Raw genomic sequence first — 101,560 nt, 5'->3', positions numbered from 1 at the left:
GGCCCGCCCCCCCCCCCCCACCCCCCCCAACACCCCCCCCCCCCCCCCCCCCCCCCCCCGCGCCCGCGCGCGCCCCCCCCCCCCCCCCCCCCCCCCCCCCCCCCCCCCCCCCGTCCACGGGGCCCTCCGGCGTCGAGATCACGTGATCTCGGCGGGGAGGGGGACGCCGTGAGCGTCGGGTGGGGCATCGCCGGCTGCGGCTGGGTGGCCCGCGACCACGCGCTGCCCGGACTGCTCGCCGTCGACGGCGCCCGGGTGGTGGCGCTGCACGACCTCGACCCCGCGGCGATGGACCGCATGCCGGTCGAGGGCGCCCGGCGGACGACCGACCTCGCGGAGTTCCTCGCCACCCCGGGCCTGGACGCCGTCTACGTCGCCGTCCCCAACGCCGGGCACCGGCCGCTGGTCGAGGCGGCCGCCGCGGCCGGGAAGGCGGTGCTGTGCGAGAAGCCGCTGGCCGCCGACGCCGGCGACGCCCAGGCGCTGGTCGACGCGTGCGCGCGGGCCGGTGTGCTGCTCGGCACCGCCTACGACCAGCGCTGGCACCCCGCGCACGTGCGGCTGCGCGAGCTGGTGCCCGAGCTCGGCACGGTCACCGCCGTCCGGATCGTCTACTGCTGCTGGCTGCCCGGGGACTGGACGCCCGACGGCCGCCCGCACGACAACTGGCGGGTCGACCCGGCCCGCGCCGGCGGCGGCGCCGCGATCGACCTGGCCCCGCACGGCCTCGACCTCACCGGCACGCTGCTCGGCGAGGACGTCACGTCGCTGTCGGCGCTGCTGCAGACCCGCGTGCACGGCTACGGGGTCGACGACGGCGCCCTGCTCACCGGGACCACCGACTCCGGCGTGCTGGTCAGCCTGCACGTCGCCTTCAACACCCCCGACACGCTGCCCCGCCGCCGCCTGGAGGTGGTCGGCACCCGCGGCATGGCCGTCGCCGTCGACACGATGGGCCAGACGGCGGGAGGCTCGCTCACGCTGTACCGCCCCGACCCGGTGGACGTGCCGTTCGCCGACACCCCGCCGTTCGGCGACCCGTTCACCGCGCAGTTCGCCGCCTTCACCGACGCGGTCGCGGGCCGCGCCCCGGTGACGACGGCCTGGCCGTACGACCCCGCCCGCGACCTCGCCCTGCACCGCCTGCTCCTCGCCGCTCTCTCCGGAGGGAAACCGTGAGCTCGCCCGACGTCCCCGGCGCCATCGACCGGGCCACCGACCCCGCCGCCGACGACGGCGCGCGGCACGTGCCCAGCCAGGCTCGTCAGGGAGGTGTCGACACCAACCCCTACCGCGGCCTGCTCCCCGACCTGCCCGCCTACGCCTGCACCAACTGCGGGCACTGGCAGCGCTGGCCCGCGCCCGGCCCGGTCGTCTGCCCGGTCTGCGCCGACGTCCGCAACGCGCTGCCCGAGCACGGCTTCGAGTTCGTCACCGACAAGCAGGCCGACGAGCTGGTCACCGGCTTCTGGCGGCCGGCTCCGGTCGACGGCGTCACCGAGTTCGGCACCGAGCCGCGCTTCGGCCTCGACAGCCGCGGCTGGGTGATCGAGACCGACACCGGCCTGGTCGGCTTCGAGTGCGCGCCCTGGTACACCGCCGACATGCTCGCCGAGCTGCGCCGGATGGCCGCCGAGAAGGGCGGCTTCCCGGTGCTGGCGTCCTCGCACGTGCACGGCTACGGCGCGCTCTGGCAGCTGCAGCAGGAGCTCGAGCCGCGGGTGGTGTGCGTCAACGTGCACGACCTGGTCTGGACCAAGGCCTTCCGGGTCACCTGGCCGGCCGACGACGTCCTGGCGCTGGCCCCCGACCTCACGCTGCACCGCACCGGCGGCCACTTCCCCGGGCACTCGGTGCTGCACGACTCCCGCCGCGGCATCCTCTTCTGCGGCGACTCGCTCAAGGTGGACCTGTCCCCTGACGGCGACCCGGTGGCCCTGTCGGCGCACAAGGCGTTCCACGCGCAGATCCCGCTCTCGCACGGGGAGCTGCGGGAGATGCTCGCCGTCGTCGCGGAGCTGGACTTCGAGGTGGTCGCGACGCCGTTCGAGATGGTCCCGGGGATCACCACCGACCACGTCGTCCACCTGGTGCAGCGGCTGCTGTCGGGGCCGCCGGACGCCGCGCCCGTCCCGCTGGACGAGCTGTGACCGCCGTCGAGGTCACGCCGTCGCAGCGGTACCGCGACAGCTTCCCGGTCCCGGTCGAGGACTTCGCGATCGAGGGCATCGACGTCCTCGACGTGCCGCTGCACTCGGCGGTGCTGCCACCGTCGGAGCTGCACCCGGGCGGCAGCGGGCTCGGCTACGGCGCCACCCGCGAGGAGGCCCGCACCGGCGCGATGGGCGAGATGGCGGAGATGGCGCTGTCGCTGCGGGCGCACCGGGGCGTGGCCCGCGAGGAGGGCTCCTACGCCGAGATGGCCCGCCGGCACGGCCGCGACCGGGTCGCCGACCCGCGCACCCTCTGCCTGGAGGCGGGCAGCCCGTACGACGACGACCGGCCGCTGCAGTGGCTGCCGATGACCCGGCTGCGCGACGGCGAGCGGGTGCTGGTGCCCGCCGAACTGGTGGCGTCGGCGCCCGACGACCTGCCCGGCGCTCCCCCGCCCGGCGGCTGGCTCACCACGGTGATCACCAACGGGCAGGGCGCGGCGTTCGACGCCGACCGGGCGGTCACCCACGCGCTGCTGGAGGTGCTGCAGCGGGACGGCAACGCGACGGCGTTCCGCGCGATGGACCGCGGCGTCGTCGTCGACCTCGCCGGGCTGACCGACCCCGACGCGCTGGCGCTGCTCGACCGGCTCGACGCCGCCGGCATCGACGTCGCGGTGAAGCTGGCGTCCACGGAGTTCGGCGTCGTGGACGTGTACGCGGTCGGCTGCTCGCGGGACGGCTCGGAGCCGGTGCCGGTGATGGCCACCGCGTGCGGGGAGGCCGCGCACCCCGACCGGGACACCGCCGTCCGCAAGGCGCTGCACGAGTTCGCCTCGGCGCGCAGCCGGAAGGCGTTCATGCACGGGCCGTTCGACGTCGTCCTGCCGGCGACGCCGCCGGGCTACCTGGAGCACTGGCGCACCGGGCACCCGCCGGAGCGGCTGGTCGAGGAGGACCGCGCGCTGCAGGCGATGCTGGCCTGGACCCGGATGGGCACCGGCGCGCTGGTCGACCTGCTGCAGGACACCGTGCTGTCCCGCCGGTCCACCGTGGCGCTGGCCGACCTGCCCACGTGGTCCGGGGACGATCTGCACGCGCACGTCACCGGGGCGGTGCAGGCCGCCGGGCACGACGTGCTGGTGGAGCTGCAGCCCTCGGCCGGCGACGCGGTCGCGGCGAAGGTGCTGGTGACCGGCCTGGAGGTCGAGACGATGTCCTACGGCCGGATCGGCGAGCGCGGCGTGCGCCGGCTGCTGGAGCGGGACGACCCGCTGGTGGCCGTCGGGGCCGACCCGGGCGGCTGGGCGCGGGTGCACCTGACCGCCGGCGCCGAGGAGCGCCTGGGCGGGCCGGCCTGGTTCGACCGCGCCGGCGCCGACCGGCGGGTGGGCGCGCTGTACGCGCTGTACCGCGAGCCGGGCCGGCACGTGGTGGCCGAGGTCCTGGCCTCGTGACCGAGCCTGCGAGGTCACACGACCCACGGAGCACCGCCCTGCGCTACGCCTACAACACCAACGGGCTGACCTCGCACCGGCTGTCGGACGCGCTGCCCTTCCTCGCCGACTGCGGCTACGCGGGCGTCGCCCTCACCCTCGACGTCGTCCACCTCGACCCGTTCGCGCCGGACGCGTTCGCGCAGGCCGAGGAGGCGCGGGCGCGCTGCGACGAGCTCGGGCTGGGCGTGGTGGTGGAGACCGGCGCCCGGTTCCTGCTCGATCCGCGGGCCAAGCACGAGCCGACGCTGGTCACCGCCTCGGCCGAGGGCCGCGCGCGGCGGCTCGCCTACCTGCGGCTGGCCTGCGACCTCGCCGAGGTACTGGACGCCGAGGCGGTCAGCTTCTGGGCCGGCGTGCCGAAGCCGGGCGTGGACCGCGACGCCGCGTGGGGCTGGGTGGTCGACGGCGTCCGCGCGCTGGTCGACAGCCACGGCGGCCGCTCCTACGCCCTCGCCGTCGAGCCGGAGCCGGGCATGCTCGTCGAGGACTGCGACGGCTGGGCGCGGCTGGCCGACGAGGCGCCGGGCACCGCGCTGGCGCTGGACACCGGGCACTGCGTCGTCGCCGGGGCGTACGCGCCGGAGGAGGCGGTGACCCGGTTCGCGCCGCACCTGGGCACCGTGGCCGTCGAGGGCATGCGCCGCGGCGTGCACGACCACCTGCCGCTCGACGAGGGCGACGTCGACCTGCCGGCGGTGCTGCGCGCGCTGCGGGAGGCGTCGTTCGACCGGCTGGTGACGCTGGAGCTGTCCCGCGACGGGCACCGCGCGCACGAGATGGTGCCGCGGTCGATCGAGACGCTGCGGAAGGCGGAGGCCCTGGCGTGAGGACCTGCTTCGTCAGCCGGCGCTACTGGCCCGCGGTCAGCGGGATGAGCGTCTACGCGGAGAACCTGCTGCGGGAGCTGGTCGCGCTCGGCCACGAGGTGGTGCTGGTCAGCCAGTACCGCGACGACGAGGCCGGCACCCGCGTCTACGGCGGCGGCCCGCCCCCGGCCGACCGCGTGCCCGCCGGCGTCGAGGTGCACGCGCTGCCCAGCCGCGGGGAGACCGTCGTCCCGGCCGACTGGGAGGGCGACGTCGCGGAGATCGTGCGCACCGTCGTCGGCCTGCACCGCGAGCGCCCGTTCGACGTGCTGCACGCCCAGTACGGCTACCCGCCGGGGCTGGCGGTGCTGGCCGCCGCGCGGGAGACCGGGCTGCCGGCGGTGGTGAGCATCCAGGGCGGCGACGGGCACTGGGTGGGCACCTGCTGCGCCACGCACGCGCACGCGATGCGCGCCGTCGTCGGCTGCTCGTCGGCGGTGCTCATCGGCAGCGCCAGCTTCCGCGACGAGGTGGTCGGCAACCTCGGCAGCGACCCGGCGCGGTTCACGGTCGTCCCGGGCGCCACGGACACCCGCCGGTTCACCCCGGCCGAGCGGCCGCTGGGCGCGCTGCAGGACCCGCCGGTGCTGCTGTTCCACGGCCGCGTCGACCGCCGCAAGGGCGTGCTCGACCTGCTGGAGGCGCTGCCCGGCGGCGTCCGGCTGGTGGTCTCCGGCATCGGCCCCGACCTGGACGAGGCCCGCGCCCGCGCCGACGGGCGGACGACGTTCCTCGGCTACGTCCCGCCCGACGAGGCGCCCGCGGTGTACCGCTCGGCCGACGTCTTCGTCAGCCCGACCTACAGCGAGGGGTTCTCCAACACGCTGCTCGAGGCGATGGCCAGCGGGCTGCCGACGGTGAGCACCGACAGCGTCGGCGTCGTCGACTGCCTGCGCGACGGCGAGAACGGGCTGCTGCACGCGCCGGGCGACGTCGCCGGGCTGCGCGCGGCGCTGGACCGGCTGCTCACCGACGGCGCGCTGCGGCAGCGGCTGGCGACGGCGGCGCTGGAGGAGGTGCGCCGGCTGTACTCGTGGCCGGTGCTGGCCACCTCGATCGACGACGTGTACCGGTCCGTGGCCGGGTCCACGCCGTCCGTCGACTGGACGATGCCGCCGACGGTCGACCTCTCCTGCCGGTTCCGCGCCGCGGCGCACCTGCTGTGAGGGTGACCGCGGTCAGCCCGCACCTCGACGACGCCGCGTTCTCCGTGGGCGGCACCCTCGCCGCGCTCGCCGACGCCGGGCACGAGGTCACCGTGGTCACCTGCTTCACCCGCAGCGTGCCCGACCCCGGGGGCTTCGCGCTGGCCTGCCAGCTGGACAAGGGCCTGCCCCCCGACGTCGACTACATGGCCCTGCGGCGGGACGAGGACGCCGCCGCGACGGCGGTGCTCGGCGCGACGCCGCTGCACCTGGACCTGGCCGAGGCGCCGCACCGCGGATACGACGGCGCGGCGGACCTGTTCGCCGGCGTGCACGAGGACGACGACGCGTGGCTGGACGTGCGGGCCGCGCTGACCGGCCTGCCCGGCGACGTGTGGCTGGCCCCGCAGGCGCTCGGCGGGCACGTCGACCACCTGCAGGTGCTGCGCGCCGTGGCCGGGACGGGCCGGTCGGTGCTGTGGTGGCGCGACTCGCCGTACGTGCTGCGCGACCCGGACGCCGTCCCCGGACCCGACCTGCCCGGCGGGCTGACCCCGGTGGAGCTGCCGCAGGACCTCGGCCGGCGGGCCGACGCCTGCGCCTGCTACGCCACCCAGCTCGGCTTCCAGTTCGGCGGCGTGGACGCGATGCGGACCGCGCTGGCGGGCCTGCCCGAGGTGCTGCTCGCCGACGACGAGGCCCGGGAGCTCGCCCTCGGGGTGGTGTCCCCGGCCCGCTAGTGCTCTGCCCACCGTCGTGGGCAGAGCACGACCGTGCGCGCGAGCACTCACCGGGACTGCAGCGCCCGCCAGGAGGTCCGCGCGCTGCCGACCACCTCGCGCAGGGTGCCGCGGGCGCGCCGGCCCGCCGGGGCGCCGCCGGGCCCGCCCGTCAGGTGAGCCGCTGCTCCAGGTGGACCGAGACCTCCTGGCCCGCCGCGTCCTTGCCGATCGCCCGGCACAGCGCCTTCCGCAGCGGCAGCCAGTGCGGCCCCTCCCCGAGGGCATGCAGGTGGCGGTGAAGGGGTGACCGTCGATCGTGCCGCCCACCTCCACCGCCGTCCGGGTGTCGAACAGCTCGGCCGAGCCGGGTGCCGGTCCGGACCGCGCCGGCGCGCCGGACTCATCGCCGAGGTCAGGCGGCCTCGCCGGCCTCGGCCTCCTCGATGCCGCGGATCACCCGCGCCAGGCCGGCGGTGCCCAGCGGGACGGCGTCGAGCCAGGAGCGCAGCACCGCCACGCGGCGCCCGTCGGACATGACGGGCTCGGCGCGGAGGCGGGCGTCGAGCGCGGCGACGGCGCCGTCCTGGGCGGTGGTCAGCGCGCACAGGTAGGCCAGCAGGTGGCCGACGAGGTCGCGGGTCTCGTCCGCGTCCAGGGTGTCGACGGCGGCCCACACGCCGGCGCCGTCGTCACGCACCCGCTGCACCCAGGCGAAGACGTCCTCGGGGGTCACGCTCACGGTCCCCTCCTCCACTGGCTCGGGAGCCGTCCACTGTGGGACCCACCCCTGCCCGCGGGGGCGTGTCGTGCCGCCGGCAACACGGAGTTCACGACTCCCGTCCCACCCGTCGCGCCCGGGAACCCCGTTGCCGCACCGGTCGCCGCCCTGCGACCGTGACGGCCCAGGGATCCAGCGCCGTCCCGAGAGCGGAGGTCGCCGTGACTGACGAGGCCGTGACCGACGAGGCCGTGACCGTCTACTACAAGCCGGGGTGCCCCTACAGCACCACGTTGCGGGCGAAGATGGCCGCCACCCGGCTCCCCCACCGCGCGGTGCGGTTCGCCGACGACCCCGTGGGGGCCGCCGAGGTCCGGGCGCGCCACCCGCAGGGCTGGGAGGTCTCGCCCACCGTCGTCGTCGGCGGCCGGTACCTGACCAACCCGAGCCTGCGCGAGGTCCGGGCGGCGATGGCCGCGCACTGACGGCGGGCGCGAGGGACCGGGACCGTCCCCGGGCGCCGCTACGCTCCGCGCCACCTCGACCCCCGGTGGGAGGAGCCGTCGTGATCCGCACCTACCCGCACGGCGTGACCTGCTGGATCGACACCGAGCAGCCCGACCCGGCCGCCGCGGCCGCCTTCTACGGCGCCCTGTTCGGCTGGGAGTTCGCCGAGGCGGTGCCGCCCGGCGCGCCCGGCTCCTACCTCGTCGCGACGCTGGACGGGCAGGACGTCGCCGCCGTCGGGCCCGGCGACGGCCCGCCGGCCTGGAACACCTACGTCGCGGTCGACGACGCCGACGCGACCGCCGCCGCGGTGCCCGGACTGGGCGGCACGGTGCTCTCCGGCCCCGAGGACGCCGGCCCGGGCGGGCGGACGGCGACCTGCCTGGACCCGCAGGGCGCGGCGTTCCGGCTGTGGCAGGCCCGCCGGCGCCCGGGCGCGCAGCTCACCAACGTGCCGGGCACCTGGAACTTCTCCGACCTGCACACCTCCGACCGCGCCGCCGCGATGGCCTTCTACCGGCCGCTGTTCGGCTGGCGCGACGTCGACATGGCCCAGGACGCCGGCACGATGCTGCAGGTCCCCGGCTACGGCGACCACCTGGCCGCGACCGTCGACCCGGGCATCCACGAGCGGCAGGCGTCCGCGCCGCCCGGCTTCGCCGACGTGATCGGCGGCCTGCTGGTGACCGGCGACGAGCCGCCGCACTGGCACGTCGTGGTCACCGTGGCCGACCGGGACGGGTGCGCGGCCACCGCCGAGCGGCTGGGCACCACCGTGCTGCGCACGGCCGAGGACACCTGGACCCGCACCGCCTTGCTGCGCGACCCGCAGGGCGCCGAGCTCACCGTCAGCCAGTTCACCCCGCCCGACGGCGACTGGTGACGGGCGGCCACTGACGCCGCCCGCCGCCACGGTGCCCGGCACGCGCGGCGGGTCGCACAGGACGGGCGGCAGCGAGCGGTCTCCGGGGGTCACCCGTGGGCCGGCTCGGTGGACCCGGTCCTCGGCGCCGGCTCCGCGACCTCGCCGCGCGGATCGACTGGGACGCCCCCGGCCCGGCATGATCGGCGCATCCCCCTGCTGACCTCCGAGAGGGGAACCGTGTCCGCACCACCCCGCACACCCGCCGCCGTCCCGGCCTCCCGGGCGACCCCCGGCGCGCTCGACGGCAGGGTCGCCGTCGTCACCGGCGCCAGCAGCGGCATCGGCGCCGCGACGGCGCGCTCGCTGGTGGCCGCCGGCTGCCGCGTCGCGCTGCTGGGCCGTCGCGGCGACCGCCTGCAGGCCGTCGCCGACAGCACCGCCGACCCCGGCCGCACCCTCACCGTCGCCGCCGACGTCTCCGACGGGCTCGACCTCGCCGACGCCCTCGACGCCCTGCACGACCGGTTCGGCCCGGCCGACCTGGTCGTCGCCGGCGCCGGCGTGCTCACCGGCGCGCCGTTCGAGGACGGCGTGCCCGCCGAGTGGATCGAGATGATCGACGTCAACCTCGGCGGCATCCTCCGGACCGCGCAGACCTTCGCCCGCGACCTGCTGGCCACCGCCGAGGACGGCCGCCCGGCCGACCTGTTCCTCATCGGCGCGCTCGCCGGCCAGGTGCGCTTCCCCGGCTATGCCGTCTACTCGGCGGTGGAGGCCGCGGTCGCCCAGCTGGCCCGGGCGCTGCGCGCGGAGTACGGCCGCCGCGGCGTGCGCGTGCACGTCGTCGCCCCCGGCCTCACCGACACCGACCTCGGCTCCGAGATCAGCCACGACGGCACCGCGCGCGGCTGGGCCGAGCACCGCGAGGTCGTCGTCCCGATGGACCCCGACGACGTCGCCCGCACCGTGCTGTTCGGCGCCGGCCTGCCGCCGCGGGTCAACGTCGCCGAGCTGCTCGTGCTGCCCACCCGCCAGGACCCCTACCTGCCCACGCGGCGCGGGACGGGGGTCCGGTGAGGGGCACCCCGCGGGGTGAGCTGGAGCGGCCCTCGGCGCTCGGCCGGGTGCTCCGGCTGGTCGACTCCGACGCCGCGGCCGCCGCCGTGCTGCTGGCCGCGACGGTCGTGGCGCTGGTGTGGGCCAACGTGCCGGGCTCGACCTACGAGGAGACCTGGCACACGCCGTTCGCCGTCAGCCTGGGCGACACCGTCCTCGAGATGGACCTGCGGCACTGGGTCAACGACGCGCTGATGGCGCTGTTCTTCTGCCTGATCAGCCTCGAGGTCAAGCGGGACCTGGTGCTCGGCGAGTTCCGCGACACCCGGCGGATCCGCATCCCGGTCGTCGCCGCGCTGGCCGGCCTGGTCGTGCCCGCCCTGGTCTTCCTCGCGGTGACCGGGCTGAGCGACCAGCCCGGCGAGGCGCGCGCCGCCTGGGGCGTGGTCATCTCCACCGACACCGCGTTCGTGCTCGGCCTGCTCGCGGTCGTGGGCCGCGCGGTGCCGGTCAACCTGCGCGCGTTCGTGCTCGCGCTGTCGGTCGTCGACGACGTCGGCGCGCTGGCCGTCATCGCCGTCGCCTACACCGAGGACCTCACCCTGCTGCCGCTGGCGGTGGCGGGCGTCGGGCTGGTCGCGGTGGTCTGGCTGCGGCGGATGCGGGTGTGGCGCGGCGGGGCGTACCTGCTGGTCGCGGTGCCGGTGTGGCTGGGCGTGCTGGCCTCGGGCGTGCACCCGACGGTGGCCGGCGTCGCGATCGGCCTGCTGCTGCCGGTCTACCCGCCCAGCGCGGACGAGGTGGACGCCGCCGAGGCCGCGGCCCGGGACTACGGGCGGACGCCGACCTCCAGCGGGGCGCACCGGGCGGTGCTGAGCCTGACCCGGTCGGTGTCGATCAACGAGCGCGGGCAGCGGCTGTTCCGGCCGTGGGTCAACCTGGCCGTCGTCCCGGTGTTCGCGCTGGCCAACGCCGGCGTCGTGCTCAGCGCCGAGACGCTGTCCGCCGCGGCGACCTCCGGCCTGACCTGGGCGATCGTGATCGGGCTCGTCGTCGGCAAGGTGGTCGGCGTGACCGCCGCGTCGACGGCCGCCGTCCGGCTCGGGATCGGCCGGCTGCCGTCGGGGCTGTTCCCGCGGCACGTGTTCGCCGCCGGCGTGCTCAGCGGGATCGGCTTCACGATCTCGCTGTTCATCATCGACCTGGCCCTCGACGACGAGGCGCTGGCCGCGCAGGCGCGGATCGGCGTGCTGGGTGCGTCGGTGATCGCGGCGCTGCTGGCGCTGGGCGCGGTCGCCGTCGTCCGGGCGGTCGACCGGTCCCGGCTGCCCGGCCGGCAGCGGCTGGCCCGGCCGGTGAGGGCCACGCGCGACCACGTCCGCGGGCGGGTCGGCGCGCCGATGGAGCTCGTCGTCTACGCCTCGTTCGTGTTCACCAACGCCGGGCGCACCGCCGAGGTGGTCGACGAGCTGCGGCAGGTCCTCGGCGACGACCTGGTCTTCGTGTACCGCCACCTGCTCACCGACGACCCGGCCTCGGCCCGCGCCGCCGAGGCGGCCGAGGCCGCGGACGCGCAGTCGAGGTTCTGGCCGATGCACGACGCGCTGGCCGCCCGGGCCGGGCGCCTGGACGACCGGGCCATCCGCCGCTGCGCCGTCGACGCCGGGCTCAACCTCGCCCGGGTCGACGACGCCGTGGCCTCCGGCGTGCACGCCGCGCGCGTCCGCGAGGACGACGACGACGCCCGCGCGATGGCCCTCGACGAGCCGCCGCGGTTCTTCGTCAACGGCCAGCTCTACGACGGCCCGCTCGACGTCGGGCCGATGCGGACCGCGCTGGAGCAGACCGCCGGGCGGTCGCGGGTGCGGGCGGCCGCGCCGGCGGACGCGCCGGCCGAGGACGCGCTGCCGGTGCGGCAGCCGGCGGTGCGCGAGCCGGTCGACGCGGAGCCGGTGGCGTGACCGCGCCGGGAGGGGTGCGCCCGGTCGCCGGCCGCCGCGCCGTCGTCATCGGGCTGCCGCTGATCGCCGACGCCGTGGTCGCCGGGCTGGCCGCGGCGGGGGCGGTGGTCGAGCAGGTCGGCTCCGCGCGCGACGTGCTCGCGGCCGCGGACGGCGTGCGCGAGCGGCTGGGCGGTGTCGACCTGGTGGTGGCCGTGCTGGGCGGCGTCGGCGGGGGCCCGTTCGGGCTGTCGCCGGCCGAGCGGTGGGCCGAGATCATCGAGCAGGGCGCCGGCGACGCGGTGCTGGCGGCGCGCGCGTTCCTCGACGACCTGCTGACCGCGGCGGCCAACGACTCCGCCGCCGACCTGGTGCTGGTCGGGTCGGCCGCGGCGTCGGAGCTGGTGCCCGCGTTCGCCGTGCACGCCGCCACGGCCGCCGGCGCCGCCCAGCTGGCCCGCACGCTGCGGCTGGAGCTCGGCGGCACCCTGGTGCGGGTGCGGCACGTCGCCGTCGGCTGGGTGTCCCCCGGCGCGGCGGCCGACGGCGGGACCGCGCTGCTGCCCGAGGACGTCGCGCAGACCGTGCTGTTCACCCTCACCCTGCCCCCGACGACGAACGTCGCCGAGGTGTCGCTGCTGACCACCCGCAGCGGCTGAGCGATGAGTCCGCGGGCCGGCGCCGGTCTCCCCTGCACCCCAGGGCGAGGAGGCGGACGGTGGACGAGCGGTTCAGGGCGACCCCGCGGAGGAGCCCGGCACCCGGCGGGTGGACCTACCTGGTGTGGCCGGAGTCGGTGCGGGTGCTCGGCACGCACGGGCTGGTGGAGGTGGCCGGGACGATCGACGGCGAGCCGTTCCGCAGCTCCTCCACGGCACTCGGCGACGGGACGCACGAACCGCCCGTGGCCGCCGGGATCCGGACGGCCATCGGCAAGCAGGCCGGCGACGAGGTCGAGGTGCACCTGCTCGAGCGGATCGAGCCCGGGGAGCGGTCGTGAGGCCGCTGCGCGTCGCCGCCGCGGCCGGGGCGTCGTTCGCCGCGAGCTCGGCCTGGTACACGGCCTTCGGCGAGCGACTGGCCCGGCTCGACGAGGCCTACGCGCAGCCCGGCCCGTCCCCGGCGGTGATCGCGCCGGTGGAGCTGGCCCGCAGCGGGGTGGTCGCCGCCGGGGTGTCGGTGCTCGCCGACCGGCTGCCGGTCCGCGGCCCGCGCGCGGCGCTCACGCTCGGCGCCGGCCTGTGGGCCGCGTTCCCGCTGGTGCTGCTCACCGGGTCGGTCGTCCACGAGAAGGTGCCCTGGCAGCAGGCCGCCATCCACGCCGGCGACTGGCTGGTCAAGCTGCTGCTGGTCTCCACGGTCGTCGGCCGCGACGGCTGAACGTGTGCGCCGGCGCCGTGTTGCGGGGGCCGGGACGCGGCGCCGGCGCACACGCTCGCGGTCAGCCGGCGACGGCGGCCCCCGCCCGGGAGCGGTCCCGCCACTCCCGCGGGCTGACGCCGTACCCCGCCCGGAACCGGCGGGCGAAGTAGGAGGCGTCGGTGAAGCCCCAGCGCCGGGCGACCGCGGCGATCGAGCGGTCACCCGGCCGGGCCAGCTCCGCCCGGGCGCCCTCCAGCCGCTGCGCGATGACCTCCTGCTCGAGGCTGAACCCGGCGGCGGCGCAGATCCGGTACAGCTGCCGCACCGACACCGCGTGCGCCCGCGCGACGCGCTCGGCGTCCAGGTCCGGTTCGGTCAGGTGCTGCCGCACGTAGCCCCGCACCCGGGCCGGCAGGGTCTCGGCGAGCACGTCGCCGGCGCCGCGCGCGCCGTCGGCGGCCGAGGCCAGCAGCGCGCGGGCCAGGTCGACCGTCGCCGACGCCAGCGAGTGCACCAGCGGCTCGGCGGCGAGCAGCGCGACGTCGCGGGTCAGCTGGGTGACGTGCGTGCGCACCAGGCCGTACAGCGGGCTGCGGGCGGCGACCGGCAGGGCCCGCCGCACCGTGTCGATCGGCAGGCCGAGGGAGGCGGCCGGGATGCGCAGCGCCCGGCAGACGCCGCGCCCGGACCAGGCGTACTCGTAGGCCGAGGACACCTCGCTGAACGACAGCTCGCCGGCGGTCACCAGCCGGCGGGAGCCGAACTGCTCCTGCCGGGCGGTGCCGGTCTCCTGCACGGCGAGGGAGAGCACCGGCTCCGGGTCGGCGCGGGCGTGGCGGGCGGTGCGCAGCAGGGTCACCTCGCCGGTCAGGTCCAGCCGCAGCACCGACACGCCCGCCAGGTCCCAGCCGTCGAGCCGGGCCCGGGCCGGCGCCGCGGGGTCGGGGAAGCGGATCCGCGAGGACATCGTCGCCTCGAGCAGGTCGGCCACCCGCGCGGGACGGCGGTCGGCGGCGGCGAGGGCGTCGGTGTCGACGAGGGTGGCCACGGGGCCTCCAGGGTCGGCGGGAACGTCGGCGGGCGGGTCGGCGTCGTCGCCTCGGCGCCGATCCTGGCCGGGGACGGGTGGCGGCGGAAGCCCGTCGCCCCGGTGAGCTCGGCAGCCTGGGTCCGGCACCGGTCACGCAGGGCACAGCCGGAGCCGCGGGCGCGGCCCTAGCGTCCCCGGCGTCCGCGGCCCGGTCGGGTGGCCGCACCCCCTCCCGGAGGCCCACCGTGACCGCTGCCGCCCCCGTCCCCGTCGTCCTCGTGCACGGCCTGTGGCTGCACGCCGACAGCTGGGCGCCGTGGCTGGAGCTGTTCGCCGCCCGCGGCTACGACCCGGTCGCGCCGGGCTGGCCGGGTGAGCCGGCGACCGCCGAGGAGGCGCGGGCGCACCCGGAGGCGGTCGCCGGTGTGGGCATCGACGACGTCACGCAGCACGTCGCCGACGTGATCGCGCGGCTGCCCGCGGCGCCGGTGGTGGTGGGCCACTCGTTCGGCGGGCTGATCGCCCAGAAGCTGCACGGCATGGGCCTGACCCGCGCCTGCGTGGCGCTCTCGCCGGCCCAGTTCCGCGGCAACCTGGTGCTCCCGCCGGTGCAGCTGCGCACGGCCTGGCCGGTGCTGTCCCGTCCCGGCCTGCGCTCGGGGACCTGGGCGCACACGCCGGACAGCTGGGCGCGCGGCTTCGCCAGCGCGGTGCCGCGCGAGGAGGCCGACCGCCTCTGGGAGGCCTACGCGATCCCCTCCCCCGCGCGACCGCTGTTCCAGGCGGGCTTCGCCGCGTTCACGCCGCGCAGCGAGGCCACCGTCGAGACCCGGCGGGAGCGCGGGCCGGTGCTGGTCGTGGCCGCCGGGCGCGACCGCACCGTGCCCGCGGCGGCCTCGCGCGCCGCGTACCGGATCCAGCGCCGCCACGGCACGGGCGTCACCGAGTTCGTGGCCTTCCCCGACCGCGGGCACTCGCTCGGCGCGGACTCCGGCTGGGAGGAGGTGGCCGGCACCGTGCTCGCCTTCCTGGCCCGCCACGGCGTCGGCGCGCCGTCCCCCGAGCCGGTGGAGGAGGTGCACTGAGGTCCGGGCCGCCGCTGCGGGCTCCCGTGATCGGCACGGGTGGCGCCGGGACGACCGGGGTAGGGCCGCCCGGACGGCAGCGCCGGGCCATCCTGGCCCGGCCCCGAGAAGTGGGGAGGCGACCATGGCACTGCCCGAACGGGACTCCGTTGTCGACTGGGTCGGCAGGACGGTGGTCGACCGGCACGGCGCGGAGATCGGCACGGTGACGCACCTGCTCGCCGACGAGGGGACCGGCCGGCCGGAGTGGCTCTACGCGGACATGGCCGGCACGACGGTCGTCGTCCCGCTGTTCGACGCGACCGGCGAGGGCGACCGGGTGCAGGTGGTGGTCGACCGCGGGCTGGTCGACGGCGCCCCGCGCTTCGGCGACAGCCGCGAGCTGACCACCGAGCAGGAGTCCGCGCTCTACCGCCACTACGGCATCGAGGCGACCACCGAGACCTCCGAGACGCTGCTGCCGGCGCCCGACGCGGAGCCGCCGGCGACGACCGCCGTGGCGGTGTCCGGCGAGGAGGTGGCGCCCCTGCCCACGCCGGAGGCGGACGAGGAGCTCCCGCCCCCGCCGCCAGTGGCCCAGCCCGGCGACGACGACTTCGGTCGCGCCGACCGGCCGCAGGGCCGGTCCCTGGCCGCGCGCGCCGGCGGGGCCGCGGGCGGGCTCGCCGCGCTGCTGGCGCTGGGCGGCCTGCTGTTCGCGGTGCTGCGGCGACGCCGGCAGCCGGCGGCGACGGTGTCCCGCCGGGCCCGGCGCGGCGCGAAGGCCGCCCGGCGCACCGGGCGGGCCGCCGCCCGCCGGACCGGGCGGAAGGCCGCCCGCCAGGCGCGCGCGGTGCCGGCGGCCGGCCGGGCGCGGGTGGAGCACCTGGTGGCCGCGGCCGCGCCGGTGGTCGCCGACGCCGCCTCGTCGGTGCGGGAGGCCGCCCGCGGCGGCGCGTCCGCAGCCGGCCCCGTCGTGGCCGGCGCCGCACACCGCGTGAGCGAGGCGGCCCGCGGCGGCGCGTCCGCGGCCGGGCCGGTCCTGGCGACGGCCGCCCAGCGCGTCGGCGAGGTGACCCGGACCGGCGCCGCGGCGGCCGGCCCCCTGCTGGCCACCACGAGCCACGCGCTGCAGACCGGCGCCAGCGCCGGCGCGGAGGCCGCGAAGCAGGCCCTCGACGCCCTCCCGGAGCTCACGTCCACGGTGGTCGCCCGGGCCACCGAGGCCGGAACCGAGATCGGGCAGGCGGCCCTGCGCGCGGTCGCGCGGGTCGGCGGTGCGGTCGAGGCGGTGCCCGAGGAGGTCGCCGAGGTCGGCCACCGCATCCGCAAGCGCGGCCGGCGCGTCGCCCGGCTGTCCTCGCTGGGCGCCGGCCTGGGCACCGGCTACGTCGTCGGCGCCCGCTACGGCGACTACGCGCAGATCGAGCGGGCCGCCGCGCGCGTCACCGGCCGGGCCTGACCGTCGCACGGTGCCCCCCGGGGGGCGCCGCCCCCCGCACCCCGCGGCCCCGCCCCCTTGTGTGGCGGCCAACAAGAAACCTACCAGCCCCCGGGCCCCCCCCGCCCCCGCCACCCGGCCGCCCGCCCCCCCGGGGCGCCCCCCGCGCCCGCCCCCCGCGGCCACCGCCTCGTAGTGCCGCGGATCACATGAGCCCTAGCCTCCGGGGCGGTCCCTGCTCGCCCTCCCCGAGGTCAGGTGCACGATGAAGAAGCTCATCAACGACCCCGCCGACGTCGTCTCCGACGCCCTGCGCGGCATGGAGCTGGCCCACCCGGACCTGCTGCGGGTCGACCACGAGAACCGGGTGGTGTTCCGCCGCGACGCGCCCGTGCAGGGCAAGGTCGGCATCGTCTCCGGCGGCGGTTCCGGTCACGAGCCCATGCACGGCGGCTTCGTCGGCCGCGGCATGCTCGACGCCGCGTGCGCCGGGGAGGTCTTCACCTCGCCCGTGCCCGACCAGATGCAGGCGGCCACCGCGGGCGTCTACAGCGGCGCCGGCGTGCTGCACATCGTCAAGAACTACACGGGCGACGTCATGAACTTCGAGATGGCCGCCGAGATGGTCGCCGCCGAGAGCGGCATCGAGGTGGCCACCGTCGTGGTCGACGACGACGTCGCCGTCACCGACAGCCTCTACACCGCCGGCCGCCGCGGGGTGGGCACCACGGTGCTGCTGGAGAAGATCGTCGGCGCCGCCGCGGAGGAGGGCCGGCCGCTCATCGAGGTGGCCGACCTGGCCAAGCGGGTCGACGACGCCGGACGCAGCATGGGCATGGCGCTCACCTCCTGCACCGTCCCCGCCGCCGGGACGCCCACCTTCCAGCTGGGCGACGACGAGATGGAGATCGGCATCGGCATCCACGGCGAGCCCGGCCGGCGCCGGGTGCCGCTGGCCCCCGCCCGCGAGGTCGCCGCGATGCTGGTCGAGCCGATCCTCGCCGACCGCCGGTACACCGACGGCGTCATCTGCTTCGTCAACGGCATGGGCGGCACCCCGCTGATCGAGCTGTACGTCGTCTACGCCGAGGTGGCCGCGATCCTGGAGAAGGCGGGGATCGGGGTCGCCCGGTCGCTGGTCGGGCCGTACATGACCAGCCTGGAGATGGCCGGCTGCTCGGTGACCCTCCTGCAGGCCGACGACGAGATGCTGCGGCTGTGGGACGCGCCGGTGGTCACCCCGGGCCTGCGCTGGGGGGCCTGAGCGTGGCGGTGGGCGTGGCGGACCTGACCGCCTGGCTGCGCCGGTTCGCGGAGTCCGTGCACGAGCAGCGTGACCGGCTGACCGCGCTCGACGCCGCCATCGGCGACGCCGACCACGGCGCCAACATGGACCGCGGCATGGCCGCCGTCGTCACCACGCTGGACGACGCCCCGCCGGCCGACGCCGCGGCGCTGCTCAAGAAGACCGGCGCCACCCTGGTGAGCAAGGTCGGCGGGGCCAGCGGCCCGCTGTACGGGACGCTGTTCCTGCGGATGGCCGGCGCGGCCGGCGACGGCGACCTCGACGACGCCGCGTTCGCCCGGGCGCTGCGGGCCGGCCTGGACGGCGTGGTCGCCCGGGGCAAGGCCGAGGCCGGCGACAAGACGATGGTCGACGCGCTGGGCCCGGCCTGCGACGCCCTCGACGCCGCGGTGGAGGCGGGCAAGCCGCTGGCCGACGCGCTCGCCGCGGCGGCGGAGGCGGCGGCGCAGGGCCGGGACGCGACCGTGCCGATGGTCGCCCGCAAGGGCCGGGCCAGCTACCTCGGCGAGCGCAGCGCCGGGCACCAGGACCCGGGGGCGACGTCGACGGCGCTGCTGCTCGAGGCCGCCGCGGCGACCCTGGGACGGTCGTGAGCGTCGGCCTCGTCGTCGTCTCGCACAGCCGGGCGCTGGCCGACGCCGCCGTCGAGCTGGCGCGGCAGATGCTGCCCGGGCGGGAGCTCGCGATCGCCGTCGCCGCGGGCACCGAGGACGGCGGGCTCGGCACCGACGCCGCCGCGGTGGCCGACGCCGTCGGGCAGGCCGACTCCGGCGACGGCGTCGTCGTGCTCATGGACCTCGGCAGCGCGGTGCTCTCGGCCGAGACCGCGCTGGAGTTCCTCGACGACGACGTCCGGTCGCGGGTGACGCTCTCGCCGGCGCCGCTGGTGGAGGGGCTGGTCGGCGCGGTCGTGCTGGCGTCGACCGGCGCCTCCCGGGCGCAGGTCGCCGCCGAGGCCGAGCGGGGGCTGGCGCCCAAGCAGGCGCACCTGGCGTGACGCCCGGGACACGTGTGACGACGGCCTTCCCGCCGGGTCGTCGGCGGCCGATGAGCCGGGCATGCGCGCCAGCCACGTCGCCACCGCCGCCGCCCTCGCCACTGCCGCCTTCACCGCCGGCCTGACCGCCGCGTCCGCGCTGCACCGCCGCGCCGGCCGCCCGGTCCCGGCTCCCGCCGCCGTGACCGCTCCCGAGGTGGCCGCGACGCGGGACGCCGTCGTCCTGCCCTTCCCCCGCCCGGCGCTGCCCGCCGAGCGGGTCCCCGCGGCCCCCGCCGCCCGGCCGGCCCGCTGCGGCGACACCGGCGGGGTGACGAGGGCGGGCGCGCCGTGCGCCGCCCGGGCCACCGGCGGCGGCCGCTGCCACCACCACCCGCTGGCCGCCTGACATCGTCGGTCCCCCGCGGTAGACAGCCGGGGTGGGTGCGCGCCGGGGAGCCGAGGTGCTCGACCGGCGCGCGCTCGGCCGCGCCACGCTCGCCCGGCAGCTGCTGCTGCGGCGGGACGGGCGCGGCGTCCTCGACGCGGTCGACCACCTCGTCGGGCTGCAGGCGCAGGAGCCGCAGGAGCCCTTCGCCGGGCTGTGGTCGCGGCTGACGGCGTTCCGGCCGGCCGAGCTCGACGACCTGCTGGAGTCGCGCCGCGTCGTCCGCACGCTGCTCATGCGCCGGACGCTGCACCTGGTCACCGCCGGCGACTGTCTGAGCCTGCGCCCGGTGCACCAGGCGATGCTCGTCGCCCGGGCGCGCGGCACGCTCGGGCGCCGGCTGCCCGGCGTGGAGTTCGGCGAGCTGGCCGCGGCCGCGGAGCCGCTGTTCGCCGAGGCGCCGCGGCTGCTGTCCGAGGTGGGCCGGCTGGTCGGCGACCGCTGGCCGGACGCCACGGCCCGCGACCTCGGCGACGCGCTGTCCAGCCTGGTGCCGCTGGTGCAGGTCCCGCCCCGGGGGCTGTGGCGGCAGCGCGCCCCGGCCCGGAACACCACGGTGCGCGCCTGGCTGGGGCGCGACCCCGGGGACGGGCCGCCCGACGACGTCCTCGACGACCTGGTGCTGCGCTACCTGCGCGCGTACGGGCCGGCGGCGACCGCGGACCTGCGGTCCTGGTCCGGCCTGAGCGGTCTCCCGGCGGTCGTCGCCCGGCTGCGGCCGCGGCTGCGGACCGCCCGCGACGAGCGCGGTCGCGAGCTGCTCGACGTCCCCGACGGCCTCCTCCCCGACCGCGACGAGCCCGCGCCGGTGCGCTTCCTGCCCGCGTTCGACAACGCGGTCCTCGGCTACGACGACCGGTCCCGCCTGGTCGCCGACGAGCACCGCGGCCTGAGCGTGGCCGGCGCCCGCCTCGTCCTCGTCGACGGCACCGTGGCCGCCACCTGGACGACCCGCGACCGGGACGACGGCGGCGTCGCGCTGACCGTGCAGCCGCTGCGGCAGCTCACCCCGGCCGAGCGCGACGACGTCGAGGCCGAGGGCGCCGACCTCGCCGCCTTCCTCGGCGACGGCGTGCCCGGCGCGGTCGCGGTGACCGGCTGATCAGGCGGCCACGTCCCGCAGCGCACGCTCGAGCCCGTCGAGCACGAGGTCCAGGCCGTAGCCGAACTCCGCTCCGTAGTCGTAGCCGGGCCGCAGCACGTGCTCGGTCGTGAACTCCGCGAGGTGCGGGTAGCTCTCGGTGAACCGGACCATCAGCTCCGCCGCGAGCTCGGCGGTCTCCGCCGGCGTCTGGAACGGCAGCGCGCGCTCCTGCAGCGCGAAGCCGTACACGTAGCTGTCGATGGCCGAGTACGCGTGCGCCGCCAGCTCCACGGGGAAGCCGGCCGCGCGCAGGCAGCCGAGGACGGCGTCGTGGTGGGCGAGCGTCGCGTGCCCGGGCGAGCGCCGGGACTCCAGGAGCCCGACGGCCCACCGGTGCCGTGCCAGCGCCGCCCGCACGGCGTCGGCGCGCTCGCGCATCGCCGCCCGCCAGCCGGCCCCCGTGTCGGGCACCGGCACCTCGGCGAAGACGAGGTCGACCATGCCGTCGAGCAGGTCGTCCTTGCCGCTGACGTGGTGGTACAGCGACATCGCCTCCACCCCGAGGGCCTCCCCGAGCCGCCGCATGGTCAGCGCGCCGACGCCGTGCTCGTCCGCGAGCGCCACGGCGGCCTGCAGCACCCGGTCCCGGCTCAGCGCCTTCCCGTTCAGTCGGCGTCCCGGCACCTTGACGACCTTACGCCGTAAGGTGCAGCCTTACGGCGTAAGTCACCCGCGCGGAGGAGGAGCCATGTCCGGACAGTCCGCCGTCGTCCCGTCCCTGATGACCGCGGTGGTGCAGCAGCGCTACGGGCGTGATCCCGAGGGCCTGCTCGCCGTCGGGGAGGCGGCCGTGCCCCGGCCGGGCGAGGGCGAGGTCCTCGTGCGCGTGCTGACCTCCAGCGTCGACCGCGGCACCTGGCACCTGATGGCCGGTCTCCCCTACCCGGTGCGGGCGGTGTCGGGCCTGCGCCGGCCGAAGACGCCGAACCCGGGCGTGAGCCTGGCCGGGGAGGTCGTCGCCACGGGCAGCAGGGTCGCCGGCCTCGCCCCCGGCGACCGGGTGTACGGGATCGGCCGGGCCACGTTCGCGGAGTACGCCGTCGGGCCCGCCCGGAAGCTCGCGCCGCTGCCGCCCGGCCTCACCCCCGAGCAGGCCGCCACCGTGCCGGTGTCCGGGCTCGCCGCCCTGCAGGCGGTGCGCGACCACGGCCGCGTCGAAGCCGGGCAGCGGGTCCTGGTGCTGGGTGCGTCCGGCGGCGTGGGCGGCTTCGCCGTGCAGGTCGCGCGGGCCGCCGGCGCCGAGGTGACCGGGACGGCGAGCACCGCCAAGGTCGACCTCGTCCGCGGCCTGGGCGCGCACACCGTCGTCGACCACACCCGGCAGGACCCGCTGGACGGCGGCGTCCGCTACGACGTCGTCCTCGACACCGGCGGCAACCGCCCGCTGCGCGCGCTGCGCCGCGCGCTCACGCCGCACGGGCGGCTGGTGATCGTGGGCGGGGAGAACGGCGGCCGGTGGCTGGGCGGGACGGACCGCCAGCTGCGCGCCCAGGCGCTCTCGCCGTTCGTCGGGCAGCACCTGGGCACCTTCGTCTCCCGGGAGGACGGGGCGGACCTGCGGGAGCTCTCGGCGCTGGTCGGGGCCGGCGCGCTCACCCCCGCCGTCGACCGGGTGTTCCCGCTGGAGGAGGCGGCCGCGGCCGTCCGGCACCTCCTCGACGGCGCGGCGCGCGGCAAGGTGGCCCTCCGCGTCGCCGACTGACCTCACGCGTCGCGCCGGCGCAGCGCCCACCACGCCAGCAGCGCGGCGGCGGCCGCCCACAGCGTCAGGACGCCCAGCCCGGCGAGCGGTCCGAAGACGTCGACCGGGCGGGCGTGCAGGCGGACGGCGACCGCGCCGGCGCGGTCGGGCAGGAAGACCGCGGCCCGCTGCAGTCCGGGGACCAGCTCCAGCAGCGGCGAGACCAGGAAGAGGAACGGGACCAGCAGGCCCAGCGCGAGCGCCTGGTCGCGCAGCAGCAGGCCCGCGGCCGTGCAGACGACGGCGAGCAGCGTCGGGTACAGCGCGGCCGCGACGGTCGCGCGGAGCATCCCCGGCGTCGACAGGGAGACGCCCGGCGCGCCGAGCGACGCCTGGGTGACCAGCAGGGTGGCGACGGCGGTGACCGCGGCGGTCGCCAGCACCAGGCCCGCGCCGACGGTCAGCTTCGCGGCCAGGAAGGCGCCCCGCCGCGGCACGGCGAGCAGCGAGGTGTGCACGGTCTGCCGGGCGTACTCCCCCGCGGTCAGCAGCACCGCGAGCACGACCACCGCGACGTGGCCGAAGTTCAGGCCGTAGAAGGCGATCACCGCGGGGTCGTAGTCGGGTTCGGCGGCCTCGACGTCGCCGACCGCGGCGACGACGCCCACGCCGATGCCGGCGACCGCGACGGCGTAGACGAGCAGGGTCACCCACGTCGAGCGCAGCGTCGTCGCCTTGACCCACTCGGCGCGCAGCGCGCTCACGCCGTCTCCCCGGCCGGCGCGGTGAGCGCGAGGAAGGCGTCCTCCAGGGACCGGCCGTCGGCGCCGAGCTCCACCAGCGGGACGCCGTGCCGGGCCGCGACCGCGCCGACGGTCCGTGCGTCGACCCCGGCCACCCGCAGCGCGCCGTCGTCGGCGGGGGCCACGGTCGCCCCCGCGGCGGCGAGCAGGCCGCGCAGCCGCTCGGGCTCGGCGGTGCGGACCCGCACCCGCCGCCCGGTGTGCTCGGCGAGGAAGGCGTCCAGCGGCGTGTCGGCCAACAGCCGGCCCCGGCCGACCACGAGCAGCCGGTCGGCGGTGCGCGCCACCTCGCCCATGAGGTGGCTGGAGAGCAGGACGGTGCGGCCCTCGGCGGCGAGGTCGCGCAGGGTGGTCCGCAGCCAGCGGATGCCCTCGGCGTCCAGGCCGTTGGCCGGCTCGTCGAGCAGCAGGACCGGCGGGTCGCCGAGCAGGGCCGCGGCGACGCCGAGCCGCTGCCGCATGCCGAGCGAGAAGCCGCGGACCCGGCGGTCGGCGGCGGCGCGCAGGTCGACCAGGTCCAGGACGGCGCGCACCCGGGGCGCGGGCAGGTCGTTGCTCGCGGCCAGCCAGCGCAGGTGCTGACGGGCGGTGCGCCCCGGGTGGGCCGCGGCGCTGTCGAGCAGGGCGCCCACCGTCCGCAGGGGCGCGGCCAGGTCGGCGTAGGCCCGGCCGGCCACCGTCGCGGTGCCGGCGGTGGGCCGGTCGAGGCCGAGCAGCACCCGCAGCGTCGTCGACTTGCCCGCCCCGTTGCGGCCGAGCAGGGCGGTGACGCTGCCCGGCGGGACGTCGAAGGTGAGGTCGTCCACCGCGACGACCGGTCCGTACCGCTTGGTCAGGCTCCGCACCTCGATCACGGGCCCACCGTCGCGCCCGGCGCCGGCGGTGCGCCTCCCCCGCGGGGTCCGGCCGCCTCCCTCCCGCGCGGGAGGTCCGGACGGCCGGCGGCGCGCCATGATCGGGGCATGCGCGCGGTGCTCCGTCCGGTTACCAGCAGGTCGACCTGGACCCGCGCGGTGCACCTGGCCCTGGGCGCCTGGCTCGCCGTCGCCTGCGCGCTGGTGTGGCCCGGGCTGGACGACGCCTCGCCGCGCACCCTCGCCGGCCTCTACCTCGCGCCGCTGCCGCTGCTGGCGGTGCTGGCCTGCGTCCCGGCGGTGCGCCGCAGCGAGGGCGTGCAGGCGCGGGCGCTGCTGCTGCCCGGCGACGACGACGTGACGGTGGAGCCCGCCCGCACCTGGGCCGAGCGCGGCCGGCTGCTGGCCTGGCTGGTCGCCCGGGTGACGCTCGGGGTGCTCGCCGCGGAGGTCACCGCGCTCGCCGTGTGGGCGGTGGCGGCCCGGTGGCCGCTGGCGGTCGTGGTGGCGCCCGCCTGGGCCTACGCCCTCGCCGGGCTCGGCGCGCTCACCGCCGCGGCCGCCCGGGTGCTGCTGCACCCCTCGGCCGCCGAGCGGCTGGCCGCGGAGTGGGCCCGCACCGAGCGGCTGCTCGAGCGCACCCGGCTGGCCGCGGACCTGCACGACTCGATCGGCCACGCGCTCACCGTCACGCTGCTGCAGGCCGGCGCCGCCCGGGACGTCGCCGGCGCCGACCCCGCCTTCGCCGACCGCGCGCTCGCCGCCATCGAGGACAGCGCCCGCTCCGCGCTGGGTGACCTGGAGCGGGTCCTCGCGCTGCTGCGGGACAGCGCCCCGCCGCCGCGGGCCCCGACGCTGGCCGACGTCGACGCGCTGGTGCGCTCGGCCGAGGCGGCCGGGGCGCGGGTCGACGTCCGGGTGACCGGCGCGGTCGCGGAGCTGCCGGAGGTCCTGTCCCGGGAGGCCTACCGGATCGTGCAGGAGGCGCTCACCAACGCCCTCCGGCACGCCGGGCCCGTGCCCATGCGGCTGCGCGTCGACGCCGGCCCGCACGCGCTGGCGATCGACGTCGGCAACCCGGTTCCGGTGCCCGTGCCGGCCGCGACCGGCGGCAGCGGCGTCCGCGGGCTGCGCGAGCGCGCCGCCGGGCTCGGTGGCACCGCCGTCGCCGGGCCGGCCGACGACGGCTGGCGGGTCGAGGTGCGGCTGCCCCTGGCCGGGCCCGCGTGACGATCCGGGTGCTGCTCGTCGACGACGAGGAGCTGGTGCGCGGCGGGCTGCGGGCGGTGCTCGCCGCCCGCGACGACGTCGAGGTGGTCGGCGAGGCCGCCGACGGCGCCGTCGTCGTGCCGCTGGCCGCCCGGCTGCGTCCCGACGTCGTCGTGATGGACGTGCGGATGCCGCTGGTCGACGGCATCCAGGCCACCCGGGACCTGCGGCGCCGGCTGCCGGACCCGCCGCGGGTGCTGGTGCTGACGACGTTCGGCGACGACGAGAACGTCTACGCGGCCCTGTCCGCCGGCGCCGACGGGTTCCTGCCCAAGCGGGCGCGGCCGGCCGAGATCGCCGACGCCGTCCGGGTCGTCGCGCGGGGCGAGAGCCTGCTGTTCCCTGCGGCGATCCGGGCGCTGGCCGCGCGGCACGCGCCGGCGCAACGGGACCGGCCGGCGCCGGAGCTGACCGGGCGCGAGCGGGAGGTCCTGCTCCTGGTGGCGCGCGGGCTGTCCAACGGCGAGATCGCCGGCGAGTTGTACCTGGGCCTGCAGACGGTGAAGACCCACGTCAGCAGCCTGCTGCGCAAGCTCGGCGCCCGGGACCGGACCCAGGCCGTGATCGCCGCCTACGAGTCCGGGCTCGTCCCCCTGCGCTGACCTCCGGGTTGCCGGGGAGCAGGTCCTGGGCCAGGGTCGCCTCGCGGTCCCGGCCGGAGGAGGGTGCCCCGTGGAAGCCGACGTGATCGTCGAGATCCCCAAGGGTTCGCGGAACAGGTACGAGTACGACCACCGGCTCGGCCGCATCCGGCTGCTCCGGATGCTGTTCACCGCCACCGGCTACCCCGGCGACTACGGGTTCGTCCCGGACACCCTCGCCGAGGACGGCGAGCCCATCGACGCCCTGCTGCTCCTCGGCGAGCCGACCTTCCCCGGCTGCCTCGTACGCGCCCGGGTCATCGCGGTGTTCTGGGTGCACGACGAGCGCGGCCCGGACGCGAAGCTGCTGTGCGTGCCGGCGAGCGACCCGCGGATGGAGCACCTGCAGGAGCTCGAGGACGTGCCCATCCACCAGGTCGCGGAGATCTGGCACTTCTTCGAGATCTACGAGGCGCTGACGCCGGAGAAGTCGGCGGAGACCCGCGGGTGGGAGCGCCGGGCGCAGGCCGTCGCGGCGCTGGAGGACGCGCGGCGGCGGTTCGCCGAGCAGGCCGCCGGTGGGACGGACGGGTGACGGGGGCTTCCGCCGGGACGGCCCGGACGCCAGGGTGACCGGGTGACCCAGGAGCTGCGGCTGACCACCACCCTCGCACCCCGCGGCCCGGCGGCCGCCATCGTGCTGACCGACGAGCAGGCCGCCGGCCTCGGCGGCGGCGCCAAGGCGTTCCCCGTCCGGGTCACCGTCAGTGGGGTGACCGTGGAGGGGCGGGTCGCGCGGATGGGCGGCGAGAACCTCATCGGGTTGAGCAAGGAGCGCCGGGCCGCCCTCGGGGTGGCCACCGGCGACACCGTCGACGTCGTCGTCGCCCCCGACCGGGCAGAGCGCACCGTCGAGGTGCCGCCGGACCTGGCCGAGGCGCTGGCCGCGGCGGGCGTGCGGGAGGCCTTCGACCGGCTGTCGCACACCCACCGCAAGGAGCACGCGCGGTCGGTGACCGACGCGAAGAAGCCGGAGACCCGCGCCCGGCGGGTGAGCGCCGTCGTGGCCGCCGTCTCGGGCTGAGGGGCTCCCCACTCGTTACGGACGATCTCGTCTCACCAAGGGCGGGCGGTCGCGCGCGCACGGTGACGGGCACACCCGCCCGGCTCCGGGCGGCAGGCCGGGTGCCTTCCGGGCCGGCCCGGGAGGCACCCACACTGTGCGCGCGCCCTGCGTCGGGCACCTGTCGCACCGGCGGCAGTTCCTCAGAGTCGAGGTGCTCCCATGACGCAACCCACCCCCTGCCCGATCCTCGATCTCACCCTCGGGCCGCTGGACCTGGACCTGCTGGGCCTCCACGTGCACCTCAACGAGGTGGTCCTCGACATCGAGGCGATCCCCGGCCCGGGCAACCTGCTGGGCAACCTGCTGTGCGCGATCGCCGGGCTCCTCGACGGCGTCGACCTCGGCGGCGTCCTGGGCAACCTGCTGCAGGAGCTGATCGACGCGATCATCCGCCTGCTCGAGGGCATCGGCGGGGGCGGCGGCGGAGGCGGCGGCACCGCGCCGGTCACGCAGCCGGCGGCGGCGTGACCGGCCCCGAGGACCCCGCGCCCGCGGCGGCCGCCGCAGCGGAGCTGGAACGGCTCCAGGAGCTGCTCCGGCGGGCCGGCCGGGAACGGGCCGACCCGGGCGAGGTCGCGCAGGCGGTCGGGGACTACTGGCGTCACCACGGCCCGGCGCTGCAGACGGCGGCGGCCGCCCTCGGCGACGCCGCGCGGGGGCAGCTGCTGGCCCAGCTCTACCGGATGCGGGACGAGCTCGGCCGGCAGCTGCAGGGTCAGCGCGCGTCGGCGCCCCGGCCGCCGGAGCCGGGGACCGCGGACGGGCCGGGCTGAGGCGCTCAGAGGGAGAGGACCAGCCCGCGACGCGGGTCGAGGTCGCCGTCGAGCAGCGCCGTCCACGCCTCGGTGAACGCCTGCGCGCCGGTGCGGTGCTCGACGGCGAGCAGCCCGGGCGCCCGGCTCGCGGCGAACTCCGGCCACGCGACCCCGATCCGGCGGGCGGACGACGGGTCTGCACCGGCCGCCGCGTCCGCCGCGGAGAACACCTCCGGCTCGGGCCCGGGCAGGCCGCTGCTCTCGAACGACGCCCGCGTCCAGTGCGTCGCGCCGACCACGACCGAGGCGCGCAGGACGCCCGCGGTGCGGCGGTGCACCGCCGCGCGCACGTCCGGGTCGCCGGCGAGGTCGACCAGCACGACGCCGCGGTCCACCGGCAGGGCCTCGACCTCCCCGTAGGTCAGCACCCGGTCGTAGAGGCCGAGCGCCGCGGTGGCCGCGGCGTGCCGGGACGACGTCAGCCCGACCAGCGCCGGCGGGTCCCCGTGCGCCCGGAGCGCCGCCGCGGTGCACACGGCGGTCCGGCTCGACGCCGAGGTCAGGACCACCACCCCGGGCCCCTCCCGGGCCACGCGGTCGGCGAGCAGCCACCCGGTCTGGAACAGCGGCCGCAGCACCGCCGCGACGTCGTCGTGCTCCGGCGGGAAGCCCGCCTCCGGCAGGGCGCGGGCGTAGCGGGCGTAGACCCGGGGCAGGGAGGCGCGGGCGGCCGAGCGGTCGGCCAGCCCACCCGGGCCCGCGGCCACCTCGAGGGTGACCCGGCTCGACGACGGCCAGAAGCCGAAGAAGCGGTCCCCCGCGGCGACGCCGTCGACGCCGGAGGCCGTGGCCCGGCCGAAGCCCCAGACCGGGACCCGGCCCCAGCCCTCCGGCGCGGGGAAGTGGTCCCAGTACCGCCAGGAGTCGCCCAGGACGGCGTAGGTGAGGTTGTTGGCGGTCAGCCCGAAGCGCTCGACGGCGAACTGCACCGAGCCCGCGGCCGCCTCGGTCCGCAGCGGCTCCCCCGGGTCGCAGCGCACGGTCCGCAGGTCGTCGCGCCGGACGAGGACGTCGACCACGTCGCCCCTCCCCTCTCGTGGCGAGCCGGCGCCGGGCTCCCCCGGCGCCGGCCGGTGGATCTCACGCGCGGCGCGCAGTGAGCAGCAGGTACTCCCAGTCGAGGACGACGCCGTCGGTGCCGCGGTCGTACCGGGCGGCCAGCGCGGCGAGGTCGTGGTCGAGCGCGGCGACCCGCTCGGGGTCGTCGCCGACGTTGCGGTAGGTCGCGATCGTCGGCCCGTAGACCGTCTTCCACGAGTCCCGCCACGCCTCCGGCGACGGGTAGCCGCCGACCGTCACGGTCTGCCGGCGGGCGACGACGTCGGTGACGCGGTCGCCGAGCAGGTCGCGCACGTGCTGCTCGTCGCCCCACAGCGGCGGCGGCTGCGCGCCGGGCGGCGGCGGGGGCGCGTAGGGCCTCATGGTCCGGAACATCTCGCCGACGAAGCCCTCCGGCGTCCAGCTGACCAGCCCGATCCGCCCGCCGGGGCGGCACACCCGCACCAGCTCGTCGGCGGCCTGCCGGTGGTGCGGCGCGAACATCACGCCGACGCAGGAGAGGACGACGTCGAAGCTCGCGTCCGGGTAGGGCAGCGCCTCGGCGTCGCCCTCCTCCCACGTCACCTCGGCGCCCTCGCTGGCGGCGAAGGCGCGGCCGGCCGGGAACAGCTCCGGCGTGAGGTCGGAGGCCACGACCTCGGCGCCGGTCAGCGCGGCGGGCACGGCGGCGTTGCCCGTGCCGGCCGCGACGTCCAGCACCCGGTCCCCGCGGCCCACGCCGGCCGCGGCGACCAGGACCCGGCCCAGCTCCGGGATGAGGTCCCGGGCCACGGACGGGTAGTCGCCCAGCGCCCACATCGCCCGGTGCTTCGCCTTCAGCGCGCGGTCGGCGGTGGCGTCGATGGTGTCGGTCATCGGGAGTGCTCCTCGTCGTCGGTGCGGGGTGGCCCCGCGGTGTGCCGACGACGCTGGTGCCGGCGGGTTGCAGACCGCGTGCACCGCGGATGCACCGGTCATGCACCGGCCTCCCCGGCGGCGACCCGGCCGAGGGCGGCGCGGGCCTGCGCGACCGCCGCCGCCTCGGCGGAGCGGGGGTCGCCGGCGGGCGCGCCCTCGGCGGGCGGGCCGAGCGGGGAGGGCTTGCCCGCCGCCACCAGGCACGCGTGCAGGGCCGCGGCGTCGGACTCCGCGCCCACCCGCTGCAGCAGCCGGGCGACGTAGCGCAGGTCCAGCCACTGCTGCGTCGAGTCACCGACCCGGTCCCAGTGGTCGATGACGGTGAGCAGCGCGCGGGCGGCCGCCGCCGGGTCGCCGTGCACCGCCCGGGTCGCGGCCGCCTCCATCAGCGCGATGCCGTGCCACCAGAAGTTGTGCACGGCCGCGGCCAGCGCACCCGCCTCGTCGAACAGCGCCAGCGCCCGGTCGGGATCGGACTTCTTGAGCACCAGGCCGAGGGCGTAGCGGGCCATGGACTGCGCCGTCGGGTTGGCGGTGGCCTCGGCGACGTCCAGGCTCTCCCGGGCGGCGGCCAGCCCCTCCTCCGGGCGGCGGCGCACCGCCTGGCACACGGCGACGTAGTAGAGCGTCCACACCAGCCGGATCCGGTCGCCGTCGGCCCGGGCCCGCTCCGCCTCGGCCGTGTAGTGCGCCAGCGCGGTCCCGGAGTCGCCCTCGTAGAGCGCGACGTCGGCGAGCACGTCGCCCGGGTGGGCGATGCGGGCGGTGCCGGGCAGTGGCAGCCGGCCGCCGGCGAGGCGGGCCGTGGCCCGGGCGTGCGCGAAGTCGCCGCGGTTCCACGCGCCCCGGGCGGCCGCGCCCACGGCGGCCGGGTACAGCGGGTGGCCGGGGTCCACGACGGGCAGCAGCTGCTCGGCCCAGGCGTACGCCTCGTAGCCGACCCGCAGGTGCACCAGCTCGGGCACGGCCGCGACCAGCCGCACGGCCAGGTCCCACTCCCGGTCGGCGGCGGCGCGGGTGAACGCGGCGCGCAGGTCGTCGTAGACGCCGAGGGCCTCCTCCGCCCACGCCCGCTCGTCCGGTCCCTGCAGCCCCGCCCCGGCCCGCTCGGCGTAGTCGACGTGGTGGGCGACGTGCCGCCGGGCCAGCTCCGCGGACTCACCCGCGGCCGCCGCCTGCGACCGGCCGTAGGCCCGCAGGGTCTCCAGCAGTCCGTAGCGGCTGTGCACCCCGCTGCGGGCGACGACCATGGACCGGTCCACCAGCCGGGTCAGCCGGTCGAGGACGTCGTCCTCGGTCGCGTCGGGGTCGGCGACGGCGTGCACGGCGCGCAGGTCGGCCCCGCCGGCGAACACCGACATGCCGCGGAACAGCCGTTGCTCGTCCTCGGGCAGCAGCCGGTAGGACCACTCGATCGCGGCCACCAGGCTCTGGTGCCGGGGCACCGGCCCGCGCCCGCCGCCGAGCAGCGGGGCGTCCTCCAGCCGGGCGGCCACCTCACCCGGGCTCATCACCCGCATCCGGGCTGCGGCCAGCTCGATGCCCAGCGGCAGGCCGTCGACGCGGCTGCAGATGGCGGCGACGGCGTCGGCGGCCGCGGGGTCGAGGTGGAAGTCCGGCGTCGCGGCGCGGGCGCGCTGGACGAACAGCGCGGTGGCGTCCGCCAGTGGCAGCGGCGGCACCGGCCACACCTGCTCGCCGTCGACGCCGAGGGGCTCCCGGCTGGTCGCCAGCACCACCACGCGCGGGCAGCGCTGCACCACCTCGGCGACGAGCGCCGCGGCGTGCGGCAGCACGTGCTCGCAGTTGTCGACGACGAGCAGCAGCGACCGCGCGCGCAGGTAGTCGAGCACGGTCTCCTCGACCGACAGCCCCGACCGCTGCCGGATGCGCAGCGCCGCGGCGACGGCGTCCCCGACCGGGCTGCCGTCGGGCAGGGCGGCGAGCTCGCACAGCCACACGCCGTCGTCGAACCGCGCCCGGTCCCGGGCGGCGACCTCCACCGCGAGCCGGGACTTCCCCGTCCCGCCGACGCCGGTCAGCGTCACCAGCGGGCCCGCCTGCAGCGCGTCCAGGACCCGCGCGACCTCGGACTCCCGGCCGACGAACCCGCTGGCCCGGCGGGGCAGGTTGCCCGGCGGCGGCCGCGCGGCCAGGGCGGGGTCGTGCACGAGGATCCGCCGGTACAGCTCCCGGGCCGGCGCGGCGGGTTCCACCCCCAGCTCGTCGTCGAGGCGGGCGCGCAGCTCGTGGAAGGCGGCGAGCGCGTCGGCCTGGTGCCCGGTGGCGTACCGCGCCCGCATCAACGCCACCGCCGGCCGCTCCCACGTCGGGTGGCGGCGCACCAGCGCCTCGAGCTCGGGCACCGCCTCGGCGGCGCGGCCGAGCTCGACCAGCGCGTCGGCGCGGTCGGCGGCGGCGCCGGTGCGCAGCTCGGTCAGCCGGGCGGCCTCCGCGGCGGCGAAGTCGTCGTCGGCGAACTCGGCGAGCGCGTCGCCCCGCCACAGCGCCAGCGCGGCGTCGAGGTCGGCCAGCGCCCGCGCGGAGTCGCCCGCCGCGGCGGCCGCGCGGGCGGTGCGGACCCGCTGCTCGAACTCGGCGGCGTCCAGCGTCGCGCCGTCGAGGTCCAGGCAGTAGCCGGGCGGGCGGTGCCGCAGCGGGGCGGCGTCGCCGAGGACGCCGCGCAGCCGGGAGACGTAGGCGCGCATCGCGGTGACCGCGCCGTCGGGCGGGGCGTCGCCCCAGACCGCGGCGAGCAGCCGGTCGGCCGGCACCACCTCGCCGCGGGCGACCAGCAGCGCCGCGAGCAGGGTGCGCGGCTTGTGCCCGCCGACCGCGACCGGCCCGGAGCCGTCCTCGACCTGCAGCGGGCCGAGGACCCGGAAGTGCAGGTGCGTCGCACCGGTCATCGCTGCCTCGCCTGCAAGCGGACTGCAACGGGTCCGGCCGACCCTAGCGGCGGCCCCGGGAGCGCGACCAGACGCGGACCGGCTCCCGGCAAGCACGAGGAGGGCAGCACCATGACCGCACCGACCCGGCGGCTCGCCGTCGGCGTGACCCCGATGGAGACCCGACCCGACGTCGTCCTGCACCTCGCCGACCGCGCGGAGGAGCTGGGCTACGAGGCGTTCCTGCTGGCCGAGGGCTGGGCGCACGACGCGCCGGTGCTGCTCGCCGCCATCGCCACGCGGACCCGGCGGATCCGGCTCGGCACCGGCGTGCTGAACGTGTGGGGGCGCAGCCCGGCGCACCTGGCGATGCTCGCGTCGTCACTGGACACCCTGTCCGGCGGCCGGTTCGTCCTCGGCCTGGGCGCGGGCTCGCCGCAACTGGCCGAGGGCCTGCACGACGAGCCGTTCACCGCACCGGTCGCCCGCCTCGGCGCGGTCACCCGGCAGGTGCGTGCGCTGCTGGCCGGCGAGCGCGTGACGCCGTCGAGGCCGGGCGGGCAGCGGCCGCTGCGGCTGGCCGTGCCGCCGCGTCCGTACCTCCCCGTGCACCTGGCCGCGCTCGGTCCCGCCGCCGTGCGGCTGGCCGGGGAGATGGCCGACGCCTGGTACCCGTTCCTGCTCCCCCGGTCCGGCCTCGCGGCGGGCCTCGCCCTGCTGCGCGAGGGTGCCGCGGGCGCGGGCCGTCCGGTGCCGCTGGTCAGCCCCGGCATCCCGGTGGCGGTGGCCGACGACCCGGCGGTCGCCCGGGCGACGGCGTCGTGGTGGCTGACCACCTACCTGACGGCGATGGGCCCGCTCTACCCGAGGACGATGCGCCGCGCCGGTCTCGGTGCCGCCGTCGACGCGGTGCTGGCCGCCGGGCCCGGCGAGGTGCCGCCGGGCGCGGACGTGCTGGTCGACGAGCTCCTGCTGCACGGCGACGCCGGCACCGCGGCGACCGCGCTCGACGCCTGGCGCGCGGCCGGCGCCGAACTGCCCGTCGTCGTCCTGCCCCCGGGGCGGCCGGTGGCCGAGCTGGACGCCGCGCTCGAGGCGCTCAGCCCGCAGCGGGCGCCCGTGCCGGCGTGACCTCAGGGGCCGCCGGTCAGCAGGAGCTGCTCGAGGAGGTCGGGCGCGGACACCAGCACGAGCCCGCCCAGCACCGCCGGCACCGTCCAGGCGGCGATGCCCGGCAGCTGACACGGGGCCCGGACGGCCACGACCAGGACGGCGAGGACCCCCAGGACCGCGAACCCGACGACGACCGGGGCCTCGCCCGGGTACGAGGAGGCGCGCCGGTACGCGTCGGCCACGAGCAGCCCGACGGCGGCCGCCGCGCCGACCGAGCCCGCGCGGCCCCCGGTGCCGATGCCGGCGAAGACGGCGCCCAGCACGACTCCCGCCACCCCGGCGAGGACCAGCCACTGCGCGACCTGGCCGGGATCCACCGCGTACGGCATCCCCGGGTACTCGATGCCGTGGACGACGTCCTTGCCGACGTAGAAGGCCGGCACCGCGGCCGCCAGCGCCAGGGACGAGATCACGACGGCCCGCAGGCGCGGCTGCCGGGCGCTGAGCAGGGCGACCGTGGTGGTCCACAGCCCGAAGGTGTGCGACAGCGGGCGGAGGAGGTCGTCGTGGTAGGCCCAGGCGGCGAAGGCCCCGGTGAGCACGCCGGCGGTCACCGCGACGAGGAACCGCAGCCGGGACGCCCGCGGCGGTGCAGCAGTCCCGGCGACCTGCCCGTCCACCCGCACCTCCGGTCCCTCGGCCGACGGCAGCGTGGCCGACGGCACCGTGGCAGTCGTCGGGACCGGCCGCAAGGAGCCGGGCCGGTGCGAGGGCGTCCACGGGTTGGCTCGCCTCCACCTGGGTAGCGGCGGCGGGAGCGACCGACCAGAGGGAGGACGGACATGGGCAAGCTGTCGTTGGGACTGGGCCTCGGGGTCGGCTTCGTGCTGGGTGCACGGGCCGGACGCGAGCGGTACGAGCAGATCGCGAAGACGGCGCGGGACCTGCTGGGCCGGCCGGAGGTGCAGCAGACGCTGGAGAAGGCCCGCGAGGCCGCGCCCGCCCCGCTGCAGGGGAGCATCGACAAGCTCACCGGCCAGGCGTCCGGGGGCAGCAGCACGGGCGGTGGCATGAGCGGTGGCACGAGCGGCGGCACCGTCGACGCCGGGACGCTGGCTGCGGGCAGCAACGCCGACGCGGTGGTCCCCCCGACCCCGCCGACGGTCGCCGAGGCGTTCGTCCTCGAGGACGCCGACGTCGAGACGCCGACCACCCCGGCCGCGGACACGCGGACGACCGGGGGGACGGCCGGCCCGGTGCCGGACCCGCTGATCCCGCCCGCCAAGTCCGGCCAGTAGCCGGGAGGCTGCTCGCCCCGTCTCCTCCGGGGTGTCACACGCGGGGCGCGGCCGGTGTCTCCATGTCGACGCCACCGCACACCCTGGAGGAGACATGGCGGGCAGCACCCGGGTCCCCGCGACCGAGATCACCGGCCTGTACGGGGCCCTGCTGAAGACGATGAGCCGGCGGGTGCTCGGGCAGGTGCCCGAGGGCGCCGGGGTCCTGTGGCACCACCCGGCGGTGCTCAAGGACTCGATGGCCTTCGGCCGCAAGGTCGACTCCTGGAACCGGCTGGACCCGCACCTCGCGACGTTCGCGGCCATGTCCGCGGCCGCCACGGTCGGCTGCGGCTTCTGCCTGGACCTGCACCACTTCCTGGCCCACGGCCGCGGGCTCGACGAGGCCAAGGTCCGGGAGGTGCCGCGCTGGCGCGAGTCCGCCGTCTTCACCCCGCTGGAGCGGCGGGTCATGGAGTACGCCGAGGCGATGAGCCAGACCCCGCCGGCCGTGACCGACGAGCTGTCGGCCGCGCTGCTGGACGAGCTGGGACCGGCCGCCCTGGTGGAGCTGACCGCCAGGATCGCCTTCATGAACTCCAGCGCGCGCACCAACGTGGCCCTCGGCATCCGGTCGCAGGAGTTCTCGGCGTCCTGCGGCCTGCCGCCGCTGGCGGCCCCGTCGGCGGACGGCGTCGCCACGGCATGACCGAGGACCCGTTCGTCGCCCACCGCGGCCTGCTGTTCACCGTCGCCTACGAGATGCTCGGCTCCGCCGCCGACGCCGACGACGTGGTGCAGGAGACCTGGCTGCGGTGGGCGGAGGCGGACCGGGCGGCGGTGCGCGACCCGCGGGCCTACCTGGTGCGGATCGTCACCCGCCAGGCGCTCAACCGGATGCGCACCGTGGCCCGCCGCCGCGAGGACTACGTCGGCGAGTGGCTGCCCGAGCCGCTGCTGACCAGCCCCGACGTCGCCGAGGACGTCGAGCTGGCGGAGAGCGTGTCGATCGCGATGCTCACCGTGCTGGAGACGCTGCCGCCGACCGAGCGCGCGGTCCTCGTGCTGCACGAGGTGTTCGACGTGCCCTACGACGAGATCGCCGAGGCGGTGGGCAAGAGCGGCGCCGCGGTGCGGCAGATCGCGCACCGGGCGCGGGAGCACGTGGCCGCGCGCCGCCCGCGGACGGCGGTCAGCCGCGCCGAGCAGCAGCGGGTGGTCGACCGGTTCCTCGCCGCGGTGACCGCGGGCGACATCGAGGGACTGCTCGACGTGCTCGCACCCGACGTCGTCGTGGTGGCCGACAGCGGCGGGCTGGCTCCGGCGGCGCTGCGCCCGGTGACCGGCCGGTTGCGGGTCGCCCGGGCGCTCGCCCGCTTCGCCGAGCTCGCGCCCGGCGTGGGGATCACGACGCCGCTGGTCAACGGCACGGTCGCCGCGCGGATCGACGGGGGCGGCCCGTTCGACACGGCGATCACCTTCCTCATCGAGGACGGCCGGATCTCCCGGATGTACGCGACGCGCAACCCGCACAAGCTCGGCCGCCTGGACGAGCCCGCCGACCTCCGGCGGTGACGGCGGGGGTCAGAAGGTCTCGTCGGTGTGGGTGCGCCGGACCGGGCCGCCGTCGGGCGCGGTGCCGTACGCGTCCGTCCGGGTGACCCGGCGCCGCCGCGGCGCGAACAGCGCCACCTCGAGGACGATCCCGAGCGCGCCGACGGCCATGAGGCTCCAGCCGACCACCCGCAGGTCCACACCGCTGACGTCGACCGTGACCGCGAACGCCAGGATCGCGCCGAGGGCCAGGAGCACGATCGCCGTACCGGGTCGCATCACCGACCACCTCTCCCCTGCGGCCCCGGCCGCGGGCTGCGGGCCCGGCCGCCGGTGGCCACCACGGGCGACGGACGTCGCCGCCACCAGCGAAGGTCCCACCGGCGCATCGTCCGCCCGGTGTGAGGCGGCCGCCCGCGTCGGCGGTCAGGCTGCTGCACCGGGCGGGACGATCCCGCGAGGGAGGGGGTGGGCTCCATGACCGGCGCCTTCCAGACGAGTCGGCCGGAGGCGAACTGGCAGGCCGAGGCGCACGTCGGCGCCTACGGCTCCGACGAGCGGCCCACGGGCTGGGCCTCGTGGATCCTCTTCGCCGGGGTCCTGCTGGTGCTGACGGGCCTGTTCGCGGTGATGGAGGGCGTCACCGCGCTCGTCAGCGAGGAGTTCTACGTCGTGCGGGCCGAGGCGCTGTTCGTCGACGCGGACTACGCCGTCTGGGGCTGGGTGCACCTCGTCCTCGGGGTGGTCGGCATCCTCGTCGGCGCCGGTCTCATGCGGGGCAACCGCGTGGCGCGCGTCCTGGCGGTCGCGTTCGCCGGGCTCAGCGCGCTCGTGCACCTGCTGTTCCTGCCGGCCTACCCGTTCTGGTCGGTGCTGGTGATCGCCTTCGACGTCGTCGTGGTCTACGCCGTCACCGTGCACGGACGCGAGGTCGCGTCGAGGCAGTGAGGGCGACCGGCCACGGCCGGGGATCACACGTTGAAGCGGAACTCCACGACGTCGCCGTCCTGCATGACGTAGTCCTTGCCCTCGATGCGGACCCAGCCGCGGGAGCGGGCCTCGGGCATCGAGCCGGCCTCCACGAGCTGGTCGTAGGAGACGACCTCGGCCTTGATGAAGCCGCGCTGGAAGTCGGTGTGGATGACGCCGGCCGCCTGCGGGGCGGTGGCGCCGACCGGGATGGTCCAGGCGCGCGCCTCCTTGGGGCCCGCCGTCAGGTAGGTCTGCAGGCCGAGGGTGCGGAAGCCGACCCTGGCCAGCTGGTCAAGGCCCGGCTCGCTCTGCCCGATCGACTCCAGCAGCTCGGCGGCCTCCTCGGCGGGCAGCTCGGCGAGCTCGGCCTCGGTCTTGGCGTCGAGCAGGATCGCCTCGGCCGGCGCGACCAGTGCCCGCAGCTCGGCGATGAGCTCCTCGTTGGCCAGCTCGTCGGCGTCGACGTTGAAGACGTAGAGGAACGGCTTGGTCGTCAGCAGCGTCAGCTCGCGCAGCGGCGCGGGGTCCACCCCGGCGGCGAACAGCGTCTTGCCGGTGTTCAGGACCTCGACGGCGGACTGCGCGGCCGACAGCAGCGCCGCCCGCTCCTTGTCCTTGCGCGCCTCCTTCTCCAGCCGCGGGACGGCCTTCTCCAGCGTCTGCAGGTCGGCGAGGACGAGCTCGGTGTTGATCGTCTCGATGTCGTCGGCCGGGTCGACCTTGCCCTCGACGTGCACGACGTCGGGGTCGCTGAACACGCGGATCACCTGGCAGATCGCGTCGCTCTCGCGGATGTTGGCGAGGAACTTGTTGCCCAGCCCCTGCCCCTCGCTGGCGCCGCGCACGATGCCGGCGATGTCCACGAACGACACCGTCGCCGGGACGACCTTCTGCGAGGCGAACAGCTCGCCCAGCTTCCCCAGCCGCTCGTCGGGCACGCCGACGACGCCGACGTTCGGCTCGATGGTGGCGAAGGGGTAGTTGGCCGCCAGGACGTCGTTCTTGGTCAGCGCGTTGAACAGCGTCGACTTGCCGACGTTGGGCAGCCCGACGATCCCGATGGTGAGACTCACGGGAGTCCAGCCTACGGGGCCGCCCGGAGCGCGGACGACGAGCGGCGGGTCCCTGTCGGCTCCGGGTGGAACACGTGCGACGCTCGTCACACCACCGAGACCTGGAGGCCCTGTGACCCTGACGACGACGTCGCGCCACGCCACTGCCACCGGCCCGCTGCCCGCCCACACGAGGGTGGCGATCGTCGGCAGCGGCTTCTCCGGCATCGGCACCGCCGTCGCCCTGCAGCGCGCCGGCATCGACGACTTCGTCGTCCTGGAGCGGGCCGACAGCCTCGGCGGCACCTGGCGCGACAATGAGTACCCGGGCGCCGCGTGCGACGTCCCGAGCCACCTCTACTCGTTCTCCTTCGCGCCCAAGCGGGACTGGTCGCACGTCTACTCGCGGCAGCCGGAGATCCGCGCGTACCTGGAGGACGTCGCCGCCCGGTACGGCGTGCTGCCGCACCTGTACTGCGACACGGACGTCGTCTCCGGCCGGTGGGACGACGACGCGCTGGTCTGGCACCTGGAGACCTCGCGCGGCCGCCTCACCGCCGACGTCGTGGTGAGCGGCGCCGGCGGCCTGGTCGAGCCGCACCTGCCCGACGTGCCGGGCATCGGGACGTTCACCGGCCCGTCGTTCCACTCCGCCCGCTGGGACCACTCGGTCGACCTGGCGGGCAAGCGGGTCGCCGTCGTCGGCACCGGCGCCTCGGCGGCGCAGTTCGTGCCGGAGCTGCAGAAGGTGGCGGCGGAGGTGGTCGTGTTCCAGCGGACGCCGCCGTGGGTGGTGCCGCGGCAGGACCGTGCCTACACCGAGCGCGAGCACCGGCTGTGGGCGCGCGTGCCGGCGCTGCTCCGGCTGGCCCGGGGCGGGCAGTACCTGGCGCGGGAGGCCCGGCTGGGCGTGTGGACCGGCGGCGGCCGGCTGCGCGGCTTCGTCACCAAGCAGGCGCTGGCGTTCCTCGAGCAGCAGGTGCCCGACCCGGGGCTGCGCGCCAAGCTCACCCCGGACTACGCCATCGGCTGCAAGCGGGTGATCGTCAGCGACGACTACCTGCGGTCGCTCACCCAGCCGAACGTCGAGGTGGTCGCCTCGCCGGTGGCCGAGGTGCGCCCGCACGCGGTGGTCGACGCCGACGGCACCGAGCACGAGGTCGACGTCGTCGTCTACGGCACCGGCTTCCGGGCCATGGACATCCCGCTCGGGCACCGGCTGGTCGGCCGCGAGGGGCGCACCCTGCGCGAGGAGTGGGACCGCGACGGCGTCCGCGCGCACCGCGGCACCACCGTGGCCGGGTTCCCCAACCTGTTCCTGCTGCTCGGCCCGAACACCGCGCTCGGCCACACCTCCGTCGTCCTGATGATCGAGGCGCAGATCGGCTACGTCGTCGCGGCGCTGGAGCGGATGCGGGAGACCGGCGCCGGCGCGCTGGAGGTCCGCCGCTCGGCCCAGGACGCCTACGACGCCCGGCTGCAGGCCGAGCTCACCGACACCGTGTGGAACGCCGGCGGCTGCCGCTCCTGGTACCGCGACGAGCAGGGCCGCAACTTCACCCTGTGGCCGACGCACACGTACACGTTCATGCGGGAGATGCAGCGGTTCGACGCCGACGCGTACGAGCTGCGCGCGGCCCCCCGCGTCCCCGTCCCCGCCTGATCCCCCGTCCCCGCCCGACCCCGGAGCTCCCGACCCCCATGCGCACCTCCACCGCCGCCGCCGGTCTCGCCGTCCTCGCCGCCGGGGCCGTCGTCGCCCGCCGCCGCGCCGCCCGTCCCGGCGACACCCCCACGCCCGAGCCGGCGCCCCCGCTGCGGGGCCGCGTCCGGACCGTGACCACCGAGGACGGCGTCGACCTGCACGTCGAGGAGTTCGGTGCCGAGCGGCCGACGGCGACCGTCGTCCTCGCGCACGGCTACGTGCAGTCCTCGCGGTTGTGGGCCGGCCAGGTCCGCGACCTGCTGGAGGCCCGCCCCGACCTGCGGGTGGTCACCTACGACCACCGCGGCCACGGCGCCTCGGGCTCGACGCCGCGGGACCGCGCCACCATCGAGCAGCTCGCCCGCGACCTCGCCCGGGTGCTCGACGCGGTCGCCCCCGACGGGCCGGTCGTGCTCGGCGGCCACTCGATGGGCGGCATGACGCTCATGGCGCTGGCCGAGCAGCGGCCCGAGCTGTTCGGCGACCGCGTCGTCGGCGTCGCGTTCGTCGGCACCAGCTCCGGCGGCTTGGACGCGGTGACCTGGGGGCTGCCCGGGCCGGTGGCGAAGGTCGTCAAGCGGGCGCTGCCGGGGCTCAACGAGCGGGCGGTCCGGGCCGAGCAGGCCGGCAAGCCCCGAGCGGTCGGGAAGGCCGACATGTGGCTGATCTTCAGCGCCGCGGCCGACCCCGCCGACGTCCGGGCGGCGACCGAGGTGCACCGCGCCTGCTCGGCCGAGACGGTGGCCGCCTTCCTGCCCACCTTCTCCGACCACGACCGCGCCGCGGCGCTCGAGGCGCTGGCGGAGGTCCCGGCGCTGGTGGCCGTCGGCGACGCCGACCGGCTGTGCCCCGTCGAGCACAGCCGGACGCTCGCCGCCGCGCTGCCCACCGCCGAGCTCGCCGTCTACCCGGGCGCCGGGCACATGGTGCAGCTGGAGCGCCGGCCCGAGGTCAGCCGCCGGCTGCTCGCGCTGGTCGACCGGGCCCTCGCCGCGGCCGCCGCGCCCGTGGTCGCGGAGCGCAGCGCCTGAGGAGGGCTCAGCGCGAGCGGTCGTAGCCGAAGAAGCCGCGCTTCTTGATCAGCGCGGCCACCTCGGGCGGCACCATCGCCTCCCAGCCGGTGTCCTCGGTCGGGATCCGCCGGAGCACGTCCCGGCTGAGGATCGGCAGGTGGTCGGGCTTGTGGTCGAGCCCGACGAAGCTGCCGCGGCGGTTGAGGTAGTCGAACAGCGGCCTCAGCTGGTCGGTCACCTCCAGGGTGTCGACGGTGACCACCTGGCCCTCGCGCAGCATCGGGTAGACGAACAGCCGCAGCTCGTTCTTGAACAGCCGGCCGAAGCTCTCGAGGATGCCTCCGGGCAGCCCGGCGTGCCGGTCCTCGTCGAACAGCTCCAGCAGGCTGGGCAGCCCCATGACCATGCCGATCCGGCCGTCGGTGCGCCAGGCCAGGTAGGCGGCGAGCCGGTGGTGGGCCAGGTAGTCCGAGATCAGCACCGGCAGACCGCAGGCGGCCAGCAGGTCGGCCCGGGCGAGGAAGTCCCGCCGGTCGACGACGTCCCCACCGGCGCGCAGGTTGGCCATGGTGAGCTCGGCGAGGACGAGCACCTCGCGCTCGGCGACCGCCGGGTCCCGCTCGAAGGCGGTGCGGGCCGCCTCGAGCATGTCGAGGTTGACCACCGTCGGCGGGCGGAAGCTGCCGCGCTCGACCAGGATCGCCTTCTTGCGCAGCGCCTCGCTGGGCTGCAGCACCTTCCGGTCGGGGCCGAACATGGCCGCGCCGGAGAGCCCGACCTGCACGAGCTTGAGCGCCATGACCCGGTTGTCGACCATCCGGAACTCGATGCCGCTCATCTCCAGCAGGTCGATCTCGATCCGGCCGGTGGTCAGCCGGTCGAGCAGGCTCTCCACCAGGCGGTCGGGCTCGTGGTGCTGGAAGAAGGCGGCGTGCAGCAGGTTGACGCCGACGACGCCGAGCGCCTCCTGCTGCTGCGGCGCCTCGTCGTCGAGCATCCGCACGTGGACGACCACCTGGCTGGGTTCGTCGCGCGGGTGGGCCTGGAACTTCACGCCCATCCAGCCGTGGCACTCGTTGCCGCCGCGGTAGCTGCGGGCTACGACCGTGTCGGCGAAGGCGAAGAACGACGTGTCGTCGCCGCGCTGGTCGCCGAGCCGGTCGACGTTGAGCTGGAACTCGCGGTCGAGCATCGCCTGCAGGCGGCCCTTGGAGACGTAGCGGTCGGCCTTGCCGTAGACGGCGTCGCTGACCGCCATGTCATAGGCCGACATCGACTTGGCCACCGTGCCCGCCGCACCCCCGGCGCGGAAGAACCAGCGGGCGACCTCCTGCCCGGCGCCGATCTCGGCGATCGTGCCGTACCAGCGCAGGTCCAAGTTGATCTGCAGGGCCTTCTGCAGCGTGTCGACACCGGCGTCCATGGGGCACCTCCGGGTGCGGTCCGGGTGCTGCGCGAGCGTAGCCACCTGTGACCCGCGTCACCTCTCTACCGACGCGCGACCTTCCCCGCTCGGGTGATCACACCGCGGGGGCGAGCAGGGGCGGCAGGGTGGTGATCTCGGTGCCGTCGGGGCGCCAGGTGCGCCATCGGCCGTCGGGTTGTCGTTCGACGCGGAAGCCGTGGTGGACCTTCGCGTGGTGGCGCTCGCAGAGCAGTGCCGAGTTCTCCAGGCTGGTGTCGCCGCCGTCGATCCAGTGGACTAGGTGGTGGACGTCGCACCACCAGGTCGGGGCGCCGCAGCCGGCGAACACGCACCCGCCGTCGCGGAGCTCGGCGGCGCGGCGGATGTGGCGGCTCATCAGTCGCTGCTCGCGGCCCAGGTCGAGGGGTGCGCCGTCGGGGCCGAACACCACCCGGCTGACGGCGCCGTCGCAGGCCAGCCAGCGGGCGCGAGCGGCGGAGATGGTGGCGCCGAACCCCATCCGCCCGGCGTTGGGACTCCCGGACGGGTCGACCAGGTCCTCGACATCGATGACGACCGCGATCTGCGGCTTGTGCCCCCGCAGCATCGGCAGGCTCCCGGACGCGAGGGCGTTGTCGGCGACCTGCACCAGCGCGTCCCCCAGCCGCTGCGCGCGGGTGCGGTCGTCCCCGGCCGGCCGGTCGGCCTGCACGTGCGCCTCCAGGGCGGTCTGCAGCTTCTCCCCACCCACCGCATCCAGGTGCCCGCGGATCGACAGCGAGCCGTCGGCGTGCTGGGCCAGCGTCAGCGACCGGCCCTCGGTCGGATCGGGCTCGGGCCCGTCGGGGTCGAGGTCGTTGCAGTAGTGCTGCACCACCTGGACGAGGTCGGCGTGCTCGCGCTCGACCGCCATGCCGGTGAGCACCGCGTCGATGACCGCCAGGTCCACCCCGGCGGCCGCAGCGACGGCCAGGCGTTCGGGGGTCACCGCCTTCGCCGCGACCGCGACCTGCTCGGCGGACACCAGACCCGTCTCGTGCGCCTCGGCCAGCGCCGGCAGGTGCTCCAGTGCGCGGCCGTTGCGCACCAGCCGAGCGGCCTCCGCGGTCGACAGCCGGCAGTGCCCGCGCAGCCACGAGGCCATCGACCTCAGCCCGTCGCGTTCGGGAGCCTGGGACAGCTCCGCGGCCCGCACCGCGCGGGCCAACCGGGCGTCGATCCGGTTGCGCTCGGCGACCAGCGCAGCGACGTCGTCGAGGACGTCCCCACTGCCCAGCTCACCCGAACACATGATCGAAGTCTAGTGGATCCGGCAACCTCCCACAGCATGAATCCCCAGGTCAGGCGCCCATTCACAGATCAACGTCGGCCGGTGACGGTCGCCCCGAACGAGATCATCAGCCGGGCCCGTCCCGCCGATCACGTCCGACTTCTCACACCCGGTGGGGGACCCCGTCAGGACGCGCCTCCACAGCGGCCGCCCGGCCGGCCACCCGCCGGAGCGCCGGCGTCAGCGCGAGGGACACGGCCACCGACGCCGCCGCGAACACCGCCATCGCGGCCCCCGGCGCGACGGCGTCGCCCAGCGCCCCGGCCAGCACCGCGAACACCCCCTGCCCGGTCATCCGCGTCGCGGACTCGACGCCGAGCACCTGACCCCGCAACCCGGGCGGCGTGAGCGCGACCAGCCACTCCTGCTGCGCGAGCGACGCGGCGTAGCCGGCCGAGGCGAGCGCCACCAGCACGACGGCGACCGGCACGGACGGCCTGAGCGCGAAGGCGAGGAACGGCGCGGCCAGCAGCAGCCGCAGGGCGGTGTTGGACCGCCGCCGGCCTGCCGGGGTCAGGAACCGCCCGACCACCAGGTCACCGGCCATCATGCCGACGGCGCCCGCCGCCAGCAGCCAGCCGCCCCGCTCCCCCGCGTACGGCACGAACAGCGCCTCGCAGCCGACCACCAGCCCGTTCGGGACGCACAGCGCCACGAGCAGCGTCCGCGTGTCCCGCCGCGACAGCAGCAGACGGTTGCCGCGCAGCGTCTCGGCCAGACCGGCCCGCCCCCGCCGGCGCGGCGGCCGCTCGGCCAGCCCGAACCGCAGCACCGGCACGGCGGCGGCGGACACGGCCGCGGCCAGCACGAACACCTGCGTCGTCGTCAGGGCGGTGAGCAGCAGGCCGCCGGCCGCGAAGCCGACCACCTGGAAGGCGCCGCCCGCGACGTTCATCGTCGACCGGGCCAGCGGGAACGCCCCGGCGGGCACCAGCTCCGACAGCAACCCCCAGCGCGCCCCCGACCCGACCGAGACCACGTAGGCCGTGGCGACGACGAGCAGCAGCCGCACCGCGGGGTCGAGGCCCGGCAGCGCCTGCAGGCCCAGCGCCGCGGTGGACACCACCCCGACGAGCACCAGCGTGCGCCGCGGTGGGCCGGCGTCCGCGGCCGACATGAGCGTCGTCGCGCCGAGGGCCTGCGCCGCCGACGGGCCGAACATCGCCACGGCCGTGAGCAGCGCCGAGCCGGTCTGCCGGTGCACCAGCGTGGCCAGCGCCAGCGACGACGTCGTCGCGGCCGTCGTCGTGAGCGCGCTGCCGGTCCACAGCGCCCGGAACTCGGCGTGGGCGAACAGCGCCCGGTAGGTGAGCACGTCCGGACCGTGCGGTGCGGGGCGCCGCCGTCCCACACTTTCGCCTACGGTCGAAAGGTGGGTGAGTTCATCGTCGACGCCGACGTCATGGCGCGCGCCCGCTTCGGCACCTCGCAGCTCACCGAGACCCTCGCCGGGCTGCGGCTGCTGCTCGCCGACCAGGTCCCGCCGTGGCACCGCCCCTGGCGGGACACCCACGCCGCCGCGCTGCGCGACCGCCTGGACGCCGACCCGGTCGGCGCCGCCCTGCTGCGCGCCGCGTTCGGCGCCACCTGGACCGCCGACTTCCTCACCGTGCCGCCGGCCGCACCCGACCTCACGCTCGACGAGGAGCTGGCGTTCCTCGAGTCCCTCGGCGACGACGCCGTGCGCGCCGACCTCGAGGTGGCCACCGGGCCGGTGCCGCCCGCGCTGCACGGCGCGGGCCTCGCCCGCACCGCCGCCGACCTGCTGCGCTGGACGTGGGAGCACACGATCCGCGACGAGTGGCCACGGCGGCTGCGGGTGCTGCGGGCCGACGTCGTCGCGCGGACCGCCCGGCTGAGCCGGGAGGGCTGGTCCGGCGCGCTCGACGGCATCGCGCCCGGGGTCCGCTGGCTCCGGGACGGCCGGCTGCAGGTCAACCCGCACCCGTACCCGCCGCGCGACGTCCGCGGCCGCGACCTGCTGTTCATCGCCGCGCACAGCCGCGGCGGCTGGGTGAGCTGGCGGCTGCCGGACACCTACGCGGTCGTCTACCCGGTCACCGGCACGCTGGCGGCGGGCCCCGCTCCCCTGCCCGAGCCGCTGGTCCGCCTGCTCGGCCGCAACCGCGCGCGCGTCCTCACCTCCCTCGACGCGCCGCGCAGCACCAGCGCGCTGGTCGCGGGGACGGGCCTGCCGCTGGGCAGCGTCGGCGGGCACCTGCGGGTGCTGCTCGACGCCGGCCTGCTCGAACGCCGCCGGTCGGGGCGCGAGGTCCTCTACTGGCGCAGCGACGCCGGCCAGGCCCTCCTCGACGCCGCCGGCTGACCGCTCCATGGGGCGGCCCCTGACCCCCTGCTCGTGCCCGCGACCACCTGGTCGAGGGTGGTGCCGCCGGTTCCGGCGTGGGCGGGGCCGGGGCGGGTGGGACTGGGCCTGACCGCGTCGCTGTCACACCCGGTGGCACGGCTACGCCGACGACGTCACCGTCCTGGCCGCCCACCGCTTGCCCACCCCCGTCCGGCCCCCTGGACCTGCAGGCGCCGACCACCCGGGCGGGCCTGCGGCCGCTGCGGGTCGGCTTCGACGAGTGGCTCGACGCCCTCGACCCGGCCGAGAGCGACCGCGTGGCGCTGGAGCTGGCCGTGTGGGAGGCGGTCGCGAACGCCGTCGACCACGCCTACCCACCCGGGCGGCCCGAGCCGGTCCGGCTGCAGGCGGCGCTGAGCGCCGACGGCGTCCTCGAGTGCCGGGTCGGCGACCGGGGCAGCTGGCGTCCGCCCGACCCGGCGGTCACCCACCGGGGTCGGGGACCGCTGCTCGCCGAGCGGCTGGTCGACTCCCTCGAGGTGCACCACCCGCCGCACGCCGACGCCCCCGACGGCACGGTGGTGGTGCTCCGGCAGCGGCTGCACCGGCCCGCCGTGCTCGGCCCCGGCACCGACGCGCTCCCGGCCGCGCCCGTCCCCCGGCCGGCGTTCGCCGTCGACGCCGAGCACATCGACGGCCACCCGCGGCTGCGGGTCCGCGGGGCGGTCGACGTCGTCACCGCCGAGGAGTGCGCCCGCGCCCTGTCGGGGACCTCCCGCGGCGGGGTCCTCCCGCTGACCGTCGACCTCACCGAGGTCACCCACCTGGCCAGCGCCGGAGTGCAGGTCCTGCACCGGATGCGGGACCAGTTCGCCGCCCAGCAGCAACGCCTGCGGCTGCTCGCCCCGCCCGGCAGCCCCGCCCACGCGGTGCTCGAACTGGTGCGCCTGCCCCACCTCACCGGCGACGGCGACCTCGCGACGACCGACCGGTGACGCCGGGCAGCGGGCCCGGCCCCCCGTGAGGACGGCGGCGGTCCCGGGTCAGCGCGTGCCGGGGCCGGGGAGCAGGCCGCGCTCGACGGCGACCATCACCGCGCGGGTGCGGTCGTCGACGCCGAGCTTGGCGAACACCCGCAGCAGGTGGGTCTTCACCGTGGCCTCGCCGATGTACAGCTCGCGGCCGATCTCGGCGTTGGTCAGCCCGCGCGCCACCCCGGCGAGCACCTCGAGCTCCCGCGGGGTCGGCTCCTCCGCCGCGGGCGCCCGCATGCGGGACACCAGGCGGGCGGCCACCGGCGGCGCGAGCACGGTCTCCCCGCGGGCGGCCGCGCGGACGGCGTCGGCCAGCTGCGGCAGCGGCGCGTCCTTGAGCAGGTAGCCGGTCGCCCCGGCGGCGACGGCGCGCACGATGTCGGCGTCGGTGTCGTAGGTGGTGAGCACCAGCACCCGGACGCCGGGGTGCGTGACGGCCAGCCGCTCGATCGCGGTGACGCCGTCCATCCGCGGCATCCGCAGGTCCATGAGGACGACGTCGGGCCGCGTCGCGGCGACCTGCGCCAGGGCCTCCTGCCCGTCACCGGCCTCCCCGACGACGTCGAGGTCGGGCTGCGCGGCCAGCCAGCCCACCAGCCCGCCGCGCACCACCGGGTGGTCGTCGACCACGAGCACGCGGATCACGAGCCGGGCACCCGCACGGTGACCCGGGTGCCCGCGCCCGGCGCCGAGGCGACGTCGACCTCGCCGCCGACCTGCGCCACCCGCCCGCGCAGGCCGTCGAGCCCGGACACCGCCACCGACGACGGGTCGAAGCCCACGCCGTCGTCCTCGACGTGCACCGACACCTGCCCGCCGACCCGCGCCAGCCGCAGCACCACCGCCGTGGCCCCCGCGTGCCGGCGGACGTTGGTCAGCGCCTCCTGCGCCCCGCGCAGCAGCACGACCTCCTCGTCGGTGCGCAACCCGGTCCCCCCGTCCAGCGCCTGCGTGTCCACCCGCACCGGCAGCCCGGTCTCGCGGGCGAACCGGCCCGCGAGGTGCTCCAGCGCCTCCACCAGCGTCGAGCCGTCCAGCGCCACCGGCCGGAACGCCGCGACCACCGCCCGCGCCTCGGCGAGGTTGTCGCGGGCGACCTCCTCGATCACCGCCAGCCGCTCGCGGACGGCCCCGGGCTCGGTGTCCAGCAGCGCCGCCGCGGTCTGCGCCTGCACCACGATCGACGTGTAGCCCTGCGCCAGGGTGTCGTGCACCTCCTGCGCCAGCCGCTCCCGCTCGGCCAGCACGCCGCGCTCGCGCTCGGCGGCCGCGAGCTCCGACCGCGTCGCCTCCAGCTGCGCGATCAGCGACGCGCGCTCGGCGCTCTCGTGCAGCACGCGGCTGATCCAGACGCCGAGCGCCAAGCTGAAGCCGATGCCGATGCCGGTCTCGAGCAGCACGTCGGCGGCGCTGCGGCCGGGACCGCCGGTCGCGGCCGACAGCACCGGGCCGGCCGCGCTGGCCAGCCCGAGCAGCAGCGTCCACGTGACGCCGGTGAGCGTCCCCTGGACGGCGAACCAGACCTGCGGGTAGGCGAGGAAGAGCAGGAACAGCAACCCCGGCGCCACCCAGCCGAGCAGGGCGAACGCGGTGACCAGCACGAGCAGGTAGGCCACCGCCCGCCGCCGCGCCCCCCGGCCGATCGCGGGGACGCCGAGGACGGCGTACGCGACGGCCAGCCCGCCCAGCACCGCCAGCGCCGCCGCGCGCCGGTCGTCGTCGACGGCGTCCCCGGCGGTCGCCGACACCACGGCCAGGCCCCACACCACGGCGGAGATCACGTGCACGCCGGTGACGGTGGCCCGCCAGCCGCGCTCGGGCAGCGGCTCGCCGCCGTCGTCCCGCGGCGGGACGACGGCGGCGGCCAGGCGGCGGGTCAGGCTCACGTCGTCCGGCGCCAGCGGAAGGTCCGGGCGCACACCACGGCGCCGATGATCACCCATGCGGCCAGCACGAGGGCAGTCCTCCCGTGCTCCCAGCCGCCGGCCTGCTCGGCGATGGCGGCCGCGTCGGGCAGGAACACCGACCGCATGCCCTGCACCAGCCACTTCAGCGGGAACAGCGCCGCGATCCGGTCCATCAGGTCCGGCAGGTCCGAGCCGATGAAGAACACGCCCGAGACGAACTGCAGGACGACGGCGAAGGCGGGGATGCCGGTCCCGGCCGACCGGGCGCTGCCGACGAACGCGGCCACCGCCAGGCCGAGGACGGTGCCCGCGAGGATGCCGAGCACGACGACCCAGGCGAAGGTCAGCCAGCGCGCCGGGTCGGTGGGCAGCGGGACGTCGTAGGCGGTCGCGGCCACCGCGAGCAGCAGCGCCAGCTGGACGGCGGTCGTCGTCACCACCTGGCCGGCCTTGCCGATCGCGTAGGCCAGGGCCGGGGTGCCGAGCGTCTGCAGCCGGGCGAGGTCGCCGCGCTCGCGCTCCTCGGCGACGGCGGTGCCGACCGCCTGGAAGCTGGTCAGCATGACGCCGGTGGCGGCGATGCCGGCGAGGAAGTACTGGCGGAACCCGACGCCGGGCACGACCACCTCGTCGCCGAACACCGCCCCGAAGATCGCCAGCATGATCACCGGGTAGGCGAAGGAGAACACCACCTGGCCGGGGTCGCGGGCGAACAGCCTCAGTTCCAGGCCGACGCGGGCCAGCCCGATCGCGGCGGCCGACGGCGGCGCCGGACGGGGGACGGTGGCGGTCATCGGGGCTCCCCCTCGGCGGTGGCGACCAGCCGGAGGTAGACGTCCTCCAGGCCGGGGCGGGTGACGGTCAGGTCGGGCACCTCGCCGTGCGGGGCGGCGGCGAGCAGGTCGCGCAGCACGGCCGCGGGAGTCGCCGTGACCACCTCGCGGCCGCGGCCGTCCTCGGTCCAGCGCACGGTGGCCTCGCGGCGCAGGGCGGCGCCGAGCTCCGCCGGCGGGGCCACCTCGACCAGCCGGCCGGCGCTGATGACGCCGACCCGGTCGGCCAGGTGCGCGGCCTCGTCGAGGTAGTGCGTGGTGAGCAGCACCGTGGTGCCGCGGTCGCGCAGGCCCTCGACCAGCGTCCAGAACTGCCGGCGGGCCACCGGGTCCATGCCGGTCGTCGGCTCGTCGAGGAACAGCAGCTCCGGCCGGCCCTGCACGCCGAGGGCCACCTCCAGCCGCCGCCGCTGCCCGCCGGAGAGCCGGTCCACCCGGGTGCCGGCGGCGTCGGCGAGCCCGACGTTGGCCAGCAGCCCGCCGGTCGGCACCGGCGTCGCGTGGTAGTCGGCGAAGTGGTCGAGGGTCTCCCGCACGGTCAGCGCGGTGCCGGCCCCGGTGGTCTGGCCGACGACGCCGAGGCGGTCCCGCCACGCCCGGCCGGCGCGGGCGGGGTCCTCGCCGAGGACGGCGACCTCCCCGCCGTCGCGGCGGCGCACGCCCTCCAGGACCTCGACGGTCGTCGTCTTGCCCGCGCCGTTCGGGCCGAGCAGGGCGAAGACCTCGCCGCGCCGGACGTCGAGGTCGACGCCGTCGACCACCGCCCGCCCGCCGTACCGCTTCACCAGCCCGCGGACGCGGACCGCCGTCCCGTACCCGTGCGCCGCAGGGGGCGGCGCGGTCTCGATCGCTGTCATGGCCTCGAGCCTCTCGGCGCGACCGGCTGCCCGGGACGGCCTCGCGGTGGGTCCGTCGTCCACCATCCGGTGGACGACGGGTCAGGGACGCGGAGCCAGGACCGGCCGGCCGGCCAGCGCGCCCACCACCTCGACGGCGTCGTCCCACCAGCGCTGGTAGTGGAACGGGTCGGCGTTGCGCTGGGTGCGGTGCGCGGCGATCGTCGGCGGCAGCGACTGCCAGTCCGGGACCTCCTGCAGCGCCAGGAAGAAGTTGGTGGCGCTGGTGGCCGGGTCCATCCGGTCCTCGTAGGAGCCCCAGGCGCCGTTGTCGCGCTGCTGGAACAGCCCCCGCGAGTCGGGTCCGGCGGCGTCGCCGCGGTCCAGCACCAGCAGCGAGGACTCGCCCATCGCCGTCATGACCCCGATGACCTGGGCGCAGGTGTCCAGGCCCAGCGCCTCGGCCGCGTTCACGATCGCCGCCGCGTTGGCCAGCTGCTCGGCGCCGTACCCGGCGACCGGCCCGTCCGGCACCGCGGCCGGGTCGACCCGCACCCCGGGCTCCGCGGCCGCGCAGTCCGCCGACCGCGGCGGCGTCGTCACCTGGCGCACCACGAGGAACGCCGCGAGCAGCACCAGGACGCCGACGACGAGGGCCGCCACCTGCCGCTGCCGGGGCGGGGCGGCCTCCGGCGTCTGCACACCCCGGCCAACGGACGACGGGCCGCGGAGATCCCCCGTGGGCCCAGAGGAGGCCCACGGCCGCGTCCGGAAACCGCCAGTCCCCGACCGTCCCCGGTGCCATGCTCGGGGTCGTGCTCTCCCCCCTCGACGCCGAACGCTGCTACCGCGCGGTCGCCAGCCGCGACGCCCGGTTCGACGGCTGGTTCTTCACCGCGGTGCGCACCACCGGCATCTACTGCCGCCCCTCGTGCCCGGCGCGCACGCCGGCGGCCGCCAACGTCTCCTTCTTCGGCACCGCCGCCGGCGCCCAGGCCGCGGGCTACCGCGCCTGCCGCCGCTGCCGGCCCGACGCCGTCCCCGGCTCGCCCGAGTGGGACGTGCGCGCCGACGTCGTCGCCCGGGCCATGCGGCTGATCGCCGACGGCGAGGTCGAGCGCACCGGCGTGCCCGGGCTGGCCGCCCGGCTCGGCTACTCCGAGCGGCAGGTGCACCGCCTGCTGGTCGGGGAGCTCGGCGTCGGACCGCTGGCCGTGGCCCGCGCCCAGCGTGCGCAGACCGCGCGGGTGCTGATCGAGACCACGGACCTGCCGATGGCCGACGTCGCCTTCGCCGCCGGGTTCGCCAGCATCCGGCAGTTCAACGACACCGTCCGCGAGGTCTTCGCCTGCACCCCGACCGAGCTGCGCAGCCGCCGGCCGGGCACGGTCGGCGGGACGCCGGGCTGGCTGACCCTGCGGCTGGCCGCCCGCGCCCCGTTCGACGCCGCCGAGGTGCTGCATTTCCTCGGCGCGCACGCCGTCCCCGGCCTCGAGGAGTGGGACGGGACGACGTTCTCCCGCGTCCTCGACCTGCCCGCGGGCCCCGGCGTCGTCCGGCTGTCCCCCGCCGCCGACGGCGGTGCCGCGGTGACCGCCCGGCTGCTGCTGACCGACCTGCGCGACCTGCGCGCCGCCGTCCCCCGCTGCCGGCGGCTGCTCGACCTCGACGCCGACCCCGCCGCCGTCGATGAGGTCCTCGGCGCCGACCCGGCGGTGGCGCCGCTGGTCGCCGTCGCCCCGGGCCGCCGGGTGCCGGCCTCCCCCGACGCCCCGGAGGCGGCGGCGCGGGCGGTGCTCGGCCAGCAGGTGTCGGTGGCCGGTGCCCGCACGCTCACCGCGCGGGTGCTGACGCTGGCCGGGACGCCGCTGCCCGAGCCGGTCGGCACGCTCACGCACGCCTTCCCGCGCCCGGAGGCCCTGGCCGGCGCCGACCTGTCCGCCGTCGGCCTGACCGGCGCCCGCCGCCGCACGCTGGGCGGCCTGGCCGCCGCGCTCGCCGACGGGCGGGTGGTCCTCGACCCCGGCTGCGACCGCGAGGCGGCCGCCCGCGACCTGCTGGCGCTGCGCGGCATCGGGCCGTGGACGGCGGCGCTCGTGGTGATGCGCGGCCTCGGCGACCCCGACGTGTGGTTGCCCGGTGACCTCGCGCTGTGCCGCGCCCTCGCCGCCCTCGGCAGCTCCGACACCGAGGCCGCCACGCGCTGGCGGCCCTGGCGCTCGTACGCCGCGATGCACCTCTGGGCGCTCGCGGCGCCCACACTGTTCACCCGCTCCCCCGCCGATCGGAGTGCGTCATGACCCCGTCCGCCCGCTACGCGACCGTGGCCACCCCGCCCGGTCCCTTCACCGTCGTCGTCACACCCGGGCCCGACGGCGGCGACGTCGTCCTCGCCGCCGGGTGGACCGGCGACGTCGCCGAGCTGCTGCCCGTCGTGCACCGCGCGCTGCGGCCCACCTGGGTCGAGCGGGTGGAGCACCTGCCGGTCCTCGACGTCGTGGAGGCGCACGCCGCCGGTGACGTCGGCGCGATCGACGCCGTCCCCGTCCGGCAGCGCTCCGGGCCGTTCCTCGAGGACGCCTGGGAGGTGCTGCGCACCGTGCCGCCGGGGCAGCCGGACACCTACGCCGAGTTCGCCGCCCGCTGCGGCCGGCCCTCGGCGGTGCGGGCGGCGGCCAACGCGTGCGCCCGCAACGCCGCCGCGCTGTTCGTCCCGTGCCACCGGGTGCTCGGCTCCGACGGCGGCCTGGGCGGGTTCCGCTGGGGCACGCCGGTCAAGCGCTGGCTGCTCGACCACGAGGCGGCGCACGCCCCGGTCCCCGTCGACGCCTGAGGGAGGAGCGGGACGGAGCCGCCTCCCACGGGTTGTCGGTGGCGTGTTGCACCCTGCTGTCCGTGGACGCTGCCTCCCTCCTGCTCGGCCTGCTCCTCGGGGTGCTGGTGGGGGCGGCCGTGACCCTCGGGGTGGTCGCGCTGCTGGCCCGCCGCCGCCCGGCCGAGTCCGGGCTCGACCCGCTGCACGAGTCGCTGGACCACCTGCACCGGCTGCTCGCCGGCATGGAGCAGGCCCGGGCCACCGCGCACGGCGAGCTGCGCGAGCAGATGGGCACCGTCGGGCAGACCAGCGCGATGCTGCGCCAGGAGACCGCGGCGCTGGTCACCGCGCTGCGCACGCCGCACGTCCGCGGCCGCTGGGGCGAGATCCAGCTGCGCCGGGTGGTCGAGGTGGCCGGCCTGCTCGAGCACTGCGACTTCGTCGAGCAGCCGTCGTCGACCAACGACGAGGGCGCCGGCGTCCGGCCCGACCTCGTGGTCACCCTCGCCGACGGCCGGCAGGTGGTCGTGGACGCGAAGGTCCCCTTCACCGGCTACATCGAGGCCACCCAGGCGACCGAGGAGACGGTGCGGGTGCAGCGGGTCGCCGCGCACGCCCGGCAGCTGCGCGCCCACGTCGACGCCCTCGCCCAGCGCCGCTACCCCACCGCGTTCCGCCCGGCCGCGCCGTTCACCGTGCTGTTCGTCCCCTCCGACGGGTTCCTCACCACGGCGCTGGAGGCCGAGCCCGGCCTGCTCGAGTACGGCTTCGGCCGCGACGTCGTCATCGCCACCCCGAGCACGCTGCTCGCGCTGCTGCGCACGGTGGCGCACTCCTGGCGGCAGGAGCGCCTGGCCCGCGACGCCGACCAGGTCATCGAGACCGGCCGCCGCCTGCACGCCCGGCTCACCACGCTGTCGGGCCACCTCACCCGCCTGGGCTCGGCACTGGGCTCGACGCTGACCCGCTACAACGAGACGGTCGGCTCCTACGAGCGCTCCGTGCTCGCCGCCGCCCGCCGCTTCGACGACCTCGGCGTCGGCGAGACGCCGGTGCCCGCCCCGGCGGAGGTGGAGGCGGTGGTCCGGCAGCTGCGGCCGGCCGGTGAGGACCTGCCCCTCCCCGACGATGCGGCCGACGTTGCCGACGCCGACGCCGCTCCCCCGCTGCGCTGGCGGCTGCCCGAGGGGCGCTGAGCGGCGTCCAGACCGGGCCGTCCCGCCCGGCCCGGGGGCCACGCCCGTCACACCGACCCCGCGGGTCATCGAGAGTTGCCAAATCGACACGGCGACCTGTCGCGCGTCGAGACCGGCAACTCCCCCAGCGGGTGGCCCGCCGTCGCTACCGTGAGGACCGACAGCGGCCCGGAGGGGCCAGGACGCCGGACGGGGAGGTACGCCATGGCCTCGGCGAGCACTGCCGACACCTGGCGGGGCAGCGGGGTGGGCGCGCCGCGCCCCCACGCCGGCCCGCGGGCGGGGCGTCCCGACGCCACCGGCCCGGACCGCTCGATGCGCATGGGCCTCCCGCCGGTGCCGCCGCCCCCGCCGCGCAGCCGCCCCGGTGACCGCGGCGCCGGCCGCAGTGCCGTCCCGGCGCGTCCGCCCGTCGAGGCCCGGCCCGTGTCCCGTTCCCCGATCGCGCGCCCCGCGCAGCAGAGCGTCTCCCACCCGGGCGTCCACCCGCTCGCCGAGCGTCCCGAGCCCGCGGCACCGCCCCGCGCCCACGGCACCCGTGCCGGCGCGCGTGCGGCCGGGCGGGCCGCCGCGGAGCCGACCCAGGGGAGCCGGATGCGCGGCCTGCTCGTCGTCCTCGGCGTCTTCGTCATCACCCTCGCCGGGGGCGCCGTCGACTCGTTCCTCGGCACGGGCCTGGGCACGCTGACCCTCGTCACGCTGGTCGCGGCCGCCGCCGTCGGCACGCTGCTGGTCCGCCGCCGCGACCTGCTCACGGTCGTCGTCGCCCCGCCGCTGGTGTTCGTGGCGGTCGCGCTGGTCAACATCGGCCTCGCGCCGTCGGCGAGCTTCGCCCTGCCGACGCTCGCGACGGTGCTCATCCGCGGCTTCCCCACCATGGCCGTCGCCACCGCCGTGGCCCTGGTCCTGGCGATCGTCCGCTGGGCCGCCCGCCGCTAGACGCACCTCGAGACGCGGCGAGCCCCCTCCCGGCCGGGAGGGGGCTCGCCGCGTCTCGGGCGCTAGCGGACGGGCCGGGCGGTCTCGCCGCGCTTGGGCCGCAGCTCGTGCGGCAGCGCGAACACCAGCCGCTCCTCGGCCGCCTTGACCGGCTCGACGTCGGGGTAGCCGCGCTCGGCCAGGAGGTCGAGCACCTCGCCGACCAGCACCTCGGGCACCGACGCGCCGCTGGTGACGCCGACGGTGCCGACGCCCTCCAGCCACGCGGGGTCGATCTCGGCGGCGTAGTCGACCAGGTACGCGGCGCGGGCGCCGGCCTCCAGGGCCACCTCGACCAGCCGCACCGAGTTCGACGAGTTGGTCGAGCCGACGACGATCACCAGGTCGCACTCGCCGGCCATCTGCTTGACCGCCTGCTGCCGGTTCTGCGTGGCGTAGCAGATGTCGTCGCTCGGCGGGGACTGCAGCCCGGGGAACCGGGTCCTCAGCTGGTCGACGGTCGCGAGCGTCTCGTCGACCGACAGCGTCGTCTGCGAGAGCCACACGACCCGCTCGGGGTCGCGGACCTGCACGTTCGCGACGTCGTCGGGGCCGTCGACGAGCTGGATGTGCTCGGGGGCCTCGCCGGAGGTGCCCTCGACCTCCTCGTGCCCGCGGTGGCCGATGAGGAGGATGTCGTAGTCCTCCTTGGCGAACCGCTTCGCCTCCTGGTGGACCTTGCTCACCAGCGGGCAGGTGGCGTCGATGGTGCGCAGCGAGCGTGCCTTCGCCTCCTCGTGCACGGCCGGCGAGACGCCGTGGGCGCTGAAGACGACGACGGCGCCCTCGGGCACCTCGTCGGTCTCGTCGACGAACACGGCGCCGCGCCGCTCGAGGGTGGCCACCACGTGCTTGTTGTGGACGATCTGCTTGCGGACGTACACCGGGGCGCCGTGGATCTCCAGGGCCCGCTCGACGGCCACCACCGCCCGGTCGACACCGGCGCAGTAGCCCCGGGGATCGGCCAGCAGGACCCGTCCGCGCTGATCAGCCATGACCCCATGGTAGGTGGCGCCGGGCCCCTGGCCCGGCCGTCGCGGGGAGCGTGACGAGCCGCACGCCGCCCGACCGGGTGGGCCGGGGACCGGCCGCTGTGCCGTTCGACGCGCGCTGCGGCAGGCTGGGCGCATGTCCCGTGAGATCCCGGAGCCGATCCGCGCCACCGTCGGTCTGGCCGCCACCGTCCTCGACGACGTCCGCAGCCTCCCGCAGACGCTGCCGGGCCTGCCGGTGCGCATCGTCGGCATCGCGCTGCAGGCGGCGATGAAGCTGCAGCAGCAGTGGTCGGGGCTGGTCGCCCGCGGCGACGAGGTCCTCACCGGGCTGCGCGGCGACCGCGAGCCGGGCCTGGCCACCTTCGACGAGGACGAGGAGGCCGCCGCCGGCGGCGCTCCCCTCGTCGCGCAGCCGATCGACGTGCTGCGCGACTCCGCGTTCGACCGCGCCCCCGACGTCGACACCGTCGGCGACGCGGACACCGACGTCGTGGAGGTCGACGTCGTGGAGGTCGACGTCATGGAGGTCGACGTCGACACCGACGCGGCCGGCCTGGTCGACGACGAGCTCGCCGGGCTGCCCCCGGAGCCGTCCCCCGCCGCGGTCGTCGCCGCCGTCGAGGACGTCAACGACGAGGTGCTGGGCGCCGAGGAGGCCGCGTCCGCGCTCGACGCCGCCGACTCCGCGCTGACCGCCGAGGACGCCCTGGAGAGCGCGCTGCTCGAGGCCGAGGGCACCGACTCCCCCGCCGGCACCGACTCCCCCGCCGGCACCGCGGCCGCCCCGGCGGAGACCCCGGCCGCCAGCGACCCGGGCGGCTCCCCGGTCGGTGAGCTGGCCGGCGCCCCGGACGTGGGCACCGACGACACGGTGCTGCCCGACGCCGCGGACTCCGGCGTGGCCGACACCGACATCGGCCTCGCCGACGACACCGCCGGGGGCGCCGACGCCGGCGTGCTGGGGGAGGACACGGAGGCCGACGCGGCCGCGGCCGCGGACGTCGCGACCGAGGTCGACGTCATCACGCCCGACGGGCAGGTCACCACGGTCGAGGGCACCGTCACCGAGGAGGGCGTCGTCGCCCCCGAGGACGGCGGCGAGCCCGCGCCCGGCGAGGACAGCGGCGCGGCCACCGACACGGTCGAGCCCGAGCCGGCCGAGGCCACCGACGAGGGCGGCACGACCGTCGCCGCCGCCACCGGGGTGCGCACCGACGTCGGCGGCGCCGACACCGCCGAGGAGGACGCGGCGATCGCGGAGGGCGCGGCCGTCGACGCCGTCGGCGGGGACTCCGCCGCCCCCACCGACGACGCCCAGGGCGGCAGCGAGCTGTCCGGCTCGCAGGCCGCCGGGGCCGCCCCGATCGAGGGCTACGACTCCTTCACCGTTGCCCAGCTGCGCGGCCGGCTGCGCGGCTACCAGCTGGCCACGGTGTCGGACCTGCTCGCCTACGAGGAGGCCACCCGCGCGCGGGCGCCGTTCCTGACGATGCTGCGCAACCGGCTGGAGAAGCTCGAGCAGCAGGCCGTCGAGACCAGCCCCCTGCAGCCGCGGGGGTGAACCCCGGGGTGCCGGGCGGGGCCGTCGGGCCCGCCTGGCACCCTCGGGACCGTGAGTGCGCCCTCGTCCCCCGAGTCGCCCTGGCCGGTGCGGACGGTGGCCCGCAAGGTCGCCGAGTGGATCGGCCGCCTCGGCGAGGTCTGGGTCGAGGGGCAGGTCGCCCAGCTCAACCGGCGCAGCGGCGCCGCGACCGTGTTCCTCACCCTGCGCGACCCCGCCGCCGACCTCTCGGTGCCGGTCACCTGCGCCCGCGACGTCGCCGACCGGCCCGGCCTGGAGCTCACCGAGGGTGCCCGCGTCATCGTCCGCGCGCGGCCGGACTACTACATCGCGCGCGGCTCGTTCTCGCTGCGCGCCACCGAGATCCGCGCCGTCGGGCTCGGTGAGCTGCTCGCCCGCATCGAGCGGATCCGCCGGCTGCTGACCGCCGAGGGCCTGTTCGACCCCGCCCGCAAGCGCCCGCTGCCCTTCGCCCCCGCCGTCGTCGGGCTGGTCACCGGCAAGGACTCCGCCGCCGAGCGGGACGTGCTGGTCACCGCCCGCCGTCGCTGGCCCGCGGTGCGCTTCGCCGTCCACCACAGCCTGGTGCAGGGCGTGAACGCCGCCGCCTCGGTGATCGACGGGCTGCAGCGGCTGGACCGCGACCCCGAGGTCGAGGTGATCGTCATCGCCCGCGGCGGCGGCTCGGTCGAGGACCTGCTGCCCTTCTCCGACGAGGGCCTGGTCCGCGCCATCGCCGCCTGCCGCACCCCGGTGGTCACCGCCGTCGGGCACGAGACCGACACCACCCTGGTCGACCACGTCGCCGACGTCCGCGCGGCCACCCCCACCGACGCCGCGCACCGCGTCGTGCCCGAGATCGGCGAGCAGCGGCGGCTGGTCGACGGGCTGCGCGCCCGCGCCCGGCACCTGCTCACCGTGCGCCTGGAGCAGTCCGAGCGGTGGCTGGAGAGCGTCCGCAGCCGCCCGGTGCTCGCCGACCCCGAGCGGCTGCTGCACGGCCGGGCCGACGACGTCGCGGCGCTGCGCGACCGGGCCCGCCGCACGCTCACCCACCGCGTCGAGTCCGCCGAGCGCGACCTCGACCACGCCCGCGCGCGGGTGGCCGCGCTGTCCCCGCAGGCGACGCTGCAGCGCGGCTACGCGCTGGTGCAGCGGGCCGACGGCGCCCTGGTCCGCGACCCCGCCGAGGTGGCCGACGGCGAGCGGCTGGCGGTGCGCGTGGCGGGCGGGCGGCTGGCCGTCCGGGTGGACGGGCAGGATGGGGAGCCGTGAGCGAGCCGACGACCGAGCAGCCGACGCAGACCTACGAGCAGGCCCGCGAGGAGCTGGCCGAGGTGGTCCGCCGGCTCGAGGCCGGGGGCCTCACCCTCGAGGAGTCCCTCGGCCTGTGGGAGCGCGGCGAGCAGCTCGCGCAGCTGTGCCAGCACTGGCTCGACCGCGCCCGCGAGCGGCTGGCCGCCGCGGCGCCCGCCGAGCAGGAGGGCTGAGCCTCAGCTGGGGACGCTGACCGGCGCGACGGCGGCGGCGACGGTCTCCAGCTCGTCGTCGCCGGCCGAGCCGGTGACCACGGTGGTCACGTCCCCGGTCTCCAGGGACAGCACGGTCTCCCCGCGCCCGTTGGTCAGCCGGGTCCAGCTGCGCCCGGCCAGGTCGACGCTGCCGTCGTCCTCCGCGCCGTCGAGGACGGTGGTCAGCCGGTCGGCGTCGGGGTCGTCGGTGGTGAGGAAGCCCGCGTACTCGTCCGACGGGGTGACGTAGCCGATCTCCAGGGTCACCGGCTCCCCGTCGCCGGCGTCCGCGGCGTCGGTGCGCGCGCTGGTCGGCCGGTAGCCGTCGGGCAGCTGGGCGGGCACCTCGACGGTGTAGGACGCCCGCTCGGCGGCGAGCCGGACGCTGCTGGTCGGGTCGATCGGGCGGACCGGGTCGGTGCCGCCCTGCCGGAAGGCGACCCAGCCGGCGACGAGCAGGACGATGACCACCAGCGGCAGCAGCGACCGGAGCATGTTGGCCGCGCTCATCCGGTTCGCGCGCTCCGCGGCGGTCGGCGCCGGGGGCGGCTGCTCCTCGGGGGCCTGCTGACCCGACGGGCCGGAACTGGTCATGCCCCTAGGATCGCAGCACCGATCCACAACCCCGCCGCCCCGCTTCCGGACGGCCCCGCGCGCCCGACCGGCTCGGGGACGGGTCGCGGGCGGTGGGCACCGGCAACGGTGCCGGACTCAGGAGGTCCCGTGACCCTGCCCGTACCCGACGGACCCGTGCCACCCGCCCCCCGCCAGAGCACCTTCCGCACCGACCGCCCGGCGCCCGACCGCAACCTCGCGCTCGAGCTGGTGCGCGTCACCGAGGCCGCCGCGATGGCCGCGGGCCGCTGGGTCGGCCGCGGCGACAAGAACGGCGGCGACGGCGCCGCCGTCGACGCCATGCGGGCGCTCATCGGCACGGTGAGCATGCGCGGCGTCGTCGTCATCGGCGAGGGCGAGAAGGACCAGGCGCCGATGCTCTACAACGGCGAGCAGGTCGGCGACGGCTACGGCCCCGAGTGCGACGTGGCCGTCGACCCCATCGACGGCACCACCCTCATGGCCAAGGGCATGCCCAACGCCATCGCCGTCATGGCGGTGGCCGACCGCGGCGCCATGTACGACCCGTCGGCCGTCTTCTACATGGAGAAGATCGCCACCGGTCCGGCCGCCGCCGACGTCGTCGACATCACCGCGCCGGTCGCCGAGAACGTCCGGCGGGTGGCCAGGGCCAAGCACGGCCGGGTGGAGGACGTCACCGTCTGCATCCTCGACCGGCCGCGGCACGACCAGCTCGTGCACGAGGTCCGCGAGGCCGGCGCCCGCATCAGGTTCATCACCGACGGCGACGTCGCCGGCGCGATCGCCGCCGCCCGCGAGGGCACCGGCGTCGACCTGCTCATGGGCATCGGCGGCACGCCGGAGGGGATCATCGCCGCCTGCGCGCTCAAGTGCATGGGCGGTGCGCTGCAGGGCCGGCTGTGGCCCAAGGACGACGAGGAGCGGCAGAAGGCGGTCGACGCCGGCCACGACCTCGACCGCGTGCTCACCATCGACGACCTGGTGCGCGGCGACGTCTTCTTCGTCGCCACCGGCATCACCGACGGCGAGCTGCTGCGCGGCGTCCAGTACCGCGCCGGCGGCTGCACCACGCAGTCGCTGGTCATGCGCTCGCGCTCGGGCACCATCCGCTCGATCGACAGCCTGCACTCGCTGGAGAAGCTGCGGGCCTACTCGGCCGTGCCCTTCGACCGCTCCGACGAGGAGTAGACGCACGACGGCCCCGGGGCGAGCGCCCCGGGGCCGTCGTGCGTCCACGGGACCGGCGTCAGCCGAGCCGGCCCTGGCAGTTGGCGACCTCGTAGGTCACCCGGCCGGCGCAGGTGCCGGCGTACTGCTCCCACTGCGAGTCCGACGGGGAGGCGCCCCACAAGTCGTCGCAGGCCGCCCAGTCACCGGCGAAGCAGCCGTCTGCCAGCGGCTGGAACTCGCCGTCCGGGTCCTCCCCGAGGCCCTGCGGCGGGACCGGGTCGCTCTGCGGCTCCGGCGTGCCCGCACCGAGCCGCGACTCGCAGGTGCCGGTCTGGTAGCCCACCCGGCCGGCGCAGGTGCCCGCGTACTCCTCGTACGCCGAGTCGACCGGCGTGCCGATCCACAGGTCGTCGCAGGCGGCGAAGTCACCGGCGAAGCAGGCCTCGGCCAGCGGCTGGAACTCGCCGTCCGGGTCCTCCCCGAGGCCCTGCGGCGGCACCGGCGCCGAGGTCGACCCCGCACCGCCGCCCCCTCCGCCGGACGACGTCGAGGACGACGAGGACGGCGAGGACGACGAGGAACTGCTCGACGAGCCCGACGACGAGGACGGGCCCGAGGACGACGAGCCGGACGCGGACGAGGAGGTGCTGGTGCGCGTCGGGTCGGCGACGGTCGAGCCGTCGTCGTCGCGGAGCAGGAAGAACAGCCCGACGGCCGCGGCCGCGAGCAGCAGCACGCCGGCGATCACCGACGCGATGACGACGTTCTTCTTGCCCCCCTTCTGCTGCGGCCGGCCGTAGCCCGGCTGCCCGTAGGGCTGCTGGCCGTACTGCTGGTTCGGGCCATAGCCGGGCTGCCCGTACTGGCCGTAGGGCTGCTGGCCGTACTGCTGGCTCGGGTCGTAGGCCTGCTGCCCGTACTGCTGGCCCGGGTCGTAGCCGGGTTGGCCGTACGGCTGCTGGCCGTAGGGCTGCTGCCCGAACTGCTGCGTCGGGTCCTGGCCCGGCTGGCCGTGGGGCTGCTGACCGGGCTGGGCGAAGGGCGAGGTCTGGTCGCGCCCGCCCGGCTGGCCGTACTGGCCCGGCTGGAACTGGGACGTGGGGGGCGCCGGCTGACCGGACTGCCTCGTCGGGTCGTCGGACTGCCCCCACCCCTGCCGGCCGGGCTGCTCGCCCCGGGGGTCGTTGCCGCCCGGCGGCGGGTACGGCGGCTGGGACATGGTGCGGACTCCTCGGTTCAGGTAGATGCGCTGGTCAGGCTAGGGGGACCGGGTGGCGGCGACCAGCACCGGCAGGTGACGGTCGCCGTCAGTCGAGGTCGGTGCACAGCGGCACCGACCACGCCTTCACGCGGCCGCCGCAGGTGAGCGCGTACTCCTCGTACTCCGACAGCGGCGGCGACTCGGCGAACAGGTCGTCGCAGGCCTGCAGGTCGCCGTCGAAGCAGCCCTGGGCGTGGGCGTCGAGGACGGGGTCGGACCCGAGGACGCCGGGCGGCACCGGCTCGGACTGCTCGACCTCGCCGAGCACGCTCCCGGTCCAGGAGGACCCGGGGGGCACGCCGCCGTAGAGGACCTCCCCGACCGCCTCGCCCATCGCCGCGCCGGCCGCGCGGCCGGCGTCGTCCGCGGCGCCGCGGAGCACCAGCGCGCCGAGGACGGCGGCGAGCACCAGCCCGAGGGCGAGGCCGCCCGCGAGCAGGGCGGCGGGGAGCACGCGCGAGGCCGGCGCGGGTCCCGCGACCGGCGCCGGCGGCGGGACGACGGGTGCCCGGCCGGCGGTGGGGTCCCAGGTGCCCCACGGCGTCCAGCCGCCCACGGGGACGGTGCCGGGCGCGTCCGGGGGATGCGGGTGGGTCACGGGGCCTCCTCGGGCCGTCGGCGGTCGCCGCACGGTAGGACCCGGGGCGGTCCCGTTCCGGGTCCCACTCCGGGCCTGCGGGCAGTGGGGTCGACGGGGCCCTTCTAGGGTCACGCGTGCAGCACCGATCCCACCGACACCACACGGGAGCCAGCGTGGCCACCGAGCAGGACTACCGCGTCGAGCACGACTCCATGGGGGAGGTCCGTGTCCCCGCGTGGGCCAAGTGGCGGGCCCAGACGCAGCGCGCCGTGGAGAACTTCCCCATCTCCGGCACCCCCATCGAGCGCGAGCTCATCGCCGCGCTGGCCGCCATCAAGGGCGCCGCCGCCCGCGTCAACGCCGACCTCGGCGTGCTCGACGGCGAGGTCGCGCGGGCGATCGCCGCGGCCGCCGCCGAGGTGGCCTCCGGGACGTGGGACGAGCACTTCCCCATCGACGTCTTCCAGACCGGCTCGGGGACGTCGAGCAACATGAACACCAACGAGGTCATCGCGACCCTCGCCACCGAGGCCGCCGGCACTCCGGTGCACCCGAACGACCACGTCAACGCCTCGCAGTCGTCCAACGACGTCTTCCCCTCGGCCATCCACGTGGCCGCCACCCGGGCGATCGTGCGCGACCTCGTCCCGGCCCTGCGCCACCTCGAGTCCTCCCTCACCCGCAAGGAGTCGGAGTTCGCCGAGGTCGTGAAGAGCGGCCGCACCCACCTCATGGACGCCACCCCGGTCACCCTCGGCCAGGAGTTCGGCGGCTACGCCGCGGCCGTCCGGTACGGCGTCGAGCGGCTCGAGGCCTCGCTGCCGCGCATCGGCGAGCTGCCGCTGGGCGGCACCGCCGTCGGCACCGGCATCAACACCCCGCCCGGGTTCGCGGCGGCCATCATCGACACGCTCGCCGCGGAGCTGGACCTGCCGTTGTCCGAGGCGCGCAACCACTTCGAGGCGCAGAGCTCGCGGGACTCGCTCGTCGAGGCCTCCGGCCAGCTCAAGACGATCGCCGTCGGCCTGGTGAAGATCGCCAACGACCTGCGGTGGATGGGCTCGGGCCCGCGCACCGGCCTCGGCGAGATCCAGCTGCCCGACCTGCAGCCGGGCAGCTCGATCATGCCCGGCAAGGTGAACCCGGTGATCCCCGAGGCGGTCATCCAGGTCGCCGCCCAGGTGATCGGCAACGACGCGGCGGTCACCTACGCCGGCACCACCGGCGTCTTCGAGCTCAACGTGACGCTGCCGCTCATGGCCCGCAACGTGCTCGAGTCGATCCGCCTGCTGGCCAACGTCAGCCGGATCCTGGCCGACCGCTGCGTCGACGGGATCGTCGCCAACGTCGAGCAGTGCCGGACCTACGCCGAGTCCTCGCCGTCCATCGTGACGCCGCTGAACAAGTACATCGGCTACGAGGAGGCCGCGAAGGTCGCCAAGCAGTCGCTGGCCGAGCAGAAGACGATCCGCCAGGTGGTGCTCGAGCGCGGCTACGTCGAGCAGGGCGAGCTCACCGAGGCCCAGCTCGACGAGGCCCTCGACGTCCTCTCGATGACCCACCCCTGACCGTCCGGGGTGGGCCGGGGACCCGGCCCACCCCGTCGGGGGGACGGTCCCTGTCGTCCTCGGGGCCCGACGCCAGTAGCGTCGGACCACCATGACCGAGACAGCCAGCACCCCCGAGGTATCCCTCCGGCACCGGGGAGGTGACCTCCCGCTGCGCACGGTCCCGGCGTCGGAGGGCCCCTCCGGGCTCGACGTCTCCAAGCTCCTGACGACCACGGGGCAGGTGGCCCTGGACGTCGGCTTCGTGAACACCGCCTCGTGCACGTCGGAGATCACCTACATCGACGGCGACGCGGGCGTCCTGCGCTACCGCGGCTACCCGATCGACCAGCTCGCCGGGAAGGCCAGCTTCCTCGAGGTCACCTACCTGCTGATCTACGGCGAGCTGCCCACGGCCGACCAGCTGGCCGCCTTCGACGACAAGCTGCGCCGGCACACCCTGCTGCACGAGGACCTCAAGCAGTTCTTCCAGGGCTTCCCGCGCGACGCGCACCCGATGCCGGTGCTGTCCTCGGCGGTCAGCGCCCTGTCGACCTTCTACCAGGACTCGCTGGACCCCTTCGACCCGCAGCACGTGGAGATCTCCACCGTCCGGCTGCTGGCCAAGCTGCCCACGATCGCGGCCTACGCGTACAAGAAGTCGGTCGGCCAGCCGTTCCTCTACCCGGACAACTCGCTGGGCCTGGTCGAGAACTTCCTGCGGATGACCTTCGGCTTCCCCGCCGAGCCCTACGAGGTCGATCCCGACCTCGCCGCCGCCCTCGACATGCTCTTCGTGCTGCACGCCGACCACGAGCAGAACTGCTCGACGTCGACGGTGCGGCTGGTCGGCTCCTCGCACGCCAACCTCTTCGCCTCGGTGTCGGCCGGCATCAACGCGCTGTTCGGGCCGCTGCACGGTGGGGCCAACCAGTCGGTGCTGGAGATGCTCGAGGCGATCCAGCGCGACGGTGGGGACATCGACCGGTTCGTCGAGCGGGTGAAGAAGAAGGAGCCCGGCGTCAAGCTCATGGGCTTCGGGCACCGGGTCTACAAGAACTACGACCCGCGCGCGGCGATCGTGAAGCAGACCGCCGACGCCGTGCTCGACAAGCTCGGCGGGGACAACCAGCTGCTCGACCTCGCCCGCCAGCTCGAGGAGATCGCGCTGTCCGACGACTACTTCGTCGAGCGCAAGCTCTACCCGAACGTCGACTTCTACACCGGGCTGATCTACCGGGCGATGGGCTTCCCGACCCGGATGTTCACCGTGCTGTTCGCGCTGGGCCGGCTGCCCGGGTGGATCGCGCAGTGGCGGGAGATGATCGCCGACCCGACGACGAAGATCGGCCGCCCGCGGCAGGTCTACACCGGTGAGACCGAGCGGGCGTTCGTCCCGCTGGCCGAGCGCTGACGACGTCGTCGATGGGCAGCGAGCCGCCCGGCGAGGACCTGCTGGTCCTGCCCCCGATCCCGCTGGCCACCGGGCGGCTGCTGCGCGACGACGACGACCGGCCGGTGCCGATCACCGCCGTGGAGCTGGTCGTGGTCACCGAGGACGGTGCGGAGCACCGCATCCCGCTGGTGGCGCGGCACGGTGCCTGGTGGCCGCCCGACCGCTGATCCCTCGGTGCGGTTCCGCGGAGGTGCACGGCGCGCCCGCCCGGTCCCCCGGGCGGGCGCATCCCCTCCCCCGTCGGGGTGAGACCTCCCCTCCCGTCCCTCCTCCGGGTCCCCCGGGCGGTCGATCTGACGGCGAGCGCTCCACGCCGGAGCGCGGCCAGCCGATCGAGACCGCCCGGGGGACGCCGCCGTGCCCGCACCACGCACGCCCGCCCCCGCGCGCACGGCTCCTCCCCGCACCGCTCCGCGCCGCGAGCTCACCGCCCGCGAGGCCGAGGCGCTGCGCGCCCTGCTCGCCGCCCGCGCCGCCACCGGCGCCCCGGGTCCCGCCCGCCGCGCCGGCACCGGCACCGCGACGAAGAAGCGCCGGAAGCAGCCCGCCCGCCGCCGGCCCGCCGCCCGGGCGCCGCGCGAGCGCGGTCCCTGGCGCACCCGGCTGCTGGTCGTCGGCCTGGCCACGCTGCTCGTGCCGGTCCTCACCGTCCTGCTCGCCCCGGCCACCTCCGCGCCCGGCTCGGCCACCGTGGCTGCCGACCCGGCGGGCCTGGCCCTCGCCGCCCGCAGCACCCTGCTGCAGGACGCCGACGCCTACCGCCGGCTGCAGGCCGAGGTCGCCACCCGGCGGGCCGAGCTGCAGGCCGCCGTCGCGGCCGAGCAGGCCGCCCGCGCCGCCGTCGCCGCCGAGCAGGTCACCGTCGGCTCCGCCGCGGCCGACCTGTACCGCGCCTCCGCGCGGACCCGCATGCCGGTCCTCGGCCTGTCCGCCGCCGCACCCGCGACCACCGGCGACGTCCTCTACCGCCAGGCCCTGGCGGACCGCGCCGCGCAGCAGCGGGAGAGCGCCGTCGTCCGCGCCGAGCGCGCCGCGGCCGCCGCGCGGGACGCCGCAGGACGGGTGGCCGCCGCGCAGGACGCCGTCGACACCGCCGCGGCGCAGGCCCGCACCGTGCTGGCCGGCGTCCGCGCGACCGTGGACGACCTCGGCCTCGACGTCTCCGCGCAGCTGGCCGCGCTGGGCACCGTCCCGGCCGCCGGCGCGCAGCAGGAGCGCAACACCGCCGCGCTGCAGCGCTGGCAGGCCTACCTCGCCGGCCTGGCGTCGGCGGGCGTCGAGCCGCCGTCCGCGGCCGAGCTCGCCGACCCGGCGACGCTGCCCGACGGCTTCTCCCCCGCGCTGGACGCCGCCGGCCAGGCCGTCCCCGGCGTGGCGTGGGCGGTCGTCGGCAACCGGCCGGTGACCGTGCTGCCGGCCGAGACCGTCGCCGCGGTGAGCAGCGCGCTGTCCCGGCTGGGCCGGCCGTACGCCGCCGGCGCCACCGGCCCGGACGCCTTCGACTGCGGCGGGCTCACCGCCTCCGCCTGGCTGCTCGCCGGCTACGACCTGCCGGCCGCCGCCGCGGAGCAGTGGGCCGCGGCGACCGTCGTGCCCGCCTCGCAGCTGCAGGTGGGCGACCTGGTCGTCTCCGACGGCGGCGCGGACGTCGCCGTCCACCTCGGCGACGGCGAGGTGCTCGGCGCCTCGGCGGCCACCTACCAGGTCGGCGTCCGCGCGATGCCCGAGGACGCCCGCGCCGTGCGGGTCACCCTGCCCGCGCCCGCGGCGCCGAACGCGCCGCTGCCGGCGTCGGCGTCCGGCCGCGGGGCCTGCGGCGCGCCCCCGGCCCCGGTCGGGCCGGTGAGCCCCGCGTGGGGAGGCTGGTCCAACGGCCGGATCCCCGCCGAGGCGCTGTGCCCCATCGCCCGCGGCCACGCGCTGCGCTGCGACGCCGCGGCCGGCTACGCCGCGCTGGCCCGGGCCTACGAGGCGGCGTTCGGCAGCCCCCTGTGCACCACCGACTCCTACCGGTCGATGGCCGCGCAGGTGGACGCCTTCCGCCGCAAGCCGGCGCTGGCCGCGGTGCCGGGGACGTCGAACCACGGCTGGGCGCTGGCGGTGGACCTGTGCGGCGGGGTGAACGTCGCCGGCACGCCGCAGTGGACGTGGATGACCGAGCACGCCGGGCAGTTCGGCTTCGTCAACCCCGACTGGGCGCGGCCCGGCGGCGAGAAGCCCGAGCCCTGGCACTGGGAGTTCGGTCACCTGGCCTAGCGGACCGCTCCCGCTGTGCCGAGATCACGTGATCTCGGCACGTGGAGGGCCCTGGGACGCCGAGATCACGTGATCTCGGCGGGCCGGGGAGCGCTAGAGCCAGCGGAGGTCGGACAGGGCGGCCCAGGGCAGGCGCACGCACGCCTCGCCGGTCAGCCCGGCCAGGCGGTCGGTCACGCCCGGGGAGGCGCACGCCAGCGGCCGCAGGGGCGTGACGACGACGTGCGGCTCGGCCAGCCGCAGCCCGGCGTCGGCGATCCGCCCGAGCAGCCGCTCGGGATCGGCCAGCGCGGCCGTGGCGAGCACCGGCGCGCCGGGGTGCGACCACAGCGCCACCGGCCCCTCGACGCGGAGCACGCCCCCGGCCTCGGCGGCGCGCGCGGTGGCGGCGGTGCGGGTGCGGGCCACCACGGCGGCGTCGGCGCGGTCCGACGGCGTCCAGGCGACGGCGCGGTCCCCGCGGCGGACGACGACCCGCCAGCCGACGTCGGTGCACCCCGGGCCGGTCCAGTCGAGGACGGCGACGCCGGCGCCGGCGGCCGCGGCGTCGCTGACCGGGCGGTCGGCGACGAAGGCGGTGAGCGCGGCGGCGACGCCGTCGGCGGTCGGGGCCACGCCGGCGTCGGTCATGTCCTCGGCGAGATCGTGCAGGGGCACCCGCACGCGGCGCTCGTCCTCGGCCAGGACCAGCACCGGCCCGCGGGCGGAGTCGGCGAGCACGGCGGCGCGCAGGCCGCCGGTGGCCAGGCCCGGCAGCACCGCGTCGGCGGCGGCGCGGACGTCGTCGACGGCGACCGGCGCCGGGCGCAGCCGCTGCAGCAGGCCCGACGCGGAGCGACCGGGGCGCCCGGGCGTCACGGGCGGCGACCCCCGAGGGCCGCGCGCAGGCCGGTCGGCAGCTCGGCCAGGCCGAGGACGCTGTCGAGCTCGGCGGCCGACAGCCGCACCGGCAGGACGTCCTCGGCCCAGCCGGTGACCCGGCGGACGCGCGCGGCGGGACCGGGCCAGACGGCGTCGCGGGCGGCGGCCACGTGCAGCTCGGTGAGGACGTCGGCGAGGTGGACGGCGGCGACCGGGTGGACGCCGGGCCGCTCGGCGGCGGCGCGCACGACGCCGGCCAGCAGCTCGCGGTCGGCACCGGAGAGCCAGTGCGGGAGCAGCACGACGGCGGGGTCGCCCGCAGGGAGCACGCTCACCGCACACCTCCCCCCGTCGGCGTCTGCGCGCCCCGGGCGGCGGTGCAGCGGGGACTCGCGGTCACGTCCTCGATATCGGCAGTCCGGGGCCGGGTTGGACCCCGGTGGACCGGACGTCTTCGGGCCGTTTACCCGCGCGTCACTCGGACAGCTCGGCGAGCCGGTCCTTGAGGGCCCGCTCGACGCGGTCGGCGTGCACGTTCATGTTGCGCACCGAGGTCCCGAGGTCCGCCGACACCTGGGTCTTGGTCTGCCCGCCCCAGGTGGTCAGGTACCAGGTGGCCCAGCCCAGGACGTTCGGCTGCGCGGCCCGCTGACCGCGCGCGGCCGTCGGGTCGGGGGCGCAGGCCGCGGTCAGCGCGTGCGACAGCAGCGTCTGCTCCGCCTCGTCCATGATCTGGTCGGGCGCCTCGCTGGAGTCGGGCAGCAGCACCTCGGCTGCGTCCGGGCCGCCGTCGAGGGACTGCAGGTTGCGCAGGCCGTTGAGGGTGGCCACCGTCTGCGAGTTGCGCCGCAGCGTGGCCACGCTCTGCCCCATGTAGGCGGCGAGCTCCCGCTCGGTGGGCCGGCGGTTGTGCTCGGCCTGGAAGGCGGCGATCGCCTTCTGCTGCCGGTTCTCGGTGTCGGCGGCGGTGCGACCGTGTGCGTTGCGGCCCAGGTCGTGCACCCACTTGGACAGCTGGGTGGCGAGGAAGGCGCCGAACGGGACGCCCTTGGTCTCGTCGTACTGGCCGACCGCCTTGAGGATCCACTCGGCGACCTGCTGGTGCAGGTCGTCCGGATCCGGCACGTGGAGCCGCAGGGTGCTCGTGTTGCGCTGCAGCCGCTTGAGGCTGACCGGCTGGTAGTGCCGGCACAGGTCCTCGAGGAAGGCCGGCGGCAGGTCGCGCGGCGCCCGGCGGCGGACGCCGGCCTCGGCGCGCAGGCCCACGGTGGCGACGTCGCGGGCCGCGCACCAGGCGCGGATCCAGTCGGCGAGCACCTGGCCCTGGCCGCACGGGCCGTCGACGCGGTAGAGCCCCTCGCCCTCGTCGTGGCTGACCGTGACGCCGTCGGGCAGGTCGGCGCGGAACGCGGCCAGCGGCAGGTCGCGGTCGACCCGGAAGTGCACCCGGTCGCGGGCGGTGATCGGGACCCGCGCGAAGCCCTCGGCCTCGGGGACGCCGCCGAAGACGAGCGGCGCGCGGGTGCCGGCGTCGGCCGGCTGGTCGGCGGCGGGGACGGCGGTCTGGGAGGTGCTGGTCACCGGGGGCTCCTGGTCGATCGCGGGGAAGGCGTCGGCGAGGGGTGGGGCGTCAGGCGGGGACGCCCTCGAGGGGGAACGCGCCGGCGGGGGCCTCGAGGTCGGCGTCGTCGGCCCGGAGGAGGACCTCGGCGGCGGCGCGCTCGGCGGCGGAGGGCTCGGCGGCGTACACCGGCATGTGGTCGTACAGGACCGTGAACAGGTCGCTGACGAAGGCGTAGGCGGCCTGCGCCTGCGGCGAGAAGCGGGCGATCGCCTCGCGGGGGCCGAGCTCCACGCCGACGGTGACGCGGACGACGCGGTCGTCCTTGCCGAGCCCGCTGACCGAGAAGGCGACCGACGGGTGCGCGGCGGCGAGCGCGGTCAGCTCGGCCAGGCAGCGCCGGGTGGACCCGCGGCGCGGCCGCAGCTGGACGTGGACGACGACGGTCTCGTCGGCCTGCTGGGTCCCTGCCATCACGCTGTGCTGCATCCTCATCGCCCCCTGTGTCGTGCTCGGGGGCAACTCTGGCGCATGAGCGGACAGTGACCGGCACACAACTCGCCGTGCCCTGTGCAATCTGCGGGCCGACCTTCGTCAGGTCTTGCCCGTCCCGGTGTCGTGGCCGGTCCGGCGGGCCCGCGCATCGGCGACTGTTGCCGAGCCGCGGACCCGCCGTCGGTGGCGTGTCGTCAGCGCGCCGGCGACTCCGGCGGGGCGGGCCGCTCCCCGACCCGGGTGGGAGCTGCCGGGGCGGAGGCGGCGGAGCCGGCGGCCTGCGGCGCGAAGGCCGCGAGCGCGCCGAGCGTGTCCGCGGTGACCTGCGCGGCGAGCAGGTTGGCCTCGGCGATCTGCCGGTAGACCTCCTCGCGGTGGATGGTCACCTCGCGCGGGGCCTTGAAGCCGAGCCGGACGGTGCCGCCGCGGACCTCGACGACGTGCACCTCGATGTCGTCGCCGATGCGGATGGTCTCGCCGACGCTGCGGGTCAGTGTGAGCACGGGTACCCCTCCATGGGTGTGTGTGACGGCCTCCTGGCATCCCCGCCCGGGCGCGGGGGTCGAGCGGGCGGACCCGCTCCCCTCCTCTATCGGCGCAGGGGACGCCGGATCGGATGACTGCCGTCGGGGAGCACGACCTGGGTGGCCCGCCAGTTCGCCGGGTTGAGCACGACGGGGGCGCGCAGGTTCACCGTCGCCGCCGCCGGGCCCTCGGCCGGCACGGTGACCAGGCAGAACAGCGAGGCGTCGGCCGGGTCCGCGAGGTCCAGGTCGGCCAGCACCGGGGCCGGCAGCACGGGCGCGTAGTCCGGGAACCACCGGGCCGGGGGGACGGCCAGGAACCGCGGACCGTCGGCGTCCAGGGACTGCAGCCAGAACAGCAACCCGTCCCCGTCGGCCGTGACGAGCACGTAGTCGCGGAAGTCGGGGAAGCCGGGCAGCGGGGACACCATGCCCAGCAGTGGCAGGGTGACGACCGGCGCGAGGGTCACCGCAGGAAGTCCGCGAGCGAGGGCTGGATGACCTGGGCGGTCGCCTGCAGCGCGGCCTGGTAGCCGGTCTGCTGGAACTGCAGCTGCATGATCGTCTTCGGCAGGTCGACGTCCTCGACGTTGGCGAGCTGTTTCTGCAGCGCCAGCGACCGGTCGGAGTTGACCTGCGCGGCGTTGTCGATGCGGGCGGCGCGGGCACCGATCGTCGAGAGCGCGGTGAGCAGCCGGTCCGTCGCCGCGTCGAGGGCGGCGAGGTCGTCCTGGACCGAGGCCCCGGCCCGGACGTCGGTGGCGATCTTCCCCACGACGGCGAACAGGTCGCTCCCGGGCGGGCCGAAGGCCTCGACGCCGGTGACGTCGATGCGGACGCGCTCGTCGTTGGAGATCCGCCGCGTGATGGGGACGACGCCGGTCCCGTCGGCGCTGCCCACTCCGACCCAGGTGCCGTCGTCCCGGTACGCCTGCTTGCCGCTGGTGACGCCGCCGAAGACCGGGCGCCCGTCGACGTTCTCGTTCGCCAGGCCGAGCAGGCTCTCCCGGAGCGCGGCCACCTCGGTGGCGATCGCGGTGCGGCTGCTCTCCGTCATCGTGCCGTTGGTCGCCTGCACGGTGAGGTCCCGGACCCGGCGCACCTGCGTGATCACGGACGTCAGGGCCGTGTCGGTGATCTCCATCCAGCTCTGCGCGTCGGAGATGCCCCGCGCGTACTGCTCGGTCGCGGCCTGGTCCTTGCGGATCTGCAGGGACCGGTTGACGGCGGTCGGCGAGTCCGAGGGCCGGCTGACGACCTTGCCGGAGGTGAGCTGCTCCTGCAGCTTGCCCAGGTCGGCGAGGTTGCGGTTGAGGCCCTGCAGGGCGGTCTGCGCGACGGCCCGCTGCGTGATGCGCATCCCGGTCACCGGCCCACGACGCCGGTGCGGTTGATGAGGGTGTCCAGCGCCTCGTCGATCGCGCTCACCATCCGCGCGGCGGCGCTGTAGGCGTGCTGGAACGACAGCATGTTGGTCATCTCCTCGTCGAGGTTGACGCCGGAGGTCGACTCCCGGGCGGCGTCGACCTGCGCGGACACCACGGACTGGACCTCGGCGTTGCGCGTGGCCACGGAGGACTCGACGCCCAGGGCCACCACGAGCTTGCGGTAGGCCGCGTCCAGGCCGGCGGGGTCCAGGCTCAGCTGGAAGAAGGCGTCGGCGTTGTCGCCGTCGGCCGACGGCGCGTTGCCGGCACCAGACGGCGGCGTCGTCGCCGCGGCGACCTGCTGCGGGGTGAGCGGGCGCAGGGTGAGGTTGGCGGCGGTGACCACGGTGCCGGACCCGCCGGTGTCGAACAGCGCCTGCCCGGGCGCCCCGGTCAGGTCGTACCCGCCGGTGTGCGCGGCGTTGAACGTCGCCGCGACCGAGCGGGCGAACCCGTCGAGCTGCGTGCGGTAGGCCGGGACCGTCTGCGTCAGGGCGGTGAGCCGGCCGGCCGCGGTGCCGCCCACGCGCAGCGTCGAGCCGCCGGGCCGGGTCTCCAGCCGCGGCGCGTCGGCGCCGACGCCATCGGCGTTGTCCGAGCCGGCCAGCCGGACGGCGGTGGCGGTGCTGCCGGCGACCAGGCTGGTGCCGCCGACGGTCACGTCGACGACGCCGTCGGCCCGCGGCACGGCGGTGGCGCCGATGCTCTGCGACAGCTGCAGGACCAGCGCGTCGCGCCGGTCGGACAGCTCGTTGACCGGCAGGCCGGACAGGGTGGCCTGCCGGATGGCGCCGTTGAGCTCGGCGACCGAGGCGGCCGCGGTGTTCACGTCGGCGACCAGGGCCTGCAGGCCGTCGCGGGTCTGCCCCCACTGCTGGTCCAGCGCGGCGCGGGTGGTGCGGATGCCGTCGGCGAGGACGTCGAGCCGCTCGAGCACCTGGCTGCGCGAGGCGAGGGTGAGGGGGCTGTCGGCCAGGTCGGAGAAGCCGGCCCAGACGTCGGACAGCATGCTCTGCAGGCCGGTGTCGCCGGGCTCGCGGAACGCGTCCTCGATCTGCGAGAGCGCGTCGGCCTCCGCGGTGAGCTGCGCGCTCGCCGAGGTCTCGAGCTGCGCGCGGGCCTCGAGGAAGGCGTCGCGGACGCGGCGGACCCTGTCGGAGTCGACGCCGCCGTCCACGCCGGTGCTGACCGAGTGGATCGCCGGGACGGCGGTGCCGCCCATGGCGGTCTGGTCCACGCGCTGGCGGGAGTAGCCGGCGGTGTTGACGTTGGCGATGTTCTGGCCGGTGACGTCGAGGCCGCGCTGGGCGGCCCACAGCGCCGTCGACGCCGTGTTGAGGCCGGAGAAGGTGCTCACAGGGCTCCGTCCAGGGTGACCGCGCGGGAGGACCCGTGCTCGGAGCGGCCGGTGGCGCCGTAGGTGCCGGCCGTGGGGTGGCGGACCGACAGCAGCGCGTCGCCGATCGCGGACAGGCCGCCCTCGATGAGCTCGCGGTTGGCGTCGGAGAGGCTGCGCAGGTCGGTGACGAGGACGAGCAGGGCCTCGTGGTGCTTGGCCAGCAGGTCGTTCCACGGCGCGGGCGCGGCCTCGGCCAGCTGGCGCAGCGACGGGTTGACCCCGGTGCCCAGCCGGACGGCGATCGCCTCGGTGGCGGCGGCCCGCTCGACCTCGAGGACGCGCAGCTGGTCGAGGACGACCTCGATCTCGTGGGCGATCCGGGCCAGCCAGCGGGTCTTGCCGGACAGGATCAGGTACTGCTTCTCCTCCGCCTTGAACAGCAGCAGGTCGAGCAGCTCCTGCTCGCGCCACAGCAGCGTCGACAGGTGCTGGAAGTCCACGTCCGCCACCGCCTCCCTCGTCTCCCGGCGGTGTCCCCGCCTTCGCGGACAGACGGTCGGCAGCGGGCAAGCGGCCCTCAAGCCGAGTTCCCGGGATTGGCAGGAGTTGTGCGTCCGGGACGGTGCGGTCCCTGCCGAGAGAGGGACCGTGCCAGCAGCCCGCTCCCCGGTGACCGACCGCACGGCCACCGCGCGCACCGCTCCCCCGCAGCAGACCGCCGCCGCGCCCGACGCCGTGCGTCCGGCGTCGGAGGTCGAGGCGCTCGTCACCGAGCACCTGCCCCTGTGCTCGTTCGCGGTCAACGCGGTGGCCTCGCGCATCTCGCTGCCCGGCCACGTCAGCCGGGAGGACCTCCTGTCCTGCGCGAAGGTGGCGCTGGTCGAGGTGGCCCGCCGGTTCGACCCGTCGGCCGGCGCGACGTTCGCCACCTACGCCCTCCCCCGCCTGCAGGGCGCCGTCCTCGACGAGCTGCGCTCGGGCGACTGGGCCAGCCGCTCGGTCCGGGCCGCCGCCCGCCGCACCGACGCCGCGTCCGACGCGCTGACCATCCGGCTGGGCCGGCCGCCGACGCGCGAGGAGCTCGCCGCGGCCCTCGGCGTGCGCCGCGAGGACCTCGACGCGCTGCAGGTCGACGTCCACCGCGCCGTCATGGTGAGCATCGACGCCGAGACCGGCGCGGAGGGCGGCACGCTGGACCTGCCCGACCCCGGCGAGTCCCCCGAGCGGGCGGTGCTGCGCGGCGAGCGTGCCCGCTACCTGCAGGACGCCATCCGCGCGCTGCCCGACCGGCTCGACGAGGTCGTGGAGCGCAACTTCTTCGGCGGGGAGTCGCTCACCGACATCGCCGCCGACCTCGGCGTCACGCTCTCCCGCGTCTCGCAGATGCGCGCCCGCGCGCTGACCCTGCTGCACGCGGCGATGAGCGAGGTCTGGGAGGGCCGGACGGTGCCCGCCGACGGCGGGGTCCGGGCGCGCAACCAGCAGCGGCTCTACGTCGACCGGGTGGCCGGCCGCGTCCCGGCGGACCGTGCCGTGCCGCCGATCCCCCGCCCGCGGACCGGCTGGCAGGCGGCCTACGGAACCGCCCGCCCCGCCTGAGTGAGACCGGCCGGAAAAAGTCGCGGATTCGCCTCAAGAGCCGGCCGGCCCCAGCCGTAACACCACCTGCAAGGCCCGCAGCACGGATGCAGCGGGAACCAGGAAGACCCCATTCCAAGGAGGAACACCATGGGTCTGCGCGTCAACAACAACATCGCCGCGTTCAACGCCTACCGGAACCTGTCGTCCACCGACACGGCGATGGGCAAGTCGCTGGAGAAGCTGTCCAGCGGCCTGCGCATCAACCGGGCTGCCGACGACGCGGCCGGCCTGGCCATCTCCGAGGGGCTGCGCGCCCAGATCGGTGGCCTGAAGGTCGGTGCCCGCAACGCCCAGGACGGCGTCTCCCTCGCCCAGACCGCTGAGGGTGCGCTGACCGAGGTCCACTCCATGCTCCAGCGGATGAACGACCTCTCCGTGCAGTACAACAACGGCACGCAGAGCACCCAGTCGAAGGCTGCCCTGCAGGCGGAGTTCGACGCCCTGGAGACCGAGATCGGCCGCATCCAGGACAACACCAAGTTCAACGGCAACCTGGTGTTCAACGGCGCCGCCAAGACCTTCCAGGTCGGCTTCGACAACGGTGACGTCATCGCCATCTCCACCACCGCAGCCGCGGACTTCACGGCGGGGACGGCGATGGCTGCGATCGACATCGCCAACAGCAACACGCTGCAGGCCGCGATCACCGAGGTCTCGACCCAGCGTGCGGAGCTCGGTGCGATCCAGAACCGGTTCGAGCACACCCTCAACAACGTGAACGTCGCCGTCGAGAACCTGACCGCGTCGGAGAGCCGCATCCGCGACACCGACATGGCCCAGGAGATGGTGTCCTTCACCCGCTCGCAGATCCTGTCGCAGGCCGGCACCGCGATGCTGGCGCAGGCGAACCAGAGCTCGCAGGGCGTCCTGCAGCTCCTCCGCTGACGCGGGGCCTGAGCGCCTGACAGGCAGCAGGACCAGCACCACCCGGTGAGGGGGGAGGCGTACGCCTCCCCCCTCACTGCACACCTGGACCGAACCACACCCGTCCCACCGGACCCGTCCCCTGGAGGCGAGCGATGGCGAGCCTGAGCGTCGACGGCCTGATCTCGGGTCTCGACACCACGAGCCTCATCGCCCAGCTCGTGGCCGCCGAGGGAACCGCTCAGACACGGCTCAAGACCCGGCTGACCGAGACGCAGAAGGCGGCCGAGGCCTACCGCAAGATCAACACCAAGGTCGACGCGGTGCGCACCGCCGCGGAGGCCCTGGGCAAGGACGCCACCTGGACCGCCGCCAAGGCGACCAGCTCGAGCAGTGCCGTCGCCGTGGCCGTCACCGGCACGCCGCAGACCGGCTCGATCACCTTCACCGTCAAGTCGGTCGCCGCCGCGCACGCCGTCGTCGGCTCCACGGCGCAGCCGTCGACCACGACGGCCGGTGTCTACTCGGGCCTCACCGTCTACGGCCCCGACGGCACGACGGTCAAGGGCACCATCACCGTCGGCACCGGCTCGCTCGACGACACCGCAGCCGCCATCAACGCCAGCAGCTTCGGGCTGCAGGCGACCGTGCTGCAGGTCTCCCCCGGCCAGTACAAGCTGCAGGTCAGCGCCAGGAGCACCGGCGCGGCCGGCGAGTTCTCCCTCGGCAGCGGCTTCACCGAGCTGCGCCAGGGCAAGGACGCGAAGATCGCCCTCGGGGACAGCGGCGGCCTCGAGATCACCTCTGCCACGAACACCTTCACCGGCGTGGTCCCCGGCGGGACCGTCACGGTCACCCGCGAGGACGCCGCCCAGGTCACCGTGGACGTCAGCGCCGACCCCGATGCCGTCGCCGCGAAGGTGCAGGCGTTCGTGGACGCTGTCAACGCCGCGCTCTCCGAGATCGCCACCCAGTCGGCCAACGGGAAGGACTCCGCCGCCGCGCTGGCGGGCGACAGCAGCCTGCGCCAGCTCACCGGCCAGGTCCTCAGGGCGGTCTCCGACGTCGTCGCGGGTCTCGGCTCCCCCGGCACCTACGGCATCCAGCTCACCCGTGACGGGAAGGTCCAGTTCAGCAAGGACACGTTCCTGGGCGCGCTGCAGGCCGACCCGGCCACGACCAGGACCGCGTTCGCCGGCACGGCCACGGGCGCCCCGGGCGTGGCGACTCGCATGCAGGAACTGGCCAAGCGGACCACGGATGCGACCACCGGAACGCTCACCCTGCTCGCCAGGGGTCGGGACGACCTCGCGAAGGACATCCAGGTGCGGATCGCCGACTGGGACCTGCGCCTGGCGGCCCGCAAGGAGACCCTGACCAGGCAGTTCACCGCCATGGAGACCGCCCTCAGCTCGCTGAAGTCGCAGTCGTCCTGGCTGGCCGGCCAGCTCTCCAGCCTGGCCTGACCCGATCTCTCCTGATCCCCGCTCCCCCGTCCCCGATCCAGGAGCTCCCCCGATGACCGCCGCCTCCCTCCGCTCCCGCTACCTCGGCGACGCCGTGAGCACCGCCTCGCCGCAGCAGGTGCTGGTGATGCTCTACGACCGCCTGGCCCTGGACCTCGAGCGCGCCCGGACGGCGCTGGCCGAGGGCCGGCGCGCCGACGCGCGCGAGCAGGTGCGCCACGCCCAGGACATCGTCTTCGAGCTGCTCGGCAGCCTGCGGGTCGACGCCTGGGAGGGCGGCCCCCGCCTCGCCGCGCTCTACAACTGGCTGATCGCCGAGCTCAACCAGGCGATCGTCAAGCAGGACGCCAACCGGGTGCGCTCGTGCCTGCAGGTCGTCGAGCCGCTGCGGGACGCCTGGCGCCAGGCCGCCGCCGGCCTGGCGGGCACCGCATGACCCCGGCGCACTCCGCGGACGCGCAGCGCCGCGCGGAGTGGGCCAGCGTCCTCGAGGAGATGGAGGTCGAGGTCCTCGACGCCGAGCGGGCCATCCGCGGCAACCGCGCCGAGGAGATCGCCGCCTGGGGCCGGCGCATGGAGGACTGGACCCCGCCGACCGTGCTGGGCCCGGTGCCGACCGACCTGCGCGAGCGGGCCGCCCGGTTGCTGCAGCACCAGCTCGCCGTCGCCGAGGAGCTCGTCGAGCGGATCACCCAGTCCCAGCGCCAGCGCGACGTCGCCGCGCGGATGGCCTACCGGCCCCGCCCGGTGGCCGCCTTCATCGACAGGGCGCTCTGACCCCGACTGGCACGACTCCACAACGTCCCGACCCGGCCGGGTCCGCCTCACGGCGGGCCCGGCCGTCGTCGTCCCCGGGCCGGGACCGCCTCCTGCACGCGGATGGCGGCTCGGGAGGCGCCACCGGCCCCGTGAGTGCGCACCCGGCCCGTCCTTGCCATCCGTCACACCCGTCACGCGAGTCACGGAACGTGGTCAAGGTGTGACGGACCGCTGCCGAGAACGGTCCTGCACGGACAGCACCACTCTCGCCACGGATCGGCGGCCCCTCCCCTGCGCTCGCGCGCCGGGGTCCCCCGACGTACCCGGAGGCCAGTCGTGTCCTGCCGTCCTGCCCGCCGGCGGTCCACCCGATGACGATCAGCGACGTCACGATGACGACGCTGCACGCGGCGCTGAGCGGTCTGGCCCAGCGCCAGCGCGTGACGGCGGACAACATCGCCAACGTCCAGACCCCGGGCTTCCTCGCCGGCCGCACCGACTTCGAGTCCTCGCTGCGCACCGAGCTGCGCCAGGGCAGGACGCCCACGGTCTCCGGCGGCTCGATCGCGCGCTCGTTCGAGCCGACCCGCGAGGACGGCAACAACGTCAACCTCGACAGCGAGACGGTCATCGCCACCGAGACCGGCCTGCGCTACCAGTTCGCGCTCACCGCGCTCGACGGCAAGTACAGCGGTCTGCGCACGGCCCTGAGGACGTCCTGACGTGTTCGACAGCCTCGACATCTCCGGGTCCGGACTCTCCGTCCACCGTCGCTGGATGGACGCCGTCTCGGACAACATCTCCAACATCAACACGGTCAGCTCGACCGACGGCGAGGCGTTCCGGGAGCGCATGGTCGTCGCGCAGGCCGTGGACTACGGCTCCGGCGAGGGTGGCGTGCGCATCGCCCGGGCCGAGTTCGGCAGCGGCGAGGGCCGGCTCGTGTACGAGCCCGACCACCCGCTGGCCGACGCCGAGGGCTACGTCCGGTACCCGGACATCGATCTCGGCGACCAGATGACCCAGCTGATCATGGCCCAGCGCGGCTACCAGGCGAACCTGGCGTCCCTGGACCGGGCGACCACCGCCTACCAGGCCGCCCTCCAGTTCGGGAAGGGCTGACCGTGAGCTCCCCCATCGACGGCATCTCGCTGCCCGGCATCCCGACGATCGGTGCCCTCGGCGGGACCGCGGGCACGGCGGCCGCGGCCCCGGCGGCCTCCACGTCGGGCGAGGGCTTCGCGGCCGCGCTGACCGGCGCGCTCGACCGGCTGGGCAGCCTGCAGTCGGCCAAGGACGCCCTCGCCGTCCAGGGCGCCACCGGCGACCTGCGTGACGTGCACGACTACATGATCGCCGCGCAGGAGGCCTCCGTGGCCACCGAGATGGTCGTGACCATCAAGAACAAGGCGGTCGAGGCCTTCACCGAGATCATGAGGATGCCCGTCTGATGCCTGCCGCACTCGCTGGGCCGCTGGCGAAGCTGCGGAGCACGCTCGCCACCATCAGCCTGGGCCAGAAGGTCGTCATCGGCCTGCTGGTCGTCGGGCTGGCTCTGGGCGGCTTCTTCTTCTACCGCTGGATCACGACGCCGACCATGGCGCCGCTGTTCTCCAACCTGGCCTCGACCGACGCCTCGGCGATCGTCGACGAGCTCAACGCCGCCGGCGTCTCCTACGAGCTCTCCGACGGCGGCGGCACCATCCTCGTGCCCAACGAGCAGGTCTACGACCTGCGGCTGCAGATGAGCGGCAAGGGCCTGCCGGCCGGCTCGGACACCGGGTACGCGCTGCTCGACGAGCAGGGCATCACCACCAGTGAGTTCCAGCAGCAGGTGCAGTACCAGCGCGCCATCGAGGGCGAGCTGGCCAACACCCTGGAGGCGCTCGACGGCGTGCAGACCGCGGTGGTCCACGTCGCGCTGCCCGAGGACGAGGTCTTCGCCTCCGACGAGGGCGAGCCGACCGCCTCGGTGCTCCTAGACCTCGCGCCGGGCACCGAGCTCTCCGGCGAGCAGATCCAGTCGATCACCAACCTGGTCTCCTCCAGCGTCGAGGGCATGGACCCGGCGCAGGTCACCGTCTCCGACTCGACCGGCCAGCTGCTCTCGGCCGCCGGCCAGGGTGTGAGCGCCGCCTCCGGCGACGCCCGCTCGCAGATGGAGACCGACTACGAGGGCCGCCTGGCGTCCAACGCCCAGGCCATCCTCGACACCGTCCTCGGCCCCGGCAACGCCCGCGTCGCCGTGCGCGCCGACCTGGACATGTCGCAGAGCGACAGCACCGCGACGACCTACGGCTACACCGAGGGCACCCCGCCGGTCTCCGAGCAGACCTCGACCGAGCAGTACACCGGCGACGGCACGGCCGTCGGCGGCGTGCTCGGCCCCGAGAACACCGCCGACGCCGCGAACGGCACCGGCGGCGGCACCTCCACCTACTCGACCGAGTCGACGACGGCGAACAACTCCGTGGACCAGACGGTCACCAACACCGTCACCGCGCCCGGGGAGGTCAACCGGCTCACCGTCGCGGTGGTCCTCAACGACACGGTGGCCGGCAACCTCAACCAGGCCCAGGTGCAGGACCTCATCGGCAACGCCGTCGGCCTGGACACGGCGCGCGGCGACGACATCAGCGTCGCCTCGCTCGCCTTCGACACCACCGCCGCCGACGCCGCCGCCGCGGAGATGACCGCGGCCCGCGAGGCCGAGCAGCAGGCGCAGATGTGGTCGCTGGTCAAGAACGGCGGCATCGCCCTCGGCATCGCGCTGCTGGTCCTCGTCGTGTGGCTGCGCTCGCGCCGCCGTGGCGACGACGAGGACGACGAGGACGACGAGCCGCTGGAGCTCGACGAGGGCCTGATCGCCGAGCTCGAGCGGCTGCGGGTGTCCAGCTCGCGGGACGACACCGCCGTCCTGGACAACCGGGCGCTGGAACTGGAGGCCGCGGAGCGGCAGCGGGTGCGGGGGGAGATCGCGACGATGGTCAGCGAACGTCCGGACGAGGTGGCGCAGATGCTGCGCGGCTGGCTGAGTGACGTGAAGTGACCGAGCTCGCGAGATCACTGATGGACGGAGCGACGCGCGTCGCAGTACCGACGAGCGCCGGCGAGGAGGAACTGTGACGCTCGCACCGGTCGAGCAGCTGGTGGGCGCGGGCGGGACCAACCTGCCCGCGCTGCCGCCGGCTCCCCCGCGTCCCGAGATGCCCGGCCTGCGCAAGGCCGCCGTCTTCCTCGCCCAGATGAGCAAGGAGGAGGCCGGGCTGCTGCTGTCCAAGCTGCGCCCGCGCGAGGTCGAGGCCCTCACCCGCGAGATCATGAAGCTCGGCGCGGTCGAGCCCGACGACGTCGACGGCGTCCTCACCGAGTTCTCGCAGATGATGGCCGCGCAGCGGTACGTGGGCCGCGGCGGCGTCGACTTCGCCCGCGAGATCCTGGCCGCCGGCCTCGGGGAGGACAAGGCCGAGGGCATCCTCGCCCGGCTCAACGTCGTCTACACCGAGGTGCCGTTCGCCTCGCTGCGCAACGCCGACGTCCGCCAGCTGGTCACCTTCCTCAAGGACGAGCACCCGCAGGTCATCGCCCTGGTGCTGGCCCACCTGTCGGCCGCGCAGTCGGCCGAGGTGCTCTCGGGCTTCTCCCCGGAGCAGCAGGCCGAGGTGGCCCACCGGATCGCCACGATGGACCGCACCTCCCCGGAGATGGTCCGGCTGGTGGAGGAGGAGCTCGGCCGCCGCATGGGGTCGCTGCTCGCCCACCAGGACATGTCCACCGTGGGCGGCGTCGAGACCCTCGTGGAGATCATCAACCGCTCGCCGCGGCCGACCGAGCGTTCGATCCTCGAGTGGCTGGACACCTCCGACCCGGAGCTGGCCGAGCAGGTGCGCGCGCAGATGTTCGTCTTCGAGGACATCACCACCATCGACGACCGCTCGATGCAGCTGGTGCTGCGCGAGGTCGAGGCCAACGACCTGGCCACCGCGCTCAAGGGCGTGCGCCCCGACGTCCGCGACAAGGTGGTCCGGAACCTCTCCGAGCGCGCCGCCGAGAACCTCGCCGAGGAGATCGAGCTGCTCGGCCCGGTCCGCGCCCGCACGGTCGAGGAGGCGCAGGGCAAGATCGTCGCGGTCATCCGCACGCTCGAGGAGCAGGGCGTCCTGACCATCTCGCGCGGTGGGGACGATGAGTTCGTCGCCTGAAGGACCCCGTGCCCCCCGTCCCTCGCACGCTCGGGTCGGGACCCTGGACGGGGCCGCCCACCGGAGCACGGCACGGGAGTCGGTGCTGCTGCGCGGGGCCTCGGCCAGCGCGGCGGCCCCCTATCGGCAGGTGCCGGGGACGACGGTGCCGGAGCCGCGCCCGACACCGCAGGCGGTGACCCATCCGCCGACCCAGCAGCTGACCCGGCCCCTGGACCTCCTGCCGACCCCTCCGCAGGCCCCGCCGCCGACCGAGCAGCTGACCCGGCCCCTGACGCTGCCCGTCGTGGACGGCGCCCCCGAGGTGGTCGTGGAGCGGCGGTCGGCGGTCCGCCGCGCCGCCGACGTCCCGGTGCCCAACGGCCGCGGCGTGCTGCGGCTCGGCGACGTCTACGCCGAGGAGCTCGCCCGGCTGCGCGAGTTCGCCCGCGCCGAGGGGCACGGCGCCGGCTACGCCGAGGGCATGGCCGAGGCCGGCCGGGTCGTGGCGGAGGCCGAGGCACAGGCGGCCGCCCGGCTGGCCGACGTGCAGGCCCGCTGGGAGCGCCGGATGGCCACGGCCACGGCTGCGCTCGGCGCCGCCGTCGTCGCCCTCGAGACCGCCGCGGTGCCCACAGCCGAGGACGTCCGCGACACGGTGCTCGACGGCGTCCTGACGCTGGTCGAGGACCTGCTCGGCCGCGAGCTGTCGGCCTCGACCACCGCCGGCGTCGACGCGATCCGCCGCGCGCTGACCCTCGTCCCCGCCGACGCGCCCGCCGTCGTCCGGCTGCACCCCGACGACCTCGCCGAGGTCCCGCCGGCCGCCCTGGCCGCGCTGCCGCGGTCGGTCACCGTCGTCGGCGACGACGCCGTGGAGCGGGCCGGCGCGGTCGCCGAGTGCGGCCCGCGCCGGGTCGACGCCCAGCTGTCGGCGGCGCTGGCGCGGGTACGGGCGGTGCTGTCGTCGTGAGCACCGCCGCGCTGCTGCAGCGCGCCCGCCTGGCCGCCCGCCCGCAGCTCACCGGCTCGGTCGTCGGCGCCATGGGGCTCACCCTCACCGTCGAGGGCGTCGTCGCCGCCGTCGGGGACCTCGTCGAGGTCGGCCCGGGCCCGCGGGGGCTCATGGCCGAGGTGGTCGCCGTCTCCCGGGACCGACTCACCTGCATGCCGCTGGGCGAGCTCGGCGGCGTGCACGCCGGCGCGCCGGTCCGGAACACCGGCATGCCGCTGCAGGTGCCGGTCGGCGAGGCGCTGCTCGGCCGGGTGCTCGACGGCCTGGGCCGCCCGGTCGACGGGCACGGCCCGCTCGGCCCCGGCGTCGACTGGGTCGACCTGGCCAGCGAGACGCCGCACGCGCTGTCCCGCCGCCGGGTGGAGGAGCCGCTGCCGGTCGGCGTCCGCGCGCTGGACACCCTCGTGCCGGTCGGCAAGGGCCAGCGGCTGGGCATCTTCGCCGGCTCCGGCGTCGGCAAGTCCACGCTGCTCGCGCAGATCACCCGCGGCACCGAGGCCGACGTCCGGGTCATCGGGCTGATCGGCGAGCGCGGCCGCGAGGTGAAGGAGTTCCTCGAGGAGAACCTCGGGGCGGAGGGCATGGCGCGCACGGTCGTCGTCGTCGCCACCTCCGACGAGCCGCCGCTGGTGCGGCTCAAGGCCGCGTTCGTGGCCACCCGCATCGCCGAGGGCTTCCGCGACCAGGGCCGCGACGTGCTGCTGCTCATGGACTCGATCACCCGCACCGCGATGGCCCAGCGCGAGGTCGGCCTGTCCGCCGGCGAGCCCCCGGCCACCCGCGGCTACCCGCCGAGCGTCTTCGCGATGATGCCGCGGCTGCTGGAGAAGGCCGGACCGGGCGCGACCGGCTCGATCACCGGCCTGTACACCGTGCTCGTCGAGGGCGACGACCACAACGAGCCGATCGCCGACACCGCCCGCTCGATCCTCGACGGGCACGTCGTGCTCACCCGGAAGCTGGCCACCACCGGCCACTTCCCCGCCGTCGACGTCCTGGAGTCGATCTCCCGGGTCGCCGGCGCGGTCACCGCGCCCGCGCGGATGGCCGACGCCCGCGAGATGCGGCGGCTGATGGGCGCGCTGCGCGACGTCAAGGAGCTGGTGGAGATCGGCGCCTACCAGGCCGGCAGCGACCCGCTGGTCGACCGCGCCCGCGCGCTCTCCCCCGCCATCGACGCCTTCCTGCGCCAGCCGCTGGAGGACACCACCTCCCCCGACGACGCCTGGGCGATGCTGCACCGGCTCGTGACGGCGGGCTGAGGTGGCCCGGCCGGCCGCCTTCCGCCTCGAGCCGGTGCTGCGGGTCCGCCGCGCCGCCGAGCAGGCCGCCGAGCGGGCCGCCGCCGAGGCCGCCGCCGCGGCCCGCGAGGCGGAGCGCCGCGCCGAGGCGCAGGCCGCCGCGCTGGCCGCCCGGGTCCCGCCCGCGTCCGCGCCCGCGCACGTCTTCGTCGCCGCGATGGTCGCATCGGCCGCCGCGGCTGCCGATGTGACAGCTGCACGGGCGACGGCGCAGGCCTCGGCCGAGCAGGCCGGGCTGCTGCGCGCGCGGTGGACCGCCGCCGCCCAGCAGACGAAGGCGCTGGAGAAGCTGCGCGAGCGGCACCTCCTCGCGCTGCGGACCGCCGAGCTCGGCGCCGAGGAGCGCGCGGTCGACGACCTGGTCACCGCCCGGCACGCCCGGACCGGACCCGAGGCAGAAGAGGAGGAGCCGTGGAGGGACTGACCGCGGTGCACAGCCGCATCGCCGAGATCCAGAACCGGATCCTCACCTTCGCCTCGGCGTCGGCCACCTCGACGTCGGCCGCCTGGGCCGGCGCGGCGTCCGCCGCCGGGCTCACCGGCACCGCGGGCACGACGGCGTCCAGCGCGACGGCGTCCAGCGCGACGGCGGCCGCCGGCAGCGGCCCGGAGGGGCAGGCGGTCGCCGCGGCGCAGCGCTATCTCGGCGTGCCCTACGCCTGGGGCGGCACCGACCCCTCGGTCGGCCTGGACTGCTCCGGCCTGGTGCAGCGGGTCTTCGCCGACCTGGGCATCGACCTGCCCCGCACCAGCTCCCAGCAGGCCACCGCGGGCACGCCGGTCGCGAGCCTGGCCGAGGCCCGGCCCGGCGACCTCGTGTTCTTCGACAACTCCCCGTCGCGCCCGGGCATCGACCATGTCGGCATCTACGTCGGCGACGGGAAGATGATCGCCGCGCCGCAGGAGGGCGACGTCGTCCGCGTGCAGGACGTCGGCACCCCGACCGTCATCCGCCGGGTGCTGCCCGCCTCCGCCGCCGCGTCAGCGCCGGTGACCTCTCCCGGCGCCGGCCTGGCGGGCGTCCCCTACGCCGACCTGTTCACCGCCGCCGGGGCGCGGCACGGCGTCGACCCGGCGCTGCTCGCCGCGGTGGCGGAGGTCGAGTCCGGCTTCGACTCCTCCGCCGTCTCGTCGGCGGGCGCCACCGGCCTCATGCAGTTCATGCCGGCCACCGCCCGGGGCCTCGGCGTCGACGCCACCGACCCGGCGTCGTCGATCGACGGCGCCGCCCGCTACCTGCGCCAGCTCACCGACCGGTTCGGCTCGACCGACCTGGCGCTGGCCGCCTACAACGCCGGTCCCGGCACGGTCGCCCGCTACGGCGGCGTCCCGCCGTACGGCGAGACCCAGTCCTACGTCCGCAGGGTCACCAGCGCCGCGGAGGCCTACTCGTGACAGCTCCCGTCCTGACCGCCGCCGCGGCCGCGCCCGCCCCGGCCTCCCCGGCCGGCGGCTCCGACCCCGGCTCGGCCGCCGGGTTCGCGTCCGCCCTCGACGACGCCCTCGACGACGCCCTCGACGATGCCGTCGCCGGGCGCCCCCGTGCCGACCGCGGCGTCGGCCGCGACGGCGACCGGCCCGGCCACGCCGTCGGGCGCCACAGCGACCCCGGCACCACCGCCGACGGCCTCGAGGACGCCGCCCCCGCCGACGGGCGGCCCGCGGGCGACACCGCGGTCCCGCCCGGCGCGCTCCCGGCCGGCTGGGCGCTGGCCCTCGCCCTCGGCACCGCCGTCCCCGGCGGCGGCGCACCCGGCCCGGCCACCTCCGGCAGCACCGCTCCCGGCTCGGCCGCCGCGCACGGCGCCGTCCCGGCCGGGGCCGTCGCGGTTCCGGGCGTCGCCGCCGGTCTCCCCCGGACCGTCCCGGCACCGGTCCCCGCCGACGCCGGCGTGCCGGCCGGCGCGACCGCTGCGCCCGCCGCACTGCCCGGCACCGCCGTCCCGGCCTCCGCGACCGCTGCGCCCACGGCTCCCGGAGCGGCAGCGCTGCCCGCGGGGATCGTCGTCGTCGCGGCGGACCCGCGGCCGGCGCCGGTCCCCTCCGTGGCCGCCGTGCCCGTCCCCGCCGAGGCGCCGGCCGCCGCACCGGTCCCCCCTGCTGCCGCGGACCCCGGTGCGCAGGAGCGCGACCCCGGCACCTCCGGCGGGACCCTGCCGTCGGCGGTCCCGGTGCCCGCCCCGGCACCGGCTCCCACCGCGGCGGCCCCGGCCGGGGCCCCGGCCCGGCCCGACGTGCCCCAGCCGCCGGTGGCCGCCCAGGTCGCCCCCACCGTCGCCACGCTGGCCGCCGGCCCCGACGGCACGCACACCATGACGCTGGTGCTCACCCCCGAGACGCTCGGCCCGGTCGAGGTCCGGGTGACCGTCCACCACGGCACGGTCGAGCTGAGCCTGCGCGGCGCCTCCGACGCCGGCCGCGCCGCGCTCCTCGACGCGCTGCCCGACCTGCGCCGCGACCTGGAGACCTCGGGTCTGACCTGCTCGCGGGTGCAGGTGGACCGCGACCCGGCGGGCTCCGGCTCGTCACAGGCGCAGGCCGGCTGGCAGCAGGCGGGCGAGCACGGCCGCGGGTCGGCGCAGGGGCATGCCCAGGGCCGCGGCGCCGCCGACGACCGCAGCCGGCCGTGGCTGCGCACCACCGCCCCCGACGGGAGCCGCCCGGCTGCCGCCGCCGACCACCCCGCGTCGAGCGTCCTCGACGTCCGGGCCTGAGAGGAGCCGACGATGACCGAGCCCGTGGGCGGCGTGGGCGGCAGCCCGGCCACGTACACGGCCACCACCGCGGTCGACCGCAGCGACCAGATGGGCAAGGACACGTTCCTGCAGCTGCTGGTCGCGCAGATGCGCTACCAGGACCCGAACAGCCCGACGAGCACGACCGAGTTCATGTCGCAGACGGCGACGTTCACCCAGGTCGAGAAGCTCGAGGAGATCGCCGCGCAGAACGCCGAGCTGCTGGCCCTGCAGCGCTCGCTCTCGGCCGGCGCGCTGGTCGGCCACAGCGTCAGCTGGACCGCCGAGGACGGCACCACGCAGACCGGGACGGTGTCCTCGGTCCGCTTCGGCGGGGACGAGCCGACCGCCGTCGTCGGGGGCACCGAGGTGCCCCTCGGCCGCCTCAGCGAGATCTCCCTCCCCGCCTGACCCCCGCTCTCCCTCCTGAGAGGACCTCCCCGTGCTCCGTTCGATGTTCTCGGCCATCTCCGGCCTGCGCGCGCACCAGACCAAGCTCGACGTGACCGGCAACAACATCGCCAACGTCAACACCGTCGGCTTCAAGAGCAGCCAGACCGTCTTCGAGGACACCCTGTCCCAGGTCATCCGCAACGGCTCCGCGCCGACGGCGGAGACCGGCGGCACCAACCCCGCCCAGGTCGGCCTCGGCGTCCGGGTCGCCGGCGTCACCACCAACTTCGGCCAGGGCTCCACCCAGAACACCGGCCGCGCCACCGACTTCATGATCAGCGGCGACGGCTTCTTCGTGACCCGCGCCGGCAACGAGAACCTGTTCACCCGCGCCGGGTCCTTCGACTACGACGGCGCCGGCAACCTCGTCACCCCCGACGGCGCCCAGCTGCAGGGCTGGACGGCCGGCGCGGACGGCACCGTCAACGCCAACGGCCCGATCGGCCCGCTGACCATCCCGTTCGGCCAGGTCATGTCCCCGACCGCGACGACGACGGGCGCGCTGGCCGGCAACCTGTCGACGGCGTCCGTGGCGGCCGACCCGCTGGCCACCCCGCCGGTCGCGGCCACCCAGGTGCAGACGCAGATCACCGCCTACGACTCGATCGGCACCGCGCACCAGATCGCGCTGACGTTTACCAAGACCGGCACCAACACCTGGTCGGTGGCCGCCGGCGAGAACGGCACCCCGATCGGCGCGGCGCAGACGCTCACCTTCGACCCGGCCACCGGCCGGCCCTCCGGTGGCAGCACCTTCACCCTCGGCGTCACCGGCGCCAACTGGCCGGGCACCATCCCGGTCGACCTCACCGGCATGACCGAGTTCGGCGGCAAGACGGCGCTGACCCCGAGCGGCGTCGACGGCAACGCCATGGGCACGCTGCAGTCGATCTCGCTGAGCAACGACGGCACGATCATGGGCGTCTACTCCAACAGCCTGCGCGAGCCGATCGGCAAGCTGGCGCTGGCCACCTTCGCCAACCCCGGCGGCCTGTCCAAGGCCGGCAACTCCAGCTACCGGGTGGGCGACAACTCCGGCCAGGCCGTCATCGGCGAGGCCGGCACCGGCGGGCGCGGCTCGCTGACCGCCGGCGCGCTGGAGATGTCGAACGTCGACCTCGCCGAGGAGTTCACCGGCCTGATCGTCGCCCAGCGCGGCTTCCAGGCGAACAGCCGGGTGATCACCAGCTCCGACGAGATCCTGCAGGACCTGGTCAACCTCAAGCGTTGAGGACCCCTCGCCCCCACACCTCGCTCCGCTCGGCGCGGGCCCCTGCGAGGGGGCCGTTCCCGCACGGTGCGAGGCCGCGGCCCGGCACCCGTTTCCCCGGGGTGCCGGGCCGCGCCGCGTCGTCCCCCGGTCGCCTCCCGGTACGCGTGTGACGTGCGGGAACGCGGTGCCGGGCTCACCCCCGGGGGTGATGCGGCGGGCCGGGTTCGGCTCAAGCAGTCCCCGCGCGGGACCGATGGTCCCTGTAGCCGGCGCCGCGCCGTCGCGGCCCTCCCCCTTCCCGTACGAGCCAGAGGACCCACCCGTGATCCGAGTGACGCGCCTGAACGGGGAGCACTTCGCGCTCAACCCCGACCTGATCGAGCGGGTCGAGGGCCACCCCGACACCGTCGTCTTCCTCGTCGACGGCACCAAGTACGTCGTCAGCGAGGACGTCGACGAGGTGCTCGACGCGATCCGCGAGTACCGGGCCAGCATCCTCGCGACCGCCTACGCCATGGACCGCGGCACCTACCGCCCGACGACGCCGGCCCCCGACGGCGGCAGCGCCACCCACGCCGCGGTCGTGCCCTTCCCGGCCCGCGAGGAGCGCTGACCCGTGGATCCCGCCACCCTGATCGGGTTCGTCGTCTCGCTGGTCGCCCTCCTCGTCTTCATGGTCCTCGAGGGCTCGGACCCGACGACCCTGATCTTCCTCCCGGCCATCGTCCTGGTCATCGTCGCCACCTTCGGCGCGGCGATGTCCAGCCAGACGATGGACGACCTCAAGAAGCTGCCCGGCTGGTTCAAGATGGCCGTGGTGCCGGCCAAGGTCCCGCCGGCCAGCGCACAGATCCAGACCCTGGTGTCCCTCGCCGAGAAGGCCCGCAAGGAGGGCCTGCTCGCGCTCGAGGCGCAGGTCAAGCAGATCGAGGACCCGTTCCTCAAGCGCGGCCTGCAGATGGGCATCGACGGCACCGACCCCGAGGAGCTGCGGGCGGTCCTGGAGAGCGAGATCGCCGCGAAGAAGGCGGAGGACAAGGTCGCCGCCAAGTTCATGAACGCCATGGGCGGCTACGCCCCGACCATCGGCATCGTCGGCTGCATCGTCGGCCTGATGAACGTGATGGGGAACCTCAGCAACCCGGAGGCGCTGGGACCCATGATCGCCTCGGCGTTCGTCGCCACGCTGTGGGGCGTCATGGCCGCCAACTTCTGGTTCCTCCCGATGGGCGCCAAGATCCTGCGGGTCAGCGAGCTGCAGGCCGCGCAGATGGAGCTGCTGGTCGAGGGCATCGCCGAGATCCAGGCCGGCACCAGCCCCCGCGCGGTGCGGCTGAAGCTCAACTCCCTGATCCCGCCCAGTGAGGTCGCCAAGGAGGCGGCGTGAGCTCCGGCGGCCACGGCGGCCGCCGCCGCGGCAGGAAGCACGAGGAGGAGGAGCACGAGAACCACGAGCGGTGGCTGGTGTCCTATGCGGACATGATGACGCTGCTCCTGGTGCTCTTCGTGGTCCTCTTCGCGATGAGCCAGGTGGACAAGGAGAAGTTCGCCGCGCTGGCCAGCGGCCTGTCCGAGGCGTTCGGCGCCCCGGTGAGCGCCCTGAGCAGCGCGGGCACCAACTCCGACGCGTCGGTCCTCGACTCCCTCGACGCGGCCGTCGACGTGCAGATCCCACCGGCTCCCGCCGCGGAGGCCGACGTCGACGCCGCGGCCGCCCGGGCCGCCGCCCAGGAGGCCGCGAACGTCGCGGCGGAGGCGCGGGCCGAGTACGACCAGCTCGCCGCCGCCCGCGACGCCATCGACGCCGCCCTCGCGGCGGCCGGTCACGCCGGGACGGCGCAGTACGAGATCGACGAGCGCGGCCTGACCGTGCACATCGTGTCCGACCCGGTGCTGTTCGGCCCGGAGGAGGCCACGCTGCAGCCGCAGGGCCGCACCATCCTCGACGCGGTCGCCGGCACGCTGGCCACGCTGCCCAACGACCTCGCGATCGAGGGGCACGCCAACTCGCTGCCGGTCACGCCGGGCGGGCCGTGGCCGTCGAACTGGGAGCTGTCGGCCTACCGGGCCACCACGGTGGTGCGCTACCTCGCCGCCGCCGGCGTCCCGCAGGACCGGATGTCCGGGACCGGCTACTCCGACACCCGCCCGGTGGTGCCGGCGAGCGACCCCAACGCCCTGTCCCTCAACCGCCGCGTCGACGTCGTCGTGCTGTCCGACGCCTCCGCCGAGGCCCGGGAGCTCCTGCCCGGCCTCGACGCACCAGTACACGCGGCCCCCGCACAGGAAGGCACCCACGAGTGAGCACCAAGAGCAAGGCGAAGGAGAAGGACGCCCCGGCCGAGGGCGAGGAGGCCGAGGGCGGCCGGAAGAAGCTGGTCGTCCTCCTGGCCCTCCTGCTGGTCGTGGCCGGCGCGGCCGCGTACTTCTTCCTGTTCACCGGCGAGGCCGAGGCCGAGGAACCGGTGGCCGGCGAGGTCGTGGCGCTCGAGCCGGTCACGGTCAACCTGGCCGGCGGCGGCTACCTGAAGATCGGCATCAGCCTGCAGGCGACCGAGGACGCCGCCTCGGGCGGTCACGGGGGCGGCGGGGTCGACGGCTCGAAGGCCCTCGACCTGATCATCTCCACCTACTCGCAGGCCCAGCCGGCCGACGTCGCCGGCGCCCGCGAGGCGCTCAAGGAGTCGCTGGAGCACCAGATCGTCGAGGCCTACACCGAGGACGGCGTCGAGATGGTCATGGGCATCTACTTCACCGAGTACGTCACCCAGTGACGCAGTAGTCCCACCCGTCCCACACTCCCCGGCTGACCGGCGGCGCCCCGCGCCGCCGGTCAGTTCGCGTTCCGGCCCCGCCGATGAGGGGACCGTGACCCGCCCCGACACCGCGACCGCGCCCGCTGGGCCCGGGCCGCAGGCGCCGGCCGGTGGCGGCCGCAGCCGGCGCGGTGCGCCCCGCACCTACGACTTCCGCCGCCCCACCAAGCTCTCCCGCGAGCACGTCCGCGTGCTGCAGATCGCCCAGGAGGCCTTCGCCCGCCAGGCGACGACGGTCCTCACCACGATGCTGCGCACCGGCGCCCGGATGGAGCTGCACGGCATCGAGCAGCACTCCTACGACGACTTCCTCGCCACGCTGCCCGACCCCTGCTTCCTGACGACGTTCACCATCGAGCCGCTGGGCGGCAAGGGCCTGCTGGCCTACCCGCTGGACATGGCGATGGCCGGCGTCGACCACCTGCTCGGCGGCTCCGGCGCCGCGCAGCAGCCCGAGCGGCCGATGACGGCGATGGAGACCACCATCACCACCTCGCTGCTCACCCGCCTGCTGCAGGAGTTCGCCGCCGCCTTCGCCCACGTCACCGAGCTGCAGCCGGCCATCGACGGCATCGAGTACAACCCCGCCCTCGCCCAGGCCGCGGCGGGCTCGGACACCGTGATGGTGGCCCGCTACACGATGTCGATCGGCAGCCGCGAGGGCGCCGCGTCCCTGGTGCTGCCCTTCAGCTCCTTCCAGCAGGCCCTCGACAGCGCCGCCTCCCCGCAGCTGTCGGAGTCGGCCCAGCGCACCCGGCAGCGCGCCGCGGAGCTGCTCGCCGCCCGCCTGGAGCTGGTGCCGGTCGACGTCAGCGTCCGGTTCAGCCCGCTCGAGGTGTCCTCGGAGGACCTGCTCTCCCTGACCGTCGGCGACGTGCTGCTGCTGCGCCACCCGCGGGACGCGCCGCTCGAGGTCACCACCAACGACGCCGTCTTCGCCCACGCCATCGCCAGCAACCACCGCCGCCGGCTGGCCGCCGCCATCGTCCCCACCCCGTCCGCCGTGAAGGACCCCGCATGACCGCCACGCTCGACACCGCCCAGGCCGCCACCCACGCTGCTGCAGAGACCATCACCGCCGTCGTGGTGGCCGCCGCCCGCGCCGCGGCCGCGCTCGTCCCCTCCGGCGCCGAGCTGGTCCCGGGGCCCGCGGTCACCGACCCCGACGCCGTCCCGGTCCCGCCGGCCGCGACCGCCGCCGTCGGCGCCCGGCTGTCCGGCGAGATCACCGGCGACGTCGTCCTGGTGCTCTCGGCGGAGGTCGTCGAGGCCCTCGACAACTCCCCCGTCGGCCCGATGGACGTCGCCACCGCGCTGCGTCCCGCGCTCGAGGCCGCCGCGGCCACCCTGGGCCGGGTCCGGGTGGACGCCGAGCGCACCGAGGACCCGGTGACCGCGCTCGACGGGCTGCGCGACAAGGGCATGTTCGTCGCCGTGCCGCTGGTGGCCGGCGCGGGGCACCCCTCCGCTGATCACATCGCCACGCTCGCGCTGCAGGTGACCCTGCCGACGGCGCCGCGCACCCCGCGCAACAGCCTGGACCTGCTGCGGCACGTGGCCATGGAGGTCACGGTCGAGATCGGCCGCACCCGGATGACCGTGGGCGAGCTGCTCTCGCTCCACCCGGGCGAGGTGGTCGAGCTCGACCGTGCCGCCAGCGCCCCGGCCGACCTGCTGGTCAACGGCACCCTCATCGCGCGCGGCGAGGTCGTCGTCGTCGACGAGGACTTCGGCCTGCGGATCAGCGAGATCGTCAGCGACGCCGCCGCCGAGCTGGGGGCCGCGCAGGCATGACCTGGATGCTGATCCGGCTGGTGCTCTCGCTGGCCTTCGTCGGTGGCGTGCTGTGGTTCGCCGCGCGCCTGGCGAAGAAGCGCGGCCTGGGCTCCAGCGGCGGCCTGGTCGAGGTCGTGGCCCGCCAGCGGATGGGCCGCGCCAGCACGGTCAACGTGCTGCGCATCGCCGACCGGGTGCTCGTCGTCGGCGCCACCGAGGAGCAGGTCACCCTGCTCGCCGAGCTCGACGGCGACGCCGTGGAGGCCACGCTCGCCGAGCGCGCCGCCGCCGCGCCGCCGGCCGCGGGCGGCCCGGCCGTCCCGGCGCCCCGGGTCGGCGGCGCGCTGGCCGGCTCGGTCTTCGACCGGTCGGGCTGGCAGGGCTTCGTCAGCCAGCTGCGCGAGCGGACGGTCCGCCGCTGATGACCGCCACCGTCCCCGCGCGCGTCCTCGCGCGCCGGGCCGCCACCGTCCTGCTGGCCCTGCTCGGCTGCGCGCTCGCCGGCGTGCTGCTCGCGGGTCCGGCCGCGGCGGCGCCCACCGCGCCGACCGCGCCCACGGCCCCGACCGTGCCCGCGGTCGACGGCGGGGTCGACATCTCGGTCGGCAACGGCAGCCCGAGCACCTCCATCACGCTGATCCTCGCGATCACCGTGCTGTCGGTGGCGCCGGCGGTGCTGCTGCTGTGCACGTCGTTCACCAAGATCGTCGTCGTCCTGTCGCTGACCCGGAACGCGCTGGGCCTGCAGTCCTCGCCGCCGAACTCGGTGCTCACCGGCATCGCGCTGTTCCTGACGCTGTTCGTCATGGGGCCGGTGCTCTCGGACATCAACGACGTCGCCGTCCAGCCGTACGTGGACGGGGCGATGACGGTCTCCGCGGCCTACGACGCCGGCGTCGTGCCGCTCAAGGAGTTCCTGCTCGACAACACCCGCGACGACGAGCTGCAGCTCATGGTCGGCCTGTCCGGCGAGGAGCAGCCCGAGGACCGCGCCGCGGTGAGCATGACGACTCTGGTCCCGGCGTTCGTCCTCTCCGAGCTCAAGAGCGCCTTCATCATCGGGCTGGTCGTGTTCATCCCGTTCCTGGTGATGGACATGCTGGTCAGCGCCGCGCTCATGTCGATGGGCATGATGATGGTGCCGCCCTCGATCGTGTCGCTGCCGTTCAAGCTGCTGTTCTTCGTGGTCGTCGACGGCTGGGCGATGATCACCACGTCTCTCGTGGGGTCGTACGGATGACCGACGCCGACGTCACCGACATCGCCGTCCAGACCATGATGGTGGCCGCCAAGGTCGCCGCCCCGGTCCTGCTCACGGCCCTGCTGGTGGGCTTCCTCATCTCGCTGTTCCAGGCGGCGACCCAGATCCAGGAACCGACGCTGTCGTTCGTCCCCAAGATGATCGCGGTGAGCATCGCGCTGCTGGTCACCGGCAACTGGGTGCTCTCCGAGCTGGTCGACTTCACCCACACCCTCTTCGACCAGCTGCCGCGCCTGCTCGGGCGGACCTGACCGGCATGGACCTCGAGGTCCCGGCGGTCACCCTCGCGGCCCTGCTGCTGGCCACCGCCCGGGCGGCCGGCTTCGTCCTGCTCGCCCCGCCGTTCACCACCCGCACCATCCCGGCACCGGTCAAGGGCGCGCTGGCCCTGGCGCTCGCGGTCGCCCTGGTCGACCGCGTGGCGCCGGGCCTGCCCGAGCCGACCACCGGCTTCCTCGTCGTCACCGCGGTCAGCGAGGTGGCCATCGGCGCGGCGCTGGGCTTCGTCGTCCAGCTGTTCTTCACCGCGGTGCAGTTCGCCGGGGAGCTCATCGACCTCACCGGCGGCTTCTCCCTGCAGCCGGCCTACGACCCGCTGGCCATGACCACCAACTCGGTCATCGGCAAGCTGCACTACCTGCTCGCGACGACGCTGCTGTTCACCAGCGGCGGCCACCTGGTGATCGTGCGCGGGTTCGCCACCTCCTACGAGGGGCTGCCGGTCAGCGGCGGCTTCCCGGCCGGGGACGTCGGCGAGGTCGTGCTGACGGCGTTCTCGATGATGTTCCTCGCCGCGCTGCAGATCGCCGGCCCGATGGTGGCCGTGCTGCTGCTGGCCGACGTCGCCCTCGCCCTGCTGTCCCGGGCCGCCCCGGCGCTGAACATCTTCGCCATCGGCTTCCCCGTGAAGATCATGCTGACCCTCGCGCTGCTCGGGCTGACCTTCCCGCTGCTGCCGCCGGCGCTGGACGCGCTGGTGGAGCAGGCCACCCGCGCGGTCGTCGGCTTCCGGAGCGGGTGAGGCCGGGTGGCCAAGGACGGTCAGGGTGGTGAGAAGACCGAGAAGCCCACTCCCAAGCGCCTCAAGGAGGCGCGCAAGGAGGGGCAGATCCCGCGGACCCAGGAGCTCGGCACCTGGGCGGGCGTGGCGGCGGCGAGCGTCTTCCTGCCGATGCTGGTCGGGAACGCCTTCGACGCGGTGGGCCGGCTGTTCGTGCGGTTCGGGTCGGTGGTCGAGCACCCGGAGGCCGACGCGGTCGGCGCGCTGCTCGGGGAGGCGCTGAGGGCCTTCCTCGAGACGGTGCTGCCGATGGCGCTCGCGCTCATGCTCGTCGGGGTGCTCGCCTCGGCCGCGCAGGGCGGGGTCGCGCTGGCCACCAAGGGCATGAAGCCGACGCTCAAGAAGCTCAACCCGTTCCCCGGGATGAAGCGGATGTTCGGCACCCACGGCCTGTGGGAGGCGCTCAAGGCGGTCATCAAGACGGCGGCGCTCGGCACCGTCGTCGTCGTCACCAGCGGCAGGGCGCAGGCGCTGGTGTCGGCGTCCGGGGCGCTGCCGCTGTCGGCGGTGGTGGCCACCTTCGCCTCCTCCGCCGTCCTCATGTTCCGCGTCGTGGCGATCACCGGCCTGGTCATCGCGATCGCCGACTACGTCGTGGTGCGCAAGCAGACGATGACCAAGCTCAAGATGACCAAGTACGAGATCCAGCAGGAGCACAAGCAGTCCGAGGGCGACCCGCACGTGAAGGGCCAGCGCCGGTCGATGCAGCTGGCGATGTCGCGCAACCGGATGATGGCCGAGGTCGCCACCGCCGACGTCCTGCTGGTCAACCCGACGCACGTCGCCGTCGCGCTGCGGTACGAGCCGGAGGAGGGCGCGCCGCGGGTGGTGGCCAAGGGCGCCGACGAGATCGCCGCCAAGCTGCGCGAGCGGGCCGCCGAGGCGCGGGTGCCGATGGTGCAGGACGTGCCGCTGGCTCGGGCGCTGCACGCCTCCTGCGAGCTCGGCCAGGAGGTGCCGCCGCAGCTGTTCACCGCCGTCGCCCGGGTGCTGGCCTTCGTCATGCAGCTCGGCGCCCGCGGCGTGCGCGGCGGCTTCCACCGGCCCGGGTTCGAGGCGCCCGACGTCCGGGACCTGCCGAAGGCCGGCCGCCGGAGGAACCCGCTCCCCTCCTGACGCGACCCTGGGACGGCTGTGACTCGTGCGCCGTCAGCGGTCGGCCGGGCACCCCCGGCTGCCGATGGAGTGCCCGTGCGAGGGATGACCAAGGCCGCCGTGCCGATCGGCGTGGTGGCCATCGTCCTCATGCTGGTCGTGCCGCTGCCCGCGGCGGTGCTCGACCTGCTGCTGGGCCTGAACATCACCGCGTCGCTGCTGATCCTGCTGGTCGCGATGCAGATCAAGCGGCCGCTGGACTTCGCGGTCTTCCCGTCGCTGATCCTCATCGCGACGCTGTTCCGGCTCGCCCTCAACGTCTCCTCGACGCGGCTGGTGCTCACCGACGGCTACGCCGGCAAGGTCATCGAGGCCTTCGGGCACTTCGTGATCGGCGGCTCGCTCGTCGTCGGCCTGGTGATCTTCGTGATCCTCACGATCATCCAGTTCGTCGTCATCACCAACGGTGCCGGCCGCGTGGCCGAGGTCGGCGCCCGCTTCACCCTCGACGCGATGCCCGGCAAGCAGATGGCCATCGACGCCGACCTCAACGCCGGCCTGATCAACGAGCAGCAGGCGCGCAAGCGGCGCACCGAGGTCACCGCCGAGGCCGACTTCTACGGCTCGATGGACGGGGCATCGAAGTTCGTCAAGGGCGATGCCATCGCCGCGATCATCATCACGCTGATCAACCTGATCGGCGGCTTCGCCGTCGGGGTCATGCAGCGCGGCATGGCGCCCGGCGACGCCGTCTCCACCTTCTCGCTGCTGACCGTCGGCGACGGCCTGGTCTCGCAGATCCCGGCACTGCTGCTGTCCACCGCGACCGGCATCATCGTCACCCGCTCGGCCAGCGACGGCGACATGGGCAGCGACCTGCTCGCCCAGCTCGGCCGCTTCCGCCAGCCGGTGCGCATCGCCGGCGGCGCGGCGCTGGCGATGTGCCTGATCCCGGGGCTGCCGAAGCTGCCGTTCCTGGTCATCGGCGGGCTGTTCCTGGTCATGGCCGCGCGGATGCAGGAGACCCCGGCCGAGGACGACGACACGCCCGCGCTCGCCGCCGCCGAGGAGCCCGCGCCGGACTCCCCCGAGGCGATCGCCGAGCGCATGCGGGTCGACCCGCTGGAGCTCGAGGTGGCCTTCGACCTGGTCGACCTCGTCGACTCCGCCCGCGGCGGCGACCTGCTCGACCGGGTCAAGGCGCTGCGCCGGAAGGTCGCGATGGAGACCGGCCTGGTCATCCCGCTGGTCCGCACCCGCGACAACCTCGACCTGCCCTCGTCGCAGTACGTCATCTGGCTCAACGGCGTCCCGGCGGCCAAGGGCACCTCCCCCGCCGGCACCGTGCTGGCCATCGGCGACGCCCTCGACGGGCTGCCGGGCCGGCCGACCCGCGAGCCGGTGTTCGGCCTGCCCGCCAAGTGGGTGCCGGTGGAGCTGCAGCGGCAGGCGGAGATGGCCGGCGCGACCGTCGTCGACCGCTCCTCGGTCATCACCACCCACCTGGCCGAGGTGGTCCGCCAGAACGCCGCCGAGCTGCTCGGCCGCGAGGACGTGCGGCTGCTGGTCGAGATGGTCAAGCGGACCCACCCGGTCGTCGTCGAGGAGCTCACCCCGGGGCTGCTCACCCTCGGCGAGATCCAGCGGGTGCTGCACGCGCTGCTGGCGGAGAACGTCTCCATCCGCGACCTGGTGCGCATCTTCGAGGCGCTGTCGCTGCGCGCGAAGACCTCCACCGACCTGGACGGGCTGGTCGAGGCGGTGCGCGCGGCGCTCGGCGCGGCGATCAGCCACCCCTACGTCACCCCCGACGAGCGGCTGCACGTGCTCACGCTGGAGCCCGCCTTCGAGCAGCGGCTGCTGGAGGCGGTGCGGCAGAGCGACGGCGGCCAGGTGCTGGCGCTGGACGCCGGCTCGGTCGACGCGCTGGTCACCGGGTGCAGCGGGCTGCTCGAGGACGCCGAGCAGCACGGCCTGTCCCCCGTCCTCGTCTGCTCCCCCCAGGTGCGGGCCGCGCTGTCCCGCCTGATGCGTCAGGTCCTCCCCCGCCTGCCGGTGATCTCCTACTCGGAGGTCTCCCGGACGGCCCAGATCGAGTCACTGGGAGTGGTGAACGGTGCCGTTGCCATCCGTTGAGGCGCCCACGCCCGAGGCCGCCGTCGCCGCGGCCCGCGAGCGGTACGGCAACGCGGTGCGGATCACCGGCGTCCGCCGCGTCCGGTCCGGCGGCGTGCTGGGCTTCTTCGCCACCGAGCGGTTCGTCGCCGAGGTGGAGGACGTCGAGCCGGCCCGGCGCGGCCCCGCCCCGAAGTCCGAGTCGGCCCGCCGGATCGAGGCCGCGCTCAGCCGCGACCCCCGCCCGCTCGCCGACACCGGCGCGTTCCTGCGCGCCACCGAGCTGCACCGCAGCCGTCCCGCGGCGGCCCGGCCCACCGCGCGCCCGACCGTCCCCACCGAGCGCCCGACGATCCCCACCGAGCTGCCGGACCCGGTGTCCGAGCTGGCCGGCCTGCTCGGGTCCGGCGACGGCGACCCCGGGGTCGGCCTGTACTCCCGGGCGTCGGTGGGCGCCTCCCGCCGGCCCGCCACCGGGGTCTCCGCCTTCCGTCCCGCTGCCGCTCCCCGCACGGCTGCCCCGTCCTCGCCCGCCGCCGCGCCGTCTGCTGCTGCCGCCGCGCCGGCCGCCGCCGCCGGTGCCTCCGCCGCCCGGCGGCCCGGCCGGACCGCGGTGCGCCCGCCGGTCGAGGCCGCCGGTCCCTCGCTCTTCACCGCCGCGCTGGCGCAGGTCGTCGCCGGGGACCGGGAGGTGCGCGAGGCGGTCGACGACGCCGTGCGCTCGGCCGCCGCCATGTCCGCCGCCGAGGCGCTGCGGGCGGTGCAGGCGGTTGCCGCCGCGACCGCCGAGGCCACGGACGAGGAGCTCGCGCCCCCGGCGGTGCTGCGGACCCCGGAGCCCGCTCCCGCCGCGCCCGCGATGCCGCTGGCCGCCGCCCTCGCCGCCGCGATGGCCGCGCCCGCCCGCGCCGCCGCCCCCGCTCCGGCGCCCGTGGCTCCTGAGCCCGTCGCCGAGGCCCCCGTCGCCGAGGAGCCCGTCGCCGAGGAGCCCGTCGAGGCCCTGGTCGAGGAGCCGGTCGTCGAGGAGCCGCAGCACGAGGCTCCCGAGGTCCCGGAGCTGTCCGACGAGCCCGGTCCCGGCGTGGACATGTGGGCCGATCCCGTGCCCGTCCCCCGCCCGGCCGC

Annotated in this window: 110 protein-coding genes (1 of these 110 only partly in view); 78 read left to right on the top strand and 32 right to left on the bottom strand. The window is 76.2% G+C overall.

Annotation, left to right across the window (positions count from 1 at the left end):
- Positions 1-168 precede the first annotated feature (168 nt).
- The 6 genes from ACI798_RS13045 to ACI798_RS13020 are packed head-to-tail and all read left to right on the top strand — an operon-like array spanning position 169 to position 6,403.
- Entirely contained in the window at positions 169-1,179 is a 1,011-nt protein-coding gene (locus ACI798_RS13045) for a Gfo/Idh/MocA family protein (RefSeq protein WP_457048094.1), read from the top strand.
- On the top strand, positions 1,176-2,150 hold the full coding sequence (locus tag ACI798_RS13040) for an MBL fold metallo-hydrolase (RefSeq protein WP_457048093.1): 975 nt from the start codon (positions 1,176-1,178) through the stop codon (positions 2,148-2,150). Before ACI798_RS13045 ends, ACI798_RS13040 begins: the two co-directional genes overlap by 4 nt.
- The gene (locus ACI798_RS13035) at positions 2,147-3,610 is read left to right on the top strand and encodes a YcaO-like family protein (protein ID WP_457048092.1); all 1,464 of its coding nucleotides are present in this window, start codon (positions 2,147-2,149) and stop codon (positions 3,608-3,610) included. The genes ACI798_RS13040 and ACI798_RS13035 overlap by 4 nt, the downstream gene beginning before the upstream one ends.
- Positions 3,607-4,479: a sugar phosphate isomerase/epimerase family protein gene (locus ACI798_RS13030; protein WP_457048091.1), complete on the top strand. Its 873-nt coding sequence runs from the start codon at positions 3,607-3,609 to the stop codon at positions 4,477-4,479. Before ACI798_RS13035 ends, ACI798_RS13030 begins: the two co-directional genes overlap by 4 nt.
- On the top strand, positions 4,476-5,684 hold the full coding sequence (locus ACI798_RS13025) for a glycosyltransferase family 4 protein (protein WP_457048090.1): 1,209 nt from the start codon (positions 4,476-4,478) through the stop codon (positions 5,682-5,684). Before ACI798_RS13030 ends, ACI798_RS13025 begins: the two co-directional genes overlap by 4 nt.
- 2 nt (positions 5,685-5,686) lie before the next feature.
- Positions 5,687-6,403 carry a PIG-L deacetylase family protein gene (locus ACI798_RS13020; RefSeq protein ID WP_457048089.1) on the top strand — a complete coding sequence of 239 codons (717 nt, stop codon included), beginning with the start codon at positions 5,687-5,689 and terminating at the stop codon, positions 6,401-6,403.
- Positions 6,404-6,797: 394 nt separating this feature from the next.
- On the opposite strand, the gene ACI798_RS13015 is transcribed toward ACI798_RS13020, so the two are convergent.
- Positions 6,798-7,124 carry a hypothetical protein gene (locus tag ACI798_RS13015; RefSeq protein ID WP_457048088.1) on the bottom strand — a complete coding sequence of 109 codons (327 nt, stop codon included), beginning with the start codon at positions 7,122-7,124 and terminating at the stop codon, positions 6,798-6,800.
- 200 nt (positions 7,125-7,324) lie between these two features.
- On the opposite strand from ACI798_RS13015, the gene ACI798_RS13010 reads away from it, so the two are divergent.
- From ACI798_RS13010 to ACI798_RS12980, 7 genes are all read left to right on the top strand, one after another.
- Positions 7,325-7,588 carry a glutaredoxin family protein gene (locus ACI798_RS13010; protein ID WP_456942908.1) on the top strand — a complete coding sequence of 88 codons (264 nt, stop codon included), beginning with the start codon at positions 7,325-7,327 and terminating at the stop codon, positions 7,586-7,588.
- 80 nt (positions 7,589-7,668) lie between these two features.
- The gene (locus tag ACI798_RS13005; protein WP_457048087.1) at positions 7,669-8,493 is read left to right on the top strand and encodes a VOC family protein; all 825 of its coding nucleotides are present in this window, start codon (positions 7,669-7,671) and stop codon (positions 8,491-8,493) included.
- 219 nt (positions 8,494-8,712) lie between these two features.
- Positions 8,713-9,552, top strand: coding sequence for an SDR family oxidoreductase (locus ACI798_RS13000; protein WP_456942906.1), 840 nt, complete (start codon positions 8,713-8,715; stop codon positions 9,550-9,552).
- Positions 9,549-11,492, top strand: a complete 1,944-nt coding sequence (nhaA, locus tag ACI798_RS12995) for a Na+/H+ antiporter NhaA (protein ID WP_457048086.1) — start codon at positions 9,549-9,551, stop codon at positions 11,490-11,492. Before ACI798_RS13000 ends, nhaA begins: the two co-directional genes overlap by 4 nt.
- Entirely contained in the window at positions 11,489-12,130 is a 642-nt protein-coding gene (locus ACI798_RS12990; RefSeq protein ID WP_457048085.1) for an SDR family NAD(P)-dependent oxidoreductase, read from the top strand. Before nhaA ends, ACI798_RS12990 begins: the two co-directional genes overlap by 4 nt.
- 59 nt (positions 12,131-12,189) lie before the next feature.
- Positions 12,190-12,471: a DUF1905 domain-containing protein gene (locus ACI798_RS12985; protein ID WP_456942903.1), complete on the top strand. Its 282-nt coding sequence runs from the start codon at positions 12,190-12,192 to the stop codon at positions 12,469-12,471.
- Entirely contained in the window at positions 12,468-12,851 is a 384-nt protein-coding gene (locus tag ACI798_RS12980) for a DUF1761 domain-containing protein (protein WP_457048084.1), read from the top strand. Before ACI798_RS12985 ends, ACI798_RS12980 begins: the two co-directional genes overlap by 4 nt.
- 61 nt (positions 12,852-12,912) lie before the next feature.
- On the opposite strand, the gene ACI798_RS12975 is transcribed toward ACI798_RS12980, so the two are convergent.
- Positions 12,913-13,881, bottom strand: a complete 969-nt coding sequence (locus ACI798_RS12975) for a helix-turn-helix domain-containing protein (protein WP_457048083.1) — start codon at positions 13,879-13,881, stop codon at positions 12,913-12,915.
- Between the two features lie 227 nt (positions 13,882-14,108).
- On the opposite strand from ACI798_RS12975, the gene ACI798_RS12970 reads away from it, so the two are divergent.
- The 7 genes from ACI798_RS12970 (at position 14,109) to ACI798_RS12940 (ending at position 20,200) form a co-directional block, all read left to right on the top strand.
- Entirely contained in the window at positions 14,109-14,948 is an 840-nt protein-coding gene (locus tag ACI798_RS12970) for an alpha/beta hydrolase (RefSeq protein ID WP_456942900.1), read from the top strand.
- A 124-nt stretch (positions 14,949-15,072) separates the two neighbouring features.
- On the top strand, positions 15,073-16,389 hold the full coding sequence (locus ACI798_RS12965) for a PRC-barrel domain-containing protein (protein WP_456942899.1): 1,317 nt from the start codon (positions 15,073-15,075) through the stop codon (positions 16,387-16,389).
- Between the two features lie 244 nt (positions 16,390-16,633).
- Positions 16,634-17,632 (top strand): dihydroxyacetone kinase subunit DhaK, encoded by a 999-nt coding sequence (gene dhaK, locus ACI798_RS12960; RefSeq protein ID WP_456942898.1) that lies wholly within the window; start codon positions 16,634-16,636, stop codon positions 17,630-17,632.
- Between the two features lie 14 nt (positions 17,633-17,646).
- A complete protein-coding gene (dhaL, locus tag ACI798_RS12955) occupies positions 17,647-18,267 on the top strand; it encodes a dihydroxyacetone kinase subunit DhaL (RefSeq protein WP_456942897.1) in 621 nt (206 codons plus the stop codon).
- Complete coding sequence (gene dhaM, locus ACI798_RS12950; RefSeq protein ID WP_456926344.1) at positions 18,264-18,671, top strand: dihydroxyacetone kinase phosphoryl donor subunit DhaM; 408 nt, start codon at positions 18,264-18,266, stop codon at positions 18,669-18,671. Before dhaL ends, dhaM begins: the two co-directional genes overlap by 4 nt.
- Before the next feature lie 61 nt (positions 18,672-18,732).
- Complete coding sequence (locus ACI798_RS12945; protein ID WP_456942896.1) at positions 18,733-19,059, top strand: hypothetical protein; 327 nt, start codon at positions 18,733-18,735, stop codon at positions 19,057-19,059.
- A gap of 55 nt (positions 19,060-19,114) precedes the next feature.
- Entirely contained in the window at positions 19,115-20,200 is a 1,086-nt protein-coding gene (locus ACI798_RS12940) for a winged helix DNA-binding domain-containing protein (RefSeq protein WP_457048082.1), read from the top strand.
- Here the strand turns inward: ACI798_RS12940 and ACI798_RS12935 are convergent, their stop codons facing one another.
- Positions 20,201-20,866 (bottom strand): TetR/AcrR family transcriptional regulator, encoded by a 666-nt coding sequence (locus ACI798_RS12935; RefSeq protein WP_457048081.1) that lies wholly within the window; start codon positions 20,864-20,866, stop codon positions 20,201-20,203.
- A gap of 64 nt (positions 20,867-20,930) precedes the next feature.
- Here ACI798_RS12935 and ACI798_RS12930 point away from each other — a divergent pair, with 64 nt between their 5' ends.
- Positions 20,931-21,944: an NAD(P)-dependent alcohol dehydrogenase gene (locus ACI798_RS12930; protein ID WP_457048080.1), complete on the top strand. Its 1,014-nt coding sequence runs from the start codon at positions 20,931-20,933 to the stop codon at positions 21,942-21,944.
- Positions 21,945-21,946: 2 nt separating this feature from the next.
- Here the strand turns inward: ACI798_RS12930 and ACI798_RS12925 are convergent, their stop codons facing one another.
- Both ACI798_RS12925 and ACI798_RS12920 read right to left on the bottom strand, forming a co-directional pair.
- Positions 21,947-22,687 (bottom strand): ABC transporter permease, encoded by a 741-nt coding sequence (locus ACI798_RS12925; protein ID WP_457048079.1) that lies wholly within the window; start codon positions 22,685-22,687, stop codon positions 21,947-21,949.
- A complete protein-coding gene (locus ACI798_RS12920; protein ID WP_457048078.1) occupies positions 22,684-23,580 on the bottom strand; it encodes an ABC transporter ATP-binding protein in 897 nt (298 codons plus the stop codon). Before ACI798_RS12920 ends, ACI798_RS12925 begins: the two co-directional genes overlap by 4 nt.
- A gap of 108 nt (positions 23,581-23,688) precedes the next feature.
- Between ACI798_RS12920 and ACI798_RS12915 the strand changes: the two genes are divergently transcribed.
- The 6 genes from ACI798_RS12915 (at position 23,689) to ACI798_RS12890 (ending at position 27,329) form a co-directional block, all read left to right on the top strand.
- Positions 23,689-24,810, top strand: a complete 1,122-nt coding sequence (locus ACI798_RS12915; protein ID WP_457048077.1) for a sensor histidine kinase — start codon at positions 23,689-23,691, stop codon at positions 24,808-24,810.
- Positions 24,807-25,451 carry a response regulator gene (locus ACI798_RS12910; RefSeq protein WP_456942889.1) on the top strand — a complete coding sequence of 215 codons (645 nt, stop codon included), beginning with the start codon at positions 24,807-24,809 and terminating at the stop codon, positions 25,449-25,451. Before ACI798_RS12915 ends, ACI798_RS12910 begins: the two co-directional genes overlap by 4 nt.
- A 70-nt stretch (positions 25,452-25,521) precedes the next feature.
- On the top strand, positions 25,522-26,025 hold the full coding sequence (locus tag ACI798_RS12905; RefSeq protein WP_456942888.1) for an inorganic diphosphatase: 504 nt from the start codon (positions 25,522-25,524) through the stop codon (positions 26,023-26,025).
- 42 nt (positions 26,026-26,067) lie between these two features.
- Entirely contained in the window at positions 26,068-26,514 is a 447-nt protein-coding gene (locus ACI798_RS12900; RefSeq protein WP_457048076.1) for a YdeI/OmpD-associated family protein, read from the top strand.
- A gap of 201 nt (positions 26,515-26,715) precedes the next feature.
- Positions 26,716-27,024 (top strand): hypothetical protein, encoded by a 309-nt coding sequence (locus ACI798_RS12895; RefSeq protein WP_456942886.1) that lies wholly within the window; start codon positions 26,716-26,718, stop codon positions 27,022-27,024.
- Positions 27,021-27,329, top strand: a complete 309-nt coding sequence (locus ACI798_RS12890) for a hypothetical protein (protein WP_457048075.1) — start codon at positions 27,021-27,023, stop codon at positions 27,327-27,329. The genes ACI798_RS12895 and ACI798_RS12890 overlap by 4 nt, the downstream gene beginning before the upstream one ends.
- Before the next feature lie 5 nt (positions 27,330-27,334).
- Here the strand turns inward: ACI798_RS12890 and ACI798_RS12885 are convergent, their stop codons facing one another.
- From ACI798_RS12885 to ACI798_RS12875, 3 genes are all read right to left on the bottom strand, one after another.
- A complete protein-coding gene (locus ACI798_RS12885) occupies positions 27,335-28,390 on the bottom strand; it encodes a DUF2855 family protein (RefSeq protein WP_457048074.1) in 1,056 nt (351 codons plus the stop codon).
- Positions 28,391-28,451: 61 nt separating this feature from the next.
- Positions 28,452-29,285 (bottom strand): class I SAM-dependent methyltransferase, encoded by an 834-nt coding sequence (locus tag ACI798_RS12880; protein WP_456942883.1) that lies wholly within the window; start codon positions 29,283-29,285, stop codon positions 28,452-28,454.
- A 98-nt stretch (positions 29,286-29,383) separates the two neighbouring features.
- The gene (locus ACI798_RS12875; protein WP_457048073.1) at positions 29,384-32,236 is read right to left on the bottom strand and encodes an AfsR/SARP family transcriptional regulator; all 2,853 of its coding nucleotides are present in this window, start codon (positions 32,234-32,236) and stop codon (positions 29,384-29,386) included.
- A gap of 111 nt (positions 32,237-32,347) precedes the next feature.
- On the opposite strand from ACI798_RS12875, the gene ACI798_RS12870 reads away from it, so the two are divergent.
- The gene (locus tag ACI798_RS12870) at positions 32,348-33,346 is read left to right on the top strand and encodes an LLM class flavin-dependent oxidoreductase (protein ID WP_457048072.1); all 999 of its coding nucleotides are present in this window, start codon (positions 32,348-32,350) and stop codon (positions 33,344-33,346) included.
- Positions 33,347-33,348: 2 nt separating this feature from the next.
- On the opposite strand, the gene ACI798_RS12865 is transcribed toward ACI798_RS12870, so the two are convergent.
- Positions 33,349-34,053, bottom strand: a complete 705-nt coding sequence (locus tag ACI798_RS12865) for a hypothetical protein (protein ID WP_456942880.1) — start codon at positions 34,051-34,053, stop codon at positions 33,349-33,351.
- A 117-nt stretch (positions 34,054-34,170) separates the two neighbouring features.
- Here ACI798_RS12865 and ACI798_RS12860 point away from each other — a divergent pair, with 117 nt between their 5' ends.
- The 3 genes from ACI798_RS12860 (at position 34,171) to ACI798_RS12850 (ending at position 36,180) form a co-directional block, all read left to right on the top strand.
- On the top strand, positions 34,171-34,626 hold the full coding sequence (locus ACI798_RS12860; protein ID WP_456942879.1) for a hypothetical protein: 456 nt from the start codon (positions 34,171-34,173) through the stop codon (positions 34,624-34,626).
- A gap of 94 nt (positions 34,627-34,720) precedes the next feature.
- Positions 34,721-35,314: a carboxymuconolactone decarboxylase family protein gene (locus ACI798_RS12855; RefSeq protein WP_457048071.1), complete on the top strand. Its 594-nt coding sequence runs from the start codon at positions 34,721-34,723 to the stop codon at positions 35,312-35,314.
- On the top strand, positions 35,311-36,180 hold the full coding sequence (locus ACI798_RS12850) for an RNA polymerase sigma-70 factor (protein ID WP_457048070.1): 870 nt from the start codon (positions 35,311-35,313) through the stop codon (positions 36,178-36,180). Before ACI798_RS12855 ends, ACI798_RS12850 begins: the two co-directional genes overlap by 4 nt.
- A 9-nt stretch (positions 36,181-36,189) precedes the next feature.
- Here ACI798_RS12850 and ACI798_RS12845 read toward each other — a convergent pair whose 3' ends face one another.
- Positions 36,190-36,438, bottom strand: a complete 249-nt coding sequence (locus ACI798_RS12845) for a DUF6458 family protein (RefSeq protein WP_456942876.1) — start codon at positions 36,436-36,438, stop codon at positions 36,190-36,192.
- Between the two features lie 198 nt (positions 36,439-36,636).
- On the opposite strand from ACI798_RS12845, the gene ACI798_RS12840 reads away from it, so the two are divergent.
- The gene (locus ACI798_RS12840; RefSeq protein WP_456942875.1) at positions 36,637-37,107 is read left to right on the top strand and encodes a DUF7144 family membrane protein; all 471 of its coding nucleotides are present in this window, start codon (positions 36,637-36,639) and stop codon (positions 37,105-37,107) included.
- A gap of 23 nt (positions 37,108-37,130) precedes the next feature.
- Here ACI798_RS12840 and ychF read toward each other — a convergent pair whose 3' ends face one another.
- On the bottom strand, positions 37,131-38,204 hold the full coding sequence (gene ychF, locus ACI798_RS12835; protein WP_456942874.1) for a redox-regulated ATPase YchF: 1,074 nt from the start codon (positions 38,202-38,204) through the stop codon (positions 37,131-37,133).
- Positions 38,205-38,316: 112 nt separating this feature from the next.
- Between ychF and ACI798_RS12830 the strand changes: the two genes are divergently transcribed.
- Together ACI798_RS12830 and ACI798_RS12825 are read left to right on the top strand one after the other, a co-directional pair.
- Positions 38,317-39,846, top strand: coding sequence for a flavin-containing monooxygenase (locus tag ACI798_RS12830; protein WP_457048069.1), 1,530 nt, complete (start codon positions 38,317-38,319; stop codon positions 39,844-39,846).
- Positions 39,847-39,884: 38 nt separating this feature from the next.
- Positions 39,885-40,919 (top strand): alpha/beta fold hydrolase, encoded by a 1,035-nt coding sequence (locus ACI798_RS12825; RefSeq protein ID WP_456942872.1) that lies wholly within the window; start codon positions 39,885-39,887, stop codon positions 40,917-40,919.
- Between the two features lie 7 nt (positions 40,920-40,926).
- Here the strand turns inward: ACI798_RS12825 and ACI798_RS12820 are convergent, their stop codons facing one another.
- The 3 genes from ACI798_RS12820 to ACI798_RS12810 all read right to left on the bottom strand — a co-directional run bounded on the left by ACI798_RS12820 (position 40,927) and on the right by ACI798_RS12810 (position 44,951).
- Entirely contained in the window at positions 40,927-42,324 is a 1,398-nt protein-coding gene (locus ACI798_RS12820) for a TonB-dependent receptor (RefSeq protein ID WP_456942871.1), read from the bottom strand.
- A 97-nt stretch (positions 42,325-42,421) separates the two neighbouring features.
- Positions 42,422-43,597 (bottom strand): DUF222 domain-containing protein, encoded by a 1,176-nt coding sequence (locus ACI798_RS12815; RefSeq protein WP_457048068.1) that lies wholly within the window; start codon positions 43,595-43,597, stop codon positions 42,422-42,424.
- A 142-nt stretch (positions 43,598-43,739) separates the two neighbouring features.
- Positions 43,740-44,951 (bottom strand): hypothetical protein, encoded by a 1,212-nt coding sequence (locus ACI798_RS12810; protein ID WP_457048067.1) that lies wholly within the window; start codon positions 44,949-44,951, stop codon positions 43,740-43,742.
- Between the two features lie 57 nt (positions 44,952-45,008).
- Here ACI798_RS12810 and ACI798_RS12805 point away from each other — a divergent pair, with 57 nt between their 5' ends.
- Positions 45,009-45,962: a helix-turn-helix domain-containing protein gene (locus ACI798_RS12805; RefSeq protein WP_456942869.1), complete on the top strand. Its 954-nt coding sequence runs from the start codon at positions 45,009-45,011 to the stop codon at positions 45,960-45,962.
- Between the two features lie 77 nt (positions 45,963-46,039).
- The gene (locus ACI798_RS12800; protein WP_457048066.1) at positions 46,040-46,939 is read left to right on the top strand and encodes an ATP-binding protein; all 900 of its coding nucleotides are present in this window, start codon (positions 46,040-46,042) and stop codon (positions 46,937-46,939) included.
- A 48-nt stretch (positions 46,940-46,987) separates the two neighbouring features.
- Here ACI798_RS12800 and ACI798_RS12795 read toward each other — a convergent pair whose 3' ends face one another.
- From ACI798_RS12795 to ACI798_RS12775, 5 genes are all read right to left on the bottom strand, one after another.
- A complete protein-coding gene (locus tag ACI798_RS12795; RefSeq protein ID WP_456942867.1) occupies positions 46,988-47,623 on the bottom strand; it encodes a response regulator in 636 nt (211 codons plus the stop codon).
- A complete protein-coding gene (locus ACI798_RS12790; protein ID WP_457048065.1) occupies positions 47,620-48,864 on the bottom strand; it encodes a sensor histidine kinase in 1,245 nt (414 codons plus the stop codon). Before ACI798_RS12790 ends, ACI798_RS12795 begins: the two co-directional genes overlap by 4 nt.
- Positions 48,861-49,679: an ABC transporter permease gene (locus ACI798_RS12785; RefSeq protein ID WP_457048064.1), complete on the bottom strand. Its 819-nt coding sequence runs from the start codon at positions 49,677-49,679 to the stop codon at positions 48,861-48,863. The genes ACI798_RS12790 and ACI798_RS12785 overlap by 4 nt, the downstream gene beginning before the upstream one ends.
- Positions 49,676-50,575 (bottom strand): ABC transporter ATP-binding protein, encoded by a 900-nt coding sequence (locus ACI798_RS12780; RefSeq protein ID WP_457048063.1) that lies wholly within the window; start codon positions 50,573-50,575, stop codon positions 49,676-49,678. The genes ACI798_RS12785 and ACI798_RS12780 overlap by 4 nt, the downstream gene beginning before the upstream one ends.
- A gap of 81 nt (positions 50,576-50,656) precedes the next feature.
- Complete coding sequence (locus tag ACI798_RS12775; RefSeq protein ID WP_456942863.1) at positions 50,657-51,256, bottom strand: hypothetical protein; 600 nt, start codon at positions 51,254-51,256, stop codon at positions 50,657-50,659.
- 113 nt (positions 51,257-51,369) lie between these two features.
- On the opposite strand from ACI798_RS12775, the gene ACI798_RS12770 reads away from it, so the two are divergent.
- The 4 genes from ACI798_RS12770 to ACI798_RS12755 all read left to right on the top strand — a co-directional run bounded on the left by ACI798_RS12770 (position 51,370) and on the right by ACI798_RS12755 (position 55,504).
- Positions 51,370-52,854, top strand: coding sequence for an AlkA N-terminal domain-containing protein (locus ACI798_RS12770; protein ID WP_457048062.1), 1,485 nt, complete (start codon positions 51,370-51,372; stop codon positions 52,852-52,854).
- Complete coding sequence (locus ACI798_RS12765) at positions 52,851-53,387, top strand: methylated-DNA--[protein]-cysteine S-methyltransferase (RefSeq protein WP_456942861.1); 537 nt, start codon at positions 52,851-52,853, stop codon at positions 53,385-53,387. Before ACI798_RS12770 ends, ACI798_RS12765 begins: the two co-directional genes overlap by 4 nt.
- Before the next feature lie 62 nt (positions 53,388-53,449).
- The gene (locus ACI798_RS12760; protein WP_456942860.1) at positions 53,450-54,565 is read left to right on the top strand and encodes a DNA recombination protein RmuC; all 1,116 of its coding nucleotides are present in this window, start codon (positions 53,450-53,452) and stop codon (positions 54,563-54,565) included.
- Between the two features lie 204 nt (positions 54,566-54,769).
- Positions 54,770-55,504: a DUF6542 domain-containing protein gene (locus tag ACI798_RS12755; RefSeq protein ID WP_456942859.1), complete on the top strand. Its 735-nt coding sequence runs from the start codon at positions 54,770-54,772 to the stop codon at positions 55,502-55,504.
- A gap of 62 nt (positions 55,505-55,566) precedes the next feature.
- On the opposite strand, the gene ACI798_RS12750 is transcribed toward ACI798_RS12755, so the two are convergent.
- On the bottom strand, positions 55,567-56,538 hold the full coding sequence (locus tag ACI798_RS12750; protein ID WP_457048061.1) for a 4-hydroxy-3-methylbut-2-enyl diphosphate reductase: 972 nt from the start codon (positions 56,536-56,538) through the stop codon (positions 55,567-55,569).
- Between the two features lie 133 nt (positions 56,539-56,671).
- Between ACI798_RS12750 and ACI798_RS12745 the strand changes: the two genes are divergently transcribed.
- The 3 genes from ACI798_RS12745 to ACI798_RS12735 are packed head-to-tail and all read left to right on the top strand — an operon-like array spanning position 56,672 to position 59,589.
- Positions 56,672-58,099: a hypothetical protein gene (locus tag ACI798_RS12745; RefSeq protein ID WP_457048060.1), complete on the top strand. Its 1,428-nt coding sequence runs from the start codon at positions 56,672-56,674 to the stop codon at positions 58,097-58,099.
- A 51-nt stretch (positions 58,100-58,150) separates the two neighbouring features.
- Positions 58,151-59,374 (top strand): exodeoxyribonuclease VII large subunit, encoded by a 1,224-nt coding sequence (xseA, locus tag ACI798_RS12740; RefSeq protein ID WP_456942744.1) that lies wholly within the window; start codon positions 58,151-58,153, stop codon positions 59,372-59,374.
- The gene (locus ACI798_RS12735; RefSeq protein WP_456942745.1) at positions 59,371-59,589 is read left to right on the top strand and encodes an exodeoxyribonuclease VII small subunit; all 219 of its coding nucleotides are present in this window, start codon (positions 59,371-59,373) and stop codon (positions 59,587-59,589) included. Before xseA ends, ACI798_RS12735 begins: the two co-directional genes overlap by 4 nt.
- Before the next feature lie 3 nt (positions 59,590-59,592).
- Here the strand turns inward: ACI798_RS12735 and ACI798_RS12730 are convergent, their stop codons facing one another.
- Positions 59,593-60,204, bottom strand: a complete 612-nt coding sequence (locus ACI798_RS12730; RefSeq protein ID WP_456942746.1) for a DUF4245 domain-containing protein — start codon at positions 60,202-60,204, stop codon at positions 59,593-59,595.
- Positions 60,205-60,360: 156 nt separating this feature from the next.
- Between ACI798_RS12730 and glpX the strand changes: the two genes are divergently transcribed.
- A complete protein-coding gene (gene glpX, locus ACI798_RS12725) occupies positions 60,361-61,395 on the top strand; it encodes a class II fructose-bisphosphatase (RefSeq protein WP_456942747.1) in 1,035 nt (344 codons plus the stop codon).
- A 58-nt stretch (positions 61,396-61,453) separates the two neighbouring features.
- On the opposite strand, the gene ACI798_RS12720 is transcribed toward glpX, so the two are convergent.
- Together ACI798_RS12720 and ACI798_RS12715 are read right to left on the bottom strand one after the other, a co-directional pair.
- A complete protein-coding gene (locus ACI798_RS12720) occupies positions 61,454-62,596 on the bottom strand; it encodes a hypothetical protein (protein WP_457048059.1) in 1,143 nt (380 codons plus the stop codon).
- Between the two features lie 88 nt (positions 62,597-62,684).
- The gene (locus ACI798_RS12715; protein WP_457048058.1) at positions 62,685-63,236 is read right to left on the bottom strand and encodes a hypothetical protein; all 552 of its coding nucleotides are present in this window, start codon (positions 63,234-63,236) and stop codon (positions 62,685-62,687) included.
- Positions 63,237-63,391: 155 nt separating this feature from the next.
- Between ACI798_RS12715 and ACI798_RS12710 the strand changes: the two genes are divergently transcribed.
- The 4 genes from ACI798_RS12710 (at position 63,392) to ACI798_RS12695 (ending at position 68,477) form a co-directional block, all read left to right on the top strand.
- On the top strand, positions 63,392-64,786 hold the full coding sequence (locus ACI798_RS12710; protein ID WP_456942750.1) for a class II fumarate hydratase: 1,395 nt from the start codon (positions 63,392-63,394) through the stop codon (positions 64,784-64,786).
- A 91-nt stretch (positions 64,787-64,877) separates the two neighbouring features.
- The gene (locus ACI798_RS12705) at positions 64,878-66,179 is read left to right on the top strand and encodes a citrate synthase (protein WP_456942751.1); all 1,302 of its coding nucleotides are present in this window, start codon (positions 64,878-64,880) and stop codon (positions 66,177-66,179) included.
- Between the two features lie 11 nt (positions 66,180-66,190).
- Positions 66,191-66,388, top strand: a complete 198-nt coding sequence (locus ACI798_RS12700; RefSeq protein ID WP_387993914.1) for a hypothetical protein — start codon at positions 66,191-66,193, stop codon at positions 66,386-66,388.
- Positions 66,389-66,578: 190 nt separating this feature from the next.
- Entirely contained in the window at positions 66,579-68,477 is a 1,899-nt protein-coding gene (locus ACI798_RS12695) for an NlpC/P60 family protein (RefSeq protein ID WP_456942752.1), read from the top strand.
- Positions 68,478-68,570: 93 nt separating this feature from the next.
- Here the strand turns inward: ACI798_RS12695 and ACI798_RS12690 are convergent, their stop codons facing one another.
- From ACI798_RS12690 to ACI798_RS12650, 9 genes are all read right to left on the bottom strand, one after another.
- Positions 68,571-69,335, bottom strand: a complete 765-nt coding sequence (locus ACI798_RS12690) for a hypothetical protein (RefSeq protein WP_457048057.1) — start codon at positions 69,333-69,335, stop codon at positions 68,571-68,573.
- The gene (locus tag ACI798_RS12685) at positions 69,332-69,673 is read right to left on the bottom strand and encodes a hypothetical protein (RefSeq protein WP_457048056.1); all 342 of its coding nucleotides are present in this window, start codon (positions 69,671-69,673) and stop codon (positions 69,332-69,334) included. Before ACI798_RS12685 ends, ACI798_RS12690 begins: the two co-directional genes overlap by 4 nt.
- Before the next feature lie 139 nt (positions 69,674-69,812).
- Complete coding sequence (locus tag ACI798_RS12680; RefSeq protein WP_456942755.1) at positions 69,813-70,919, bottom strand: flagellar biosynthesis protein FliA; 1,107 nt, start codon at positions 70,917-70,919, stop codon at positions 69,813-69,815.
- A 49-nt stretch (positions 70,920-70,968) separates the two neighbouring features.
- Complete coding sequence (locus ACI798_RS12675) at positions 70,969-71,373, bottom strand: hypothetical protein (RefSeq protein ID WP_456942756.1); 405 nt, start codon at positions 71,371-71,373, stop codon at positions 70,969-70,971.
- Positions 71,374-71,588: 215 nt separating this feature from the next.
- The gene (gene csrA / locus ACI798_RS12670) at positions 71,589-71,897 is read right to left on the bottom strand and encodes a carbon storage regulator CsrA (protein WP_456942757.1); all 309 of its coding nucleotides are present in this window, start codon (positions 71,895-71,897) and stop codon (positions 71,589-71,591) included.
- A gap of 86 nt (positions 71,898-71,983) precedes the next feature.
- Positions 71,984-72,388 carry a flagellar assembly protein FliW gene (gene fliW / locus ACI798_RS12665; protein ID WP_457048055.1) on the bottom strand — a complete coding sequence of 135 codons (405 nt, stop codon included), beginning with the start codon at positions 72,386-72,388 and terminating at the stop codon, positions 71,984-71,986.
- Entirely contained in the window at positions 72,385-73,278 is an 894-nt protein-coding gene (gene flgL, locus ACI798_RS12660) for a flagellar hook-associated protein FlgL (RefSeq protein WP_456942759.1), read from the bottom strand. The genes fliW and flgL overlap by 4 nt, the downstream gene beginning before the upstream one ends.
- 5 nt (positions 73,279-73,283) lie before the next feature.
- On the bottom strand, positions 73,284-74,702 hold the full coding sequence (gene flgK / locus ACI798_RS12655) for a flagellar hook-associated protein FlgK (protein WP_457048054.1): 1,419 nt from the start codon (positions 74,700-74,702) through the stop codon (positions 73,284-73,286).
- The gene (locus ACI798_RS12650) at positions 74,699-75,193 is read right to left on the bottom strand and encodes a flagellar protein FlgN (protein WP_456936949.1); all 495 of its coding nucleotides are present in this window, start codon (positions 75,191-75,193) and stop codon (positions 74,699-74,701) included. The genes flgK and ACI798_RS12650 overlap by 4 nt, the downstream gene beginning before the upstream one ends.
- Before the next feature lie 160 nt (positions 75,194-75,353).
- On the opposite strand from ACI798_RS12650, the gene ACI798_RS12645 reads away from it, so the two are divergent.
- The 30 genes from ACI798_RS12645 to ACI798_RS12500 form a co-directional block, all read left to right on the top strand.
- Positions 75,354-76,283, top strand: a complete 930-nt coding sequence (locus ACI798_RS12645; protein WP_456942761.1) for a sigma-70 family RNA polymerase sigma factor — start codon at positions 75,354-75,356, stop codon at positions 76,281-76,283.
- 129 nt (positions 76,284-76,412) lie between these two features.
- A complete protein-coding gene (locus ACI798_RS12640) occupies positions 76,413-77,210 on the top strand; it encodes a flagellin N-terminal helical domain-containing protein (RefSeq protein WP_456942762.1) in 798 nt (265 codons plus the stop codon).
- A gap of 134 nt (positions 77,211-77,344) precedes the next feature.
- Entirely contained in the window at positions 77,345-78,655 is a 1,311-nt protein-coding gene (gene fliD / locus ACI798_RS12635; protein WP_456942763.1) for a flagellar filament capping protein FliD, read from the top strand.
- 52 nt (positions 78,656-78,707) lie between these two features.
- Positions 78,708-79,091 (top strand): flagellar export chaperone FliS, encoded by a 384-nt coding sequence (gene fliS / locus ACI798_RS12630; RefSeq protein WP_456942764.1) that lies wholly within the window; start codon positions 78,708-78,710, stop codon positions 79,089-79,091.
- On the top strand, positions 79,088-79,432 hold the full coding sequence (locus ACI798_RS12625; RefSeq protein WP_457048053.1) for a hypothetical protein: 345 nt from the start codon (positions 79,088-79,090) through the stop codon (positions 79,430-79,432). Before fliS ends, ACI798_RS12625 begins: the two co-directional genes overlap by 4 nt.
- Positions 79,433-79,785: 353 nt before the next feature.
- Positions 79,786-80,136 carry a flagellar basal body rod protein FlgB gene (locus tag ACI798_RS12620; protein WP_456926415.1) on the top strand — a complete coding sequence of 117 codons (351 nt, stop codon included), beginning with the start codon at positions 79,786-79,788 and terminating at the stop codon, positions 80,134-80,136.
- Between the two features lies 1 nt (position 80,137).
- Positions 80,138-80,536, top strand: a complete 399-nt coding sequence (flgC, locus tag ACI798_RS12615) for a flagellar basal body rod protein FlgC (protein ID WP_457048052.1) — start codon at positions 80,138-80,140, stop codon at positions 80,534-80,536.
- A 2-nt stretch (positions 80,537-80,538) separates the two neighbouring features.
- On the top strand, positions 80,539-80,865 hold the full coding sequence (gene fliE / locus ACI798_RS12610) for a flagellar hook-basal body complex protein FliE (RefSeq protein WP_456942767.1): 327 nt from the start codon (positions 80,539-80,541) through the stop codon (positions 80,863-80,865).
- Positions 80,865-82,463 carry a flagellar basal-body MS-ring/collar protein FliF gene (fliF, locus tag ACI798_RS12605; protein ID WP_456942768.1) on the top strand — a complete coding sequence of 533 codons (1,599 nt, stop codon included), beginning with the start codon at positions 80,865-80,867 and terminating at the stop codon, positions 82,461-82,463. The genes fliE and fliF overlap by 1 nt, the downstream gene beginning before the upstream one ends.
- Positions 82,464-82,536: 73 nt before the next feature.
- Positions 82,537-83,616, top strand: coding sequence for a flagellar motor switch protein FliG (fliG, locus tag ACI798_RS12600; protein ID WP_456942769.1), 1,080 nt, complete (start codon positions 82,537-82,539; stop codon positions 83,614-83,616).
- A 175-nt stretch (positions 83,617-83,791) separates the two neighbouring features.
- Positions 83,792-84,568 (top strand): FliH/SctL family protein, encoded by a 777-nt coding sequence (locus ACI798_RS12595; protein WP_457048051.1) that lies wholly within the window; start codon positions 83,792-83,794, stop codon positions 84,566-84,568.
- The gene (locus tag ACI798_RS12590) at positions 84,565-85,872 is read left to right on the top strand and encodes a FliI/YscN family ATPase (RefSeq protein ID WP_456942771.1); all 1,308 of its coding nucleotides are present in this window, start codon (positions 84,565-84,567) and stop codon (positions 85,870-85,872) included. Before ACI798_RS12595 ends, ACI798_RS12590 begins: the two co-directional genes overlap by 4 nt.
- A 1-nt stretch (position 85,873) precedes the next feature.
- Entirely contained in the window at positions 85,874-86,335 is a 462-nt protein-coding gene (locus ACI798_RS12585; protein ID WP_457048050.1) for a flagellar export protein FliJ, read from the top strand.
- Positions 86,323-87,306 (top strand): transglycosylase SLT domain-containing protein, encoded by a 984-nt coding sequence (locus ACI798_RS12580; protein WP_457048049.1) that lies wholly within the window; start codon positions 86,323-86,325, stop codon positions 87,304-87,306. Before ACI798_RS12585 ends, ACI798_RS12580 begins: the two co-directional genes overlap by 13 nt.
- Complete coding sequence (locus ACI798_RS12575) at positions 87,303-88,625, top strand: flagellar hook-length control protein FliK (protein WP_457048048.1); 1,323 nt, start codon at positions 87,303-87,305, stop codon at positions 88,623-88,625. Before ACI798_RS12580 ends, ACI798_RS12575 begins: the two co-directional genes overlap by 4 nt.
- Before the next feature lie 12 nt (positions 88,626-88,637).
- Positions 88,638-89,057: a flagellar hook capping FlgD N-terminal domain-containing protein gene (locus ACI798_RS12570; protein ID WP_456942775.1), complete on the top strand. Its 420-nt coding sequence runs from the start codon at positions 88,638-88,640 to the stop codon at positions 89,055-89,057.
- 31 nt (positions 89,058-89,088) lie between these two features.
- Entirely contained in the window at positions 89,089-90,330 is a 1,242-nt protein-coding gene (locus ACI798_RS12565) for a flagellar hook protein FlgE (protein WP_456942776.1), read from the top strand.
- A gap of 304 nt (positions 90,331-90,634) precedes the next feature.
- A complete protein-coding gene (locus ACI798_RS12560; protein ID WP_456942777.1) occupies positions 90,635-90,925 on the top strand; it encodes a flagellar FlbD family protein in 291 nt (96 codons plus the stop codon).
- 3 nt (positions 90,926-90,928) lie between these two features.
- Positions 90,929-91,699 carry a motility protein A gene (locus ACI798_RS12555; protein ID WP_456942778.1) on the top strand — a complete coding sequence of 257 codons (771 nt, stop codon included), beginning with the start codon at positions 90,929-90,931 and terminating at the stop codon, positions 91,697-91,699.
- Entirely contained in the window at positions 91,696-92,616 is a 921-nt protein-coding gene (locus tag ACI798_RS12550) for a flagellar motor protein MotB (protein WP_456942779.1), read from the top strand. Before ACI798_RS12555 ends, ACI798_RS12550 begins: the two co-directional genes overlap by 4 nt.
- Complete coding sequence (locus ACI798_RS12545) at positions 92,613-93,086, top strand: flagellar basal body-associated FliL family protein (protein WP_456942780.1); 474 nt, start codon at positions 92,613-92,615, stop codon at positions 93,084-93,086. The genes ACI798_RS12550 and ACI798_RS12545 overlap by 4 nt, the downstream gene beginning before the upstream one ends.
- Before the next feature lie 94 nt (positions 93,087-93,180).
- Positions 93,181-94,149, top strand: a complete 969-nt coding sequence (locus ACI798_RS12540; protein WP_456942781.1) for a flagellar motor switch protein FliM — start codon at positions 93,181-93,183, stop codon at positions 94,147-94,149.
- The gene (gene fliN, locus ACI798_RS12535; RefSeq protein ID WP_456942782.1) at positions 94,146-94,922 is read left to right on the top strand and encodes a flagellar motor switch protein FliN; all 777 of its coding nucleotides are present in this window, start codon (positions 94,146-94,148) and stop codon (positions 94,920-94,922) included. The genes ACI798_RS12540 and fliN overlap by 4 nt, the downstream gene beginning before the upstream one ends.
- Positions 94,919-95,326 carry a FliO/MopB family protein gene (locus tag ACI798_RS12530; RefSeq protein WP_456942783.1) on the top strand — a complete coding sequence of 136 codons (408 nt, stop codon included), beginning with the start codon at positions 94,919-94,921 and terminating at the stop codon, positions 95,324-95,326. The genes fliN and ACI798_RS12530 overlap by 4 nt, the downstream gene beginning before the upstream one ends.
- On the top strand, positions 95,326-96,144 hold the full coding sequence (fliP, locus tag ACI798_RS12525; RefSeq protein WP_457048047.1) for a flagellar type III secretion system pore protein FliP: 819 nt from the start codon (positions 95,326-95,328) through the stop codon (positions 96,142-96,144). The genes ACI798_RS12530 and fliP overlap by 1 nt, the downstream gene beginning before the upstream one ends.
- On the top strand, positions 96,141-96,416 hold the full coding sequence (fliQ, locus tag ACI798_RS12520; RefSeq protein WP_387987863.1) for a flagellar biosynthesis protein FliQ: 276 nt from the start codon (positions 96,141-96,143) through the stop codon (positions 96,414-96,416). Before fliP ends, fliQ begins: the two co-directional genes overlap by 4 nt.
- Before the next feature lie 5 nt (positions 96,417-96,421).
- The gene (gene fliR, locus ACI798_RS12515) at positions 96,422-97,186 is read left to right on the top strand and encodes a flagellar biosynthetic protein FliR (protein ID WP_456942785.1); all 765 of its coding nucleotides are present in this window, start codon (positions 96,422-96,424) and stop codon (positions 97,184-97,186) included.
- 6 nt (positions 97,187-97,192) lie between these two features.
- Positions 97,193-98,341: an EscU/YscU/HrcU family type III secretion system export apparatus switch protein gene (locus ACI798_RS12510; protein ID WP_456942786.1), complete on the top strand. Its 1,149-nt coding sequence runs from the start codon at positions 97,193-97,195 to the stop codon at positions 98,339-98,341.
- Between the two features lie 84 nt (positions 98,342-98,425).
- On the top strand, positions 98,426-100,456 hold the full coding sequence (gene flhA, locus ACI798_RS12505) for a flagellar biosynthesis protein FlhA (protein WP_456942787.1): 2,031 nt from the start codon (positions 98,426-98,428) through the stop codon (positions 100,454-100,456).
- Positions 100,443-101,560: the beginning of a hypothetical protein gene (locus tag ACI798_RS12500; RefSeq protein WP_457048046.1), read on the top strand. Its footprint extends 1,705 nt past the window's final position; the window shows 1,118 of its 2,823 coding nt (coding positions 1-1,118); the start codon lies at positions 100,443-100,445; the stop codon falls past the right edge of the window. Before flhA ends, ACI798_RS12500 begins: the two co-directional genes overlap by 14 nt.

It is taken from the genome of Geodermatophilus sp. SYSU D01045 (genome assembly GCF_054050295.1).
This window is presented reverse-complemented; position numbering and strand designations above follow the sequence as displayed.

Bases quoted from the DNA above. Each gene is read 5' to 3' on its own strand.
- ACI798_RS12965 (WP_456942899.1), top strand. From the start codon at position 15,073: ATGGCACTGCCCGAACGGGACTCCGTTGTCGACTGGGTCGGCAGGACG.
- dhaK (WP_456942898.1), top strand. From the start codon at position 16,634: ATGAAGAAGCTCATCAACGACCCCGCCGACGTCGTCTCCGACGCCCTG.
- ACI798_RS12945 (WP_456942896.1), top strand. From the start codon at position 18,733: ATGCGCGCCAGCCACGTCGCCACCGCCGCCGCCCTCGCCACTGCCGCC.
- ACI798_RS12930 (WP_457048080.1), top strand. From the start codon at position 20,931: ATGTCCGGACAGTCCGCCGTCGTCCCGTCCCTGATGACCGCGGTGGTG.
- ACI798_RS12915 (WP_457048077.1), top strand. From the start codon at position 23,689: ATGCGCGCGGTGCTCCGTCCGGTTACCAGCAGGTCGACCTGGACCCGC.
- ACI798_RS12895 (WP_456942886.1), top strand. From the start codon at position 26,716: ATGACGCAACCCACCCCCTGCCCGATCCTCGATCTCACCCTCGGGCCG.
- ACI798_RS12880 (WP_456942883.1), bottom strand. From the start codon at position 29,285: ATGACCGACACCATCGACGCCACCGCCGACCGCGCGCTGAAGGCGAAG.
- ACI798_RS12875 (WP_457048073.1), bottom strand. From the start codon at position 32,236: ATGACCGGTGCGACGCACCTGCACTTCCGGGTCCTCGGCCCGCTGCAG.
- ACI798_RS12870 (WP_457048072.1), top strand. From the start codon at position 32,348: ATGACCGCACCGACCCGGCGGCTCGCCGTCGGCGTGACCCCGATGGAG.
- ACI798_RS12860 (WP_456942879.1), top strand. From the start codon at position 34,171: ATGGGCAAGCTGTCGTTGGGACTGGGCCTCGGGGTCGGCTTCGTGCTG.
- ACI798_RS12855 (WP_457048071.1), top strand. From the start codon at position 34,721: ATGGCGGGCAGCACCCGGGTCCCCGCGACCGAGATCACCGGCCTGTAC.
- ACI798_RS12850 (WP_457048070.1), top strand. From the start codon at position 35,311: ATGACCGAGGACCCGTTCGTCGCCCACCGCGGCCTGCTGTTCACCGTC.
- ACI798_RS12845 (WP_456942876.1), bottom strand. From the start codon at position 36,438: ATGCGACCCGGTACGGCGATCGTGCTCCTGGCCCTCGGCGCGATCCTG.
- ACI798_RS12840 (WP_456942875.1), top strand. From the start codon at position 36,637: ATGACCGGCGCCTTCCAGACGAGTCGGCCGGAGGCGAACTGGCAGGCC.
- ACI798_RS12825 (WP_456942872.1), top strand. From the start codon at position 39,885: ATGCGCACCTCCACCGCCGCCGCCGGTCTCGCCGTCCTCGCCGCCGGG.
- ACI798_RS12820 (WP_456942871.1), bottom strand. From the start codon at position 42,324: ATGGACGCCGGTGTCGACACGCTGCAGAAGGCCCTGCAGATCAACTTG.
- ACI798_RS12815 (WP_457048068.1), bottom strand. From the start codon at position 43,597: ATGTGTTCGGGTGAGCTGGGCAGTGGGGACGTCCTCGACGACGTCGCT.
- ACI798_RS12785 (WP_457048064.1), bottom strand. From the start codon at position 49,679: ATGACCGCCACCGTCCCCCGTCCGGCGCCGCCGTCGGCCGCCGCGATC.
- ACI798_RS12780 (WP_457048063.1), bottom strand. From the start codon at position 50,575: ATGACAGCGATCGAGACCGCGCCGCCCCCTGCGGCGCACGGGTACGGG.
- ACI798_RS12765 (WP_456942861.1), top strand. From the start codon at position 52,851: ATGACCCCGTCCGCCCGCTACGCGACCGTGGCCACCCCGCCCGGTCCC.
- ACI798_RS12755 (WP_456942859.1), top strand. From the start codon at position 54,770: ATGGCCTCGGCGAGCACTGCCGACACCTGGCGGGGCAGCGGGGTGGGC.
- ACI798_RS12750 (WP_457048061.1), bottom strand. From the start codon at position 56,538: ATGGCTGATCAGCGCGGACGGGTCCTGCTGGCCGATCCCCGGGGCTAC.
- ACI798_RS12745 (WP_457048060.1), top strand. From the start codon at position 56,672: ATGTCCCGTGAGATCCCGGAGCCGATCCGCGCCACCGTCGGTCTGGCC.
- ACI798_RS12730 (WP_456942746.1), bottom strand. From the start codon at position 60,204: ATGACCAGTTCCGGCCCGTCGGGTCAGCAGGCCCCCGAGGAGCAGCCG.
- ACI798_RS12720 (WP_457048059.1), bottom strand. From the start codon at position 62,596: ATGTCCCAGCCGCCGTACCCGCCGCCGGGCGGCAACGACCCCCGGGGC.
- ACI798_RS12705 (WP_456942751.1), top strand. From the start codon at position 64,878: ATGACCGAGACAGCCAGCACCCCCGAGGTATCCCTCCGGCACCGGGGA.
- ACI798_RS12700 (WP_387993914.1), top strand. From the start codon at position 66,191: ATGGGCAGCGAGCCGCCCGGCGAGGACCTGCTGGTCCTGCCCCCGATC.
- ACI798_RS12675 (WP_456942756.1), bottom strand. From the start codon at position 71,373: ATGGCAGGGACCCAGCAGGCCGACGAGACCGTCGTCGTCCACGTCCAG.
- flgL (WP_456942759.1), bottom strand. From the start codon at position 73,278: ATGCGCATCACGCAGCGGGCCGTCGCGCAGACCGCCCTGCAGGGCCTC.
- ACI798_RS12640 (WP_456942762.1), top strand. From the start codon at position 76,413: ATGGGTCTGCGCGTCAACAACAACATCGCCGCGTTCAACGCCTACCGG.
- fliD (WP_456942763.1), top strand. From the start codon at position 77,345: ATGGCGAGCCTGAGCGTCGACGGCCTGATCTCGGGTCTCGACACCACG.
- fliS (WP_456942764.1), top strand. From the start codon at position 78,708: ATGACCGCCGCCTCCCTCCGCTCCCGCTACCTCGGCGACGCCGTGAGC.
- ACI798_RS12625 (WP_457048053.1), top strand. From the start codon at position 79,088: ATGACCCCGGCGCACTCCGCGGACGCGCAGCGCCGCGCGGAGTGGGCC.
- ACI798_RS12620 (WP_456926415.1), top strand. From the start codon at position 79,786: ATGACGATCAGCGACGTCACGATGACGACGCTGCACGCGGCGCTGAGC.
- fliF (WP_456942768.1), top strand. From the start codon at position 80,865: ATGCCTGCCGCACTCGCTGGGCCGCTGGCGAAGCTGCGGAGCACGCTC.
- ACI798_RS12570 (WP_456942775.1), top strand. From the start codon at position 88,638: ATGACCGAGCCCGTGGGCGGCGTGGGCGGCAGCCCGGCCACGTACACG.
- fliN (WP_456942782.1), top strand. From the start codon at position 94,146: ATGACCGCCACGCTCGACACCGCCCAGGCCGCCACCCACGCTGCTGCA.
- ACI798_RS12530 (WP_456942783.1), top strand. From the start codon at position 94,919: ATGACCTGGATGCTGATCCGGCTGGTGCTCTCGCTGGCCTTCGTCGGT.
- fliP (WP_457048047.1), top strand. From the start codon at position 95,326: ATGACCGCCACCGTCCCCGCGCGCGTCCTCGCGCGCCGGGCCGCCACC.
- fliQ (WP_387987863.1), top strand. From the start codon at position 96,141: ATGACCGACGCCGACGTCACCGACATCGCCGTCCAGACCATGATGGTG.
- fliR (WP_456942785.1), top strand. From the start codon at position 96,422: ATGGACCTCGAGGTCCCGGCGGTCACCCTCGCGGCCCTGCTGCTGGCC.
- flhA (WP_456942787.1), top strand. From the start codon at position 98,426: ATGACCAAGGCCGCCGTGCCGATCGGCGTGGTGGCCATCGTCCTCATG.